Raw genomic sequence first — 115,343 nt, 5'->3', positions numbered from 1 at the left:
GCTGGCGGAGGAGACGGTGCGCGTGGCGGCCACGGGCTGCCCCGCGGCGTACGCCGAGTCCGACCGCGCCTTCCACCGGGCGCTGCTCGCCCTGGCGGGCAACGAGCAACTGGTCCGGATCGCCGAGGATCTGCACCGGCGGGCGCAGTGGCCGCCGGTGCGGCGTGGACGGGCCGACCTGGTCGCCGACGCGGCGCAACACGTGGCCCTGCTGGAGGCGTTGGGCCTCGGGGACGTGGAGACGGTGCGGAGGCTGGTGCGCGAGCACTTCGCCGGCGCGGGCTGAGCCCTCGCGGTTCCCCACGCCCCTGGGGTGCCCCCACGCCCCTGGGTGCCTCCACGCCCCTGGGGTGGGACGTCCCCCGGACCCGCGTGAGCAGGTCCCCGGCCCTGCCTCCGGCCACGCACCCGGGCCACCCCGCCCGATGTCCCGTCACCACCCCTACGCCGTCGCCACCCCCGGTGCCGGCGGGGCCAGTTGTCTCGCCAGCCAGGTCGGCACGCCCCCCAGGAGGCGGAACAGGCGCCGGGCCTCCTCGCGCAGGCGGGACGCCTCCGGTTCGTCCTCCGTGTCGGCCAGGGACACCAGCGCCGGCGCCGTGCCGACCAGATAGCCCAGCTCCTCGCGGATCCGCAGGGACTCGGCGAAGCCGTGCCGCGCATCGGCCAACTCCCCGTCCCGCAGGGCGAGTCCGGCCAGGTGCCGCCAGGTGAAGGACAGCAGCAGGGAATCCGCGCGAGCCCCCGCCGCCGCGTGCGCCCGGCGGTACGCGGCACGCGCCGCCTGCGGTGAGCGGGTCAGGTTCTCCGCGACCAGCCCCCGGCGGAAGTCCAGCAGGGCCCGCTCCGGCGACCCCGGAGGGATCAGCGCCGCCGCCCTGCCGAGCGCGGCCCGCGCCTCGTCCGCGCGGTCGCGGACGCCGTGCAGCGTGGCCGTGTAGGCGAGCTGGCCCCGCTCGCACGCGGCGGCCCCCCGTTCCTCGTCGTCGTGCGCCAGCGCCTCCGCCGTGCGCAGCGCGTCCTCCGCCTCCGCCCAGCCCCGCTCGGTGTACAGGCACCGCTCGACCAGCAGCGCGGCCCGCTGCAGCGCCGGGGCGGCCCGGTCGGCCGGCAGCAGGGCCGCCGCGTCGGCCCAGCAGGCCCGGCTGCGCAGCCGCCATACCGCGGTCTGGAGAGGATCGTCAGGGGTCGTTCCGTTACCGGACATGGCGGTATGCGCCACGTTGCCCTCCCCATGCGCGCCATCGAGCTGTTGAGTGGTGGCCGCATTCCAGCACCATTCGCCCGGCCCGGCCAAGAGGACGGGTGAAAAATTTCACAAAGTAGGGGGACGCGGACGTGGCCGACTCCGGCCGCCGCGCGCCCCCGCCGGGCTCAGCTCATGCGCAGGGCGAGGAAGAAGTCCAGCTTGTCCTCCAGCCGGGACAGGTCCCGCGCCGTCAACTGCTCGATCCGTCCGACCCGGTAGCGCAGCGTGTTGACGTGCAGGTGGAGCCGGGTGGCGCAGCGGGTCCAGGAGCCGTCGCAGTCCAGGAACGCCTCCAGGGTCGGGATCAGCTCGGCCCGGTGCCGGCGGTCGTACTCCTTCAGCGGGTCCAGCAGCCGCGCGGTGAAGGCGCGGCGGACGTCGTCCGGAACGAAGGGGAGCAGCAGCACGTGACTGGCCAGCTCCTGGTGGCCGGCCGCGCACACCCGGCCGGTGCGGGCGGCGGCGACCCGGCGGGCGTGCCGGGCCTCCTCCAGGGCGCCGCGCAGACCCTCCGCCGAGTGCACGGCGGCGCTGACGCCGAGGGTGAGCCGGCCGTCGTCGTCCAGGCCCGCCGACAGCGGTTCGCGCACGGCCTGGAGCAGGGCGTCGGCGAGCAGGCCGGTCTCCGAGCCGTCGTGCTCGGAGGCGACCGCGGGCAGCGGCACCAGGGCGATGGCCTCGCCGCCGGAGTGCGCGACGGCGATCCGGTCGGAGGGCTCCGGGCCGGTCGCCAGCGGGTCGACGAGCACCTCCTCCAGCAGCGACTGGGCGACCGGGCCGCCGTCGATCTCCCCGCCCTCCCACTCCACGCGGGCCACCACGACCTGCCAGTGCGGGGCCGCGCCGAGCCCGGGCAGCAGCACCGGCGCCGCCACCCGCAGGCGCGCGGCTATCTCCGCGGGCGGGGCGCCGGTCTGCACCAGCTCCAGCACCTCCTGGGCGAGCCGGCGCCGGACCGTGCGGGCCGCGTCCCGGCGGTCGCGTTCGACGGCGATCAGCTGGGTGACGCCCTGGAGCAGGTCCAGCCGCTCCCCGGGCCAGTCGCCCGCGTCCGCCTCCACCGCCAGCACCCAGTCCGACAGCACGGTTTCGCGCACGTCGCGGGCGGCCTGCGGGGAGCGGCCCAAGGAGCGGACCGGGAAGAGGGAGTAGGTGGTGCCGTGCAGCTGGACGCGGTGCGGACCGCGGCGGCCGGTGCGGGTGGCCGCCAGATGCTCGGCGGCGAGCCGGGCGCAGGCGCCGGCGGGCAGCGCCGGGCCCCCCACCTTGGAGCCGGCGATCAGCCGGCCGGTGGGGGAGAGCACCCAGGCGCGCAGGTCCAGGTCGGAGCCGAGCAGGTCCAGGACGACGTCCGGGCCGCCGCCCGCCGGGCCCGAGGTCATCATCCGGCGGTGCCGGTCCACCACCGCGGCCAGGTCCCCGGCCCGCTCGCCGGAGACCTGCCGGACGACGTGCTCGGTGATCGTGGCGAACGCCACCGACTCGTGCACCGCGAACAGCGGCAGCCGGTGCCGGGCGCAGGCCAGCACCAGGTCCTCCGGCACATCGCCCAGCTCCGCCTCGCCGGCCGCCAGGGCCGCCACCCCGGACTGCGCCAGGATGCGCACGAAGGGCTCGGAGTCGGCGGCGTCCCGGCGCCAGGCCAGGCCCGTCAGCACCAGCTCACCGCCGGAGAGGTAGCGGCTCGGGTCGCGCAGATCGGTGGTCATGACCCCGCGTACCGCGCGGTCCAGCTCGTCCTCGCCGCCGAGCAGCCGCAGGCCCAGCGCATCGGTGTCCAGCAGTGCGCGCAGCCGCATCTCGTCGCCGCCGTTCTTTGTCTCGAAACCTACGATGGATCTTTGGGGGGTGGGCCGGGGCCCTCCCGGGGCACCCGGAACCGGACGCCCGGGGAGGCGCCGTGCGGTTCTCCGCGCTGTTTCCCGCGTTTCCCCAGGAAATCGGAGAGGTTACCGAAGGCCTCCGTTCATACGAATCTACAAGATGCCCGCCCTGGCCAGCCAACTCCTTCATGGTTTCGGTGACTGACCCCGCCGGAGCACAGAGCGGTGTACTGAGTCCACTCCGCGTGAACAGCACATGAACGAGCCGCGCCCGCCGCACACGGATTGGCTCGATCCGAACGACCCACGAGACGAAGAAGAGAGCCGGTCATGGACTTCCTTCGCCCCGCCAGCTGGGAGGAGGCGCTCGCCGCGAAGGCCGAGCACCCCACCGCTGTGCCGATTGCGGGTGGCACCGACGTGATGGTCGAGATCAATTTCGACCACCGCCGGCCCGAGTACCTGCTCGACCTGAACCGCGTCGGCGATCTCTACGAGTGGGAGGTCGGCGAGGAGAGCGTACGGCTGGGCGCCTCCGTCCCGTACACCATGATCATGGAACAGCTCCGTGCCGAGCTGCCGGGCCTCGCGCTCGCCTCGCACACGGTCGCCTCCCCGCAGATCCGCAACCGCGGCGGCGTCGGCGGCAACCTCGGCACGGCCTCGCCGGCCGGCGACGCCCACCCCGCCCTCCTCGCCGCCGGCGCGGAGGTCGAGGTGGCGTCGGCGGCCCGGGGCACCCGGCTGATCCCGATCGACGCCTTCTACACGGGCGTCAAGCGCAACGCGCTGCGGCCCGACGAGCTGATCCGCGCCGTGCACGTGAGGAAGGCCGACGGCCCGCAGCAGTACTCGAAGGTCGGCACCCGCAACGCCATGGTCATCGCCGTGTGCGCCTTCGGGCTCGCCCTGCACCCCGGGACCCGGACCGTGCGCACCGGCATCGGCTCCGCCGCCCCCACCCCGGTGCGCGCCAAGGCCGCCGAGGAGTTCCTGAACGCGGCTCTGGAGGAGGGCGGCTTCTGGGACAACGGAAAGATCATCACCCCGTCGGTCGCCAAGCGGTTCGCCGACCTGTGCTCGGCCGCCTGCAACCCGATCGACGACGTCCGGGGCACCGCGAGCTACCGCCGGCACGCGGTCGGCGTGATGGCCCGCCGGACGCTGACCTGGACCTGGGAGTCGTACCGCGGCACCCGCCGCGCCACCGAGGGAGCTGCGTAATGCGCGTCAACTTCACCGTCAACGGGCGTCCGCAGGAGGCCGACGACGTCTGGGAGGGCGAGTCGCTCCTGTACGTCCTGCGGGAACGGCTCGGCCTGCCGGGCTCCAAGAACGCCTGTGAGCAGGGCGAGTGCGGTTCCTGCACGGTCCGCCTGGACGGCGTGCCGGTGTGTTCCTGCCTGGTCGCGGCCGGTCAGGCCGAGGGCCGGGACGTGGTGACCGTCGAGGGCCTCGCGGACTTCGCCAAGCAGCGCGCCGAGAGCGGCCGCGCGAGCGGCGCCCGCGGCGGCACCAGCCTGGACGAGGCCCGGCACTGGCAGGCCGGGGGCACCGACTCCCAGACCGGCGAGGGCACGGAACTCGCCCCCGTCCAGCAGGCGTTCATCGACGCCGGCGCCGTCCAGTGCGGCTTCTGCACCCCGGGCCTGCTCGTCGCCTCCGACGAACTGCTGGAGCGCAACCCGAACCCGACCGACGCCGACATCCGCGAGGCGCTGTCGGGCAACCTGTGCCGCTGCACGGGCTACGAGAAGATCATGGACGCGGTCCGCCTGGCGGCCGCCCGCCAGTCCGAGGGGGTCTGAGCATGCCTGCCAACGGCGCACCCACCAAGATCACCCAGGGATCGCGGACCAAGGGCGGCATCGGCGAGTCCACCCTCCGCCCGGACGGCACCCTGAAGGTCACCGGCGAGTTCGCCTACTCGTCCGACATGTGGCACGAGGACATGCTGTGGGGCCAGATCCTGCGCTCCACCGTCGCGCACGCCGAGATCGTGTCGATCGACACCTCCGAGGCGCTGGCCCTGCCGGGCGTGTACGCCGTCATGACGTACGACGACCTGCCCACCGACGTGCGCAACTACGGCCTGGAGATCCAGGACACCCCGGTCCTCGCCCACGGCAAGGTACGCCACCACGGCGAGCCGGTCGCGATCGTCGCCGCCGACCATCCCGAGACGGCCCGCCGCGCCGCCGCCAAGATCAAGGTCGAGTACCGCGAACTGCCGGTGATCACCGACGAGAAGTCGGCCCTCGCGCCGGACGCGATCCTCGTCCACGACCACCGCGACGACCACCACAGCGGGCACGTCCCGCACCCCAACATCGTGCACCGCCAGCCGATCGTCCGCGGCGACGCCGCCGCGGCCGCCGGGCGCGCCGATGTCGTCGTCCGGGGCGAGTACACCTTCGGCATGCAGGACCAGGCCTTCCTCGGTCCCGAGTCCGGACTCGCCGTGCCCGAGGAGGACGGCGGCGTCCACCTCTACATCGCCACCCAGTGGCTGCACTCCGACCTGCGCCAGATGGCGCCCGTCCTCGGCCTGCCCGAGGAGAAGGTGCGCATGACGCTGGCCGGCGTCGGCGGCGCGTTCGGCGGCCGCGAGGACCTGTCGATGCAGATCCACGCCTGCCTGCTGGCGCTGCGCACCGGCAAGCCCGTGAAGATCGTCTACAACCGGTTCGAGTCCTTCTTCGGGCACGTCCACCGCCACCCGGCCAAGCTGTACTACGAGCACGGCGCCACCAGGGACGGCAGGCTCACCCACGTCAAGTGCCGGATCGTGCTGGACGGCGGCGCCTACGCCTCCGCCTCCCCGGCGGTCGTCGGCAACGCCGCCTCGCTGTCGGTCGGCCCGTACGTGGTGGACGATGTCGACATCGAGGCCGTCGCCCTCTACACCAACAACCCGCCCTGCGGCGCCATGCGCGGCTTCGGCGCGGTCCAGGCGTGCTTCGCCTACGAGGCGCAGATGGACAAGCTGGCCGCGCGGCTCGGCATGGACCCGGTGGAGCTGCGGCAGCTGAACGCGATGGAGCAGGGCACCGTCATGCCGACGGGCCAGCCCGTCGACTCGCCCGCTCCCGTCGCCGAACTCCTGCGCCGCGTCAAGGCGATGCCGCTGCCCCCGGAGCGCCAGTGGGAGTCCAGCGAGGGCGCGGACGTCCGCCAGCTGCCCGGCGGCCTGTCCAACACCACGCACGGCGAGGGCGTCGTACGGGGTGTCGGTTACGCGGTCGGAATCAAGAACGTCGGCTTCTCCGAGGGCTTCGACGACTATTCCACCGCCAAGGTGCGCATAGAGGTCGTGGGCGGCGAGCCCGTCGCCACCGTGCACACCGCGATGGCGGAGGTCGGCCAGGGCGGTGTCACCGTCCACGCGCAGATCGCCCGCACCGAGCTGGGCGTCGGCCAGGTGACCATCCACCCGGCCGACACCCAGGTGGGCAGCGCCGGTTCGACCTCGGCCTCCCGGCAGACGTACGTCACCGGCGGCGCCGTGAAGAACGCCTGCGAGCTGGTCCGCGAGAAGGTCCTGGAGATCGGCCGGCGCAAGTTCGGCTCCTACCACCCGGCCTGGGCCACGGCCGAACTCCTGCTGGAGGGCGGCAAGGTCGTCACCGACGGCGGCGAGGTCCTCGGCGACCTGGCCGACGTCCTCGAGGGCGAGGCCGTGGAGGTCGAGGAGGAGTGGCGGCACCGGCCGACCGAGCCCTTCGACCTGCGCACCGGCCAGGGCAACGGACACGTGCAGTACTCCTTCGCCGCGCACCGCGCCGTGGTCGAGGTCGACACCGAGCTGGGCCTGGTGAAGGTGGTCGAGCTGGCCTGCGCCCAGGACGTCGGCAAGGCGCTCAACCCGCTCTCCGTCGTCGGCCAGATCCAGGGCGGCACGACCCAGGGCCTGGGCGTGGCGGTGATGGAGGAGATCATCGTCGACCCCAAGACGGCGAAGGTCAGGAACCCCTCCTTCACGGACTACCTGATCCCCACCATCCTCGACACGCCGACCATCCCGGTCGACGTGCTCGAACTCGCCGACGAGCACGCCCCGTACGGGCTGCGCGGCATCGGCGAGGCCCCGACCCTGTCGTCCACCCCGGCCGTCCTCGCGGCGATCCGGGACGCGACGGGCCTGGAACTCAACCGTACGCCGGTACGGCCCGAGCACCTCACGGGCACCGCGTGACCCCCTTCGGGGACTGAAACCGGTGCCCTTCCGGGGGGACGTCGTCCCCCCGGACCCCACTGTTCGTCTCGGGCCGTCCCCCGGGCCGTCCCATCCCAAATCCCGCGCTCCCCAGACGCTGTGCGGGTGCCCCTTTGAACCTTGGGAGTTGGCCCATGACCCATCAGTCAGTGGAGCCCAGGACCGCGGCCGAGGACGCGGGCGAAGGCAGCCGCGTCCCCGCCGGGCGGTCCTGGCTCGACCGGTATTTCCACATATCCAGAAGAGGATCCACGGTCGCACGGGAAGTGCGCGGCGGCATCACCACCTTCATGGCGATGGCGTACATCCTCCTGCTCAACCCCCTCATCCTGTCCGGCAAGGACGCGGCGGGGGACACGCTCGGCCAGAAGGCGCTGATCACCGCGACCGCGTTCGCGGCGGCCCTCACCACGCTGCTGATGGGTTTCGTCGGCAAGGTGCCGCTCGCCCTCGCCGCCGGCCTCTCCGTCTCCGGTGTCCTGTCCACCCAGGTCGCGCCCGAGATGACCTGGCCGCAGGCCATGGGCATGTGCGTGATGTACGGCGTGGTCATCATGCTGCTCGTCGTCACCGGCCTGCGTGAAATGATCATGAACGCGATCCCGCTCGCGCTCAAGCACGGCATCACGATGGGCATCGGCCTGTTCATCGCGTTCATCGGTTTCTACAAGGCCGGCTTCGTCCACCAGGGCAAGGGCGGCCCGGTCACCCTCGGTCCCGCCGGCGAGCTGACCGGCTGGCCGGTCCTGCTCTTCGCCGGCACCCTGCTGCTGATCTTCATGCTCCAGGCCCGGAACGTCCCCGGGGCCATCCTCATCGGCATCGTCGGCGGCACCGTCGTCGCCCTGGTCCTGAACGCCACCGGTGTCATCGGCGCCGGGCAGTGGGCCAACGGCACCCCCGAGCTGCACGGCAGCGCGGTCTCCATGCCCGACTTCTCGCTCTTCGGCGACGTCGAGTTCGGCGGCTGGGGCGAGGTCGGCGCGATGACCGTCGGCCTGATCGTGTTCACGCTGGTGCTGGCCGGGTTCTTCGACGCGATGGCCACCATCATCGGCGTCGGCACCGAGGCGAACCTCGCCGACGACAAGGGCCGGATGCCGGGCCTGTCCAAGGCGCTGTTCATCGACGGCGCCGGCGGGGCGATCGGCGGCGTGGCGGGCGGCTCCGGCCAGACCGTGTTCGTCGAGTCGGCCACCGGCGTCGGCGAGGGCGCCCGCACCGGGCTCGCCTCGGTCGTCACCGGCCTGTTCTTCGCGGCCTGTCTGTTCTTCACGCCGGTCACCGCGATCGTGCCGCAGGAGGTCGCCTCGGCCGCCCTGGTCGTCATCGGCGCGATGATGATGATGAACGCCCGGCACGTGGACTGGGCCGACCGCGCCACCGCCGTCCCGGTCTTCCTGACCGTCGTGCTGATGCCGTTCACGTACACCATCACCACCGGTGTCGCCGCGGGCGTCGTCTCCTACGTCGCCATCAAGACCGCCCAGGGCAAGGCCCGCGAGATCGGCGCCTTCATGTGGGGTTTGACGGTGGTGTTCCTCGTCTACTTCGCCCTTCATCCCATCGAGGGCTGGCTGGGCGTCCACTAGCCCGCCCGGCCGACACCCGCCCTCCCTGCCCGTGAGGAGACCGACAGATGCTGGACATCGCCGAAGAACTGCACCGGTGGGTCGAGCAGGGCCGCGGCTTCGCCGTCGCCACCGTGGTGGCCGTCGGCGGCAGCGCCCCGCGCCAGCCCGGCGCCGCGCTCGCGGTGGACGCCGACGGCACGGCCGTCGGCTCGGTCTCCGGCGGGTGCGTCGAGGGCGCCGTGTACGAGCTGTGCCGGCAGGCACTCGAGGACGGCGAGACCGTTCTCGAGCGCTTCGGGTACAGCGACGAGGACGCCTTCGCCGTCGGCCTGACCTGCGGCGGCGTGATCGACATCCTCGTCACGCCGGTCCGGGCGGACGGTCCCGCCCGGCCGGTGTTCGCCGCCGCGCTGGCCGCCGCCGCCCGAGGAGAGGCGGCGGCGGTCGCGCGGATCGCCGAGGGACCGGCCGGGCTGCGGGGCCGGGCCCTGATGGTCCGCCCCGACGGCTCCTTCGACGGCGGCTTCGGCGGCCACCCCGAACTGGACCGCACGGTCGCCGCCGAGGCCGGGGCCTTCCTGGACGCGGGCCGCACGGGCACCGTGGAGATCGGCGAACAGGGCTCGCGCTGCGGTGCCGCTCTCACCGTCCTGGTCGAGTCCTCGGTGCCGCCGCCCCGGATGATCGTCTTCGGCGCGATCGACTTCGCGTCCGCGCTGGTCCGCGTCGGCAAGTTCCTCGGCTACCACGTCACCGTGTGCGACGCCCGCCCGGTGTTCGCGACCAGGGCCCGCTTCCCCGAGGCCGACGAGATCGTCGTCGAGTGGCCGCACAGGTACCTGGAGCGCACCGAGGTCGACGCCCGCACCGTCCTGTGCGTCCTCACCCACGACGCCAAGTTCGACGTACCGCTGCTGCGGCTGGCGCTCGGGCTGCCGGTCGCCTATGTCGGCGCCATGGGTTCGCGCCGCACCCACCTGGACCGCAACGAGCGGCTGCGCGCCGTCGGCGTCACCGAGCTGGAACTGGCCCGGCTGCGCTCCCCGATCGGCCTCGACCTCGGCGCCCGGACGCCCGAGGAGACGGCGCTGTCCATCGGGGCGGAGATCGTCGCCGCCCGCCGCGGCGGCAGCGGCGTGGCCCTGACCGGCGCGCACACCCCGATCCACCACGACTCCGGCACCCGCCCGACGGGCCGGATCGGGTCGGTTGCCTGAAGGGGCTCAGGCCCGTCCGAGCAGCCGGTCGGCGGCGCGTCCGAACATCCGGCGGGACGCCCGTTCCAGTACGCCGTCGAAGGCGCGCGGCAGGAAGCGGACCCGCAGCTCCTCCCGCCACACGACCCGGCTGCCGCCCCCGGGAGCGGGACGGACCTCGATCTCCGCCCAGCCGAGGATCGTCCGGCCCCGCTTCTCCAGCCGGCACCTCCCGCCCTCGCCGCCGGCCGGCGGGTGCCAGACCGTCACCTCCATGACATCGTCCAGCGCGAGCGGGCCGATCCCGGAACGGGCCAGGAAGCGCGTGCCCTCGCGGTCCGGCGGGGGCGTGAGCACCCTGATCCGGGTCAGCGGGACCGCGTCGGCGTGCCGCGGCCACCGGGTGAGCCGGCGCCACGCCTCCTGCGGCGGGAGGGGCACCGTGCGCGTGAGCGAGAAGAGGGGCACGGCACGATCGTAGGCGCGCTCCTCGCGTCGTGCCCCGGCACGGGAGCGCGGGCGGCTACGGGCGGTACACCTTGCCGGGCTCCGCCTTGCCGGGTGCCAGCAGCTGGGGGACCGTCACGAAGACGTAGCCGCGCTTCTTCAGCGCGTCGATGATGCCGGGCACGGCCGGCACGGTCCCGTCGTAGATGTCGTGCAGCAGGATGATCCCGTCCCGGGAGGACTGGTCGAGGACGCGCCGGGTGATGAGCGCGGAGTCGGTGGTGGTGTAGTCCTTGGCGGTCACGCTCCACAGCACCTCCGCCAGGCCCAGCTCCTTGCTGATCTCGTGCACGTTCGCGTCGGTGCGGCCCTGAGGCGGGCGCATCAGGGTCGGCTTGCGCCCGGTGAGCCGCTCGATCGCCTCGTTGGGCCGGTTCAGCTCTTCCCGTATCTCCTTGTCCGATATCTTGGTGAGGATCTTGTGGTCCCAGGTGTGGCTGGCGACCTCGTGGCCCTCCGCCGCCATCCGCTTGACCAGCTCGGGGTACTTCTCGATGTGCCGCTTGCCGAGCAGGAAGAAGGTGGCCGGGACCTTCTTCTCCTTCAGGATGTCGAGCAGCCGCGCGGAGTTCTCGCTGGGCCCGGCGTCGAAGGTGAGCGCGATGCACTTGGCCTTGCGGCAGTCGACGGTCCCGAACCCGGCCGGCGCGCCGGGTGCCGCCTCGTCGCGGACGGTGCTCGGGGCGGTCGTGTCGACCTGGGCGCAGCCGGCCAGCGTCAGCGACAGGCCGGCCGCGGCGGCGAACGCCCACCGGCGCAACCTCCGGCCCGTTCCGTGCATCTTCCCGGGCGCGTGCTGCGGCATGGCGTTCGTGTCGGTCAAGAGAGGCATGCCGGGACTATACACTGCGTGTATAGTGCACCCGTTCGAGCCCCCGGGTCACGGCGGGCAACGACCCCGTGCACACCAGTAGTACCGACCGGGTACTCCGAGTAACCTCGGGACCATGACGCGCACGGGGGAGCGAGTCGGCACGGCACGGTTACGGACACCCGCCTGGATCGCGCGCATCGAGACGCCGGACGGGCGGGTCCTCGGCGCGGGCGTGCTGCTCGCCCCGGAGCTGGTCCTCACCGCCGGACACGTCGTCCGCCCCGGCCGCCCCTACACCGTCCGCCTGATCGGCGTACCCGGCCTCGCCGCCGTGACCGCCACCGTCCACCCCGACGAGCACGTGCCCCAGCGCGAGGACACCTTCGGCGACCGCAGCGGCGACCTCGCCCTGCTGCGCCTGGCCCCGCCGCTGCCCGCCGAGCACACCACCCGCCTCTACCGGCTCGCCGCCCCGCACGGACCCGTCAGCATGTACGGCTTCCCCGACGGCGACGACGGCGGGCGCTGGCACGGCGCCACCCTGGTCGCCGCCCGCGGCCGGGACAGCCAGGTGCAACTGCGCCCGCTCACCCCCGGGGAACTGGCCGCCCCCGGCTTCAGCGGCGGCGGAGTCGTCGACCACGCCACCGACCAGGTCATCGGCATCGTCCTCAGCGTCGACGAGGGACCGGGCTCCGCCTTCAGCTACATGAGCCCCACCGAGACCATCCTCAGCCATCTGCCCCAGGTCGCCGCCTGGACCGACGGGGCCGAGGCCGTCGACCCCCGGCTGCGCACCGGCACCGGCCCCGCCGCCGGCCGGCTCGACGTGCCCTTCGCCACCCGCCTCGCCTCCTGGTTCCGCGGCGAGGGCTGGCCGGTGCTCGTCACCGTCGTCCCCGACCGCGGCGACCGCGCCTTCACCCTCCAGCGGGCCGTCACCCTCGCCGACCGCGAGCTGCGCACCCACCGCAACACCAGCGCCGTCAGCCACGACCCGCCCGAGACCGTGCCGCCCGCCGGCGCCCACGACCTCGCCCTGGACGTCGCGGAGCTGACGGCCGCCCAGGTCATGGACCGGATCGCCGAACGCCTCGGCATCCGCGACGACCCCCGCCCCGAACGGCTCGGCACCCTGCGCCTGCCGCTCGCCGCCGTGCTGGCCGGCGTCGACGAGGCGGCCGAACCCGACGCCCTGCTCGCCCTGCTGGACCGGCTCGCCCGGCAGGGCGCCCGGCTGCTGCTGGCCTTCCGCGCCCCGGGCGAACACGCCGCCCGCGCCGCCGAACTGCTCGTCCACCGCCCGCTGCGCGACCGCTGGGCCCGGCTGCGCACCGAACTCGACCGCATCACCGACGAACTGGGCCCGGCGCTCGACACCCGCCGCGACCGCGTCCTGCCCGGCCCCGGCACCCCCGCGCTGATCGACCGCGCCGACGCCGGCGTACGGCGCACCCGGATGCTGCGCGCCTGGGTCGCCCACACCCCCGACCCGGAGCGCGACCCCACCGCCGCCACCCTGCTGTTCACCTTCGAGGACGCCGTCGCCCGCCGCCGTCGGCGCCTGGAGAACGCCATCGGCCTGCTGGACGCCCGGCTGCGCCGCCGCGCCGAACTCCTCGGCCGGATCGGCGCCGAATGGCCGCTGTGCCGGCAGCGGGCCGCCGCGCACGGCGAGAGGGTCATGGCGGCGTACCGGCTCTACGAAGAGGCGCTGTCGCTGCTGCGGCAGACCCCCTGCGACATCGAGCGGGCCGAGGCCGCCGTCGAGCGGTTCGTCGGCTTCTGCTCGGCCACCGCACCCAAGGAGGAGGGCGCGTCGTGACCTCGTGCGTCCGGCCCGGCTGCGCGGGCCGCATCATGGCCACCGGCTACTGCGACACCTGCGGCCACCGGCACGCCGAACCCAGAACCGAACCGCACCCCGGTCCGGACACCGGACCGCCCGGACCGCCCGGACCGGCCCCGGCCGCGACCGCCGCCGGCGAACCGCCCGTGCCGGCGGCCGTGCACGCCGTCGCCGGACTCGGCGAACTCGACCAGCACGGACTGGTCGTCCTGCCCGACGTCCCCGCCCCCGGCGACGTCCTCGTCACGGACCCCCGCCCGCCCTCCGGGGGCCGCCGCTGCGGCGCCGGCGGCTGCACCATGACCATCGGCGTCGGCTACGGCGACCAGCCCGCCCGCCCCACCGGCCACTGCCCCCGCTGCGGCACGGCCTACTCGCTGCTGCCGCAGCTCCACCCGGGCGACATCGTCGACGACCACTACAAGGTGCTCGGCTGCCTCGCCCACGGCGGTCTCGGCTGGATCTACCTCGCCGAGGACACGCGCGCCGACGGCTACCGGGTCGTCCTCAAGGGCCAGATCAACGTCCACGACGTCCACGCCCGGCACACCGCCGTCGAGGAGCGCCGCTCCCTCACCGCCCTGCACCACCCCGACATCGTCCGCTTCGTCAACTACTTCGAGCACGAGAGCGCCGGCCACCCGTCCACCGGCTACCTCGTCATGGACTACATCGCCGGACGCTCCCTGCAACAGCTCATGGACGCCGACGACATCGAACGGATCTTCCACGGCCGCCCCCGCCTCGACCACGTCCTCACCTACGGCTGCAAGATCCTCGGCGCCCTCCAGTACATGCACGAACGCGGCCTGCTCTACTGCGACATGAAGCCCGCCAACGTCGTCCACTTCGGCCGGGCCGTCAAGGTCGTCGACCTCGGCGCCGTCCGCGCCATCGGCGACCGCGCCTCCGCCTACGTCTACACGCCCGGCTTCGCCCCGCCCAAGGAGGAGATCGACCGCCGCGGCTGGCACGTCGACAGCGACCTCTACACCGTCGGCATGACCCTCCAGGCCCTGGCCCGCGGCACCGAACCCGCCCGCGGCCTCAGCCCCGACTCCTTCCGCCGCCTCGTCGCCCGCGCCACCCACGACGAACCCCGCGCCCGGTTCCGCTCCGCCGCCGAGATGTCCCGCCAGCTCTGGGAGGTGCTGCGCGAGTTCCGCGCGCTGCGCTTCGGCGAGCAGCTCCCGGAGAGCTCCACCCGGTTCCGCCCGTCCGGCGCCGGCCTCGACGCCGGGCTCGGCGCGATCCCCGCCCTCGGCCACTTCACCCGCCGCACCGGCGACCTGCCCGCCCCCCTGGACGTCTCCCCGCCCGACCCCGCCGAGGTGGCCGGCGCCCTGCCCGAACCGGTCCCCGACCCCGACGACGGCGCCGCCCTGCTGCTCGACTCCTTCCCGCCCGACGCCCCCGACCGGGTCGCCCGGCAATGGCCCCGCGAATCCCGCCTCGGCACCCCCGAGACCGCCCTGTGGCTCTGCCGCGCCTATCTGCGAAAGGGCGAGCAGCGGGCGGCGGAGAGCTGGCTCGCCGAGGCCGAGACCCAGCTCGGCGAGCGCGCCGCCGCCCACGACTGGCGCATCGCCTGGCACCACGGCGTACTGCACCTCAGCAAGGGCGAGGTGGAGCCGGCCGGCGCCCGCTTCGACGCCGTCTACCAGGCACTGCCCGGCGAATACGTGCCCAAGCTCGCCCTCGGCCACTGCGCCGAACACACCGCCGGCGCCCGCCGGGCCCGCGCCATGCGGTACTACGAGGCCGTCTGGAAGCGGGACTTCGCGCACACCGCCGCCGCGTTCGGCCTGGCCCGCGGCCACCTCGCGGCCGGCGACCGGGACGCCGCCGTGCACGTCCTCGACGAGGTCCCCGCCACCTCCCGGCACCACGACGCCGCCCGCATCGCCGCCGTCCGTGTGCGCGCCGGCATCCTGCACGGCACCCCGCCCACCCCGGCCGGCCTGCGGGACGCGGCCCGCAGGCTGCCCGAACTGCGCCTGGACGGCGGCGCCGCCGACGGCGAGTCCCGGGCCCGGCTGGTCGCCGAGGTCCGCGAGAACGCCCTGCACAGCCGTCCCGCCCAGGGCTGGGGACCGGACTTCCCCACCGGGGACCTCTTCGGCGCCGGGGACGAGGACGGGCTGCGCACCCGGCTGGAACAGTCCTTCCGGCAGCTCGCCGCGCAGGCCCGCACCGCCGGGGAACACGGCCGACTGCTCGACCTCGCGCACGCCGTCCGGCCCCTGACCACCTTCTGACCCGCCCACCAGCTCCGGGAGAAACAGCGATGACCGTGGCCGAGGAGACCGAGGTGACGCTGGAGGTCGGCCAGCGGACGGAACTGCCCGCCGTGCCCGACCCGGCCGGGCACCACCCCGAACGCGAGATGCACGCCATCCTGGAGATCGGGGTCCGCGGCCCGGCCGGCGCGCCGCGCGCCACGCCCGCGCCCGGCACCGGCCCCGCCCTCGCCGAGGTGCTGATCGTCGACACCTCCCGCTCGATGCTCCACCCGCCGGCCAAGCTCCACGCGGCCAAGGACGCCACCGTAGCCGCCGTCCGGATGCTGCCCTTCGGCACCGCCTTCGCCGTCCTCGCCGGCCGGTTCGACGCCACCGTCGTGCACCCCGGCCCCGGCCGCCACGTGCTCGCCGTCGCCCGGCCCGGCGAACGCGAGGCCGCCGAACGCGCGGTGCGCATCCTGGACGCGGACGGCGGCACCGCCATCGGCGCCTGGCTCGACCTCGCCCGGCGGCTGCTCAAGGACCAGCCCGCGCCCGTCAAACACGTCCTGCTGCTCACCGACGGCCGCAACGAGCACGACCACCGCTCCCGCCGCCCGCTGGAGACCGTGCTCGACGCCTGCGCGGGCCAGTTCGTCTGCGATGCCTGGGGCATCGGTGACGACTGGGACGCCGAACTGCTGCTGAACATCACCCGGCGGCTGCACGGCCGCGCCCGGGCCGTCCGCCGGGAGGCGGAACTCACCGCCGCGTACGAGGAACTCGTCGCCGGACTGCTCGGCACGGCGGTGCCCGAACTGCGCATCCGGCTCACCCCCACCACCCCCGGCACGGTGATCCGGCAGGTCAAGCAGGTGGTGCCGAACGAACAGGAGCTGCGGCCCGTCCCGGCCGGCCCCGGCGGGCGCGCCGCGGAGTACGTCACCCGGGCCTGGGGCGACGAGGTACGGCACTTCCAGGTCGTCCTCACCGCCGACCCCGCCGGCCGGGAGAGCGGCGAGGAACTCCAGCTCGCCGCGGTGGAGATCGTCGTACCCGGCGTCCGGCGCCCGCTGCGGCTGCCGCCGCCCCGGCCCATCCTGGTGCGCTGGACCGACGACCCGCTCGACGCCTCCCGGCAGCATCCCGGGGTCCGCCGGCACGAGCTGTACCAGCGGGCGAGCGCCGCCGTCGCCCAGGCGTACCGGGCCTGGCTGCGCGGCGCGGAGGGCCGGGACACGGGGGACCGCGAACTCGCCCGCGCCCTCGCGCTGGCCGCGGAACTGGGCGACGCCCAGCTGCTCGGCGCGCTCCGCCTGATCGAGTCCCCACCGGGCACCGGCCGCATCCGCCCCGGCCTCAAGGACGTCGACTGGCAACACCTCATCCTCTCCAGCGCCCTGACGACCCCACCGGAACAGCCGACGCCCTCGCCCATGGGGGCGGGGCGTGAGGGTGCCGGAGGGGGCGGGAGTGCGGCGGGAGAGAGGGGGCCGACGCGAACCGGTGGTGCCGGGGGCCGTGACGAGGGCGGCGCGGCCGTGGCCGACGGAGAGGCGGGCGGGGCGGGCTGGGACGGGGCGGGTGCGGGTGGTGTGGGCGGGGTGGGAGTGGATCGGGTCGGTCCGGGTCCGGCCGGTGCGCATCCGGGGGGCCCGGGCCCGGGCCACGCGCCTCCGGGGGGCGCGAACATGGGCGGCGTGGGGCCGGCCGGTGCGCCTCCGGGTGGCCCGGGGGGCGATCACGGGCCTCGGGACCACGCGACTTCGGGCGGCGCGCGTGGGGCCGGGACCGGAACGGCCGGTGCACCGGGGCCGGGAGCCGGCGGGGCCGATGTCGCGCATCCGCCGGGTGCCGCCGGCCCCGCCCTCCCCGTCCGGCCCGACGGGCTGGTCGAGTGCCCGAGGTGCCGCTGGCTCGGTCCGGCCGACTCCGTCTACTGCGGGGGCGACTGCGGACGGCTGCTGAGAGGGGTGACGGCATGAACCCGGGAAACGCCGGGACACCCGGCGCGGGCGGCGGCCGGGGCATACCGCCGGCCCCCGGCGCGGGCCGGGGCACGCCTGCCGGTTCCGGCGCCGGTGAGGGCGCGTCACCCGGTGCCGGTCGAGGCGCGCCCGGCGCCGGCAGGGGCACGGCTCCGGGCGCGGGCGCCGGTGCGCCCGTGCTCCCGCCCTCGCGGCCGTCCCCGTCCGCACCGCAGTCCCCGTACCGCCCGTACCCCGAGCGGACCCCGCCCTCCCCGGAACCCGGGCGTACCCCGGCGGCCCCTTCGGCGCGCCCCGCCGACCGCCCCGCGTCCGGTCGTCCGCACCGTGTGCTCGCGCGGCTGGCCTCGTGGGCCGCCGGGACCGGTTCGCCTCCCCCCGGCGGCAGCACCACCGCGCGGGACCTCGCCGTGCGCCACCGCCTCCTGCTCGCCCTGTCGGCATTGCTCACCCTGTCGCTGTTCGTGTCGTACCAGGGCGTGCACGGCGACGCGGACCCGCTGCGCACCTCCAGCGCCCCGACGGTGCTGGCCCTCGACACGGCGCTGTACGCGCTCGACCAGGCGCAGCGGGACGCCGTCCGGTCGGCACCCATCAGCGACTTCCAGAACCAGATCTCGGTCGCCGTGCGGAGCCTCGCCGCCGCGGCGGCCGACGACGACCTCGGCAGGCCGGCGGGCCGGCAGGCCCTGCAGACGCTGGCGGGCCTGATCACCGTCTACGCCGTCAAGGTTCAGCAGTCCCAGGTCCAGCCCGAAAACGACGTACTGCGCGAGGCGTACCTCAGCTACGCCACCAGCGTCCTGACGGAGCGGTACTCCGGCGTACGGGACCGGCTCGAGATCCTGCAACGGCAGCAGCGCGCCACGGTGCACCGCCAGACCTCCTTCGGCCCGTTGCTGTGGCTCGCCTGGACCGTGACCGTGCTGCTCGCCCTCGCCCTCACCGCGGCACTGCTGGAGACGCAGCGCTTCCTGCGGCACCGCTTCCGGCGCCGTTACAACCGCCGGCTCATCGCCGCCGGACTGCTGGCGCTCGCCGGCGTCGCCGTCACCGTGCTGTTCACCGTGTGGACCCAGGCGGGGATGAGCGACACCCGGGCACTGCTCGACAGCGCGCTGACCGGGCCGCGCATTCCCGAAGCGGGGCGGGACACCGCCTCGTACCTGGCAGGCACCGGCTTCCGCGCGGCGGCGTCGGTGTGGATCCCGATAGGAGGCGTCCTGCTGATGGCACTGGCCGAGACCGGCCTGCGACGGCACATCAACGACTACCGGTTCAGGCCCCGGTGAGCGCGCCCCCCGGCGGCCCGGCGACGGCCGCCCCCGGCACCCGGACCCGCCCGCCCCGCCGCACGGCCCGCACCGTCACCGTGGTGGCGAGCGCCCTGGTCCTCCTCGCGGCGGCCGTGGTGGTGGGCGTACGCGCCGCCGGGCAGGTCCCGACCGTCACCCTGCTGGCCAACTGGACCAGCGGCGACGAACGCCACTTCCGGGAGGCGGTCATCGAGCCGTTCGAACGGAAGCACCGGGTCCACGTCGACTACCAGGGCAGCAACGCCGAGAGCCAGGTGCTCGGCGCCGACGTGGAGGCCGGCACCCCGCCCGACGTGGTGGTGCTCACCGGGCCCGGCGAACTCGCCGAGTACGCCCGGCAGAAGCACCTCGTGGCCCTCGAAAGCCTGGTGCCCCGCGAGGACTTCGGCCCGCCCTGGTCCACCCCGCTGGCGGACGGGCACGTGTACTGGTTCCCGCTGAAGGCCGACGTGAAGAGCATCGTCTGGTATCCGGGCGACCTCGGCGAGCGGGAACGCCGCAAGGCCGTGCACCGGCCGGCCGAGTGGTGCGTCGGCATGGGCTCCGGGGCCACCAGCGGCTGGCCCGGCACCGACTGGATCGAGGACCTCCTGCTCCAGCGCCACGGCCCCGACGTCTACCAGCGGTGGGCGCGCGGCGCACTGAGCTGGCGGTCCTCGCAGGTGAGGGAGGCCTGGGTGACCTGGGGCGAGCTGGCCGGCGCCGGCCGCGACCCGGAACTGGTCCGGCGGGCCCTGAAGACCCCGTACCAGTCGGCGTCGCAGCCGCTCACCCGGACGCCACGGGGCTGCACGCTGGAGCACCAGGGGGCGTTCGTCCGCAACTACCCCGCCTGGCAGCACGCCGACGGCCGGTACGCCCCCTCCGCCGAGCTGCTCCTCGACGCACCCGCTCCGCGCGCCTGGGAGGTCTCCGGAGACCTCGTCGCCCTGCTGCACGACACCCCGCAGACCCGGGAGCTGATCCGTTATCTGGCCTCGGACGAGGCCCAACGCGCCTGGAGCGCCAACGAGTCCGGTTTCTCCGTGCACGCCGGGACGCGGTCCTCCTCCGACGAGGGCTCGGCCTGGCACCGCTCCCTCGCGGCGGCCCTGCGCGACGAGCGGACGGCGCACTGCTTCGACGCCTCCGACGCCATGCCGCCCGCGGTGCGGGACGCGTTCGCCGAGGCGGCCATCGAGTTCCTCGCCCACCCGGACCGCCTGGACCGCCTGCTGCGCTCCCTGGACACGCTCGGCGGCACCCGGGGCCTGACCTGGCTGCCGTCGGTGTGCGACCGCCCGTCGTGACACCCCATGTCCGGCCGTGTCCGGTGGAAAGGGGGCGTTGCGGGCCGCTCGTGGTGGCCCGCAACGCCCCCCGGCACATACCCGAGGGGTACTCGGGAAGCCTTCCGGGTTACGAGCCGACCTGCGCGGTCACCAGGTCCGAGAAGGTGGTCAGCCGGGTGTAGACACCCGGGTAACCGGCCTCCGCGCACCCCTCGCCCCAGGAAGTGATCCCTGCCAGGACGCCCCCGATGAGCAGGGGACCGCCGCTGTCGCCCTGGCAGGTGTCCACGCCGCCGGACGTGTATCCGGCGCATACCATGTCGGACTGGACGAAGTCCGCACCGTAGGAGGAACGGCAGCTGGAGTCGGACACGACCGGCACGGTCGCGGTCCGCAGCTGGTTGGAGGAGCTGCCGTTCTCCGAGGTGGTCCCCCAGCCGAGGATCCGGGCCGTGGTCCCGGCCGCGTAGACGCTCGTCTGGGCGGAGGTGACGTACTTGGCCGTGGTGTACGGCATCGACGTCGACAAGGTCAGCACGGCCACGTCGTCGCCGTTGGTGGCGTCCGTGTAGCCGGGGTTGATCCAGATCCTGCTGACCCGGCTCACCGTGCCGTTGGTGCCGTTGAGGTAGGTCCGGCCCCCGACCACGCGGACGCTGCCCGTGGTCTCGCCGACCATGCAGTGCGCGGCCGTCACGACCTTCGTGGGAGCCACCAGGGTGCCGCCGCAGAACTGGTTCTGGGACGCGTCCGTGATCTGCATCATGAACGGGTACGCGCTCGTCGTGGTGGTCGTACCGCCGACGACGGGCTGGGGCGCGGCGCTCGCCGTGGGGGAGGCGAGCAGCGCGGTCGCCGCGGCGGCGGCGGTGGCCACCAGGGTCGCGGCGGTCTTTCTCACACGTCTGGGCCCGAACATGAGTCTCCTCAGTGGGGGTTGCACCGGTGGGGGATCGCGCGGGTGTCGGTGGGCGGTGTGCACGGGGAGGTCGCAGGACCGACCCCGTGTGCCCGGGCGAGCGGCACGCCCATTACGCTAGGACCCGGAACCCACGGCCCCCAATGAGGGAACCCCCTAAGGGGCTGGGTGAGGGAAAACCCTCGGTCCGGTTCAGTTAACTAGGGCCCCGCTCAGCGCGCCCGTCGAGCCGCCGCCAATCGGACGATGTCGACCCGCGACCGGATCCCCAGTTTGCGGTAGACCCGGGTCAGGGTCGCCTCCACCGTCTTCACGCTGATGAACAGCCGGGCCGCGATCTCCCGGTTGGTGGCCCCCTCCATGACCAGCGCGGCGACCTGACGCTCCATCGCGGCCAGCACCTCCAGCGCGGCCGGTGCCTCCGGCCGGTCCGGCACCGGGTCCGGCTCGGGAGCGGCGAGCGTGTCCTCCACCTGGCGCAGCCAGGGCAGCGCCCGGCAGCGCCGGAACATCCGGCCGGCCTCGTCGAAGGCCGCCGCCCCGGGCCCCCGGCCGCGCAGCCGGGCCAGCGCGAACGCGGCCCGCGCCTCCTCCAGGCCGTAGCCGAGCTTGCCCAGCCGGTCCTGAGCGGACGTCAGCTGGGCGACGGCGGCCTCCCGGTCGCCCCGGGCGGCGCGCACCAGCGCCTCGGACCGGTCCAGCACGGCGAGCACGCTCTCCCGGCCGAGCCGGAGCGCGTGCTCCCGGCTCGCGTCGATGACGTCCTGCGCCTCGGCCACCTCGCCGGCGCGGACCAGCGCCTCGGCCAGGTCCCCCTGCCAGCGGCCCCGGGCCGGGTCGGTGATGCCGAGGCCCAGCTCCAGGCTGCGCACCCGGCGCAGCGCACGCACGGTGCCCGCCGGGTCCCCGGCCACCAGCTGCGCGTACCCGAGGGCGCCCAGCGCCCGGGAGAGGTACATCTGGTCGCCGTCCTCCTCGGCGTGCTGCACCGCCTCCCGGGCGAGCGCCAGCGCGCGGTCCACATCGCCGCCGGAGGCCTCCGCGAGGGAGGTGAGCATCGCCGAGGCGGTCTCGCCGATGCCCGAGTCCCGGGCCAGCCGCAGGCTGTCGCGGGCCAGGTCCAGGGCGCGCCCGCAGTGTCCGGCGCGCAGCTCGGTCTCGGCGAGGCCGCGCAGGAAGTGCACCTCGCTCTCCACCGAGCCGCGCCGGCGCACCTCGCGCAGCAGGGCGGTCACGGTGGCCCGGGCCTCGGCGAGCTGGTCGCCCATCACCAGCCAGCGGAACCGGGCGCTGCCCGCCCCGTTGTGATGCCACGCCACCCGGGGGTCCTGGGGCTCGCGCAGGGCCCGTTTGATGGTGCGGGGTGCCTCCGGATGACCCATCAGGGTCTCGGTCTGCGCCTGGAAGGCGAGGGCGAGCAGCTCGGTGCGCCGGTCCTGGCCGCGCGCGGCCAGCTCGGCGGCGTGCGCGGCGGCCTGCCGTGCCTCGGTGAAGTCGCCCTCCACGATCAGCGCCCGCCAGGCCAGCTGGTAGTGGACCAGGGCCAGCAGCCGGGGGTCGTCGCCGGCGTCGGCGAGGGCCTGCGGGAAGACGGCGTCGACCTCGGTCATGGTGTGGCCGGCGGTGTCGATGACGATGATCCAGGCCCGTACCCGGTCGGCGGGCACACTCGCCCGGGTGAGCACCTCCCGGGCGATGTCCCGGGCCAGGTCGACCTCGCCGGCGGTGATCGCGTCCTCGGCGGCGGCGAGCCGGCGCTCCTCCGGGCCGGGGCTGCCGCCGGCGGGGGTGTGCCGGGCGGCGAGCAGCCCGAGCTGGGCGGCGACCGAGGGCGCCCCCCGGTCCCGGGCGAGGGCCGCGGCCCCGGCGAGCCGGGCGGCCACCCCCGGGTCGGTGCCGGTGGTGGCCAGGGCCAGGTGCCGGGCCCGCTCTATCGGGTCGGAGGCGGCGGTGGACAGCGCCGCGTGCGCCGCCCGCCGCTCGTGCGCGGGTGCCTCCGCGTACAGCGCGGCGGAGATCAGCGGGTGCGCGAACCGTACGGCGGGTGCGTCGGGCCCGGTGGCCAGCAGCCCGAGTTCGGCGGCCTGGGCGCACTCGGCCTCGGCGTTCTCCCGGCCGGCCGCGCGCAGCAGCGCCGGGGTGGGGCGGGCGCCGGCGCTGGCCACCAGCAGGGTGCGGCGGGCCTCGACCGAGAGCAGGTCCAGGCGGCTGAGGACCAGGGCGCGCAGCGAGGTCGGCACCGGCAGCGGCTCGCCGGGCCGGGGCGGGGTGGGGCTGTCGGCGAGGGCGCGGCCCAGTTCCAGCGCGAACAGCGGGTTGCCGCCGCTGGTGCGGTGGATCTCGCGGACCGTGGAGCGGGGCAGTCCGCCGTGGCCGCGGTGGTCGAGCAGCTGGGCGACCTGGGCGCGGGTGAGCGGGCCGAGCCGGACGGCCAGGGTGCCCGGCGGACAGGCGCGCAGCTGACGGTCGTACTCCTGGCTCTCCTGGCCCTCCGTGCGCACCGCGCACAGCAGTTGCACCGGCGTGCCCTCCAGGCGCCGGGCGGCGAAGCCGAGGAGTTCGGCGCTGGCCGGGTCCAGCCACTGCAGGTCGTCGGCGACGACCAGGACCGGGCCGTCGGCGGCGAGCGCACGCAGCGCGGAGAGCACCGCCAGGCGCAGCGCGAGACCGTCGCGCTGGAGGCTGGACTCGCCGCGGCCGGTGAGCGCCGACTCCAGGGCGATGCGCTGGGCGGCGGGCAGCCGGGGGGAGACCTCGTCGAGGACCAGACCGAGCAGATCGGCGAGGGCGAGGAACGGAAGATGGGATTCGGACTCCGTCGCCGAGCACCGCAACACCGTGCGCGCGGTGGCGCCGTATTCCTCGGCCAATGCCCGCAGCGCGGTGGATTTCCCTATTCCGGCGGGGCCGTGGAGCAGCACACTGCCCCCCGAGGCGAGTTGCCCGCGGGCGCCGGCGAACAGCTCTTCGCGGCCGATGACCAGGTCGGGGCGGCACCTGGCAGACTCCTGGAAGTCCCGTCGCACGGTCACCGCTCCCCTCCTGTGTCGTGTCCGGGCCAAATTCTAGGCAACGATCCCTGAAATTCGGACGGAAGCCGTGGTGAGGGAAATAACAAACGGTCAAGCAGAGGGAAATGCAAAGCGGCGCCGGAGGAATGGGCGGGTTTCCCCGCCGTCTTCGGGCTAGGGCAGCAGTCCCGCCCCGCGGGCCGCGCTCACCGCCTCTCCTCGTGTGTGGGCGCCCAGCTTCCGCATCGCCGAACGCAGATGGCTCTTGACGGTTTCCGGGCCGATGCCCAGCCGCTCGGCCACCGTCGCGTTGGTGGCTCCCGCCGCCACCCAGGACAGCACGTCCAGCTCGCGTGGCGCCAGGGTCACGCCCCCGGCTCGCGGCGGCGTGGTGAGCAGCCCGCAGGCGGCGAGCAGTTCGGCCCGCAGCGCCGGGTCGGGGATCCGGGGCGCCAGCGCCCGCAGCGCCGCGTGCGCCTCGCGCACCTGTTCCCGGGCGGCGCCCGGGCCGGCCGGGGCGGGCCCGGTCCGGGCCGCGGCCAGCAGGCCGCGCGCCTCGTCCCGTACCACCAGCGCCTGCTCCACGTCCCGCGCCGCCGACACCGCGGCGTCCAGCGTCCGGTCGCCCAGCGGCCGGGGCGAACGCAGCGCGCCGTAGAGCACCCCGCGCACCCGGCGCCGCACCACCACCGGCACCGCGAGCACCGCGCGGATGCCCTCGGCGGCCACCGGGGCGTCGTACTCGTGGCTGATCCGCCGGGAACGCGAGTAGTCCGGCACCGCGCACGGCCGGGCCAGCGCCACCGCCCTGCCGCCCAGCCCGGTGCCGGAGGTCACCGCGAGCGAGCGCAGCGCCGGCGTGGCCGTGCCGCTCAGCTCGCTGATGCGGATGTGCGGCCGGCCGGGCTCGACCAGGCCGCCGAAGGCGACGGGCAGCCCCGTGGCGCGCCGCAGCCGGGCCAGCGCGCCGTGTATCTCCGCCGCCGCCACGGCCTCTGCTGCCACCTCGTCGCTCCTTCGGTGCGGTCCACCCCGTTCGGGGGTAGTGAGACCCGCATCACGGATTAGACGATGCCGGGGAGCCGCCCGGCAATGGTCCGGTACCGAGGAGGACGTGGATGACGGAGACCGAGACGTTCCGCAGGGCCCGGGACTTCCTGCTGGAACACCGCGAGGACTACGCCACCGCCTACGAGGGCTTCCGCTGGCCCCGGCCCGGACACTTCAACTGGGCGCTGGACTGGTTCGACGTCATCGCCGAGGGCAACGACCGCACGGCGCTGCACATCGTCGAGGAGGACGGCACCGAGACCCGGCTCTCCTTCGCCGAGCTGTCCGAGCGCTCGGGCCGGGTGGCCCGGTGGCTGCGCGAACGCGGGGTCGCCGCGGAGGACCGGATCCTCGTCATGCTCGGCAACCAGGCGGAGCTGTGGGAGACCGCGCTGGCCGCGATGAAGCTGCGCGCGGTCGTCATCCCGGCCACCCCGCTGCTCGGCCCGGCCGATCTGCGCGACCGGGTGGAGCGGGGCCGGGTGCGGCACGTGATCGCCCGGGCGGAGGACACCGCCAAGTTCGACGGCGTGCCCGGCGCCTACACCCGGATCAGCGTCGGCGGCCTGCCGGAGGAGGGCTGGGAGCCGTACGAGGACGCCCGCGCGGCCCCCGCCGACTTCGTCCCGGACGGCCCGACCCTGGCCGACGACCCGCTGATGCTGTACTTCACCTCGGGCACGACCGCCCGCCCCAAGCTGGTCGAGCACACCCACACCTCGTACCCGATCGGCCACCTGGCCACCATGTACTGGATCGGGCTCCGGCCCGGCGACGTGCACCTGAACATCTCCTCGCCCGGCTGGGCCAAGCACGCCTGGTCCAACCTGTTCGCTCCGTGGAACGCCGAGGCGACCGTCTTCGTCGTCAACTACACCCGCTTCGACGCCACCCGGCTGATGGCCGAGATGGACCGCGCCGGCGTCACCACCTTCTGCGCCCCGCCGACCGTGTGGCGGATGCTCATCCAGGCCGACCTGACCCGGCTGGAGAACCCGCCCCGCGAGGCCGTGGCCGCCGGTGAACCGCTCAACCCCGAGGTCATCGAACGGGTCCGGCGGGCCTGGGGGGTGACCATCCGGGACGGCTTCGGCCAGACCGAGACCGCCGTGCAGGTCGCCAACACCCCCGGCCAGCCGTTGAAGACCGGTTCCATGGGCCGCCCCAGCCCCGGCTTCCGGGTGGAACTCCTCGACCCGGTCTCCGGCGCGCCCGGGGCCGCCGAGGGCGAGATCGCCCTGGACCTGGCCGAGCGCCCGGCCGGCCTGATGACCGGCTACCACGGCGACCCGGACCGCACGGCCGAGGCCATGGCGGGCGGCTACTACCGCACGGGGGACATCGCGACCCGGGACGAGGAGGGGTACCTCACCTACATCGGGCGCAGCGACGACGTGTTCAAGTCCTCCGACTACAAGGTGAGTCCGTTCGAGCTGGAGAGCGCGCTGCTGGAGCACGAGGCGGTGGCCGAGGCGGCCGTGGTGCCCGCCCCCGACGAGCTGCGGCTCGCCGTGCCCAAGGCGTACGTCGTGCTCGCCGAGGGCTGGGAGCCCGGACCCGGCACCGCGAAGGCCCTCTTCGAGCACTCCCGCGAGGTGCTCGCCCCCTACAAGCGCATCCGCAGGCTGGAGTTCGGCGCCCTGCCCAAGACCGTCTCCGGCAAGATCCGCCGGATCGAGCTGCGCGAGGCCACGGCCGCGGGCTCGTCCGCCGAGTACCGCGAGGAGGACTTCCGGTGACCACGCCCGCCCCGGCCTCCGGGACCGGGTCCCCCTACGTCCCCGGGACCGGGTCCCCGCACACCCGGGGGCCCCGGCTCGCGTACGCCCACGGGACGGGGACCACCCCGCTGCTCGGCGACACCATCGGCGCCGACCTGGACCGGGCCGTCGCCGCCTGGCCGGACCGCGAGGCGCTCGTGGACGTGCCGTCGGGCCGGCGCTGGACCTACGCCGAGTTCGGCGCCGACGTAGACCGGCTGGCGTACGCGCTGCGCGCGAGCGGCGTCGCCAAGGGGGACCGGGTGGGCATCTGGGCGGTCAACCGCCCGGAGTGGGTGCTGGTCCAGTACGCCACCGCGCGACTCGGCGCGATCATGGTGAACATCAATCCCGCGTACCGCACCCACGAGGTCGCCTACGTCCTCGAACAGGCCGGTGTTTCCTTCCTGTTCGCCTCCCTCGAACACAAGACGAGCGACTACCGCGCGATGGTCGAGGAGGTGCGGCCCGGGCTGCCCGGGCTGCGGGAGACGGTCTACTTCGGCGACCCGGGCTGGGACGCGCTGCTCGCGCGCGCCACCCCCGGGGCCGCGGCGGAGCCGTTCGCGGAGCTGTCCTGCGACGACCCCGTCAACATCCAGTACACCTCGGGCACCACGGGCTTCCCCAAGGGGGCCACCCTCTCCCACCACAACATCCTCAACAACGGCTACTTCGTGGGGGAGATGATCGCGTACACCGAGCGGGACAGGATCTGCGTCCCGGTTCCCTTCTACCACTGTTTCGGCATGGTCATGGCCAATCTGGCCGCCACCTCCCACGGCGCCTGCCTGGTCATCCCGGCCCCCTCCTTCGACGCGAAGGCCACGCTGGAGGCGGTCGAGCGGGAGCGGTGCACGTCCCTGTACGGCGTCCCGACCATGTTCATCGCCGAGCTGAACCTGCCGGGCTTCGCGGACCACGACCTGTCCTCCCTGCGCACCGGCATCATGGCGGGCTCGCCCTGCCCGGTGGAGGTGATGAAACGGGTGGTCGCCGAGATGCACATGGAGCAGGTCTCCATCTGCTACGGCATGACGGAGACGTCACCGGTGTCGCTGCAGACGCGGATCGAGGACGACCTGGAGCACCGCACCGCCACCGTCGGCCGGGTGCTGCCCCACCTGGAGGTCAAGATCGTCGACCCCGCCACCGGGGTGACCCTGCCCCGGGGAGCGACGGGGGAGTTGTGCACCCGCGGGTACAGCGTGATGCTCGGCTACTGGAACGCGCCGGAGAAGACGGCCGAGGCGGTCGACGCCGGCCGCTGGATGCACACGGGGGACCTCGCGGTGATGCGCGAGGACGGGTACGTGGAGATCGTCGGCCGGATCAAGGACCTGATCATCCGGGGCGGCGAGAACGTCTACCCGCGCGAGATCGAGGAGTTCCTCCACGCCCACCCCGGGATCCGGGACGTCCAGGTGGTCGGGGTGCCGCACGAGCGGTACGGCGAGGAGGTCCTCGCCTGTGTCGTCCCGAGCGACCCCGCGCGGCCGCTCACCCTCGCCCAGCTGCGGGACTTCTGTGCGGGCCGTCTCGCGCACTACAAGATCCCCAGCCGGCTCGAACTGCTCGACTCCTTCCCGGTGACGGTGTCCGGGAAGGTGCGCAAGGTCGAGCTGCGGGAGACCTACGGAACCTGAGACGCCCCGCACCCCCCGGAGGGCCGCCCGTGCCGCACGGGCGGCCCTCTCGCGTTTTCCGGTGGCCGGACCGCTCTTGACGGCCTTCCTCCACCCCCTTACATTGCTTCCAGATAGTAGAAGTTATATTCCGCAATACGGAAAAGATTGCGGAGATCGACATTCGGGAGACCGTGCTCACCGCGGGGCGCGACGGGAGTACGCATCCGAGAGGCCGAAGCAGGAGTACTCGATGGCTCGTATGACCGCTGCCCGTGCGGCAGTTGAGATCCTCAAGCGCGAGGGCGTCACCGACGCCTTCGGTGTGCCGGGCGCGGCGATCAACCCGTTCTACAAGGCCCTCCAGCAGGGCGGCGGCATCCACCACACCCTCGCCCGCCACGTCGAGGGCGCCTCGCACATGGCCGAGGGCTACACCCGTACCAAGCCGGGCAACATCGGCGTGTGCATCGGCACCTCCGGTCCGGCCGGCACCGACATGATCACCGGCCTGTACTCGGCCATCGGCGACTCCATCCCGATCCTGTGCATCACGGGCCAGGCGCCGACCAGCGTGATCCACAAAGAGGACTTCCAGGCCGTCGACATCGCCTCGATCGCCAAGCCGGTCACGAAGATGGCGGTGACCGTCCTGGAGGCCGCCCAGGTCCCCGGCGTCTTCCAGCAGGCCTTCCACCTGATGCGCTCCGGCCGTCCCGGCCCGGTCCTGATCGACCTGCCGATCGACGTGCAGCTCACCGAGATCGAGTTCGACCCGGAGACCTACGAGCCGCTGCCGGTCTACAAGCCCACCGCGACCCGCGCCCAGATCGAGAAGGCCCTCACCTTTCTTCTGGAGTCGCAGCGCCCGGTCATCGTGGCCGGCGGCGGCATCATCGGCGCCGACGCCTGCGACCTCCTGGTCGAGTTCGCCGAGCTGACCCAGACCCCGGTCGTCCCGACCCTGATGGGCTGGGGCACGCTGCCCGACGACCACGAGCTGAACGCCGGCATGGTCGGCGTGCAGACCTCGCACCGGTACGGCAACGCCAACTTCCTGGCGTCCGACTTCGTCCTCGGCATCGGCAACCGCTGGGCCAACCGCCACACCGGCTACAAGCTCGACGTCTACCGCGAGGGCCGCAAGTTCGTCCACGTCGACATCGAGCCCACCCAGATCGGCAAGATCTTCCCGCCGGACTACGGCGTCGTCTCCGACGCGAAGGCCGCCCTGGAGCTGTTCGTCGAGGTGGCCAAGGAGCTGAAAGCGGCCGGCAAACTGCCCGACCGCGGCGACTGGGTGGCCTCCACCCAGGAGCGCAAGGCCACCCTGCTGCGCCGTACGCACTTCGACAACGTGCCGATGAAGCCGCAGCGCGTGTACGAGGAGATGAACAAGGCCTTCGGCCCCGAGACGCGCTACGTCACCACCATCGGCCTGTCCCAGATCGCCGGCGCGCAGATGCTGCACGTGTACAAGCCGCGCCACTGGATCAACTGCGGCCAGGCCGGCCCGCTCGGCTGGACCATCCCGGCCGCGATCGGCGTCGCCAAGGCCGACCCGGACTCCCCGGTCGTCGCGCTCTCCGGCGACTACGACTTCCAGTTCCTGATCGAGGAGCTGGCGGTCGCCGCGCAGCACAGGATCCCCTACGTCCACGTCCTGGTGAACAACGCCTATCTGGGCCTGATCCGCCAGGCGCAGATCGGCCTGGACATCAACTTCCAGGTCAACCTGGAGTTCGAGAACATCAACACGCCCGAGATCGGCGTCTACGGCGTGGACCACGTCAAGGTCGCCGAGGGACTCGGCTGCAAGGCGATCCGGGTCACCGAGCCGGACCAGCTGGGCGCCGCCTTCGAGCAGGCCAAGAAGCTGGCCGCCGAGTACCGGGTGCCGGTCGTCGTCGAGGCGATCCTGGAGCGGATCACCAACATCTCGATGAGCCGCACCATGGACATCAGCGACATCAGCGAGTTCGAGGACCTGGCCACCGAGCCGGGCCACGCGCCGACCTCGATCAAGACGCTGAAGGTCTGACGCACAGAGCCAGGGGCGGCCCGCCCGGGGGGACGGGCCGCCCCTTCGTCATGCCCTCAGTCGAATCCGCCGCCCCCGGACCCCCCGCCGTAGTCGTGGCCGCCGCCGTGTTCGTACCCGGTGTCCGAACCGCCGCCCTGGTCCCGGTCGTCGCCGTCCCAGCCGGCCGGGGCCTCGCCGTACACGCCGTACTCGTCATCGAAGTACCGGCGGTGGCCGGGGCCCCGGCCGAACGGGAAGCGGCCTTCGTCGGCGAGCGCGCCGCGGCCGGTGAGCCCGCCCCGGCGGGCGAAGTCCGGTACGAGAACGGTCAGGGCCCGTTCGCCGTACAGCGCGACGGCGAGCAGCAGTTCCTCCTCGGACAGGCCCCCCGGGTCCCGCGGCAGCGGCCGGCGCTCGCGCAAGGCCGTCAGCGCCCGGCGGGCGGCGCGGGTGCGGCGGGGCGGCAGCGGGCGCAGCAGCCCCTCGGCCGTCAGCCCGGCCCGCAGCCGGGCGAGGGCCCGGCGCACCACGGCCCGGCCGGGCAGCTCCGCCGGTCCGGCGGGGCGGTACAGGCCGGTGCGGACCGCCTTCTCCAGCGGATGCCGGTACGGCGCCGCACCGCCCGCCGCGGTCTTGCGCAGCGTGCCGGGCCGGCCCGCCTCGACGGCGCCGCGCAGGTGCAGGGCGAACACGGCGACGGTCACGGCGGCGCGGTCGCCCCCGCGCAGCAGCGCGACCGCGTACGGATCCGACGGAACGGCGACCGGCGTCGTGCGGCCCATGAGACACCCCCGAACGGGGCCCGCCGCCCCCGTGCAGGCGGGCCCCGTGTGCCGATACTGTGCCCGCCGCGGGCGGCCGTCGCAGCCTCGTCGGCGCTGTTCAGAGCTTCATTTGAGGGTTGCGTAGCCCGTCTACGACCCCTGTCGTAGACGGCGTGGCTAGAAGTCGTGCCCACTCATCCCGGGCCAGTCGTCCGGGCCGCCGCCCTGCCATTCGACCAGGTCGCTCACCTCCACCTCGATCCGGTCCAGGTCGGCCAGCCGGAGGATCTCCACGACGTCGTCCAGGTGCGAGGCGATCCCCAGGGTCACGTCCCCCTCGGTGACCCGCCGGGAGCCGTCCAGGGCGGGGGAGTGGACCACGATGTGCGGGTGCTGTGTCGGGTTGCCCATGCCTTCAGCGTGCTGCGGACACCGGGGAGGCGCACGCCGGGGAGCGGCCCCGGACAGCGCGAAGCGCCCCCTCCGGACCGGAGGGGGCGCTTCGTTCTGCCAAGTGGTAGCCGTCCGACGGCGCGAGGCTGGGCGCGACAGGTCGATCGCGCCGCCGGACGGGGCCTGGGTACCTCCGGCGGCGGGGCCGGAGGATGGGGCTGGGACCGCGGTGACGGCGACGGAGGCGGACTGTCCCCTCCCTCTGGTCGAGAGGGGAGCCCGGGTCTCCTTCACCACCGCACTGGCTCGCACGCCACCGCGGTCCTCGCCCTGCCCGCCGTACCCGGGTGATCACCCCTCATCCGGATCACCCGGGGCGGCGGGGTCTTCGCGTCCGGGGCACGACCTCCCCGTCACGTCCCGGACGCAGCCTTGGGACTCAGTCCTCGCGCAGGGCGCGGACCGCCTCCTCCACGCGCTTGCCGTACTCGGGGTCGGCGGCGTGGAAGTGGGCCAGGTTCTTCTCGATCACGTCGTCGCGGGAGACCTGCGAGAGGCCGCCGGCGATGTTCGCGACCAGACGGGACTTCTCGTCGTCCGACATCAGCCGGTACAGCTCGCCGGCCTGGAAGAAGTCGTCGTCCTTGGTGTGCAGCGGAGCCACGTGGCTGCCCGTGTGACCGGCCACCGCGAGCGGGGCGGACAGCGGGCGGCCGGTCTCCACCGGGCCGTCGTAGGAGTTCGGCTCGTAGTTCTTGGCGTGCCGGCCCTGGCCGTTGACCGCCATGAAGCCGTCGCGGCCGTAGTTCTGGGCACCGCCCGGGACCGCCTTCGGGGCGTTCACGGCGAGCAGGGTGTGGTTGACGCCGAGGCGGTAGCGGTGGGCGTCCGCGTAGGCGAACAGCCGGCCCTGGAGCATCTTGTCCGGGGACGGGCCGATGCCGGGCACGAAGTTGTTCGGGGAGAACGCGGCCTGCTCGACCTCGGCGAACACGTTGTCCGGGTTGCGGTCGAGGACCAGGCGGCCCACGCGCTGGAGCGGGTAGTCCTTGTGCGGCCAGACCTTGGTCAGGTCGAACGGGTTGAAGCGGTAGTCCGCCGCCTCGGCCGCCGGCATGATCTGCACGTGCAGCGTCCAGGACGGGTGCACACCCCGCTCGATCGCCTGGAGCAGGTCGGTCTGGTGCGAGTTGGGGTCCTTGCCCGCCAGCTCCTGCGCCTGCTCGGCGGACAGGCAGCGGATGCCCTGGTTCGTCTTGAAGTGGTACTTGACGAAGAAGGCCTCGCCCTTGGCGTTCGTCCACTGGTAGGTGTGCGAGCCGAAGCCGTCCATGTGGCGGTACGACGCCGGGATGCCGCGGTCGCCCATCAGCCAGGTCACCTGGTGCGTGGCCTCGGGGGCGTGCGCCCAGAAGTCCCAGACGTTGTCCGGCTCCTGCTTGCCGGTGAACGGGTCGCGCTTCTGCGAGTGGATGAAGTCGGGGAACTTCAGCGGGTCCTTGATGAAGAACACCGGGGTGTTGTTGCCGACGAGGTCGTAGTTGCCCTCCTCGGTGTAGAACTTCACCGCGAAGCCGCGCGGGTCGCGGACCGCGTCGGCACCACCGAGGGAGTCGGCGACCGTGGAGAAGCGCACGAACACCTCGGTGCGCTTGCCGATCTCGGCGAGGAAGTCGGCGTGGGTGAAGCCGGTGACGTCGTCGGTCACCTCGAAGTGGCCGTAGGCGCCGGAACCGCGGGCGTGCACGACACGCTCCGGGATCCGCTCGCGGTTGAAGCGCGCGAGCTTCTCCAGGAGGTGCTGGTCCTGGATCAGGAGCGGGCCGCCGACGCCGGCGGAGGCGGAATTCTGGTTGTCGGCGACCGGTGCGCCGGACTCTGTCGTGAGCACGCGCTTCGACATCGTGGACCTTCCGTGCGGGTGTCAGCGGAAAACTGTTTCCGCTTTGTGGAGCCTAGAAGTGGGGTGAACTGAGCGTCAACACTTTGTTGAATTCGATTCCGGGCCGCGGCGCCGCCTGGGCGCGACAGGACAGGTGTCAGCGGCGCCGCGGCCCGGAAGTGCGAGGGGCCGTCAGACCTGGGCGCCGGACAGGCGCTCGACGGCCCGCAGCAGGGCCGAGTGGTCCAGGCCGCCGTCGCCCTGGGCGCGCAGGCTGGCGACCAGCTGGGCGACCACGGCGCCGACCGGCAGGGCCGCGCCGACGTTGCGGGCGGCGTCGGTGACGATGCCCATGTCCTTGTGGTGCAGGTCGATGCGGAACCCGGGCTTGAAGTCGCGGTTGAGGAAGTTGTCCTTCTTGCGCGTCAGCACGGTGGAGCCGGCCAGACCGCCGTTGAGGACGTCCAAGGCCGCCTGGAGGTCCACGCCGGACTTCTCCAGGAAGACCACGGCCTCGGCGCACGCCTGGATGTTCACGGCGACGATCAGCTGGTTGGCGGCCTTCACGGTCTGGCCCGAGCCGTGCGGACCGCACAGCACGATGGTCTTGCCGAGGGCCTCGAAGACCGGCTTGGCCTCGTCGAAGTCGGCCCGCTCGCCGCCGACCATGATGGACAGCACCGCTTCGACGGCGCCGGCCTCGCCGCCGGACACCGGGGCGTCCAGCACCCGGATGCCCTTGTCCTTGGCGGCCTTGGCGAGGTCCACCGAGGTCTGCGGGGTGATCGAGGACATGTCGATCAGCAGGGTGCCGGGCCGGGCGTTCTCCAGGATGCCGTCCGGGCCGTAGGCGATGGCCTCGACCTGCGGGGAGGCGGGCACCATCGTGACGACCACGTCGGCGTCGCGCACGGCCTCGGCGATCGAGCCGGCCGCGGTGCCGCCGGCGGCGGCCAGGCGGTCCAGCTTCTCCTTCTCCAGGGTGTAGCCGGTGACCTGATAACCCGCCTTGATCAGGTTCTCGGACATGGGGGAGCCCATGATGCCGAGGCCGATCCACGCGATCGCGGGGCGGGTCGGGCGGGAAGAAGCTGCGAGGTTGCTCATGTTCAGGGTGCCTCTCTTACTGCGGCTGTACGTCTGTGAAGGGCGGCCGGTGTGCGGGGGCCGGCGGCTCAGCGGGCCGCGCGGGCCTCGCGCGGGAGCCAGTCGAACGCCTCGGCGCTCGGGCGGTCGCCCGGCTTGTACTCCAGGCCGACCCAGCCGTCGTAACCGGCCTTCCGCAGCCGGCCGAGCAGCTCCTCGAGGGGGAGCGAGCCGGTGCCGGGGGCACCGCGGCTGGGGTTGTCGGCGATCTGCACGTGCCCGGTCTTCGCCGTGTGGGCGTCGATGACCGCGGGCAGGTCCTCGCCGTTCATGGACAGGTGGTACAGGTCCATCAGGAACTTGGCGTTCCCGAGGCCCGTCGCCGCGTTCACCTTGTCGACGACCTCGATCGCGGCCGGCGCCGACACCAGCGGGTACAGCGGCGACTCGGGCTTGTTCAGCGCCTCGATCAGCAGGATGGCGCCGATCCGGTGGGCCGCCCGGGCCGCGAGGACCAGGTTCTCCAGGGCGAGCGCGTCCTGTTCGGCCGGGTCCACGCCCTCGACCCGGTTGCCGTACAGCGCGTTGAGCGCCGTGCAGCCGAGGGAGGCCGCGAAGTCGGCGGCCACGTCGATGTTGGCGCGGAACCTCTCCGACTCCTCGCCCGGCAGCGACAGGGCGCCGCGGTCGGGGCCCGGCAGCCGTCCGGCGTAGAAGTTCAGGCCCGTGAGCCTGACCCCCGCGTCCTCGATCGCCTTCTTCAGGGCGTCCAGTTCGGACCGGGGCGGGGTGGGGGAGTCGATCCAGGGCCACCACAGCTCGACCGCGGTGAAGCCCGCCGCGGCGGCGGCCGCGGGGCGCTCCAGGAGCGGGAGTTCCGTGAAGAGGATCGACAGGTTGACGTTGAAGCGCTGGTCTGCGGCGGTGCTCCACTCGAAACCCGGCATTCGGGCCGCGCTCCCTTCCGTGGGTCGAGATTCCGTATTACGGAAGTTCGTTTCTGCGTAATGGAAGATTGCCGTCGTGTGTCGCCGCTTGTCAAGGGGGGTCCGCGAGAGCCGTCCCCCGCGGCCGTCCCGCGCGTTAGGTTGAGCGCGTGCGATTGAGAGTGGAGTTCACGACCGAGCCCTTCGACCTGGAGGAGGCGCCCGCGCACGCCCTGGTGGCGCGCGAGGTCATAGAGACGGCCGAGCTGGACGCCGTGGACGTCGGGCCCTTCGGCAACACCGCCGAGGGTGGCGCCGACCGCGTGCTCGGCGCGGTGGAGGCGTTGCTGCGCAAGGCCCTCCAGGCCGGTGCCACCCGGGTCTCGCTCCAGGTCAACGTGATCGGTGACGGAACCGGGGAGGGTGATAGGTGACCGGGGACGAGCCCTTCATCGCGGCGGTGAAGCCGCTGGTCGACGCCATGGGCGGGACGATGCTCCCGCCCGACGAGGCGGGCCCCGAGGACGTCGTTCTCGCCTGGGAGGGTGCCGACGTCGTCGCCGTGCGCCTGCCCCAGCTCGCCGACTCCCTCGACCACATCCTGGCCGCCATGGAGCGCCGGGAGGGCCGGCCGCTGGCCGACCTGGACCGCAGGGCCAAGCAGGAGGTCGTCCGGATCCTGGAGGCGCGCGGCGCGTTCTCCGTGCGGCACGGCGTGGAAACCGTGGCGAGCGCGCTCGGCGTCAGCCGCTTCACGGTCTACAACTACCTCAACCGCGAGAAGGGCGTCTGACCGGGCCGAATCGGGGGCGCAAGGGCCGTTCGGCCCCCAACCCGGCTTGTTACGCGGAATTTTCAACAAAGTGTTGACGTGGTGTTTCCGAGGGCGTTAGCTATCCGCAGCCCGTTCAGCACAACGGCCCGAAGCGGCCACGGAGGCTCCCGTGACGACGACTTCCACGCCCCCGGGTCTGGCCCGGTTCAACGATCTGGGGGAGCGCGAGGCCCTCGCCGCCCTCCACGAGGCGTGCGCCTCCACGGAGTGGGCCCGGCGACTGCTCGCCACCCGCCCCTACTCCACCCCGGAGGACCTCTACACCGCCAGCGACGCCGCCATGGCCGAGCTGACCGCCGCCGATCTGGCGGAGGCGATGGCCGGGCACCCGCCGATCGGGCGGCCCAAGCCCGGCGACCCGACCTCCGCCCGCGAGCAGCGCGGCATGGCCGGTGCCTCCGAGGAGCTCAAGGCGGAGATGCTCGAACTCAACCTGGCCTACCAGGAGAAGTTCGGGCATGTCTTCCTCATCTGCGCCACCGGCCGGACCGGCGAGCAGATGCGCGACGCGGTCAAGGAGCGGATCGGCAACTCGCCCGAGCAGGAGCGGGAGATCGTCCGCACCGAGCTGGGCAAGATCAACCGCATCCGACTGGCCCGACTCGTCGAAGAGGACGCCTGACACCATGAGCACCAGCACCACCGCCTCCGTGTCCACGCACATCCTGGACACCTCGATCGGCCGCCCCGCCGAGGGCGTCGCCGTCCACCTCTTCGCCCGCCCGGGGCGCGAGGCGGACTGGCAGGCGCTCGGCGGCTCGGCGACCGACGCCGACGGCCGGTGCAAGGACCTGCCGGCCCTGCCGGAAGGGACCACCCACGTGCGGCTGGACTTCGCGGTCGAGCCGTACTTCGAAATTTCTGCGAAGAAGCAAGCCGATGCGCAGCAGGACGCCCCCGCGAATCGGGACAGCGGTGCCGTGTTCTTCCCCGAGGTGGCGATCACCTTCGCCGTGGTGCCCGGGGAGCACTACCACGTACCGCTGCTGCTCAACCCGTTCGGCTACTCCGTTTACCGAGGGAGCTAGCTACATGCCGACCATCCTGGGACAGAACCAGTACGGCAAGGCCGAGAACCGAGTCGTCAAGATCACGCGGGACGGCGCCACCCATCACATCAAGGACCTCAACGTCTCCATCGCGCTGAGCGGCGACATGGAGGAGGTCCACTACTCGGGCTCCAACGCCAACGTCCTGCCGACCGACACCACCAAGAACACGGTGTTCGCGTTCGCCAAGGAGTACGGCATCGAGTCCGCCGAGCAGTTCGGCATCCACCTCGCCCGGCACTTCGTCACCAGCCAGGAGCCGATCCACCGGGCGCGCATCCGCATCGAGGAATACACCTGGGAGCGGATCGAGACCTCCGACGCCAACAGCAAGTTCATCGGCGCCGACGACGTCAAGCACTCCTTCGTCCGCAAGGGCCAGGAGGTCCGCCTCACCCAGATCACCTTCGACGGTGAGAAGTGGGAGGTCATCTCCGGCCTGAAGGACCTGGTCGTGATGAACTCGACCAACTCCGAGTTCTGGGGCTACGTCAAGGACAAGTACACCACCCTCCAGGAGGCGTACGACCGTATCCTCGCCACCCAGGTCGCCGGCCGCTGGCGGTTCAACTGGACCGACGACGCCCAGAAGATGCCCAACTGGGAGAAGTCCTACGAGCAGGTGAAGAAGCACATGCTGCACGCCTTCGCCGAGACGTACTCCCTCTCGCTCCAGCAGACGATGTACCAGATGGGCTCGCGCATCATCAACAACCGCAGCGAGATCGACGAGGTCCGCTTCTCGCTGCCCAACAAGCACCACTTCCTCGTGGACCTGGAGCCGTTCGGTCTCAAGAACGACAACGAGGTCTACTTCGCCGCCGACCGTCCCTACGGCCTCATCGAGGCCACCATCCTGCGGGACGGCTGTGAGGCACGTATCCCGGTCGACATGACCAACCTCTGACGCGGGACGCCCGCCCCCGGCCCGGCCTGACGGGCCGGGGGCGCGCTACACCGGAGGGAACAAAATGGCACAGCCTGCAAAGGGGCCGGCGAAAGCCCCGTGTTCCACCCCGCCGGTGCACATCGAGGACGCCGTCACGTCCGTGCACCCGGTGGACGAGAAGCTCCACCCCTCGCGGCTCGTCCCCGCCGCGCTCCAGCACATCGCCGCGATGTACGCAGGCGTTGTCACTCCTCCGCTCATCATCGGCCAGGCCTGCGGGCTCGACATCGCGGCCCGCACCCGGCTCATCGCCGCGAGCCTGCTGATCGCGGGCATCGCGACCATCCTGCAGACCATCGGCGTCAAGGGCTTCGTCGGCAACCGGCTGCCCTTCGTCAACGCCGCCTCCTCCGCCGGCATCGCCCCCATCCTCGCGATCGCCGAGACCAACGGCCAAGGGCACCAACTCCCCGCGATCTACGGCGCGGTGATGGTGGCCGGCGCCTTCTGCCTGGTCCTCGGCCCGTTCTTCGGCAGGCTGCTCCGCTTCTTCCCGCCCCTGGTCACCGGCGTGGTCATCACCCTGATCGGCGTCACGCTGATGCCCGTCCCGGTCGGCTGGGCCCAAGGCGGCGACAAGACCGCCGCCGACTTCGGCGACATGCGCTATCTGGCGCTCGCCGGGTTCACCCTCGCCGTCATCCTGCTGATCCAGCGCTTCGGCAGGGGCTTCGTCAAACAGGTCGCCCTGCTCTTCGGGCTGCTCATCGGCACCCTGGCCGCGATCCCCTTCGGCATGGCCGACTTCAGCGGCATCAAGTCCGCGCCCGTCGCCGCGCTGCCCGCCCCGTTCGCCTTCGGCGCCCCGGAGTTCCAGCCCGCCGCCATCCTCTCGCTGTGCATCGTGATGCTGGTGCTGATGACCGAGTCCAGCGCCGGCATGCTCGCCCTCGGCGAGATCTGCGACCGCCGCGCCGACGCCCGGACCATCACCCGGGGCCTGCGCACCGACGGCCTCGCCACCCTGCTCGGCCCGGTCTTCGGCGGCTTCCCCACCTCCGCCTTCGCCCAGAACGTCGGCGTCGTCTCGCTCACCCGGGTACGCAGCCGGTACGTCGTCGCCGTCGCCGGCGGCAGCCTGATCATCCTCGGCGCCTTCCCGGTCCTCGGCGCGGTCGTCTCCCTGGTCCCCATGCCGGTCCTCGGCGGCGCCGGCATCGTGCTCTTCGGCTCCATCGCCGTCAGCGGCATCCGGACGCTCTCCGAGGCGGGCCTGGACGACAGCTCCAACATCATCCTGGTGGCCGTGGCACTCGGCGCCGGCATCATCCCGCTGGCCGCACCGACCTTCTACGCCGACTTCCCGGCCTGGGCGCAGACCGTCCTCGGCTCCGGCATCAGCGCGGGCGCGCTCGTCGCCGTCCTGCTGAACCTGTTCTTCCACCATCTCGGCACCCGGGGCCGGCAGCCGGCCCCGGCACTCAAATCCTCCTAGGGTCCTGCCGTGCCCTCCCCGTGGTAACCCCCTGGGCCACGGGCCGCCACTGAAAGACAAGGAAGCACGATGGCACCATCGGCAGCCCAGCGCGTCGTCATCGAGAACTGCGCGATCGCCACCGTGGACGCGGGCGACACGGAGTACGCCTCCGGACACCTCGTCCTCGCCGGCAACCGGATCGAGGCGGTCGGTGCGGGCAAGGCACCCGAGGGACTGGAGAACGTGGTGCGCCGGATCGACGGGCGCGGCCATCTGGCCACGCCCGGCCTGGTCAACACCCACCACCACTTCTACCAGTGGATCACCCGGGGCCTGGCCACCGACCACAACCTGTTCGACTGGCTGGTCGCGCTCTACCCGACCTGGGCGCGGATCGACGAGCGGATGACGTACGCGGCGGCGCGGGGATCGCTCGCCATGATGGCCCGCGGCGGAGTCACCACCGCCATGGACCACCACTACGTCTACCCGCACGGCTCCGGCGACCTGTCCGGGTCGATCATCCGGGCCGCCGCCGAGACCGGCGTGCGCTTCACGCTGGCCCGCGGCTCGATGGACCGCAGCGAGAAGGACGGCGGGCTGCCGCCGGACTTCGCCGTCGAGACCCTGGAGGGCGCGCTCGCCGCGACCGAGGAGACCGTCAAGAAGCACCACGACGCCTCCTTCGACGCGATGACCCAGGTGGCGGTCGCCCCCTGCTCCCCGTTCTCGGTGTCCACCGAACTCCTGCGCGAGGGCGCCGCACTGGCGCGCCGGCTGGGCGTACGGCTGCACACCCACGGCTCGGAGACGGTGGAGGAGGAGAAGTTCTGCCACGAGCTGTTCGGCATGGGCCCCACCGACTACTTCGAGTCCACCGGCTGGCTCGGTGAGGACGTGTGGATGGCGCACTGCGTCCACATGAACGACTCCGACATCGAGGCGTTCGCCCGCACCCGGACCGGTGTCGCCCACTGCCCGTCGTCCAACGCACGCCTCGCCGCCGGCATCGCCCGCGTCCCCGACATGCTGAAGGCGGGCGTCCCCGTCGGCCTCGGCGTCGACGGCACCGCCTCCAACGAGTCCGGCGAGCTCCACACCGAGCTGCGCAACGCCCTGCTGATCAACCGGCTCGGCGCGCACCGCGAGGCCGCGCTGAACGCCCGTCAGGCGCTGCGGCTCGGCACCCACGGCGGCGCCCAGGTCCTCGGCCGGGCCGACCAGATCGGCTCGCTGGAGCCCGGCAAGCTGGCCGACGTGGTGCTGTGGAGGATGGACACCCTCGCCCACGCCTCCATCACCGACCCGGTGACCGCGCTGGTCTTCGGCGCGGCGGCCCCGGTCACCGCGTCCTTCGTCAACGGCCGGCAGATCGTCGAGGACGGCCGCCTGCTGACCGTCGACGAGGACGCCGTCGCCGTCAGCACCCGCGAAGAGGCCCAGCGCCTCGCCCGGATCGCCGCGCAGGGCTGACCGGCGGTTTCACCCAGGACTCCGGCCGGGAGGGACGGCTCCCGGCCGGGACCGTGGATCCGAGCGGGATCCACGGGACGCCGTCCCCGGGGCGCGTGCGCACGCACGCCTCCCGGGGCCGGCCACCCCCACGCACCCCCGCACCCCTCCACGCGCACCCCCACACGCGCACACCCCCACGTCGCCCCACACCCCCACCCACTCGTCACCGCTCATCGAGCCACCCCCCGCGAGGTCCCGCACGACCGCCCGCACCACCTCCATGAAACCCACGTCGACGACGACGTGTCACCCGCCCGGAGGAGCCGCCGTGGCCGCCCATCCCGTAGACGAGAAACTCCCCGCCCTGAAAATGGCGACCAGCGGCCTGCAGCACGTGGCCGCCATGTACGCCGGTGTCGTCGCACCCCCGCTCATCGTCGGCACGGCCATCGGCCTCAGCGCGACCGAGCTGACCTTCCTCACCGGTGCCTGCCTGTTCACCGCCGGCCTCGCCACCTTCCTCCAGACGCTCGGCATCTGGAAGATCGGCGCCCGGCTGCCCTTCGTCAACGGCGTCACCTTCGCCGGTGTCGCCCCCATGACCGCGATCGTGGCCTCCACGGAGGACAAGTCCGACGCCCTGCCGGTCATCTTCGGCGCGGTCATCGTCGCCGGACTCCTCGGCTTCGTCGCGGCACCCTTCTTCAGCAAGGCGATCCGCTTCTTCCCGCCGGTCGTCACCGGCTCCGTCATCACCCTGATCGGCGTCTCCCTGCTCCCCGTCGCCTTCGGCTGGGCACAGGGTCCCGACACCCGGGCCCACGACTACGGGTCGACCACCTACCTCACCCTGGCCGGCCTCACCCTGCTGATCGTGCTGCTGCTGCGCCGCTTCACCCGGGGCTTCGTCAAGCAGATCGCCGTGCTGATCGGCCTGGTCGCCGGCACGCTCCTCGCGATCCCGTTCGGCGTCACCGACTTCGGCCCGGTGGCCGAAGCCGACGTGGTCGGCTTCCCCACCCCGTTCCACTTCGGCGCCCCGCAGTTCCAGCTCGCCGCGATCCTCTCGCTGTGCGTGGTCATGGTGGTCTCGATGACCGAGTCGACCGCCGACATGCTGGCCCTCGGCGAGATCGTCGAACGTCCCGCCGACGAGAAGACGATCGCGGCCGGCCTGCGCGCCGACACCCTCGGATCCGCGCTCAGCCCGCTGTTCAACGGCTTCATGTGCAGCGCCTTCGCCCAGAACATCGGCCTGGTCGCGATGACCCGGATCCGCAGCCGGTACGTCGTCGCGACCGGCGGCGGCTTCCTGGTCCTGATGGGCCTGTGTCCGATGGCCGCCTCGCTCATCGCGGTCGTGCCCCGGCCGGTCCTCGGCGGCGCCGGCATCGTCCTGTTCGGCTCGGTCGCCGCGAGCGGCATCCAGACCCTGGTCCGGGCCGGCCTGGACAAGGACAACAACGTACTGATCGTGGCCGTGTCCCTCGCGGTCGGCATCATCCCGATCACCGCGCCGGAGTTCTACCACTCCTTCCCGGAGACCGCGAAGATCGTCCTGGACTCCGGCATCTCCACCGGCTGTGTCACGGCCGTGGTGCTCAACCTCCTCTTCAACCACCTCGGCAAGGGCCGCGAGGCCCAGGACGTCACCCACCCCATGGAGGCGGGGGAGGAGATCGCCGCCGTCCGCTGACACCGGGCACGGGGACCCGGCCGGCCGGGGGAGACGGGACCGCCGTCACCCCCGGCCCGGTCGTGTGCGCGGATGGTCTACAGGCCGAACAGGGCGGGGTCCGCGGCCAGTTCCTTGAACACCGCGCGCGGGTCGGCGACCAGCTTGCGTTCCGTGAGGTTCATCATGCCGCCCACCGCGGTGACCTCGGCGGCGAGCGTGCCGTCGGTCTTGCGTATCTCCTGCCGGATCCGGAACGTCTTGCCCTCGCCCCACTCGAAGGCGCACGTCACGTCGACCTCGTCACCGGCGAGCAGCTCCCGCCGGAAGCCGATGGTGGTCTCCAGCGCCACCGGGCCCACGCCCTGGCCCACGAGCCGGGCCTGGCTGATCCCGGCGGCCTGGAGCAGCGACCAGCGGGCGTGTTCGGCGTAGTTGAGGTATACCGCCTGGTTGAGATGCCCCTGGGTGTCGGTCTCGTAGCCGCGGACGGTCACCCGGACGGAAAACGGTTCGGCCACTGCGCGCCCTTCTCGTGTGCGGTTCTGTGGACCACCGATCTTGACACGCCGGTCACACCCGGCGCGGCGAGGCCAGCAGATAGCGGGCCCGCGTCCTGGGCTCGGTGTAGTCGCCCGTCTGCCAGCCGGCCCCCTCCAGCGTCACCGCGCAGGCCGCCAGCAGCGGGGCGTCCGGCGCGTACACCGCGACCGCCTCCGGCTGCGGGGTGGCCCGGACCCGGTACCCGTCCGCGTCCGCGCCCGCCGGAGGGTGTCCGGCCGCCTCCAGCGCGAGCGCGGCGGCCCGTACGAGATGCGTCCGCTCCCAGGCGCAGGGCCGGTCCACGGCGCCGTCCGGATGCGTCATCCGGCGCAGCTCCAGCAGCCCTTGCCACGCGCTGTGCACCTCGCGCCGCCGGGCCGGGCCGGACACCGGCGGTTCCTCCTCGCCGCCGGCCCGGGCCGTGAACACCCCGGTGTCCGGGGCGGCCTCCGCGGGCGGCCCGGGCTCCGCCTCCCGGACGCGATGCCCGGCCGGGGTGAGGAAGTGGTCGTGCGGCGGCCGGGGGTGCCGGACGGCCAGGCCCCGCTTCACCAGCGCCGCGAGCTGGGCCGGCGTGCCGCGCAGCCGCCCGGTCACCGGATCGGCCTCCTCGATCACCCGCCGCTGCGCGGCGGTCGGCGGTCGCGTCACGGCTGCTCCTTCCGGCACCGCTCACTCGGGGCCCCGCCCGCACGGACGGCCGCCCGGGCCCGGCACAGGCCCTGGCCGTAGCGTACGACCGGGGACCGACAACGACCCGGGCGCGGCGGAACGTCACCCCCGCCCGCACGGCGGGGCGGCGGCCCCCGCTACTGCGGTGGCCGGATGTTCCAGCCCGCCACCACCGGGCGGCCGTGTTCCGTGCCGAGGCGGCACAGCGCGCCCGTGGCCAGCTGGAAGAGGGCGCCGTGCCGGGGTGACAGGCCCAGGCGGCGGGCGGTGAGGACGCGGAGGAAGTGGCCGTGGGCGATCAGTACGACGACCCCCTCCGTGTTGCCGAGGGCGGCGTCGGCCTTGGCCAGCATCCGGTCGGCGCGCTCCCCGACCTGCTCCGGACTCTCGCCGGGACGGTCCGGGGGGCCCGGTGCCACACCGTCGGTGAAGAGGAACCAGCCGGGCCGGCTCCGCTGGATCTCCGGCGTGGTCACGCCCTCGTACCCGCCGTAGTCCCACTCGCACAGGTCGGCGTCGACGCGCGCGTCCGGGATGCCGATCAGCTCGGCGGTCTCCCGCGCCCGCTGGAGGGGACTGACGAAGGCGGCCCCGATCCGGTGCGAGCGGATCAGCGGGACCAGCCGGCGCGCCTCGTCCCGCCCGTGCTCGGTCAGCGGCACGTCGGTCCGGCCGGTGTGCCGCCCGGACCTCGACCACTCGGTCTCCCCGTGCCGGACGATGAAGAGGTCACCCATGACGGCACGGTGTCACAGGGCCCCCGCCGCCCGCAGGACGGACTGCGCCAGACGGCGTTCCGCCGCGTCCGCCACCGTCAGCTCCCGGCCCCCGTGCGGTGCGGGGCGGCCATGGCGATGGTCTCCCCGCACGCGTCGAGCACGGCCGCCTTCCCGTGCGCGTCCGTGACCGGGACGCCCGTGCCGTGGGTGTCGCGCGGCGCCCTGACGGCGGCCTCGTGCTGCCGTACGCACCAGGAGCCGTCCGCGCCCGGTGTGCCGCGGCGGGTGTAGCGGAGGTCCACGGCCACGGCGACGGCCGCGTCGCCGGGCAGCGCGACGGCCGCCGGGCGGCCGGTGCCGGCGCCCTCGATGCCGTCCGCCTTGCCGTGGTGGATCTCCAGGCTCGGGTACCCCGAGAACACGCACGAGCCGGGGCCCTTGTTGACGGCGACGAGACGGGCCCCGGAGCGGTCGCCGTCCCGCCCCGCGCCGCCGTCGTCGCCGTCGAGCAGCGACAGGGTCCAGGTCAGCGAGGCGGTGCGGCAGGGCGGTGCGGTGGCGTCCGGGCCGGCGGTCGTGGTGGTGCCGCAGGCCGTCAGCGCCAGGCCGGCCGCGAGCGGGAGGGCGAGGCCGGCCGTGCGTGCGGTGAGGCCGCCGGCCGGCCGGGTGGTGGCGGGCATCGTTCCCCCTGGAAGTGCGGTGGTGCGGTCAGGTGCCGGGCTGGACCAGCGTGTACTCGGTGCCGAGGGCCTTGGCGCGGGTGTCGGCGTACAGCGTGGTCTCCCCGTCGGACCAGCGCACGACGAGGTCGTCGGCCGGGCCGTCGTGGCGGAAGGCGCCGGCCGTCAGCACCCGGGCCTGCCGCCACAGGCCGTTCGGGCCGCGCATCCGCGACCTGGCGCCGGGCCCCGCCGCCGACGTACCGGTGTACGTGTCGAGCGCGCCGTCGGACCAGCGCACCAGCAGGTCCCCGGCGGCCGTGCCGCCGAAGTCGCCGCCGGTCAGCAGCGCGGCCCTGCTCCACGTGCCGCCCGCCGGAGACAGCCGGACGGAGGTGCCGAGTCCGCCGGTGCCGGCCCCGGGATACAGGGTGAGCCCGCCGTCGGCCCAGCGGACCAGCAGGGCGGTGCCGCCGTCGGCGCGGAACGCCCCGGCGGTGAGCTGGACGGCGTTCTTCCAGGCGGAGCCCGGCGCCGCCATCCGGATCTCCCGGCCCAGCCCGGCGGGGCCGGGCTGCGGGTAGAGGGTGACCTCGCCGTCGGACCAGCGCACCAGCAGCCCGGCCCGGCCGCCGCCGGCGAAGGTGCCACCGGTCAGCGTCCGGGCGTGCGTCCAGGTGGAGTTGGCCTGCCGCAGCCGCTTCTCGGCGCCGAAGCCGCCCCTGCCGTCGCCCGGGTGCACGGTGACCGCGCCGTCGGACCAGACCACCAGCAGATCGCCGTGCCGGTCGCCGGTGTACTCGCCCGACGCCATGAGCGCGGCCTTGCGCCAGCGTCCGGCACCGCCCGGCAGGGAGCCCTTCAGTCCCCGGTACGGGGGCAGGTCGGCGGGCGGTGCCTGGTCGGCGACGGCGTACCCGAGCAGGCGCGCGGCGTCGGCGCCGAACGCGGTGGCGTAGCTGATGTAGTCCGCGTTGGCGTCGTTGCCGCCGCCGTTGTAGCCGCCGAGGTTGCCGATGACGTGCCCGGTGCGGGCGTCGTCCTTGTAATCGGTGATCCACGGGCTGCCGGACACCCCGCCGTAGTAGCCGCCGCAGGTCATCGACAACTGCCGGTAGCCGCGCAACTGCCGGGTCGGCACCGTGCACTTGACCGCGCGTCCGGCGCTGTTGTGCCGGTGGGAGGGGTAGCCGACGACGGTGACGCCCCGGTGGGTGTAGCCGGCGGGCCGGGTGAAGGTCAGCCCGCCGCCCACCGCGTCCTCAAGGGACCTGCCCCACTGGTTGGCCGAGACCCGGGCGAACGCGGTGTCCAGGTCGGACGCGGCCTTCTTGGTGGTGGTCGAGCCCCGGTCGGGTACGTACCGCGGGTCGGTGAAGATCCGCTCGACGGGGAAGATGCCGTACGGCTGCCGGTCGGGGGCCGCGCCCTTCACGAACTTCGGGACGAACAGGTAGGCGCCCTTCATGCTCCGCGCGCAGTGGGCCGCGGTGAGCACGATGTTCCGGGCCTTGGTGTCGATGACGCTGCCGGTGCAGTGCCAGGTGGTGCCGCGCGGTCCGTCGGAGCCGAAGAACGTCCCGACCAGCCGGGTGCCCTTGAACAGGGTGCCCTTGGGCCGGGCCGCCGCGGCGGCCGACGCCGAGGGTGCCGTCGGCGCCGGTGGCGTGTGCCGCGGCGCGTCGAGCGGCCGGGCCCCGGCCATGCGCTCGGCGGTCCAGAACCGCGCGGCCCGCCGCGCCTCCTGCCCCGCGGCCGGCGCGGGCGCGTCGGCCCGCGCGGCCGGTACCGCGACCGCGGTCAGCACCGCGCAGAACAGGGCGAGCACCGCCCCGCGCCCGCCGCGTGCCGCCGGCCGTCCGTGCGCGGCCGGTCTTCCGTACGAGAACACCGCTGTTTCCCCCTGGTCGATGGAGCGGACCGGGGGCGCGGCGGTGCGGCGCGGCGCTGGTCGGGCGCGCACCGGGGGCTCGTCGCGGAAGTCCCCGATCATGCGCGGCGATCTTCGCACAAGCGAGCGAAACGGGCCAACTCGGCTGCCGTCACCGGTTCTCGTACCGCCGTGACCGGCCGCCGTACCGCCGTGACCGGTCTTGCCCGCGGCTCTGCCGCCGTGTCCGGTCCGGCCTACTGCCGGTATCCGGCGAGGAACCTGCCGATCCGGCCGATCGCCGCCTCCAGGTCCTCCGCGTGCGGCAGGGTCAGGATGCGGAAGTGGTCCGGGGCGGGCCAGTTGAAGCCGGTGCCCTGGACCACCTGGATCTTCTCGCGCAGCAGCAGGTCCAGGACGAACTTCTCGTCGTCGTGGATCGGGTGCACCTTGGGGTCGATGCGCGGGAAGGCGTACAGCGCCCCCTTGGGCTTGACGCAGGACACCCCGGGGATCTCGTTCAGTTTCTCCCAGGCCACGGTCCGCTGCTCGTGCAACCGTCCGCCGGGGCGGGTCAGTTCCCTGATGGACTGGCGTCCGCCGAGCGCGGCCTGGATGGCGTACTGCGCGGGCGCGTTGGCGCACAGCCGCATGGAGGCCAGCATGGTCAGGCCCTCCAGGTAGTCCCTGGCGTGCTGCCTCGGCCCGGTGACCACCAGCCAGCCGGAGCGGAAGCCCGCCACCCGGTAGGTCTTGGACAGTCCGCAGAAGGTGAGGACGACCAGGTCGGGGGCGAGCGCGGCGGCCGAGTGGTGGACGGCGTCGTCGTACAGGATCTGGTCGTAGATCTCGTCCGCGAACACCATCAGGCCGTGCCGGCGGGCGAGATCGAGGATGCCCTCGACGACCTCCTTCGGATACACCGCGCCCGTGGGGTTGTTGGGGTTGATGATGACCACGGCCTTGGTGCGGTCGGTGATCTTCGACGCGATGTCGGCCAGGTCGGGGTTCCAGTCGGCCTGTTCGTCACACAGGTAGTGCACGGCCTTGCCGCCGGCCAGCGTGGTGACGGCCGTCCACAGCGGGAAGTCCGGTGCCGGGATGAGGATCTCGTCGCCGTCCTCGACCAGCGCCTGGACGGCCATGGAGACCAGCTCCGAGACCCCGTTGCCGAGGAAGACGTCGTCCACGTCGACGTCCAGGCCCAGGGTCTGGTAGCGCTGGGCGACCGCGCGGCGGGCGGAGAGCACGCCTCGGGAGTCCGTGTAGCCGTGCGCCTGCGGCAGCATCCGGATCATGTCCTGGAGGATCTCCTCCGGTGCCTCGAAGCCGAAGGCCGCGGGATTGCCGGTGTTCAGGCGCAGCACGCTGTGCCCCGCCTCCTCCAGCGCGTTGGCGTGCTCGATCACCGGGCCGCGGATCTCGTAGCACACCTCGCTGAGCTTGTTGGACTGCCGGAACTCCATGGGCCCCTCCGGGAACTCGTGTTGCTTGGTTTTACCAAGTGAGGGCTTGGAAAGTCCAACACCGCGTCTACACTGCGTCGCATGTCACCTCGCCGAAGCTACGACCAGTACTGTTCCGCGGCCCGCGCCCTCGACCTCGTCGGCGACCGCTGGACCCTGCTGATCGTCCGGGAGCTGCTCGCCGGTCCCCGCCGCTACACGGATCTGCACGCGGACCTGCCCGGCGTGAGCACGGACGTACTCGCCTCCCGGCTGAAGGAGATGGAACGCGACGGCCTCGCCACCCGTCGCCGGCTGCCCCCGCCGGGCGCCGCGTACGTGTACGAACTCACCGCACGCGGGCGTCGGTTGCTGCCGGTCCTCCAGGCGCTGGGCAGCTGGGGCGAGGGAGAGCTGGGCGAGCGCAGGCCCACCGACGCGGTGCGCGCGCACTGGTTCGCGTTGCCGCTGCTGCGGGCTCTGGAGGGGGAGGGACTCGTCGAAGTCTGCCTGGAGGAGGGGGAGTTCCACCTCCATGCCGGTGCCGAGGAGGGGCCGGTCTACGGTGACGGACCCGCGCCCGGTACGGCCGACGCGCGCCTGGTGATGGACGCGGCGACCTGCGAGGCCGTCGCCCGCGGCGAACTGTCCCTGCCGGACGCCGTACGGGACGGACGGGTGACGGTGACCGGGGAGAGCGCGCTCGCCAAGGCGCTGCGCGAGGCGTGACGGCGGTGTCGGGGCGGGCGCGGTGCACGCCGCCGCGGCCGGCGTGACGGACGCTGCCGTGGCCGGTGTGGTGAGCCGGTCCGTGGCCGGTGAGGTGGGCCGTGTCGTGGCCGGTGTGCTGGGCCGTCCGGTGGGCCGTGTCGTGGCCGGCGCGGCAAGGGCGAAGGCCCGCCGGGGCGGCAGAGGCGAAGGCCCGCCGGAGTGCTCGGCGGGCCTTCGCCGGATCTCGCGAGGTGTACGGCTCAGGCGCCCGGCGGCACCCGGGACGGCCGGCCCGACCCGCGTGTCAGCGCGTAGCCGCCGATGCCGGCGAGCGCGGCCAGCACACCGCCGATCCCGGTCCACACCCAGCGGTCCGACCACCAGCCGGACGACCAGCCGTCGTCCCGGCCGAAGCTGGACAGCACGGCCTCCTCGGAACCGTCCCCGTCCCGCTCGGACTTGACGGCGATGCCCGGGACGAGCGGCTTGCCCAGCGAGCCGTCGACCGCCGCCGCGCCGCCGATGTCCTTGGAGTCGACGCGCACTTCGGCGCCGACCGGCTGCCCGAGGCCGGCGGCGGCCAGGTTCACCACCGTCAGCCGGACGTAGTACGTCCCCGGCAGCGGGTCGTTGGCCCACGCCTCCGACCAGCCGCGCACCGTACGCAGCACACAGGCCAGTTCGACGGTGCCGGCGTCCGGCGCGGCGGTGCGCGACTGCGCGCCGTACTGGCAGGCCTGGCGGCGCCGCAGCCCGTCGTACACGTCGAGCTGCCAGGTCTGCGAGCCGTGCGTGGCGGGGAGCTTCACCGTCGCCTTGACGGTGGGCCGCTGTCCGGTGTCCGCCGGGAAGGACCAGTACAGGTAGTCGCCGGTGGAGCCGGAGGCGGTGGCCCGTTCGCCCTGCTCGATCTCCGTCGCCGTACGGAACGAGGTGCCCGCCCGCGTGGGCGCGTCACCGTCGGCCGAGGCGCTGGGCGAGGGGGAGGAGTCGGCGGCGGCCGGTCCGGCGGCCAGTCCCAGCGTCAGCAGCGCGGCGCCCAGTACTCGTGTGATCCGCATCAGTTCGTCCTCCATACCGCGAACCGCCAGCGTGACAGCCAGCCCCACAGCAGGCCCGCGAGGAAGCCGGCCAGCACCAGCGCGCCGAGCAGCCACCAGCCGCGGCCGAGGCCGAAGGAGGCCACGTCGTGGTGGCCCGAGGGGCCGTCCACCACGTCCACGGTCAGCTCCAGCGACAGACCCGGGGTGGTCTTCACGCCCGAGGCCGCCGAGAAGGACTGGGTGACCTGGAGGCACACCGTCTCCGCGGGCGCCGAGTCGTCGTCGCTGTCCTGCTTCGGATAGCGCAGACCGGTGGAGATGACGTCCGTACGGCCGGTGCCCGCGGCCTCGCCGCGCACGATCTCCCGTCCGTGCGTGGTCACCGCCCGCAGCAGCACCCCGTAGTGGGGGTTGACGGCCCGGTCGTCCGCCACGCTCACCGAGGCGCGCAGCTCCTGGCCGGGCTCGACGGCCACCTTGTACCAGCGCTGCTGACCGAACTCCTCGCGGTCGGTGTAGAGACCGGAGGTGAGGACCGGGGCCTTCGCGCACCGGTCGGCGCCCTCGGTGGCCACCGGGGTCACCACCGGATCCGCCGCCCGGTCGACCAACTCGCCGACACGGTCGCTCAGTTCCTCCTTGTGCCGGACGTCGGTGTAGGTACCGCCGGTGGCGTCCGCGATGCAGCTGAGCTGGGCGCGGGTCTTGGCGTCCGGCACCAGGCCGAGGGTGTCGATGGTCAGGCCGATGCCCTTGGCCGCTATCTCCCGGGCCACCTCGCACGGGTCGAGCGGCCGGCAGGTGTCCTCGCCGTCGCTGATCAGCACGATACGGCGGGTGCCGTTCCCGCCGTTCAGGTCGTCCGCCGCCTTCAGCAGCGCGGGCCCGATCGGGGTCCAGCCGGTGGGCGCCAGCGTGGCCACGGCCGTCTTCGCGTCGGTCCGGTCCAGCGGGCCGACCGGGTACAGCTGCGCGGTGTCCTTGCAGCCTTCCTTGCGGTCGTCGCCGTGGTAGTTGGCGCCGAGCGTACGGATACCGAGCCGGACCTCCTCGGGCGTCGCGTCCAGCACCTCGTTGAACGCCTGCTTCGCCGCGGCCATCCGGGTGCCGCCGTCGATGTCCCGGGTCCGCATGGAACCGCTGACGTCCAGTACGAGTTCGACCTTCGGAGCGTCCTGCTCCGTCTCGTCGGCGACCGCGCCGGAGGGGAACGCGATCCCGGCGCTCAGGGCGGCGAGCAGCGCACAGACCCCCACCGCCAGCCGTTGTCTTCTGATCATCGCCGGATCCTATTGATCAGACGGGCCGGACTCCAAAACGCCGGGTGGGCCCGGGCGGTGTGCGGCGGAGGCGACGAGAGCGGGCAGGGCCCGGGCCAGAGCCGGCTGCCAGGGGCCGAGCGGGCGCAGCCCCGCCGCCGCCCACCGGGTGTGTCCCAGGGCGCTGTGGGCGGGGCGCGGCGCGGGACGGCCCAGCGCCGCGGTGGTCGTGCGCCGGATCCGCTCCGGCTCCTTGCCCAGCAGCCGGAACACCTCGCGCGCCAGCCGGTACCAGGTCGTCGTGCCCGACGCCGTCGCGTGATAGACGCCCGGCGGCGCGGCACCCCGGACGGCCGTCTCCCCCAGCCGTACGAGAAGTCCGGCCAGCTCCACCGTCCAGGTCGGCTGGCCGTACTGGTCGTCGACGACGTCCAGGGTGGCGCACCGCGCCTCCCGCTCGATCACCGTGCGCACGAAGTTGGGACCGTGGGCGCCGTACAGCCATGCCGTGCGGACGACGTACCCGCGCTCGGGCAGCACCTCGAACACCGCCTTCTCGCCGTCGAGCTTGGTGCGCCCGTAGACGGTGCGCGGTGCGGCCGGGGCCGCCTCCGGGCAGGGAGCGGCGGTGGTGCCCGCGAAGACGTAGTCCGTGGACATGTGCAGCAGTACGGCCCCGGCCGCGGCGCACGCCTCGGCGACATGGCGGGCTCCGTCCGTGTTGACCGCCCGGGTCCGGCCGGTCTGCCGCTCGGCGGCGTCGACGTCGGTCCACGCCGCGCAGTTGACCACGAACGCGGGGCGGGCGGCGCGCACCGCGGCGTACACGGCCCGCCGGTCGGTGACGTCCAGGTCCCGGCGGCCGAGGGCGACGGTGTCCGCCCTTCGGGCGGTCAGCACCCGGACCAGGTCCCGCCCCAGCAGACCTCCGGCACCGGTCACCAGCCACCTGGTCATCGGGACGGGTACCGGGGCAGCAGTCCGCGTGCCCGGGCCTCGGCCAGCGACAGCGCACGCCGGTCCCGGTCGGACAGCACCGCCCCCGCCCCGGCGGGCCAGCGGATGCCGAGGTCGCCGTCGAACGGATCGATGCCGTGCTCGCGCTCCGGGGCGTAGGGGGTGGAGCACAGATAGACCACGGTCGCGTCGTCGGTGAGCGCGGCGAAGCCGTGGCCCAGTCCTTCGGCGAGGAACACCGCCCGGTGCGTACGGTCGTCGAGGGCGACGCCCTCCCACCGCGCGAAGGTGGGCGATCCCGTACGCAGGTCGACCACCACGTCGAGGACCGCGCCCCGCACACAGGTGACGTACTTGGCCTGGCCGGGCGGCACGGCGCTGTAGTGGACACCCCGTACGACGCCTCGGCGGGACACCGAGCGATTGGCCTGGGCCACGGTCATGGTCCGCCCGGTGGCGGCGCGCAGCACGTCGGCACGGAACCACTCGTGGAAGGTCCCCCGGGCGTCGTCGTGGATCCGCGGCTCATGGACCCAGGCACCCTCGATGCTCAGCGCTCGCACGGGACGGGCCTCTCCTCTCACTCGCTGAGCGGTACCCCATCGGACGAGAAGGGAGAGGTCAACGCCGTTTCCGGCCAGTGGAACCGGCATCGGCTCATTGCCGAGAGGGAACCGGCACCGATTCGGGACGCGGCAGCTCCGTCCACAGGTCCCCCCCGCCGTCCGGTGTGAGGCGCATCAGGGTCAGGGCCTTGGCCGGGAGGAGGGAATCGCGCAGGGCGGGGAGGTCCGGGGTGGGGGGGAGGACCGGGAGGGCGGATTCCAGGGCCGCGGCCAGGGCGCGGGCGGAGCCCGCCGTCGCGGCCAGGGCGCCGGCCAGCAGGGAGCCGAAGAGCTTGCGGCGCAGGGCCGTGGCGTCGTCGGTGATCAGGCGGCCCGTGAGGGCGGGCGGGGCGATGCCGTGCCCGGACAGCCGGGCGGGGCTGATCCGGACGTCGGCCAGATCGCGGTAGACCAGCCTCAGCGGAGTGCCGTCCGCCGCCAGCACGACCAGGAGGTTCTGGCCGTGCGCCTCCAGGGCCACCCCGAGGTCCAGCAGGCGCAGGCCCACCGTGAGCGCCAGCCGGGTGAACGCCGCCAGCCAGCCGGGACGGCCGGGCAGCGAGGTGGTGGGGAGCGCGGCCACCGGCACCACCCGCTCGCCCGGTCCCGCGTACACCTGCGGCGACTCCCGCAGCAGCGCGGCCAGATCGGGGGAGTGCGCGGTCGCCGCCGCCAGCGTGCGGGTGAAGTGCAGCAGCCCGTCGGTACGCGCCGTCAACTCCTCGGCGAAGGCCGTCAAAGGCACCGCCGCCCGCACCGAGTACGCGGAGATGTCCCGCACCGACGACGTCAGCCGGGCGCTCAGCGCGGTCTTCACGTGCGGGCCGCCGGGCAGCGCCAGCGTGCGCAGCGACATCAGCGGCCGGGCCGGGCGCCACACGTCGTACGGCCGCTTCAGCACATGCGTGGCCTGCCAGGGGTGCACCGGCAGCAACACCCGTCCGCCATCGTGGAGTTCGGCCGGCCACTGCCCGGCCACCAGGCACTCGGCCGCCGGCACCGACACCGTGCCCAGCTCCACCACCGGCCCGTGCTCCGGGCCGTACGCCAGCTGGTCCGCCGCCGAGAAACCGGGCCGGGACCGGCAGCCCGGGTGGTACGGGTGCCCGTCGGTCACCCGCCGCTCCCACTCCCAGTCCCGCCCCGAGCCTTCGGCGCTCCTCACCGGCCACTCATTCGGGTGATCGGCGCCGGTCCGGGACAGCGCCAGCGACGCCACGCTGTGCGCCAGCTCCGCCGCGAACCCGGCCGCGTGCGGCACCCCGAGGGCGCACATCAGCCGCGCCGGATCGGCGTACCGCTCCCGGTCCAGGTGCACGGCGGTGACGTACGCGGCGGTGGCGTACGGGTCCGCGTGCGGCCCGCGCAGCCGCCGGCCGTCGGCCAGGCGCAGCGTGAGACCGTGCGCGCCGGACTCCCGGCCGGTGACGAACGGCAGCGGCTCGTGGACCAGCGCCCGCCACAGCCGGGTCAGCACGGCGGCCCGGGCGCCGGGCAGCTCCGCCGTGTACCGGGGCAGCAGGCCGGGCCGGACGGCGGCCAGCTCCTCGGCGGTCACGGACTCGGCGGCGATGGCGGCGGCGGTGGCGGGGGCTGGGCGCACGGTCGGCTCCTGGGGTAGGCGGGGCACGGCACGATTGTCGGGGACCGCGCGCGTACGACGGTCGCGGGGATGGCCGGGCACGGCGGTGTCGGGGACGGCCGGGTACGGCAGGGTGGGGAACGGCCGGGCACGGCGGTGTCGGAGACGGTCGGCAGGGCACTCTCGGGACACGGTCGGGTACGGCCGGCGGGGACCGGTCGGGTACGGCTGGGGCATGGGTCGATCGGATACGGCTGCGGCATGGGCCGATCGGATACGGCTGTGGCATGGCCGGTCGGTTCCGGAAGCGTCCCGGGGCCGGTCGGGTGTAGCCGTGTCCCGGGGCGCTCGTGTACGGCCCTCGCGGAACGCGGGCGCGTCCGGTCGGACACGGCGTGTGCGGGAATCGGCCGGATCCGGCTGTGACGGGTGCCCTCGCGTACGGCTGTGGCGGGGGTCGCCCGGACGGCAGCCATACTGATCGTCTCCGGCTCCCCGCCGGCGCACCCGCGTGCGCCGGGACGACTGCGGACCCCTGGACGACGGAACGAATGGAACGCGTGGACCTCACACCCCCCACCGGCGAGGCGGCCCGCCTGGCCGACGCGTACGCGGCGGCCCCCCTGCTCAACTGCCTGCTGCGGGAGGTGGCCGAGCCGCTCCCGGGCGCCGGGGACCGCCGAGTGCACCGGCTGCCGGACGGCCGGCTGCTGCGGGTGCGCGCCGGCCGGCGGCCCGCCGACCCCGAGGTGTACACGGCGGGCACCTGGCACCGCGTCGGCCACCCGGAACTGGTGAAACTGGTCGCGGAGGTGCTGCGCCGGCACACCGGGCTGCCCGGCGGCGACCTGCCCGCCGAGATGATCGACAGCCGGGACGCGGTCGCCGCCCTGCTCACCGCCCGCGCCCGGGCCACGCCGCCGCGGGACCCGTATCTGCGCTCGGAGCAGTCCCTGCTCACCGGCCACCCGTACCACCCGGCCCCCAAGGCGCGCGGCGGCGGCCCGGTCGCGTCCTGGCTGCCGTACGCGCCCGAGGCGCACGCCCGTTTCCCGCTGGCGCTGCTCGGCGTGCGCGAGGACCAGGTGGCCGAGGAGGGCGACACCGGCGCCCTGGACGCCCTCGGCACCGCCCCGCCCGGCTACCGGCTGCTGCCCGCCCATCCCTGGCAGCTCGACCTGGCCGGCCGCGACCTCGCCCCCGCGTTCGCCGACGGCCGGCTGCTGCGGCTCGGCACCACCGCGTTCCCCGTCTGGCCGACGGCCGCCGTCCGCACGGTGTACGAGCCCCGCCGCGACCTGTTCCTCAAATTCAGCCTGGACGTCCGGATCACCAACGACATCCGCCGGCTGTGGCGCCACGACCTCGCCCGGCTGCGCCGTACCGACACGGCCGCCGGGCGTGCCTTCGCGGCGCTGGGCCCGGACGCGGCCTGGCTGAGCGACCGCGGCTACCGCACCGCCGCCTTCGCGTTCGAGGAACTGGCCGTGCTGGTCCGCGACGGGCTGCGCGGCCATCTGCCGCCCGGCGCCACCCCGCTGCTCGCGGCGGGTCTCGCCGAGGGGTTCGAGGGCAGCCCGCTGGCCGCCGCGCAGGACCCGGCCGGCTGGTGGGAGGCGTACCTGCGGCAGGTCGTCCCGCCCGCCCTGACCGCGTTCGACGCCCACGGGGTCGTCCTGGAGGCGCATCTGCAGAACACCCTGGTCGCCGTGGACGCGTCCGGCACGCCCGTGCAGGCGCTGTTCCGCGACGCCGAGGGCGCCAAGCTGCTGCCGGACGTGAGCCGGGCGGCGGGCTGGGAACGGCTGGTGTACTGCCTGGTCGTCAACCACCTCACCGAGATCGCCGGCGCCCTCGCCGACCACCATCCCGGCCTCGACCCGTGGCCGGCCGTCCGCCGCGAACTCGCCCGGCACGACCTGCCCGAGATCCCCGCGCTGCTCACCGCGCCCACCCTGCCCGGCAAGACCAACCTGCTGCTGCGCTGGACGGCCGCGGACGGCGCGGCCGCCCGCTACCTGCCGCTGCCGAACCCCTTGTCGGGCCGCTGACCGTCCACTGACCGGCCACGACGGGACCGCGGCCGGCCGCCGTGCCGTCGTGGCCGATGTTCTCGGCACGTGCGTGGTGAACAGGACGCACTGAGTGACCGGTGCGGGTCGACCGTTTCGGGGCAGCCGTGCGACCCCGTGTCGTGCCCACGCCATCGTCCTCCCGCGCCCCGTTCGGGCCCCGCATCGACGGGGAGGACACCTGCGCACGTGCCTGGGTGGATAGGCGGCGTACGTGGTGCAGGGCGGCGGTCACCCGTCAGGTGCCGGTTGTCTCGTTCAGGTCGACGCGCATCATGTCGTCGGCGAGGCGAGCCGGTGGTGTCGGGCCGTCGGCGAAGGCCGCGATGATCTCGACCGGGGTGCGGGCGCCGAAACGCGCCCACCCACCGTGGCCACCACGCCGACCAGATCCAGGCACTGACCTTGCGCGACGCCGAGCTGGAAACACGCAGTGCCCGTTTCCTCGCCCGAGAAGGGCGCAGCGATCGGCGGCGAAACGGAAAACATGGCTGCCGTGACTTACGGAGGAGGGCACGGCTCATTACCCATGAGACTGATCACCACAAGGGACTGATGCGTCAGCAAGTTGCCGTTGTGATGGCAGGAAGAGGAGCAGCCGACCCGCAGGAACTCCGACTTAGTCATGAAAAATTATAGCTGGGTCGGGTTCGCAAGGCCGGGTGCTCGATCTCAGGGAGACGGAAGAGGCAGACCAATGAGGTTCGTGACCAGTAGGGAAGCAACCCTGGGTACCGACGATGCCTGGGTGATGGAGACGCTCCGGCGCCACGAACCGACTGCCATGGACACACGGCACGCTGTGGTGCTGCATCGAGCCAGCGGCGGCCGCGTCTTCAGCCGGGACGGCCGCTCCTGGCTGGACTGGGGGAGTGGGATCAGCGCGGACACCGGGCAAGCCCATCCCGAAGTGATTGATGCCATCAGCGCGCAGGCCCAGGAAGGTCTGCTGGACGCACACATGTTCCCGACCCGCGTACGCGCCCGCACCGTTCGGGCTCTCACCGAGCTGACCGGTTTTCCGCAGTGCGTCTTGTGCACGACGGGGATCGAGGCGGTCAAAGGCGCGTTGAAGATTTCCCGACGGCATGCAGGTGATCGAACTCGGCGGCCTGTCGTCGTCGTCCTCGATGACGTGTTCCGCGGCTACGCGGCGCAACCGGACGGAGGGACGCCGGACCGCGAGGACGTCTTCCTCCGAGTTCCCTATCCGCGAAGCGGCCTCTCATGGACCGCTCAAGTCATCGAGAAGGCGCTACACAGGATTGGCGCAGGCCCGGGAGACGTGGCGTGCGTTGTCGCTGAGGCGTACCACGGCTCCACGCTGAGCCCGATGGACCCGAAGGCGGGCAATGCCCTGCGCGAATGGTGTACGCGGCATGGAGCCTTGTTGGTCTTCGACGAGAGGCAATCCGGGTTCGGTCGCACCGGTGCGCTCTTCGCCTACGAGCACATCGGAGTCCGTCCCGATCTGCTGCTGTGCGCCAACGGGATGTCCAGTTCACTGCCTGTTTTCGCCGTGCTTGTCGGCGATCCTCGATTCACCGTGAGACTACGTCCCGGGGAACTCACTAGCACCTCCAGTGGAAATCCTGTGGCGCTCGCCGTGGCGGAGGCGAACATCTCGCTCTTCACCGGCGGGAGACTGGTCGTCGAAGCCGCAAAGCGTGGCAGGCAACTAGCCCGGGGGCTCAAGGTGTGGGCTGCCCGGTTGCCTCTCGCTCGCCAGGTTGTCGGAACGATGGGCATGGTCGCCGGCGTCGGGTTCGGAGCCGATGGGTCTCTTGACCGTGAAAGGGCGCAGCGGGTGGTCGACAGGTGTGTGGAGAGCGGTCTGCTGCTTCACGTGCCCCCCGCGAACGGAGGGGCCGTGATCAAAATATTGCCTCCCATCACCACATCCGAGGCAGAGCTCGCGGAAGGGCTGGATCGGTTCATTGCTGCCTCTGATTCGGTTCAACTCGGCCGATGACGACAGTCCACGTCGAAGGCAGCGGCTCCGGAGTCGTCTCAAGTCCACCAGTCACTGACGGCGGCGCCGATACGTGGTCTTCACGAGGCCGTGAGCCGTCTCCGATGCATCGTGGTGACAGAACCAGATTCACATAGCACCATCAGGCGTACGCTCCGCAGTCATGGGGCGCACTTCCCGTTCCCGGCGGGGACGTTGTGCCCAACGGACGGCGAAGGGCGCGGCTATACCCGTAAGGGCGAACAACGCTCCGATGATGTACCAGCCAGGGCGTCCCCAGGCGATGCAGAACGAGATGAGCAGGGTGGGCCCGACGGCTTCCGCCAGGCCCGCGCCCAGGCCGAATACGCCAAGGTACTGTCCGGTGGCATGCTCTGGCGCCAGAGCGAAGGACACCTCGAAACCCGCTGCAGAGTGCCACAGCTCGCCGACCGTATGGACTACCACCCCGCACATGAGCAGAGTCACGGCGGCCCAGACCGGCACCCCGGCGGAGAGCGAGATCAGCGAGCAGGAGACGAGAAATGCCACGCCGGCCCGGCGGTAGGCGTGAGCACCCGCCATGGCGGAAACGATGTTTCGGCTGGCTCTCACCTGAAGGGCGATGACAAGAAGGGTGTTGGCGAGCATGGTGCCGGAAATGAGCCATGGCGGGGCGGTGGTGGCCTCGACCAGCCAGAGCGGGATGGCCACGGTGAGAACCTTGAACTGGATGGCCATGATGCCGTCAAGGGCTGTGACCAGGAGGTAGGGACGGTCCCGCAGGGCGATCCAGCGTGGGCCGTTGGTTGTGGGAACGGGTTTGACCGGTGGCAGGTAGATCAGGACAGCTGCGGCGGCCACGAAGGAGGCCGCATTTCCGATCACCAGAAGCTGGTAGGCGGACTGGGTACCGACCTGCACGACCCAGCCCGCCAGCAAGGCCCCCAGGGAGATGCCGATGTTGGAGACGGCACGAAGATAGCCACGGAACTCCTGCGGCCGCTCGCCCCCGTAACGTCTGATGAGCGGAGAGCGTGCGGCCAGTCCAGCCGCCTTGGCCCCGGTGGCTATGGACACCGTGAGGACGAACGGCCAGAAACTGTCGGCCAGTACGAAGCCGGCGGTCGCCAGCGCTTGGACGACCAAGGTGGTTACGTACACGCCGCGGGCCCCGCGCTTGTCCGCCAGGTGGCCGACGGCGATACCCACGGCCAGCGAGAGGAACCCGGCGATGGCGAGTCCGAGCCCTACCTGCCCCGCCGGGATGTGGGCTGCCTGGGTGAAATACAGGACGCCGGCGGTGAGGTAGAGGCCGCTGCCGACGGTGTAGACGAAGTTGGACGCGGCGATGACGCGTTGCGTTCCGGTGGCCGGTATTAACTGGGACATGGGGTCGCTCCGCGTCCTGAACAGGCATGGTAAGGGGCAATCGATGATAGTGCAGATTACACTTGACGCTGACAGTGCTGCTTCAGCCAAAGAGGGTCTGGCTGATCAGATAGACATTCAGGCCGATCACGAGCGCAGTGATGACGCATGCCACGGCCGTGGTGAGAGGCCGGTTGGCGAGAGGCCCCATCACCTCCCGGCTGCGGGTGAGCAGGACCAGCGGGACCAGGGCGAGGGGAATGCCGAAGGACAGCACGACCTGTGACCAGAGCAGGGCCCGGGTGGGGTCCGCGCCCGCGATCAGGACGGCCATGGCCGGCAGCAGCGTGACGCCCCGGCGCAGGAGGAGCGGCAGCGATCTGTTGAGGAAACCCGACATGATCACTTGCCCCGCGTAAGTGCCGACGGACGAGGACGCGAAGCCGGAAGTCAGCAAAGCGAGGGCAAAGGCAAGAGCTGCTCCCTGACCGAGCACCGTGCCCAGCCCGCTCTGCACCTCGCTGATGGTGTCCCGGCTCTCCCCCGTAAACTGGAAGAGCCGGGCGGCGATGACGAGCATGGCGGCGTTCGCGAGTCCCGCCATCCCCAAGCCGAGCATGACGTCCCGGCGCAGGGACCGGATGACGTGGACCCGCCGGAAATCCGGATCGGCTTGGTCGAGGTCCCGCGTGTGCGCGCTCGTGAGGCTGGAATGCAGGTAAACCACGTGAGGCATGACAGTCGCGCCGAGGATGCCGGTGGCCAGGAGGACGCTGTCGGAGCCCGCGAAACCAGGAACGGTGCCGCCAGCTATGCCGGACAGGTCGAGGCCCGCCAGCAGGGCGTCGAACACGAGCCCCAGGATGATCACCAGAAGCAGCCCCGCCACCGCGATCTCGAACCGGCGATAACCTCTCGACTCAAGCCCGAGCAACGCGAAAGCCGCGGCACCGGTGATGAGCCCTCCGATGGGCAGGGCCAGCCCGAACAGCAGGTCGAGTGCGATCGCGCCACCCACCACCTCGGCCAGGTCAGTGGCGATGGCGACCAGTTCTGCCTGCGCCCACAGCCCCAGCACAACCGGGCGGGGGAAACGGCGGCGGCAATTCTGGGCAAGGTCGTAGCCGGTGGCAAGACCGAGTTTGGCGGACAGCATCTGTACGAGCAGGGCCATGAGATTGCCTGCGAGGACGACCCAGAGGAGGAGATAGCCGAACTGGGAGCCGGCGGCCACGTTGGTGGCGAAGTTGCCTGGATCCACGTAGGCGATTGAGGCGACGAACGCGGGTCCGTACATCATGGCCCGACGCCGAATCGGCTTTGCCGGGGACTCGATGGCCGCCGTCACAGTGGATTCACCTCCATCAGGGTCGGGGGACAGACGGAACAGGTCCGTGCCGCCGCGGGGCCGGGTTCGCGCGTTCAGTCCTGGAGCGCCTGGTCCGCGATGTGTCGAGCGATCTCGAGTGCAGCAGTGGCCGCAGGGGAGGGGGCGTTGAGCACGTGCACCTGGCGGTGGGCCCTGACCTGGAGGAAGTCGTCGACGAGGGTGCCATCGGGGCGCAGGGCCTGCGCTCGTACCCCGGCACCCGCGCGCGTGATGTCCGCGGCCCTGATCTCGGGTACCAGGGCTGTGAGGCTCGAGGCGAACCGGCGCCGGGACAACGACCGCGCGATCTCGGCCGCGGCCGTGCGCCGATATCGCATCGCAAGCCGCCAAAGTCCTGGGTAGCGGGCGGTCGCCGCCATGTCGCGAAGGGAGACGTCCCCCCAGCGGTAGCCCTCGCGGTGAAGCGCGAGGACGGCGTTGGGGCCGGCGTGGACCGTACCGTCCAACATGCGCGTCAGGTGTACACCGAGAAACGGCAGTGTCGGATCCGGTACGGGGTAGACCAGACCGCGGACAAGGTGTCGGGCGCCGGGCCGTAGTTGGTGATACTCACCACGGAACGGGACAATCTGCACCGGCGGCCGGAGCCCTGCCAGACGGGCGATCCGGTCGGCGTGTAGACCGGCACAGTTCACCAGCCGATCGGCGCGCAGGACGCCGTCGGATGTGGCGACCTCGATGCCCAGACCGCGGTTGCGGATGTCCAACACCCGTGTTCCCAGCCGGAGGTCCACTCCAGCTGCGGCGAGTTCCTCGACCAGCCGTGTGCACACACCGGTGAAGTCGACCACTGCTGTGGACTCGATGCGCAGCGCCTTCAGACACGCGACATGCGGTTCCATCTCGGCTGCCTCACGCGGGTCCACCAGCCTCGCAGGCACACCGTTGGCGGCAGCACGCGATGCCAGTTCCTCAAGCGCGGGCAGCTCGGAAGGAGTGGTGGCCACGATGAGTTTGCCACACACGTCCACCGGCACACCGCGGTCCCGGGCGTAGGCCACAATGGAGCGATTGCCTTTCACCGCCAAACGCGCCTTTGCCGAGCCGGGGGCGTAGTAGACGCCGGCATGCGCGACTTGAGAATTGTGGCCGGTTTGGTGCACGCCCCACCGGTCCTCCTTCTCGCACAGCGTCACGCGCGATCCCCTGGAGGCCAGCTCACGGGCGACAGCGAGCCCGATAATGCCACCCCCCACGATCACCACGTGCGGCCGTGACGTACGCGAGCCGCCCGGTGCCCGTCTGTCTTCTGCGGAGTGCACCGCAGATGAGCGTGATGCGGCGAATGTGTCCATAGTCAGCTTCCGGATCAGTTCTGCGCGGGGAGAAATCGGTTCGTGCGGGAGCAGGGAGACGCCGAGCGTGCCGCCCCGTCAGATGTGCCTCGGTGCGGTCACAACCACATGTCGTACGCGTATCTGGCGAGGGCGGCCCCCAGGGCGAGGGCAAAGGTGATCTGGATGCATCGCAACGTGAGAACGCGCGCGGCCGATGACCGCGAGCTTGGGGCAGGTGGCTCGGCGCCTGCTGGTTGTCCGGACGGTCGGTGGTGGGTGCCGCCTGACCGGCCGAGGACGGGGCTCACTTCTCGACGTCCGCGAGTAGCTGCTGGATGCGGCAGACGCCTTCTACCAAGTCGTCATCCTTGAGCGCGTAGGACAGGCGGAGATAACCCGGGGTTCCGAATGCCTCACCGGGGACGACGGCTACCTCGGCTTCGTCCAGCAGCAGCGCGGCCAGATCGACGCTCGTGTCGACACGCCGTCCGCGGATACGCCGGCCCAGCAGGTCCCTCACCGAGGCGAAGACGTAGAACGCACCATCGGGTTCGGGGCAGTGGACGCCCACGACCTCGTTGAGCATGCGCACGATCGTCTGCCGCCGCCGGTCGAAGGCCGTTCGCATCACGGAAACGGTATCAAGGCTTCCGGAGACGGCTGCCAAAGTGGCGGCCTGGGCGATGTTGCAGACGTTGGACGTGGCGTGAGACTGCAGCCTCGTCATTGCGCCGACGACGTGAGGAGGACCGACCGCCCAGCCGACCCGCCAGCCGGGCATGGCATACGACTTCGCCACGCCGTTGACCACGACACACCGGTCCCGTACGGCGGGCGTGACGACAGGAAGACTGTGAAATTGCGCATCCCCGTAGACCATGTGCTCGTAGATCTCGTCGGAGATCACCCACAGATCCTTCTCGGCTGCCCAATCGCCGACGGCCCGAATCTGCGTCTGGTCATAGACCGCGCCCGTCGGGTTGGCGGGGGACGAGAAGACGAGCATGGTGGTGTTCTTCGTCCAAGCACGCTGGAGCTGCTCCACTGTGACGCGGTACCCCGTGGACTCGTCGGCGAACACCGGTACGGGTATCGCGCCGGCCAGCCTGATGGCCTCCGGATACGTCGGCCAGTACGGCGCGGGCACGATTACTTCGTCCCCGGGATTGAGCAACACGGAGAAGGCCTGGTAGATGGCTTGCTTGCCGCCGTTGGTCACGATTACCTGCGATGCGTCCACGCGGTAACCGGAATCGCGAAGGGTCTTCGCCGCGAGAGCTTCCCTCAGTTCGGGAAGGCCGTTGGAGGCTGAGTACCGGTGATACCCCGGATCGCCGCAGGCTGCCGCCGCTGCTTCGACGACGTGGCCCGGGGTGGGGAAATCCGGTTCACCGGAAGCGAAAGTGATGACCGGATGTCCGGCGCGCCTGAGCGCTTTGGCCTTGGCATCTATGGCGAGCGTGGCCGACTCGGCGATCGCGGCGACCCGGTCCGAGATACGGCGCCGACCGCCTGGGAGCTCAGCCTGGGCGCTGCTCACCGCGGTTTCCCGTGGCCCCGGCGGTACGTTGGCAGTCGTTATGGCCTTTGGCCGCACTTGTCCTTTCACCTCGCCCTGGCCACGACGACGGGCTGGTAGTAGCCGGTCTGGTCTTCCGGGGTGACGCCCTCAGGGTCCTTGTGACCGGGGAGGAACCATCGGACGTCGGTAAAACCGCAAGTCGTCAGGGCGTCGTCGAATTCGGCTCGGCGTAGGGCGCGGTAGTCGGTGGTACGCACCGTGGTGTCCCAGCCGTCCTGATTCCGCTTCTTGAGCAGCAGAACGTGGGTCGTGGTGAGCGTCCGCCGGTCCTTCGCCCAGTCCCACGCCTGGACGACGATACTGCGCTCGTCGCCCCCGCCGAAATGCTCCGGAGCCAGCCCCTGTGAGCCGTCGAGTGCGAGCTTGTCGTAGTCCCGAATGGTCGCCAGGAACACACCCCCCGGCCGCAGGCAGGAACGTATCTGGGCCAGGGCCAGCATCAGGTCGTCATCGGTCAGTAGATGCGTCAGTGAATTGGCACCCGAGACGACGGCGTCGAAGGTGCCCACCAACCGCTCGGAGACCTGACGCACATCGCTCCTGATGAAATGGACGTCCAGGCCACGAGAAGCCGCTTCGCGCCGGGCACGTCCCACGGCCCGCTCGCTGAGGTCCGATGCGGTCACCCGGTACCCCTTGGTGGCCAGCGGGAGTGCTTGTGTGCCGATTCCGCAGGTGACGTCCAGGACACGCGCTGGCGGTGCGATTCCTTCAGCGGCGAGGTATGCGGCGATCGCCTCGCCGTAGTGGACGGCGAAACCCCACCAGTCCTCGTACATGCGGTGATAGTTGTCAGCGAGGTCGTCGTAGAACTCCCTGTTCGGATCACGTACAGGCATACTGGTCCTTTGCGTAATTGACGTGAGGAATCCGCGAGGAGGGGCCGGCGGGGCGATGCCGAACGCGCACCGCAGACCGCCAGCTCGCCTGACCGTCAGCGCTCGATGTGGTTGCTGAGTTCGAGCAGATTGCCGTCCGGGTCACGCAGGTAGACGCTGTTGATCGGACCGAGCACGCCGACCCGCTCCACGGGCCCGGATTCGAGCACCGCGCCCTGCGCCTCGAGGTGCGCGATGACCTCCTCGATGGGATCCGACACGATGAAGCAGAGGTGCTCGGTTCCGGGCCCGGGGTTCTGGGCGTGCGGCGCGATCTCCTTGCCGACCTCATGCAGATTGATCTTGGTGTCGCCGAAGCGCAGGGCCTTGCGGTCGTTGACGAGCATGCTGAACGTGACGACCTCCATGCCGAGCACGCGGCTGTAGAAGTCGACGGTGGCGTGGATGTCGTTGACGGTGAGAACGGTGTGGTCGAGCCGCTCGTACTTCATGGGGATTACCTCTCCGGTAGTGATCGATACCGATGGCTGCGTCACGCGTCGTAGGTCAAGGAAGAGACGGGTTCGACGCCCACGAACTCGGCGATGTCGTCGAGGTCGGCCACCACGGACTCCAGAACTGGCACTCCGTGGGTGCGCCGCATCTCGGTGACCCGGCGCCGCCGGTCACCGGGGATGCGTACCGGGGTCAAGGGCTCGACCGGCACACCGCCCCTGACTTCCCGGGCCAGCTGCTCGACTCCTGCGCGGATGACAGCCTGGTCGCCGAGCGCGTCCAGGTTCAGACAGAACACGAAGTGGCCGAGACCGGCTTCGCCGCCCTGATAGGTATGGCGGCTCCACCGGGCGCCGGCGAGCGGGCCGCAGAGCAGCTCCGCGAAGAGGCCCAGCGCTGAGCCCTTGTGCCCGCCGTGGTCCTGATCACCGCCGCCCAGCGGCAGCAGTGCGTAGCCTTTGCGGTTGATCAGACCCGTAACCGTTTCGGCGGCCCCCAGGCTGACCCGGCCGTCCGGCCCCAGCGCCCAACCGGGTCGCATCGGCTTGTCGAGCCGGTCCAGTTGCTCGAGTTTGCCGCGGGAGACGGTACTGCTCGCACCGTCGAAACACAGGGTTCCCCCACTGGTGGGCACGGCGTAGCAGAACGGGTTGGTGCCGAACATCGGCTCGTTGGTTCCCATAGGGGCCACCTGCGGCACCGCGTTGGTGGAGACCATGGTGAACATCCCAGCCCGGGCACCGCGTTCAGCGAACCAGCCGGCGATGCCCATGTGATTGGAACGGCGGACCGTCACCACGGACGAACCGAATTTTCGTGCCCGGTCGGTGGCCAGGTCGACGGCCATGCACAGGGCCGGCTGCCCCAGAGCATTGTGCGCGTCGATGACGCACACACTGCCTTTGTCGCTGACGGTTTCCGGCACCCCGAACCGGTTGATGTCTCCGTTGCACAGCCCTTCCACATAGCGGCGCAGGCGGGCGACTCCGTGGCTTTCGACACCGCCCAGGTCCGCTGCGACGAGGACGTCGGCGGTCACCGCGGCATCGGCGGGACGCGCACCCGCAGCTGTCAGTGCCTCGGTGGTGAATCTCGTCAGTTCGGTGGCATCGATCAGCCGCCGCCATTCCTGGATCTTCTCGGAATCTGTCATGGTGACTTTCCTGTCTGCCCGAGGGGGCGCCCGCTCCGCGCAGAGACCGAGCGCCCTGCCTGTGACCCGGTGGGGTCCGGCCGACGGCGGCGCTTTCCGCTACCGGCGGCTGGGTCTGCCGCTTCCGTCAAGACTGGGGCGGCTCGGTGACGACCGTGACGGCCCGGCGGATCCGCGCCTCTTCGGCGTCGGCGTCGGCGTCGAGCGGTAGGTCGAAGATGACAGTGACAGCCCGGTTCGACGACTCGGTGATGGATTCCAGCTCGAAGCCGCGGGGCTTGATCACGAAAAGCTCATGCACGGTGGCGGGAGCCTCCTTGTCGACCGCGGCGAGCTCGGGCCAGATGGCGGTCGTGTCGGCCAGCCAGCGTGGCGTGATGCCGTCGAGGCCGTTGACCCGGACGTCCCGAAGGATGCCTGGGGTGTGCTCGAAGTAGACCTGCCGGCCCCGACGCTTGAACACGGCCGGGTACGCGGTAGGTCGGCCCATGGCGATGTCGATGAGGACCGGCTCGATCGGCTTGCCCGTGGCCAGGTGGTACAGGTGCAGACAGCCGTCGCCCGGGGCGCGCGCCGCGATTTCCATCAACACGACTCGGCCGTCGTCGGTGAGTCGGTACTCCGCGTGCGCGTATCCGTTCTCGAAACCCAGCCGACCGACCACGCCCAGCTGTGCCTCGACGATCTGTTCCGTCTCGTGCCCATTGAGATTGTTGGGCGGCGTGGTGTGGACCAGCTCGACGAAGAACTCGGTCGAGTCCTCGTTGGTGCCCTTCTGCGTGAGCAGCGTGACGATCGGCTTGCCGTTGCTGACGAGGGTGTCCACGTTGTACTCGCGTCCCTGCACCCGCTCCTCGACGAGCAGCCGAGCACCGGGTTCGAGTTCGGTGACGATGTCGAGGAGCGCATGCACGTCCTCGACCACGCGGACACCGATGCTGGACTCACGGTCGAGCGGCTTGACCGCGGCCGGAAAGACGCCGTCGTACTGCTTGGCCAGCTCGGTTGCCTGCTCGCCGTCGGCAATGCCGCTGGTGGGAGCGGTGATGAGCACCGAAGTGGGGCTCCACTCACGCAGATAGCGGCGCTGGAGCAGCTTGTTGCGGCAGACTCGCGAGGCACGCCACCCCGGTGCAGGAAGGCCGAGCATGTCGGAGACGACCTGGCCGGCGTCCACATACACCTCAGCGTTGACGAGCACGCCGCGGATGTCGTACTCCGCGGCCCAGCGGGCCGCCTGGTCGGCCATACCGCTGATGTCGGCGGCGTCGCGCAGGCTGACATCGGTGATGTCGGCGAAGGGGTGACCCGGGGTACCGAGAAGCTCGATGCCCTTTTGCACCATGGCGGAGCCCTGCTTCTGAGAGATGGCCAGAACCGCCAAGCCGCGCTTGCGCAGCTCGATCAGGGACGGGCCGATCTTGGACAGGTCACTGAAAATGATGAAAGCGGGCTGCTTGTCTGCGGGCACAGGAATGCACGTCTCTTTCGTTCGGGAATCAATGGGGTCTGTCGAGGCGGACGTCAGCCGAGTTCGACGGCATCGGCGGCCGCGTCGAGGATGGCCAGTGCCTCGGCGAGTTCGGACTCGGACATCGTGACCGGCGGCATGATCTTGAGCATGGCGCCACCGAGCGTCGACGGCACACACACCAGGAGACCGCGCTCGACACACTCGGCGGCCATGCGCTGCGACGAACCAGGGTCGAACGAGCCGTTCTCGTCGGTGCACGCGACGCCAGCGATCATGCCCATCGTCCCGATGATCTTGCGGCGTCGAGGTTTCCTGCCGACCCAGTCGGCCAGCCCGTCAGCGAGTTGCCGACCCCTGGCTGAGGCCTCGGACACGATCCGTCCGTCGGCGAACAGCGCAAGGTTGGCCTCTGCGGCGGCCAGGGAGATCGGGTTGCCACTGTGCGTACTGGTGAGCTCGCCCGGACGCACGTGCTCGGTGAAGCTCGGATCACCGATGAGCACCGCCGAAACGGGCAGCGAGCCCGATAGGCCCTTGGCCACCAGCAAGAGGTCTGGCCGGATACCAGTGTGTTCGTAGGCAAAGAGCCGGCCGGTGCGGCCGAAACCGGACTGGATCTCGTCGAAGATGAGCAGGGCCCCGTGCCGTGTGCACCATTCCCGCAAGGCGCGGGCTGCCGACGGGTCGATCTGGCGCAGGGTGGACCCCTGGTAGATCTCCCCCATCACGCAGGTCACATCCTCGGGGCCCGCCCCGATCCCACGCAGGCCTGCTTCGATGACCTCCGGGCTCCAGGCCTGACCGCGGGCCGGGAAGGGCACCCTGAGGAAGGCTTCGTCGAGCGCCGGAGCCCAGTCACGCTGCGCCGGCAGCCCGCCGGCAAGCTGCGCGCCCAAGGTACGGCCGTGGAAGGCGCCCTCGAAGGTGACGACGATCCGCCGGCTACCGTGCGGCTGCGCACCCCGGCGAGCGATCGCGTGGCGGCTGGAGATCTTCAGTGCGCCCTCGACCGCCTCCGCTCCCGTGGTGTACAGGACCGACTGCGGGAAACCGGAGAGTTCAGACAGGGCGCGCACCACGCGGGCCCGCACTCGCGTCGGGAACATGTAGGCGTGCAGCAGTCCCTGCCGAGCCTGCTCGGTGATCGCATCGACCACCTCGGGGCGCGCATGGCCGGCGTTCGCGGTCAGGATTCCACTCGTCCAGTCGAGCCAGGAGCGGCCGTTGCGGTCGAAGACGCGGCTACCGCTGGCCCGGTCCCACACCACCGGATGCTGTGTGTGCATGGTGGCCGGCTCGTAGCGCCTCAGCGTCTGGAGTACCCAGGCATCGGATTCGGTGCCGGCCGACGCGGCAGCGGTGTCCTCCGGGCTCATGGTGCCGATGTTGTCCAGTGCTGTCATGTCAGCCCCGCACCGTCCAGGCCGTGCCACTGGTGTCGGAGGCTGTGACTGCGACGGCGACCAGCTGCTCGTCGCCAGTGTTGACCAGGCCGTAGTACAGGCCGGCAGGCGCCAAGCTGACGGTGCCTGGCCCGACGGAGGAGCGGCTGGGCTCGGGAAGCGATCGCTTGGGCGGGGCGTCCAGCGGGTAGTGGGCGGACGGTACGTAGCTACCGGCTGCCTCGGGTTCTTCCTTGTCGAAGGCGTGGAACTCGCCGTGGCCTTCGAGGACCACGATCATGCCGTCGGCCTGCGGGTGCATGCGGGCCGAGATGTCCTGTCCCGGGTTGAGCCGCCACGCGGCGACCTGCATGTGCCCGCTTGTCCACAGGCCCAGCTTGCGAGCCACCGGGTCGTTGCATGGAGCCGTCGGCACGGAAATGGTTCGAATGCGCATCAAGATCACCGATCTCTTGAGGGGAGGAGATTACTGAGGTGCGCCCGGTAGCGTCAGCCCTCGAGGAACTGCATCTGCATGATCTGGGTGAAGAACTTGCCACTGGGGCGGATCTCGACCCCCCCGGTCTCCACGCGGATACGCCTGGTCTCCACCGGTTCGAGATCACCCTCGAACCATCCGCCGGCTTCCACGGTGATACCCTCCGCGGCCAACAGCGTCTTCTCTCCGCCCTGCTCCGGGTAGGCGATGACACGCAGCGTGCCGGGGAAGCCGGTGCGGATCACGGGGACAGCGCGGCGCTGGAGACGGATCCTCACCGGGACGCGGACACCACCGAGGTCGATGTCCAGGTACTCGGCCTGGGGTTCATTGCGGCTCAACGAGCCCCAGCCGGTGTGAGGGTTGCCGTCGAACAGTGCCTGCTCGTTCCAGAAGTCGTACCGGTGGCATCCGGACGAGTCGGTGACGTAGCAGTCTTCGATGACCTTCAGCTGGTTGAGAGACATGCCTGCTGTTCCTTTCCGCTATTGCTTTCTATGGGTGAGCAGTGAGCCGTGGACGCCGCTGAACGCTCAGTTCCTCGAGAGCATCCGGAACGCCCACGAGGTCGTCCAGGACGATGTCCGCCTCAGTTCGTGCCGAGTCGGAGTGGGCTAGACGGCGGTCGATGAGAATGGTGGCCATTCCGACACCCCGCGCGCCCGCCAGTTCGTGGTGCTGGCCGTCACCGACGAAGGCACAGGACGAGCCGGACACGCCGAGCTGATCCGTTGCGTTCAAATAGATGTCCGGGTGCGGCTTGAGCCGTTTCACCCGATGTGAGAAGACGGTCACGTCGAAGTACTCACGGAGGCCGAGCCGCTCAAAGATCCATTCGGCGTGGTCGGAGGCATTCGATACCAGCGCGAGAGAGAGCCCTTGCTCGCGGAGCTGCTTCAGCAGAGGCACGCTTTGCGGGTCGACCTCAAAGCTCGCCACCATACTGGGGAAGTGGCGTTCGACGGCTGTGTAAACGTCGTCCGGGACACATTGAACACCAGTCGCCTGGGCGGACAACAGAATGCGCTCGACTATCCCCGGAACAGTGCCCGCCATCGTTTCGTCGTGAAGATCGTCGTAGGCCGGCTTCCAGGATTCAAGGTCAAGTCCGAGCTCCGTCGCCACGTCACGAAAGAATGGATTGCCCGGCGTCCTGTGCACCAGCGTCGAGAACAGGTCAAAGCAGACCCCTCGGTAGATACTGATTTTGACTCCTCCTGTCACGAACGGCCTGTCTGGGGTATGGGTGAAAGTCACACCGACTGCAACGCACGACGGGGGGACAACTCCCTGGGCTTGCCGAGCGGTAGTTGACGCTGCTCGAAGAAGAGGTTCTGCTTGACCCAGTTCGAGCCCATGCGCTCGAAGATCACATCATGATCGGTTTGGACCCCCGCGTCGTTCGCAGCCAATTCATTGATCACCAGCTCGGCAAGATCGCAGTTGTCGGCGAGGCGGAGGCCACCGTGTTCGTCGACCGTGTACGGCGTGTCTTCCATGCCGAACCGCACGACGTCGACACCGCTGTCCGGCTGCGCCGCGTACGTCACCAGCCTGCGCAAGGCGCAGGCCACCTGCCCGCGACGGGTGCCGACGTCCAGCGGCACGAGATGCTCGGCGGCCTGGCCCGGCAGCACCGCGGCACCGACGGTGATGGTGACATGACGCTTTTTCACACCTGGGTCGGCAAGGTCGTACTCCAATCGCCTCGCGGAATCCACCACGCGCTTGAACTCGGTGTAACTTTTGGGGAAGGGGAGGCGCGGAGAGAAGCCGAAAAGCAGCGTGATGTTCAGCTGCCCGCTGCCGCCGAGTCTCATCTCGGGGTGCTCGACCGCGTACCGGGTCAGCGCATAACTCCGAGGAAACTGAACCCATTCCACCTCATGGAATAGACCCATCCTTTGCCGGGCCTGTATCGCGTTCCGGTACACCTCGAATTGAATGAGCGGGGAGGTCCGACCATAGTTCGCCCCGTTGCTCGTGGAGTAGGTTTCGAGATCCGTAGTGGCGAGCCGCTCTGACGGTACATAGTCGGCGACTACCTTGCTGAATCCCTCGCTGTCGATGAAGTCGAGAGTCAGATCGCCGTACTGTCGTTCCACCTCGCATATCAGCTGGAGCTCAACAGCGGCCTGGAGGGTGACGAAGTGTGCACCGCCGAGATGCAGTGGCATGCTGCTCTGGCTGATACGCTCCCACTCACCGAATCGCTGGATGCTTTCCCTTACCTCCGGGCCGTTCCGGCTCGCCCCGAAACTGATTAGCATGTCCTTGCATCTACGCTGCAGTGGCCGACTTATCTCCTGATATATTTCGTTGCTGGTGGACTGCTCGCGCGTTCTGGGATTTCGCGCATGGTAGTGATAGTAACGGCATCCCATTCCGTAGAGAGCTTCGGCTTCCGCAATCAGTGCCAGTGGTGAACTCTTGATGGTTTCACCGGTGCTGATCTGGTCGAGAAGAACGTCACCGGTCTTGCGGTGATTGCCTGGGGTGAACTTGGCGCCAGTCGATGCGCAGCCAAGGATTAGGGTTTTTTCGCCTTTCACCTTCTACTTCTCCCCAAATTATTCTGAGGCCGATTGCGCCACTGGTTCTTCTCGAGACCAGCCATGCAAGGCAGTGGAAGTCAGTGCATCGTCCACAATTCTCGCCATCTCGCAAACCGTGACGCTGTCTGGACATGCGATCTCGAGCGCCGCAACGGCATCCGTACAGCGGAGCAAAGTGAAGGACCATTGCGTGGGCAAGCTGGCTATAAGGCGCACTGCAGCCGTCTCGGGCGCCATCCCGGCACGCCCTCGGATCTGAACTCGGTGCGTGATGGCCATGGACTGTCCCCCCATTGATCAATATTGGGGCACCATCGCACCTGGCGTAACGACTGGAGTCGATCAGTAAAACGTCAGGTAGCCCGGTGTGATACTTGCATCATCCCCAATCATTGACATCGGAATGCTCGACGGGAGCGGCCTGTATGGAGGAAGGGGCTGTGGAAGCATCCGCTCGCGCCGAACTTGTGCTGTTCAGCGTGAGAACTGCAACGCCGAGCATTGAGCCGACGACTAAGCGAACCACATTGTTCGTGAGTGCGGCCTTTGCGTCACCGAAAACAGCGTTTCGCATGATGGTCCCCCGTTCGATCCGATGCTGACTGCCACTACCTGGTGGCGAGATAACTCTGCCGCCAATCAGGCTGGCGATCGATGGGGTCCCGACTCATCATCCTGCATTCCCTGACAGCCACTTGCTGCATGCACGGATGAGAAGCCGGTCGCGCGGTGAGGGCGGCTGGCATTCCTGGCCGACGTTAGTTATGTTCAAATATTGGACTAAAAGGTCGGTCCGATGGTGGCTTGAAAACGGCCAGCCCAGGCTGAAAGAGGCGTCAGATGATGTCACGCAGCTGCTGGTTCAGACCGAGATGATCTTTCCTTGACGGGCGTGATCAGGCGCCGGAGCTCTCGTGGACGGGGCCGTTCACCGGGCTGAGCCCACGGCTGTCCGGACAACCGATCACCGCGCTGTGCCGCGCGGGGGCCGACCAGGTCGGCAAGGGCCGGCCGTGGTCCCTCCCGCTGGAGGGCTCGCCCCGCTGTTCGGCATCTCGAAGTCCACGGCTGGCCGGATCGTCGACCACCTGGACCGCCTCTCACACTCAAAGTGCCCGAGAAGGCGAGCGGCTCGGCCGGAACGTCGTAGATCATTCATGGGTCAACATCTACGCTGGGAAAAAAGATCAGTGGCCGGCGGGCTGTGGAGGTAAGTTGATCTTTTGAGCCTCGTCCCAGACCTTTACCTGGCTCGCGAGGGCCCTCGCGCGACGTAAGGAGGAACGATGTCACAAGCCAGTCTGCGGTTCCTGGACGTCGATCCGGATGACGAGGAGGCCTACCGGCTCCTCCTCCGCCGTGGAGGCTTCAAGGGAACGGAGCTGGTTCGACAGTTGACGGGCGCCACACGCCCCGAAGAGGCCACGCTGGACCCTGGAGTCATCCGCCACCGGCTGACCGACCTGGGGCTGGCCACCGAAACGCCGGGCGGGTTACTGGCGCCCGTGTCACCGGCCAAGGCGATCGAAGGGCTGGTGGAACGCAAAGTGGGCCGACTCCGGGACCAGTTAGAGGAGGAGGTCATCCGTAGCAGGATCGTCGATTCGCTGCTGGCCGAGCACGAGAAGTCCATAGCCGGTGACGCTGACCCGGCGAATCCCACCTCCAACGGTCAGACCCAGCACATCGAGGGCATGGCTGCGGTACGGGCAGTCATCGATGAACTCACCTTCTTCACCCGAACCGAGAATCTGACGACCACTCCGACGGGGATACTCAGCCAGGAGAACATCGCTAACGCACGTCTGATGGATGCGCGGATCCTCCGCCGCGGAGTGCACATGCGAACCATTCTGGCGTCGCCCGCGCTCGACGATCCCGCCACGATGGCCTACCTGCGGGAACTGACCTCTAAAGGTGCGCATGTGCGAATATCGTATGCGCCCATTGAGCGCCTGATCATCTGTGATCGTGTCGCCGCACTCACCCCCATCGACCCCAGCCAGACATCCAAGGGCGCGATTCTCACCCGAGATCTGGGATTGGTGGCTGCCCTCGTCTCGCTCTTCGAGCGCATGTGGCAGACAGCGCACGACCTGCCGACGTCGGACGATGGCGAGGTCGAAGCAGATGATTTCGCCAGCGACTACGAGCGGCAAGTCCTACGGTCGCTCCGCACGGCTGAGAAAGACGAGATCGGCGCACGTGAGCTGGGCATCGCAGTCCGCACGTACCGCAAGCATGTGGCCTCGATCATGCAGCGCCTCGGCGCGACCAATCGCTTCCAGGCAGCCCTGCTGGCTCGTGAACGCGGATGGATCTGACACGGCAGCTGTAGATCCGGTGCCGTCGTCGGCAAACGACACTGATGCGTACACTTCCGAGCTTGGTCGGGCGGATGAGGGCCGTCTGGACGACGAAGTCCTCGTCGTCGGAACCGAGCAGGCGGGGGCGGCCTCGCGCGCACGGTGTCCCAGGCTCACCTCGCCGGGTTGATCCGCGCCCTGTCGATGCTCGCCTTGGTGCGCCGCACACCTTGACGCTGCCCGGCCGCGGCGAGCCGCCCCGGCCCCTACTGGAACATGCCGAGGTGTCTCCGCCGGTCGAGGTGGAACGTCCGTGAGGACAGCCGAAGGCGGACGGGCAGCGGAGAGAGCCCTCCCTCCTCCTCACCACGCGGTTCGGCGACGCCGCGGTCAACAGGTGGAACACCTGCACGTGGATACCGGCGCCGGCCAGGGCCGGCGCCGTTCCGGCGCGCCCTCAGGAGGCGAAGCGGTGGCAGTGGGCGGCGCCGAAGGACGGCTTCCACGTGCTGCGGCACACCTCCGCCTTGATCATGCTGGAGGCGGGGGAGCCCGTGGTCACGCCGGTGCGGCGGCTCGGGCTCTCCTCCTCGGCCGTAACGCTCGGTTACTATGCTCACTTCATGCCGGAGGCCGGAAACAGGGGGCGTACCGCCATCGACGGACTGCTGGGGAGACGATGCTGAGAGAAGTCGCCGCGACTCGCTACATCGAGCCCCTGCGCTCCGGCGGCTCCGTCCCCGGAGTCGTCGAGGCGGATGATCTCGGTACGTATGTCGTGAAGTTCACCGGTTCCGCGCAGGGGCACAAGGCGCTGGTGGCCGAGGTCGTCGTCGGGGAGCTGGCCCGCGCGCTCGGCCTGCGCTTTCCCGAGCTGGTGCTGGTCCACTTCGACCCCGCCGTCGCCGCCGCCGAGCCGCACCAGGAGGTGCGCGAGCTGCACGGCGCGAGCGCGGGCGTGAACCTCGGGATGGACTATCTGCCGGGTGCCCGGGACCTCACCCCGGAGATCGCCCGGACCTTCCCGGTGGACCCGCTGGAGGCGGGCCGGATCGTCTGGCTGGACGCGCTGACCGTCAACGTCGACCGTACGGTCCACAGCTCCAACCTGATGGTGTGGCCCACCCTCGGCACCGCGCCGGCCCGGCTGTGGCTCATCGACCACGGCGCCGCCCTCGTCTTCCACCACCGCTGGGACACCACGGCCCCGGGCAGGCGCTACGACTTCCGGCACCACGCCCTCGGCCACTACGGCCCCGATGTGCGCGCCGCCGACGCCGAGCTGGCACCCCGGGTGACCGAGGAGCTGCTGCGCTCGATCGTCGCCGAGGTGCCGGACGCCTGGCTCGCCGAGGACGCCGGGTTCGCCACGCCCGACGACGTCCGGGACGCCTACGTCGGCTATCTGCTGGAGAGGGTCCGGCTCTCGGCCGAGTGGCTGCCCACCGACTTCCCGAGCCGCGAGGAGCTGGCGGCCGAGGAGGCCGTCCGCGCGGCCCGGACCCGGGCGGGCCGCCCGGACTGGCTGAAGCGGGTCCCCGACCTGCACGGCAAGCCGGCGGCGGAGCAGGACTGGTCGGCGCACCTGGGCTGAGCCGGGAGACGGCCGAGGGGCCCGGGGAATCCCCCGGGCCCCTCGGAGCGGGCGGCGGTCAGCCGCGCAGCCGCTCGTACGCCGGCAGGGTGAGGAAGTCGGCGTAGTCCTCGTCCAGGGACACCTGGAGCAGCAGGTCGTGCGCCTCCTGCCAGTGGCCGGCCGCGAAGGCCTCCTCGCCGATCTCCTCGCGGATGGCGTCGAGTTCCTCGGCGGCGACCTTGCGGGCCAGCTCCGGGGTGGCCTTCTCGCCGTTGCCGAACTCGACCCCGGCGTTGATCCACTGCCAGATCTGCGAGCGGGAGATCTCGGCGGTGGCCGCGTCCTCCATCAGGTTGAAGATGGCGACCGCGCCCAGCCCGCGCAGCCAGGCCTCGATGTAACGGATGCCGACCTGGACGGCGTTGACCAGACCCTCGTACGTCGGCTCGGCGTCGAGCGAGTCGACGGCGATGAGGTCGGCCGCCTCGACGTGGACGTCCTCGCGCAGCCGGTCCTTCTGGTTCGGCCGGTCGCCGAGGACCTTGTCGAAGGACTCCATCGCGATGGGCACCAGGTCGGGGTGGGCGACCCAGGAGCCGTCGAAACCGTCGTTCGCCTCGCGGTCCTTGTCGGCGCGGACCTTCTCGAAGGCGACCTTGTTGACCTCCGCGTCCTTGCGGGACGGGATGAAGGCCGCCATGCCGCCGATGGCGTGCGCGCCGCGCTTGTGGCAGGTGTGGACCAGCAGTTCGGTGTAGGCCCGCATGAACGGGGCGGTCATCGTCACCGCGTTGCGGTCCGGCAGGACGAACTTGGCGCCGCCGTCACGGAAGTTCTTCACGATGGAGAACAGGTAGTCCCAGCGGCCGGCGTTCAGCCCGGAGGCGTGGTCGCGGAGTTCGTAGAGGATCTCCTCCATCTCGTACGCCGCCGTGATGGTCTCGATCAGGACGGTGGCGCGGATGGTGCCCTGCGGGATGCCGACGTGGTCCTGGGCGAAGACGAACACCTCGTTCCACAGCCGGGCTTCGAGGTGCGACTCGGTCTTGGGCAGGTAGAAGTACGGGCCCTTGCCGAGGTCGAGCAGCCGCTGGGCGTTGTGGAAGAAGTACAGGCCGAAGTCGACGAGGGCACCGGGGACCGGCGTGCCGTCGGCGTCGACGAGGTGCCGTTCGTTCAGGTGCCAGCCGCGCGGGCGCATGACGACGGTCGCCAGTTCCTCGTTCGGCCGCAGGGCGTACGACTTGCCGGTGCGCTCGTCGGTGAAGTCGATGCTGCGGGTGTAGGCGTCGATCAGGTTGAGCTGGCCGAGGACGACGTTCTCCCAGGTGGGCGCGGAGGCGTCCTCGAAGTCGGCGAGCCAGACCCGCGCGCCCGAGTTGAGCGCGTTGATGGTCATCTTCCGGTCGGTGGGCCCGGTGATCTCGACACGCCGGTCGTTCAGCGCGGCCGGGGCCGGGGCGACCCGCCAGGAGTCGTCCGCGCGGACGGCGGCCGTCTCCGGCAGGAAGTCGAGCGTGGAGGTGCGGGCGATCTCGGCGCGGCGCTCGGCCCGGCGGGCGAGGAGTTCGTCACGGCGCGGGGTGAACCGCCGGTGCAGCTCCGCCACGAAGGCGAGCGCCGCGTCGGTGAGGACCTCCTCCTGCCGGGGCAGGGGCTCGGCGTCGACGATGGCCAGCGGGGACGGCGCTGGTGCGGACATGAGCTGTCACTTCCTTCAGCGGTGGCACCGGGTGCCAAGTGGCACGAATAGGGCAGACAGCGCCCACTGTGCGGTCGGACGCTTCTGAACAGTGGATAATAGTTTCCTCATCGTGGAACTTCAATGGTGTGTTGACGTCGAGATTCTCTGAGTCGAGGCAAGGTGGCGCTCGGTGCCACCCCGTTCACTCAAGGTGGCCCAGGTCCGCCTCCGTGTCGATGTCGTACGGCTCGGCCACGTCCGCGCACTCCACCAGCCGGATCTCCGCCCGGTGCGCCCGGAGATACGCCCGCGCCCCCCGGTCGCCGGTGGCCGTCTCGGCGATGCCCGCCCAGTGCGCCGCGCCGAACAGCACCGGGTGCCCGCGTACCCCGTCGTAGGCGGCCGAGACCAGCGACCGCTCGTCCCGGTACGCGCCCAGCACCCGGGCCACCGCGTCCGGCCCGATGCCGGGCTGGTCGACCAGGCAGGCCAGGGCCGCCCGCGTCCCCGTGCCGGCGAGCGACGCCAGCCCCGCGCGCAGCGAGGAGCCCATGCCCTCGGCCCAGTCCGGGTTGTCCACCAGCACGCAGCCGCCCAGCGCGGCGCGGGCCCGCACCTCGTCGGCCGCCGCGCCCAGCACCACGTGGATCCGCTCGCACCCGGCCGCGCGCAGCACCCCCACCGCGTGCTCGACCAGGGGGCGCCCCCGGTGTGTCAGCAGTGCCTTGGGGCGTCCGCCGAGCCGTCTGCCGCCGCCGGCGGCGAGCAGCAGGCCCGCGATCTCCCCGTGGGATTCCCGGTTTTCCGTCATGGGTCCTGCATACCCGACGGCGGCGGGATCCGGCCGTGTGCGCGGCGACGGCGCCGTTGGGCTGAATTTCGGTCCGCGCTGTGGCGCGCGGGATCACAGGTGGCGTTTACTGGCCCGCGCACAAGGGCGTGCCGACGGGGAGGGCTGCGTTGCGGAGCTTGGGGCAGAGGCCGGTGACCGGCATCGACGAGGATCCGAGAGTGGCGGAACTGCGTACCGCCGTGTCCCGGCTGCGCCGCCAACTCGCGGTGTTACGGGTGGACTTCCCCGACCGGCCGATAGCCGAGGAGGAACTGGCCGCCCTGGCCACGATGGCCGCCGGGGGCGTCCCGGAGATCCCGCGGCTGCGCGCCTCGCTGCTGCTCGTCGCCGGCGCGATCGGCTCGATGAGCGCGCTGACCAGGGGTCTGGCCCAGGTACGCGCCGCCGTCGACCTGTTCGGCGAGCCACCGCGGGCCTAGCCGCCCGTCGACAGGAGCGTTCCGGGGCGCGCGGTCGGCCGCTGGCTGGTTGTGGTCGGCACCGGCCGGGGCGTGGCCGGCCTGACGCGGACAGTCACCCCAGGGCGAAAACCGCTGCCGGGGTGGCCGGTTCCACGAACACCGGTCCGCGTCCGGCACCGATGCCGGCGCCCCGGCCGGCGCGACGGCGCGGTCCGGGGCCGTCGGTGGCGTCGTGGGCGGGCGGGCGACGGGCGGATCCCCGCCCGGCACCCTGTCCGCGCGCTCCCGGCGAGCGGAGGGGTACGGCTGCTCGGCCGGAACAAGGAGGACGGCCCGGAAGCCGGGCCCCTCAGCCCTGGTTCTGGCTGGCCAGGGCGGCGGAGAGTTCGGTGGCGATCTGCTGGAGCACCGGCACGATCTTCTCCGTGGCCGTCTCCGTGACCCGGCCGGCCGGCCCGGAGATGGAGATGGCCGCCGCTGTGGGGGAGTCGGGCACGGACACCGCGAGGCAGCGCACCCCGATCTCCTGCTCGTTGTCGTCCACGGCGTACCCCAGCTGCCGTACCTCCTCCAGCGCCGCGAGGAACCCGTCCGGCGTGGTGATGGTCTTCTCGGTGGCCGCGGGCATGCCGGTGCGGGCCAGCAGCGCCCGCACCTCGTCGTCCGGGACCCCGGCGAGCAGCGCCTTGCCGACGCCGGTGGAGTGCGGCAGGACCCGCCGGCCCACCTCGGTGAACATCCGCATCGAGTGCTTCGACGGCACCTGGGCGACGTACACGATCTCGTCGCCGTCGAGCAGCGCCATGTTGGCCGTCTCGCCGGTCTCCTCCACCAGCCGGGCCAGATACGGCCGCGCCCAGGTGCCGAGCAGCCGGGACGCGGACTCGCCGAGGCGGATCAGGCGGGGGCCGAGCGCGTACCGCCGGTTGGCCTGCTGGCGCACGTAGCCGCAGGCGACCAGCGTGCGCATCAGCCGGTGGATGGTCGGCAGCGGCAGGCCGCTGGCCGCGGACAGCTCGCTCAGGCCCACCTCGCCGCCCGCGTCCGCCATCCGCTCGAGCAGGTCGAAGGCGCGCTCCAGGGACTGCACCCCGCCTGCGGCGGAGGGCTTGGCGGAGTCGGTGGTGCTGGCGCTGGACGTCGGCACGGCGCGTTCCTTTCGGGACTGGCGGGAGAGCAGAAGCCTACCCGGCAGTCGGTTGACTCCCCGCTTGTACATAGCTACGTTCTGCTTGCTGGAATTCTAATTCCGCTTTGTGGAAACGTCTAGAGCGGGTGTCGCCCTCGTGCTGCCCCGAAGTGTGCCTCTTGACGACGGAGTAGCGGGAGTGAAGACTCCTTCAACAGAACGTTGAAATCCGTTACGTGGGTGTAAATCCCGTTTCCTGGACGTAAAGACGGCGGTATAGAGAGGGGTTCGGGTGTCCGACGCTGAACTGGTGCTGCGCTCGACGCGTGTGATCACTCCGGACGGGACGCGGGCCGCCACGGTCACCGTCTCCGGCGGGAAGATCACGGCCGTCCTGCCGTACGACGCCGAGGTTCCGGCCGCGGCCCGGCTGGAGGACGTCGGCGACCACGTGCTGCTGCCCGGCCTGGTCGACACCCACGTACACGTCAACGACCCGGGCCGCACCGAGTGGGAGGGCTTCTGGACCGCCACCCGCGCAGCGGCGGCCGGCGGCATCACCACCCTGATCGACATGCCGCTCAACTCCCTGCCGCCCACGACCACGGTCGAGCACCTGCGGATCAAGCAGGACGTGGCCCGGGACAAGGCCCACATCGACGTCGGCTTCTGGGGCGGCGCCCTGCCCGACAACGTCAAGGACCTGCGCCCGCTGCACGACGCCGGCGTCTTCGGCTTCAAGGCCTTCCTCTCCCCGTCCGGCGTGGACGAGTTCCCGCACCTCGACCAGGACCAGCTCACCCGGTCGATGGCCGAGATCGCCGGGTTCGACGGGCTGCTCATCGTGCACGCCGAGGACCCGCACCACCTGGCCGGCGCCCCCCAGCACGGCGGCCCGAAGTACGCCGACTTCCTCGCCTCCCGCCCGCGCGACGCCGAGGACACCGCCATCGCGAATCTCATCGCGCAGGCCCGGCGCCTGAACGCCCGCGTGCACGTGCTGCACCTGTCCTCCGCCGACGCCCTGCCGCTGATCCGCGCCGCCCGCGCCGAGGGCGTGCGCGTCACGGTGGAGACCTGCCCGCACTACCTCACCCTGACCGCCGAGGAAGTCCCCGACGGCGCCAGCGAGTTCAAGTGCTGCCCGCCCATCCGCGAGTCCGCCAACCAGGACCTGCTGTGGCAGGCCCTCGCCGACGGCACCATCGACTGCGTCGTCACCGACCACTCGCCCTCCACCGCCGACCTGAAGACCGACGACTTCGCCACCGCCTGGGGCGGCATCGCCGGCCTCCAGGTGAGCCTGCCGGCGGTGTGGACCGAGGCCCGCAAGCGCGGGTACACCCTGGAGGACGTCGTCCGCTGGATGTCCGCCCGGACCGCGGACCTGGCCGGCCTGACGCAGAAGGGGGCCATCGAGGCCGGCCGCGACGCCGACTTCGCCGTCCTCGCCCCCGACGAGACCTTCACCGTCGACCCGGCCGGCCTCCAGCACCGCAACCGGGTCACCGCCTACGCCGGCAAGACCCTGTCCGGCGTCGTCAAGTCCACCTGGCTGCGCGGCGAACGCATCGTCGCCGACGGCGAGTTCACCGAGCCGAAGGGCACGCTGCTGAGCCGCACCCGCTGAAACCCACCCACCTTGCCCCGAAAGGAAGAACTGATCACCGTGACGGCGACACCCAGCTTCACCGGCGACGCGAACCCCTACGGAGGCGGCGACCCGTACGCGGACTACCGCACCGCCGACTTCCCCTTCACCCAGTACGCCAACCTCGCCGACCGGCAGCTCGGTGCCGGTGTCATCGCCGCCAACGACGAGTTCTTCGCCCAGCGGGAGAACCTGCTGGTGCCCGAGCGGGCCGAGTTCGACCCCGAGCACTTCGGCCACAAGGGCAAGGTCATGGACGGCTGGGAGACCCGCCGCCGGCGCGGTGTCTCCGCCGAGCACCCCTGGCCCACCGCCGAGGACCACGACTGGGCGCTGGTCCGGCTCGGCGCGCCCGGGGTGATCCGCGGCATCGTCGTCGACACCGCCCACTTCCGCGGCAACTACCCGCAGGCCGTCTCCGTCGAGGGCGCCTGCGTACCCGGCTCGCCCTCGCCCGGGGAACTGCTCGGCGCCGACGTGAAGTGGACCACCCTCGTCCCGCGCACCCCGGTCGGCGGCCACGCGGCCAACGGCTTCGAGGTCACCGCCGAGCAGCGCTTCACCCACCTGCGGGTCAACCAGCACCCCGACGGCGGCATCGCCCGGCTGCGGGTGTACGGCGAGGTCGTCCCGGACCCCGAGTGGCTGGCGGCCCTCGGCACCTTCGACGTGGTCGCGCTGGAGAACGGCGGCCGCGTCGAGGACGCCTCCAACCTCTTCTACTCCCCGGCCACCAACACCATCCAGCCGGGCCGCTCCCGCAAGATGGACGACGGCTGGGAGACCCGCCGCCGCCGCGACCAGGGCAACGACTGGATCAGCTACCGGCTCGTCGCCCAGTCCGCCGTCCGCGCCGTGGAGATCGACACCGCCTACCTGAAGGGCAACAGCGCCGGCTGGGCGTCGGTGTCCGTCCGGGACGGCGAGGACGGCGAGTGGACCGAGGTCCTGCCGCGCACCCGGCTCCAGCCCGACACCAACCACCGCTTCGTCCTGCCCGAGGCGGCCGTCGGCACGCACGCGCGGATCGACATCTTCCCCGACGGCGGCATCTCCCGGCTGCGCCTGTTCGGCTCCCTGACCGAGCGGGGCGCGAGCGCGCTCGCCGCCCGCCACCAGGAACTGGGCGGCTGATCCCCCGCCCGCACGCTCGCGCGGGGTGCCCCGGCCGGACAGCACCGGGGCACCCCGCGCGTCACCCGCACGGCCCCTCCTGCCGCCGGTGCGGAACTCTTCCGTCCGTCTGACGCGTTGTCCCTCACGTGACACTTCAGCAAGAGATCGTCGGCAACGCCATGCAGATGGCGGTCGTCAGCCTGCGCCCCGGCCAGACCGTGTACTGCGAGGCCGGGAAGTTCCTGTTCAAGACGGCGAACGTGACCATGGAGACCCGGTTGTCCGGCCCTTCCGGCGGCGGCGGACAGCAGCAGGGCGGCTCCGGCGGCATGGGCGGACTGCTGCGCCAGGCCATGGGCACCGCCATGCAGGTCGGGCAGCGCATGCTCGCCGGCGAGTCGCTGGCCTTCCAGTACTTCACCGCCCAGGGCGGCGAGGGCACGGTCGGTTTCGCGGGCGTGCTGCCCGGGGAGATGCGGGCCCTGGAACTGGACGGCACGCGCGCGTGGTTCGCCGAGAAGGACGCCTTCGTGGCCGCCGAGTCCAGCGTCGAGTTCGGCATCGCCTTCGCCGGCGGGCGCACCGGCACGAGCGGCGGCGAGGGCTTCGTCCTGGAGAGGTTCACCGGGCGGGGCACGGTGATCATCGCCGGCGCCGGCAACTTCATCGACCTGAACCCGGCCGACTTCGGCGGCCGCATCGAGGTCGACACCGGCTGTGTGGTCGCCTTCGAGGAGGGCATCCAGTACGGCGTCCAGCGCGTCGGCGGCCTCAACCGCCAGGGGATCATGAACGCCGTCTTCGGCGGCGAGGGCCTGTCCCTGGCCACCCTGGAGGGCAACGGCCGGGTGATCCTCCAGTCCCTCACCATCGAGGGCCTGGCCAACGCGCTGAAGAAGGCCCAGGGCGGGGACAAGCAGGGCCCGACCGGCGGGCTGTTCTCCACCCACGCCGGCTGACCGGGATCCGCCGCGAAGACCGAGGCCCGGCCGGAGCGGGCCGGGCCTCGGGGGTGCTGCGCCGTTCCTCGGGCCGGGCCCCCGGGGGAGGGGCTCAGCAGCCGTAGTCGATCAGGTCGAACGAGGCGTAGTGGTCCGCCGTGTAGTAGTCCTCCCGGTACTTCTCACCGGTGACGATGCGCCGCGCACCGCGGGTGGAGGAGCCGGGAGTGATCACGGTGTACTCGTGGTAGTAGCCGGCCGTGTGGCCGGGCAGGACGCCTTCCCGGTTCTGGAAGACGCTCCCGTCCTGGGAGTACGGATACGGACCGCCCTGTTCGATCAGCTCCAGGGTGTCGTACGCCTGGGCGGGAAGATCTCCGTAACAGACGCTGCCGACCGACTGTGCCGCGGCGTCCGCCGTGGTGGCCGTGACGGTGCCGCCCACCAGGAGGGCGGACAGGAGGGCGGCTGCCGTGCCGATGCGCGTGGCGCGTGGGGGGAATCTCATGCCCTCATGATGACGCGCGTAGATCATGGCATGTCAATGTCAAGCACGGAGAGTTTCCCGGTACGTCCGGGGATTTTTCCGGGGGTTGACCTACGGCCGTTTCCGGCTGTCCGCCGCGGCCCACAGCGCGAGCGCGAGCACCACGAGCGCGACGCTCGCGTAGACCTCGTGACCGTCGAGGAAGCCGAGGCGCTGCACCAGGCCCACCCGCCAGCCGGTGAACTCGTGCACCAGGCCCATGACGCCCTGCACCAGCGCGATGAATCCGAGAAGTTCCAGTAGCTGTTTCACCCGGCGACTCTCGCCCGGCGGCCTCCCCCCGCGCATCGGCCGCGCGGCGAGCGTCCGCCGCCGAAGGACCGCCTCCCGCCCCGGCGGGCCGCGCCGGAAGTCTCCCGGCGGTGCGACTTTGGTCGACCGGCGCCGGTCGCGAGGTCGCCGATCCCCGGCACGGGGCGGCGGCGGGACCCCGACCGTGCGTAGATTTGCCGACCGTGAGCGACGACGAGCGGGCGCGGGCGCCGAGAGACTTCACGGGGCGCCGGTGGCTGTTCCCGTCCGCGCTGGTCCACGAACTGGATCCGGACGCCGGGTCCCCGGGCCGACGGCCACGGCGCACCGCGCGCGACTGGGTCGTCGACTTCTCCTGCTTCCTCCTGGCCGTCCTCACCGGCCTGGCGGCGGCCCGGTCGGTGGCCGAGGAGACCGGCCTGCCGCACTCCCTCGCCGTCCTCGACCAGGTGCTGGGCGCCCTGTCCTGCGGCGCGCTCTGGCTGCGCCGCCGGTGGCCGGTCGGGCTCGCCGTCGCGATGGTCTCGGTCGGACTGCTGTCCAACACCTCGGGCGGCGCGGGGATGGTCGCCCTGTTCACGCTCGCCGTGCACCGGCCCTTCCGGTACGTCGCCTGGATCGGCGGCGCCGGCCTCGCCCTGGCCCCGCTCCTGTACTGGATACGGCCCGACCCCGATCTGTCCTACGCCGGCGTCGTCGCCTTCGCCACGCTGCTCACCGTGTCGATCACCGGCTGGGGCATGTTCGTCCGCTCCAAGCGGATGCTGATGCTCAGCCTGCGGGACCGGGCGCACCGGGCGGAGACCGAGGCCCGGCTGCGCGCCGAGCAGGCCCAGCGGCTGGCCCGGGAGGCCATCGCCCGCGAGATGCACGACGTGCTCGCCCACCGGCTCACCCTGCTCAGCGTGCACGCGGGCGCGCTGGAGTTCCGGCCGGACGCGCCCCGCGAGGAGATCGCGCGGGCCGCCGGGGTGATCCGGGAAAGCGCCCACGAGGCCCTGCAGGACCTGCGCGAGATCATCGGCGTGCTGCGGGCCGGCGACTCCGAGGAGCCTTCCGGCGGGCGACCCCAGCCGACGCTGGCCGCGCTGGACGCCCTGGTCGCCGAGTGCCGCGAGGCCGGGATGAAGGTGACCCTCGACCACCGCGTCGCCGATCCCGCCGCCGTCCCCGCCTCCGTCGGCCGCACCGCCTACCGCATCGCCCAGGAGGCCCTGACCAACGCCCGCAAGCACGCCCCCGGCACGGAGGTCACGGTCCATCTGACCGGCACCCCCGGCGAGGGCCTGACGGTGACCGTCACCCACCCGGCACCGCCCGCCGAGGTCCCGCCCGTCCCCGGCTCCGGGCAGGGCCTGATCGGCCTCACGGAACGGGCCACCCTGGCGGGCGGCCACCTGCGGCACGGCGCCCGGCCCGACGGCGGCTTCGAGGTACGGGGGTGGCTGCCGTGGCCGCGGGCGTGAGGGGCGCCGTAGGCGGCTCCGGCGTCGTCCGTGCGCGAGCCGGGCGGAGGCGCGTGCCGCGTCCCGGTACGGACACCGGCCGGGGCCCTGTCGGCGCCCGGCGTCGGCGGGACGACGGGCACGGCACCCGACCCCGCACGGTTGCGTTCCACCGCCTGACGCCTGACGCCTGACGCCTGACGCCTGACGCCTGACGCCTGGTCCGCCTGATCGGCCGGCGCGCCTCGCCCGCTCGGCCGCCCCGCCCCGTAGCGCCCCCTCGCCACCCCTCAGCCCGCCCCCACCACCGACCGTTCCGCCGCCCCCGGTCCGCCGGGCGTGATTTCGTAACCCCATGACTGCGACGCCGATCAGACTTCTCCTTGTCGACGACGACCCCCTCGTCCGTGCCGGGCTGGCGCTGATGATCGGTGGGGCCGGGGACATCGAGGTCGTCGGGGAGGCCGCCGACGGCGGGGAGGCCGAGGAACTGGTGCGGCGGACCCGGCCGGACGTCGTCCTCATGGACATCCGGATGCCGGCGGTGGACGGGATCACCGCGACCCGACGGCTGCGCGCGCGGCCGGACGCGCCGCAGGTCGTGGTGCTCACCACCTTCCACGCCGACGAACAGGTCCTGCACGCGATGCGCGCCGGCGCCGCCGGCTTCGTGCTGAAGGACACCCCGCCCGCCGAGATCGTCGACGCCGTGCGCCGGGTCGCCGCCGGCGACCCGGTCCTGTCGCCCGCGGTCACCCGGCAGCTGATGCGGCACGCGGCCGGCTCCGCCGCCGACGCCCGGCGGACCCGGGCGCGCGAACGGCTCGCCGTCCTCAACGACCGCGAACGCGAGGTCGCCGTCGCCGTCGGACGCGGGCTCGCCAACGCGCGGATCGCCGCCGGACTCTTCCTCAGCGTGGCCACCGTCAAGGCGCACGTCTCCCGTGTGCTCGCCAAGCTCGGTCTCGACAATCGGGTGCAGATCGCGCTGCTGGTCTACGACGCGGGGCTGCTGGACGGCGACGGCGGCGAGGGACTCCAGGACGGCGACGGGACCCAGAGCCGGAGCCGGACCGCACGGCCCCGGCGGTCGCGGTGAGGGGACCCCCGGGGGAGCGCCCCGTGAAGGCCTCGGGAGCCGCCGAAACCGACCGGCCCCGAATATGTCCGGACAACCTGACGACACGACTTCCCGTCCATCAGGTGCGGGACTACGCTCGGCCCCGTGCCGAAACCAGATGTGGACCCCTCCGTGGCGCTCGACCTCCGCGTGGACCGTAGCTCCCCGGTGCCGTTGTACTTCCAGCTCTCCCAGCAGCTGGAGTCCGCCATCGAACACGGCAGCCTCACCCCGGGCAGCCTGCTGGGCAACGAGATCGAGCTGGCCGCGCGGCTCGGGCTGTCCCGGCCGACCGTCCGCCAGGCCATCCAGTCCCTCGTCGACAAGGGGCTCCTCGTCCGGCGCCGGGGCGTGGGCACCCAGGTCGTGCACAGCCAGGTCAAGCGCCCGCTGGAACTGAGCAGCCTCTACGACGACCTGGAGGCGGCCGGCCAGCGCCCCGCCACCAGGGTGCTGGTGAACACGGTCGTACCGGCCCCCGCCGAGGTCGCCGCCGCGCTCGGCGTTCCCGAGGGCGGCGAGGTGCACCGCGTCGAGCGGCTCCGCCTCGCCCACGGCGAACCCATCGCCTATCTGGTCAACCACCTCCCGCCCGGCCTGCTCGACCTGGACACCGTCCGGCTGGAGGCCACCGGCCTGTACCGGATGATGCGCTCCGCCGGGATCACCCTGCACAGCGCCCGCCAGTCCATCGGCGCCCGGGGTGCCACCGCCGCCGAGGCCGAGCGGCTGACCGAGGCCGAGGGCGCCCCGCTGCTGACGATGCGGCGCACCACGTACGACGACACCGGCCGCGCGGTGGAACTCGGCGACCACACCTACCGCCCGAGCCGCTACTCCTTCGAGTTCCAGCTCCTGGTGCGACCGTGAACACAGCCCGGCATTCTCTGCGATATACGGACAAAGAGGACGTTCCCCGGTCCCCGGTCGTGCCGGCCGCGTGCGGCATGTCCGATACTGAAGTGTTTGGGGCAGGTGAGTCACCGCCGGGACGCGCCCACGGTGAGGTCGCCCGCCCCTTATGTACGTCGGAGCAGAGCAAGAGCGGCAAGAAGGGCACGGCCTCGTGGCACGGTTTCGGACCTGGGTAGGCATAGCGCTGGCGGGGGCACTCTCCGTGTCCCTCGCGGCATGCAGCAGCACCGGAGGAAAGCGGGCGGAGGACGCCCGCAAGGCCGCCGCGGCCCAGGGCAGGGCGGCGGTGAACACCCCCCGCTGGACCTTCGCGATGATCACCCACTCGGGGGACGGCGACACCTTCTGGGACATCGTCCAGAGCGGCGCCAAGCAGGCCGCCGTCAAGGACAACATCAACTTCCTGTACTCCCACGACGACGAGGCCCAGCAGCAGGCCCAGCTGGTGGACGCGGCCGTGGACAAGAAGGTCGACGGCATCATCGTCACCCTCGCCAAGCCGGACGCCATGAAGGCCGCCGTGGCCCGCGCCGAGAAGGCCGGCATCCCGGTGATCACGGTGAACTCCGGCTCCGAGCAGTCCAAGGCCTTCGGCGCCCTCACCCACATCGGCCAGGACGAGACCGTCGCCGGCGAGGCCGTCGGCGACGAGCTGAACAAGCGCGGCAAGAAGAAGGCCCTGTGCGTGCTGCACGAGCAGGGCAACGTCGGCCACGAGCAGCGCTGCGACGGCGTCGCCAAGACCTTCCGCGGCACCCTGCGCAAGCTCTACGTCAACGGCACCAACATGCCCGACGTGCAGTCCGCCATCGGGGCCAAGCTCCAGGCCGACAAGTCCATCGACTCCGTCGTCACCCTCGGCGCGCCCTTCGCCGACACCGCCGTGAAGGCCCGGACGGACGCGGGCAGCAAGGCCGAGATCGACACCTTCGACCTCAACCCCAAGGTCGCGGCGGAGCTCGAGGACGGCACCCTCGGCTTCGCCGTGGACCAGCAGCCGTACCTCCAGGGCTACCAGGCCGTCGACCTGCTGTGGCTGTACAAGTACAACGCCGACGTCCTCGGCGGCGGCAAGCCGGTGCTGACCGGCCCGCAGATCGTCACCAAGGACCAGGCCGCCGAGCTGGCGGAGTACACCGAGCGGGGCACCCGATGAGCGCGGTCCTCGACGAGAAGCCGGCCGACGAGCGGCTGCTGCCCGGCTCCCCGCTGCGCAAGCTGCTCGCCCGCCCGGAGCTGGGCTCGGTCGTCGGCGCCCTCGCCGTCTTCGTCTTCTTCGCCTTCGTCGCCGACGGCTTCCTGCGCACCTCCAGCCTCAGCACGGTGCTGTACGCCTCGTCGACCATCGGCATCATGGCCGTACCCGTCGCCCTGCTGATGATCGGCGGCGAGTTCGATCTCTCGGCGGGCGTCATGGTGACGTCGTCCGCGCTGGTCTCCTCGATGTTCAGCTACCAGATGACGGCGAACACCTGGGTCGGCGTGGGCGTGTCCCTGCTGGTCACGCTGGCCATCGGCGCCTTCAACGGCTTCATGCTCACCCGCACCAAGCTGCCCAGCTTCATCATCACCCTCGGCACCTTCCTGATGCTGACCGGCATGAACCTCGGCTTCACCAAGCTGATCGACGACACGGTCTCCACCAAGACCATCGGCGACATGGAGGGCTTCGACAGCGCCCGCGCCGTCTTCGCCTCCACCCTCACCGTCGGCGGCGTCGACGTGAAGGTCACCATCCTGTGGTGGCTGGGCCTGGTCGTCCTCGCCTCCTGGATCCTGCTGCGCACCCGCCCCGGCAACTGGATCTTCGCCGTCGGCGGCAACGAGGAGGCGGCCCGCGCGGTCGGCGTCCCGGTCACCCGCACCAAGATCGGCCTCTACATGGGCGTCGCCTTCGGCGCCTGGATCTCCGGCCAGCACCTGCTCTTCTCCTTCGACGCCGTCCAGTCCGGCGAGGGCGTCGGCAACGAACTGATCTACATCATCGCGGCCGTCATCGGCGGCTGCCTGATCACCGGCGGCTACGGCAGCGCGATCGGCTCGGCCGTGGGCGCGCTGCTGTTCGGCATGACCAGCAAGGGCATCGTCTTCGCCGAGTGGAACCCCGACTGGTTCAAGTTCTTCCTCGGAGCGATGCTGCTCCTCGCGACCCTGCTCAACGCCTGGGTCCGCAAGCGCGCGGAGGCGACCGCATGACCCTTGTCGAACTGACCGACGTCAGCAAGCACTACGGCACCGTCCGCGCCCTGGAGGGCGTCTCCCTGGAGGTCCACGCGGGCCAGATCACCTGCGTCCTCGGCGACAACGGCGCGGGCAAGTCGACGCTGATCAAGATGATCGCGGGCCTGCACCGCCACGACGGCGGCACGCTGCGCATCGAGGGCGAGGAGACCACCCTCTCCTCCCCGCGCGAGGCCCTGGACCGGGGCATCGCCACGGTCTACCAGGACCTGGCCGTCGTCCCGCTCATGCCGGTCTGGCGCAACTTCTTCCTCGGTTCCGAGCCCCGCAAGGGCGCCGGACCCTTCAAGCGCATGGACATCGACCTGATGCGCCGCACCACCCGCGAGGCACTGCTGCGCATGGGCATCGACCTCAGGGACGTCGACCAGCCCATCGGGACCCTCTCCGGCGGCGAACGCCAGTGCGTCGCGATCGCCCGCGCGGTGCACTTCGGCGCGAAGGTCCTCGTCCTGGACGAGCCGACGGCCGCCCTGGGCGTCAAGCAGTCCGGTGTGGTCCTGAAATATGTGGCCGCGGCACGCGACGAGGGCCTGGGCGTCGTCCTGATCACCCACAACCCGCATCACGCGTACCTCGTGGGCGACCGGTTCGTGCTCCTGAGGAGGGGCACGATGGTGGGCAATTACACACGCGACGAGATCACCCTGGACGAGCTGACCAAGCAGATGGCGGGCGGAGCCGACCTGGACGCCCTGGTACACGAACTGCAGCGAGGCTGAGGACGCGGGGCCGCGCCGGCGTGCGGCCGCGCCGCGCGGGTGCGGGAAACCACCACGGACCCGCCGCCGGCACCGGACGCGCACCCCCCGCCTCCCCGCCCCGTACGGCACTCAGCGTGAGCGTGCGGCAGAATCGTCCAACGATGAGCACCTACCGCGACCTCACCGCCCCCATCGGTTCCCGCCGCGCCCCGGTCCTGCGCACCGTCGGCACACGAGAGCGCCGGTCCCACCTGACCGCCCCCCGCGTGCCCACGGTCGGCATCGACATCGGCGGCACCAAGGTCATGGCGGGCGTCGTGGACGCCGACGGCAACATCCTGGAGAAGCTCCGCACGGAGACCCCGGACAAGTCCAAGAGCCCGAAGGTCGTCGAGGACACCATCGTCGAGCTGGTCCTGGACCTGTCCGACCGGCACGACGTGCACGCGGTGGGCATCGGCGCCGCCGGCTGGGTGGACGCCGACCGCAACCGCGTCCTGTTCGCCCCCCACCTGTCCTGGCGCAACGAACCGCTGCGCGACCGCCTCGCCAGCCGGCTCTCCGTGCCGGTCCTGGTGGACAACGACGCCAACACCGCCGCCTGGGCGGAGTGGCGCTTCGGCGCCGGCCACGGCGAGGACCACCTCGTGATGATCACCCTCGGCACCGGCATCGGCGGCGCCATCCTCGAGGACGGCCAGGTCAAGCGCGGCAAGTTCGGCGTCGCCGGCGAGTTCGGCCACATGCAGGTCGTGCCCGGCGGCCACCGCTGCCCGTGCGGCAACCGCGGCTGCTGGGAGCAGTACAGCTCCGGCAACGCGCTCGTCCGCGAGGCCAAGGAGCTGGCCGCCGCCGACTCCCCGGTGGCCTACGGCATCATCGAGCACGTCAAGGGCAACATCGACGACATCACCGGCCCGATGATCACCGAGCTGGCCCGCGAGGGCGACGCGATGTGCGTGGAGCTGCTCCAGGACATCGGCCAGTGGCTCGGCGTCGGCATCGCCAACCTCGCCGCCGCCCTGGACCCCTCCTGCTTCGTCATCGGCGGCGGCGTCTCGGCCGCCGACGACCTGCTCATCGGCCCGGCCCGGGAGGCGTTCAAGCGGCACCTCACCGGCCGCGGCTACCGCCCCGAGGCCCGCATCACCCGCGCCCAGCTCGGCCCCGAGGCCGGCATGGTGGGTGCCGCCGACCTCGCCCGGCTGGTCGCCCGCCGGTTCCGCCGGGCCAAGCGGCGCCGGGTGGAGCGGTACGAGCGCTACGAGCGGTACGCCGAGGCGCGCCGCGCCCAGGACACCGCATGACGCCCTCGCTGCCCCACCAGGGCGGTCCGCCACCGGAGCCGGACCGGCCCGCCGAGCACCCCCGGCGCCGGGCCCGGCGCCGGGCACTCACCCTGCTGATCATCGTCCTGCTCATCGGCGTCCCGGCCGGCTATCTGGTGATCTCCGCCAACCAGAGCCGCGACAGCGGCAAGGACAAGGAAGCCAAGTACTCCGCGACCGGCCTCACCGCCGGCTGGCCGTCCAAGGTGCAGCGCCGCCTCTACCAGGTGTCCGTCCCGCACCCCGCCGAAGACATCGCCTACTACGAGACGAACAACTGGAAGACCAGCCGCCTCTACGTCCAGTTCCGCACCAACCCCGCCGGCCTCGACAGCTTCCTCGGCGCCATGGGCGCGCGTCCGGAACAACTGCGCGAGGACGAGATCACGATCGGCGACCGCGACCGCGAGGTCAGCGGCTGGACCTTCACCGGCCCCGGCCCCTGGCGGGGACTGACCCACGAGCAGAGGAACCCCGCCCCCACCCAGGACGTCGTCGTCAACCTGTCCGACCCCCGGCACCCGATGGTGTACGTGGTCTCCCGCACGGTCCCGTGACCCGGGGCCCCGCCCGGGCCCCGGAGCCGATTGTCAGACCCCGCCCGTAGAGTCGAAGACGACTGGTCCGACGCGAGGGCGGGAGGTGGCAGGACGTATGACGAGCGGCACGGCCGTGGTGACCGGGCACACGGAGGGCTCCCCGGAGACCGGGACCGGGCACCCGGCGTGGGCCCGCCTCGCGGGTGTCTACCTGCCCGCGCCCCTGCCCCGCGACGGCCGCCTCGCCTTCTGGGACCCCGCGGGCGAGGCGCTGCCCACGGCACCCGATGACACGGCCGTCGAACTGACGGTCGTACGCCGCCACGGCAGCGGAGTGCGCCGCCGCCGGGTGCCCGCGCTGACCCTGCCGCTCGCCCGGGCCCTGCCGCTGCTGGTGCGCGCCCGCCGCGACCCGGCCGCCCACCCGGCCACCGCCTGCTGGGGCGCCGCCGCCCTGCACGCGCTGCGGCTCGTCGCCTCGGGCCGGCTGCTGCCCGGCCTGACCCCGGCCGGCCACGACGCCTGGCGGGCCGGCCCGCTGGACCCCGACGACCTCGCCCACCTGCGCGCGATCGCCGCCGCCCTGCCCCCCGAGGGCCACGCCGTGCCCCTCCCCGGCCCCGGCGCGCTGACGCTGCCCGAGCCCGAGGCCCTCGTCCGCTCCTTCCTCGACGCGGTCGCCGACACCCTCCCGCGCACCCCCGCCGCCCCCCACACCTCCGGCCGGCCCTTCGCCGCCCAGGCACCCCAGAGCCTGCCCGCCGCCCACGAGTGGGCGGCCGAGGTCGCCGCCGGCATGGACGCGGGCGTCCGCGTCTCGCTGCGCCTGGACCTGTCGGCGTACGACGTCTTCGACACCGGCGCGAGCGACGGCGCCCGCGCCGCCGGAGCCGCCGTCGTCCAGGTCCACAGCCTCGCCGACCCCACCCTGGTGGCCGACGCGGCGGCCCTGTGGGCGGGGGAGGCCGACCCGGCGTTCGGACCCCGCGCACGCGTGGACGCCGCCCTCGCGATCCGGCGCGCCGCCCGGGTGTGGCCGCCGCTGGACCGCCTCGCCGAGCAGGACGTGCCCGACGTCCTCGCCCTGTCCGAGGAGGAGCTGAGCGACCTGCTCGGCATCGCGGCGGGCCGGCTGGCCGCCGCCGGGGTCGCCGTCCACTGGCCCCGGGACCTCGCCCGCGACCTGACCGCCACCGCCGTGATCCGCCCGGCCCCCGGCTCCGCCACCGACGGCACCGGCTTCTTCGACAGCGCCGACCTGCTGGCCTTCCGCTGGCAGCTCGCGCTCGGCGGCGAACCGCTCGACGAGGCCGAGATGGACGCCCTCGCCGAGGCCCACCGCCCCGTCGTACGGCTGCGGGACCGCTGGGTGCTGGTCGACCCCGCGCTGGTCCGCAAGGCCCGCAAGCGCGAACTGGGCCTGCTCGACCCGGTCGACGCGCTGTCCGTCGCCCTCACCGGCACCGCCGAGGTGGACGGCGAGACCGTCGAGGCCGTCCCCGTCGGCGCGCTGGCCGCCCTCCGCGACCGGCTCACCGCCGGCTTGCGCCCCGCCACCGCGCCCCCCGGCCTCCACGCCACCCTGCGCGACTACCAACTGCGCGGGCTGGCCTGGCTCGATCTGATGACCTCCCTCGGCCTCGGCGGCTGCCTCGCCGACGACATGGGCCTCGGCAAGACCGTCACCCTCATCGCCCTGCACCTGAAGCGGGCCCGCACCGAACCCACCCTCGTCGTCTGCCCGGCCTCCCTCCTCGGCAACTGGCAGCGGGAGATCACCCGCTTCGCGCCCGGTGTTCCGGTCCGCCGCTTCCACGGCCAGGACCGCACCCTGGACGGCGTCGAGGGCGGCTTCGTCCTCACCACGTACGGCACCATGCGGTCGGCGGCCCCGCACCTCGCCGGACGGCCCTGGGGCATGGTCGTCGCCGACGAGGCACAGCACGTGAAGAACCCGTACTCGGCCACCGCCAAGGCACTGCGCACCATCCCGGCGCCCGCGCGCGTGGCGCTCACCGGCACCCCGGTGGAGAACAACCTCTCCGAACTGTGGGCCCTGCTCGACTGGACCACCCCCGGCCTCCTCGGCCCGCTGAAGTCCTTCCGCGCCCGGCACGCCCGCGCGGTGGAGAGCGGCGAGGACACGGAGGCGGCCGAGCGCCTGTCCCGGCTGGTCCGCCCCTTCCTGCTGCGCCGTAAGAAGTCCGACCCGGGCATCGTCCCGGAGCTGCCGCCCAAGACCGAGACGGACCACCCGGTGCCGCTCACCCGGGAACAGGCCGCGCTGTACGAGGCGGTGGTGCGCGAATCGATGCTGGCCATCGAGACGGCCGAGGGCATCGCACGGCGGGGCCTGGTGCTGAAGCTGCTCGGCGCGCTGAAGCAGATCTGCGACCACCCGGCGCTGTATCTGAAGGAACGGCCCGACCCGGAGCGCCTGGCCGCCCGCTCCGGCAAGCTCGCCCTGCTCGACGAACTGCTGGACACCCTGCTCGCCGAGGACGGCTCGGCCCTCGTCTTCACCCAGTACGTCGGCATGGCCCGGCTGCTCACCGCCCATCTGTCCGCCCGCGCGGTCCCGGTCGACCTGCTGCACGGCGGCACGCCGGTACCGGAGCGCGAGCGCATGGTCGACCGCTTCCAGAACGGCGGGACCCCGGTCCTCGTGCTGTCCCTGAAGGCCGCCGGCACCGGCCTGAACCTCACCCGCGCGGGCCATGTCGTCCACTTCGACCGCTGGTGGAACCCGGCGGTCGAGGAGCAGGCCACCGACCGCGCCTACCGCATCGGCCAGACCCAGCCCGTCCAGGTCCACCGCCTGGTCACCGAGGGCACGGTGGAGGACCGCATCGCCGAGATGCTCGCCGCCAAGCGTGCCCTGGCCGACGCCATCCTCGGCTCCGGCGAGGCGGCCCTCACCGAACTGACGGACCGCGAGCTGTCCGACCTCGTCTCCCTCCGGAGGACGCCGTGACGCCCCCCGACCACACCCACCCCGCCGACGAGGCCCGCCGGGCCCTCCGGGAGGCCCGCCGACGGACACCCACGGAACGCGAGCACACGGCGGCGGGTACGGCCGAGGGGGAGCGTGCGGTGCCGGGCACGGTCGACGGAGAGCGTGTGGCAGCGGGCTCCGTCGAGGGGGAGTGCCCGGAGCCGGGTGCGGAAGCGAGGCCCGCCGATGTGGCGAGGGCGGCCCTCAGAGAGGCGGCCGCCCGCCGCACCGACGACGCGCACCCGGAGGTCGTCGAGTGGCACGCCCGGAGCGCGACCGAGGGGGCCGTGGACCCCGTCCACGAGGGGCTGGAGGCCGGCCCGGAGGGCGCGGGTCCCGCGTCGGAAAGCGGCGGTGAGGGCGCCGGCCCCGTGTCCGGAAGCGGTGAGGCGGGTCTCGCGGGGGGAGCCGAGCCCGAGGGCGCCGGTGCCGTGGGGCGGGCCGGGCCGGGCCGGGGCGGTGCTGCGCCGGATGGTGGTCGGGGAGGTGCTGTTTCCCGGTGGGGAGCGGCTGGGCCGGGTCCGGGCGGTGCTGCGGCGGAAGCCCGTTCGGAAGGTGCCGGTTCCGGGCGGGGAGCTGAGGCGGAGGGCACCGGCCCCCTGCCGGAAGCCGTTCTGGGCGGACCCCCTGCCGCGCGGACGGGCGAGCCGGATGGCGCCGGTCCTGCGGGCGGCGCCGGACCGGATGACACCACCCCTGTGCGGGAGAACGAACCGGATGACGCCACCCCTGTGCGGGGGAGCGAGCCGGACGATGGCCCTGTGCGTGGGCGTACCGGTGGTGCCGTCGGCCGGCGTCCCGGTGATGTCGCCCGGGAGGCGCTGCGGGCGGCGCGCGCGGAGGCGGCGCGTGCGGAGGCCGAGGCCGCCGCAGGGGCGGGACGCGGTCGGCGCGGGGCCGAACCGGGCCGCTCCGCCGGGCCTCGCACCTCGCCCTCGCCCGGAGAGGAGACCCCGCCCGCCCGGGCCAGGACCGTGCGGGACATGCGGCACTACCTGGCGACCGCGTTCCGTATGCCCTCGTGGACGGAGACCACCGACGGCGAGCCGGAGGACCCCGCCCACGCCACCACGACCCCGCCCGCCGAACCGGCGGAAGGCGACCCCGGGCCGGGCGCGGCGGCACAGCCGTGCTTCGGGTCCGGGTCCATGGCCACCCCCCACCGCGACGGTGAACTCCGCCGCACGTTCCCGGCGTTCCCCGCCCGGGTGGGCGGCGGCACCGGCGAAGCGTTCGCCGGGACCTGGTGGGGCAACGCCTGGGTCGGTGCGCTGGAGCGGGGCGCGCTGGACCCCAAGCGGCTGGCGCGCGGCCGGGGTTACGCCGACCAGGGACAGGTGGACGCCATCACCGTCACACCGGGACTGGTGCTGGCGTACGTCCGGGGAAGCCGGCCCCGGCCCTACCGGGTGCAGATGCGGGTACGCACCCTGGACGACGCGGACTGGGAACGGTTCCTGGACGCCGCGGCCGACCGGCCGGGCCATATCGCGGCGCTGCTCGACAAGGAGCTGCCGCAGTCGCTCGCCGACTGCGGTGTCGCCCTGCTGCCCGGGCCCGGCGACCTCTCCCCGCGGTGCAGCTGCCCCGACTCCGGTCACCCCTGCAAGCACGCCGCCGCCCTGTGCTACCAGACGGCCCGGCTGCTCGACGCCGACCCCTTCGTCCTCCTCCTGCTCCGCGGCCGGGGCGAGAGGGAACTGCTGGACGCGCTGTCCCGGCGCAGTGCCGCCCGGGCGGCCCGCGCCGCGCGCGAACGGGAACCGCGGACCCTGCCCGGCGTCCGCGCCACCGACGCCCTGGCGGACCGTCGCCTTCCGCCGCCGCCCCCGCCGTTGCCGGTGCCCCCGCATGCCGGACAGCCTCCCGTCTACCCCTCGGCGCCCGGCGGCCCGGACCCCTTCGCGCTGGACCAGCTCGCGACGGACGCCGCCGCCCGCGCCCACGCGCTGCTCACCACCGGACGCGATCCGGTCGGCGGCCTCACCCTGTGGCAGGACGCGGTGCGCCTGGCCGCGGCCCGCCCGGGTTCCGGACTGACCGCGGCCACGCGCACGCTGTACGCCGGGCTCGCCGACGCGACCGGCCGCAGCCCGGCCGATCTCGCGCGCGCCGTGGCGGCCTGGCGGCAGGGCGGGGAGGCGGGGCTGGCCGTCCTGGAGGAGCCGTGGGATCCGCCGGCCGGCCGCTTCGACCGGGCCCGCCCGCTGCTGCTCGCCGCAGACCTGCCGGCGTTCCGCCCCTGGCGCAACCGCCTCACCCACCCGCGCGGCCACGTCCAGCTCCGGCTGGGCCGCGACGGGCTGTGGTACGCCTACGAGTCGGAGCCCGGCCAGGACGACTGGTGGCCCCGCGGCACCCCGGACGCCGACCCGGTAGGCGCCCTGACTGGCCTCGGCATATCCGATCCCCTCTGACCCCGGCCGCCCACCGGCCGCCCGCCCGGAGCACCCCATGGCCCCGGCCCACCGGGGCCGCCTCGGGCCCCGGCCGCGGCTCCTCGCCGATGGACGCCGTAGCCGGGGCGCCGCCGCGACGGAGTGCCGCCGGAGGCCGGCGGTGTCAGACCGTGGCCGTCGGGTGTGTGGTCACCGCGCAGGCGAAGACGGGCGCGTCCCGCTGCTCGACGGTCACGCGGACGCGGCCGTCGGCGAGGGACTCGGCCGCGACCCAGGCCGGGGCGTCCAGCTCCGCGTACCGGTGGAACGCCGCGTCCAGCCCCGTGACGAGGACCGGCGCCGGGCCCAGATGGTGCTGGGCCGCCTGGCGGGCCGCCTCCAGGAGCAGCATGCCGGGAACGTGGTCGTTCGGGTGGTCGAAGATGATCGGGTGCAAGGTGTGCACCCGCAGCTGCCAGCGGCCGTCGCCCGCGCGGGGCGAGAGCACCACGTCGTGCGGGCGGTCCCGCCCCACGAGTTCGGGCTGGAGCGGCAGCGGCATTTCGACGGCCGCGGCCATCGCCCGCCCGGCGTCGGCGTAGACCCCGCGCAGCCGTGGGTACAGCGTCCTGCTGTGCGAACTGAACGAGGTCGACGCCGTCCCCAGGTACTGCCCGTCGCGGGTGGCGGTCACCTCCATCCGCATGCCGCGCAGCACGCCGGCCCGCCGTTCGACGTCCGAGCAGTGGACGCGCAGCTCCACGTCCGCCGGGGCGAGCCCGGCGCGCAGCGCCGCCGGGTCCAGGGCGACGCGGAGGTCGCGCCATATCTGCTTGTGGTCCATGGGCGCGCCGTAGACCGCGTGGGACAGCAGCGGCACCGCCTGCCGCAGTGTCTCGCTGAACAGCAGCGGGTCGTGGAAGCCGTTCGAGGGCCCGTAGAAGGTGTGGGCGCGCGGCCACTGTGCCGTGACCGTGCAGGTGTCCACGTCCGTCTGCCGCCAGCCGGTGAGGAACACCTCGGTGACCGCCGCGCGGTGGACGTACTCCTTGGGAACGGTCGTCGTGAAGGTGCGCGGTCCGGCGGGTGCGGTGGTGGGCAGAGCCGCCCGGAACTCCGTGATCATGCTGTCGATGGACGCAAACGTGGTCATGTGCCTCTCCCCCAGGGCAGTCGTGAACGAAGTGCTGCCATAACACAGGCCAAGCCGAGAACGGGCTTGGGTGGAGCGCGGATGAAGCTGAGCGGTGTGCGACGGGCGTCACTGTACGGACTGACCGGTTTTTTTTCCAGCGTCCCCGTCCCTCCCGGTCAAGGACCGCCGGGCGCGACCGGGCGGGCGCGGCGGCGGCCGGGCAGGGCGGAGCCGTGGCCCGCGAACGGGGACGAGCGCCCTCCGCGCATCTGCCGCCCTGGCGCCAACATCGCAGGTCTCCTCGGGGAGTTGAGCCTGACACCGGACGTCCGCGCACGGTCGCCCGGCCCGCTCCGCGCGTCCGCGCCGACGCGTGGAGGCAGGTCCCGCCAGCCTACTCGGGGGCCGGTCACGGCTGACCGTCCGGTGTGACGCGCGGGACACCGTCCGTGGACATCGTGTTCCGAAAAACGAGACGCCCGAACATGATCCATGGACTATCGGCCACGCCCGTGTGAGGATCTGAACCGGTCGTCAGGTTTAGCCGGTCCGCTGTCTGCTCGAAGCGCCGGCGGGTCACGGGGGAGGGGAGACGGATCCATGACCGAGCAACTCGGCAGGCTCCGCATGGCCGCGCTCAACATCGACGGAGTGCTGCTGAACGACACGTTCAGCCCCGTGATCCACCACTTCGTCACCAGCCGGGGCGGCACCTACTCCGCCGACCTGGAGCGCCGGATCTTCTCCCAGCCGCGGGAGGTCGCGGGCAGGATCCTCGCGGACGCGTGCGCCATGCCGACCTCCCCAAAGGAGACGATCGCCGTCTACTTCGAGGAGCGGGAGCGCTACCTCGCGGACCACCCGGTCCGCGTCCTCGACGGAGCGGTGGACCTGCTGCGCAGGCTCCGCGCCCTGGGCCTCGGGACCGTCTGCTACGGCGGGCTCGACGCCGCCCACTTCGCGCGCCACCTGGGGCACCTGGCCGACCTGTTCGACGCACCCCGGTACGTGTGCACCGACGGCATCCGCCCCGGCCTGTACGAGATCGCCGTCGACATCGCCGGCCTCGCCTGCGACGAGGTGGTGTTCATCGACGACGTGGCCCGGGTCGCCGAGGCGGCCCGCGAGCTGGGCGCCCCGTTCATCGGGCACCCCAGCGACTTCGCGCACGGCTACCAGCGGCAGCTGATGACGGAGGCCGGGGCGCGTCACGTCGTCGGCTCCCTGGCCGAGATCGACGACCGGCTGCTGCGTACGGTCGATGCCGAGGCGCGCGCCGGCACGCTCTGGGACGGCGTGCCCGGAAAGGCGGTCGCGTGATCCAGGAAGGCGAACTGCTGGCGGGCAAGGTCCTGCTGGTCACGGGGGCGAGCAGCGGCATCGGCGCGGCGGCGGCCCGGGTGGGCGCCCGCAACGGCGCCAGGCTGGTGCTGATGGCCCGCCGGCTGCCCCGGCTGGAGGAACTGGCGGCCGAGTTGCGGGACAAGGGCGCCGAAGTCGCCTGCGCCGGCGGCGACGTCACCAGCGCGCAGGACGTGGAGGTGGCGGTGCGGCTCGCCGTCGACCGGTACGGCGGGCTCGACGCCGCGTTCAACAACGCCGGTACGACGACCGAGCCGGCCCCGCTGCACGAGACCGACGACGCCGACTACGACACGGTGCTCGACGTGAACCTCCGGGGCGTCTGGCTCTGCATGAAGCATCAGATCAAGGCCATGCTCGCCGGCGGAGCGGGCGGCGCGATCGTCAACAACAGCAGCATCGCGGGGGTCCGCGCCACCTCGCAGGGCGCGCCCTATGTGGCCGCCAAACACGCCGTGCTCGGTCTGACCAAGTCGGCCGCGGCACAGTACGCGGGGCACGGCATCCGGGTGAACGCGCTCGCCACCGGTCTGACCAGGACGGAGATGTCCGAGGGCGTCTTCGCCCGGGACCCGGCGGCCGAGGAGCGCATGCGCCGCCGCAATCCGCAGGGCAGGGTGGCCGATCCGGAGGAGGTGGCCCGGGTCGCGGTGTGGCTCTGCAGCGACCAGGCCGGTTTCGTCACCGGTGCCACCATGGCGGTGGACGGCGGTGCCGGGGCCTGGTGAGTCGCGGCGTTCCCGCCGCCTACGGCCTCCAAGGGCACATTGATAAAGTACCAGTCATCTGGTTTCTTTTGTCACCCGGTCCGCGGTCCGCGGCCCGGGATCAGGCATACGCGTCAGCTCGGAGGGGTGGCGGGGCGCGGACGAGAGGACGAACACATGGCACAGCAGTTGCGCGCGATCCGAACCCGTTGCGCGATCCTCAACGCGGCGGCGGAGGTCTTCGCGCAGCACGGTTACCACGGTGCCAGCATCGCGCAGATTCTCGAGAAGGCCCAGGTCACGCGAGGGGCCCTGTACTTCCACTTCGCTTCCAAGGAGCAGTTGGTCCAAGGCATCTTCGCCGAGCAGGTGACGGAACACGGGTATCCGCCGCCGCGCACCTACAAGCTCCAGGAACTGGTCGACGAGGCCATGACGCTGGCGTGCCGGCTGCCGCAGGAGATCATGCTCCAGGCCGGCGCCAAGCTGGCCATGGAGCGGCACCTCCAGGAGCTGGCGGACGGCGGCCCCTGGGAGGCGTGGGCGATGCGGTTCGCCTCCGTGGTGGCCGTCGCCAAGGAGCGCGGCGAGATCTACCCGCACGTGGTGCCCGAGGAACTCGGCCGCTTCCTGGTCAGCTCCTGGATCGGCGCCCAGGTCGTCTCGGAGGTGAGGTCCCAGTGGGCGGACCTGGAGCAGCGGATCTCGTCCATCTTCGCCTACATGCTGCCCAGCGTCACGATGCCCGCCGTCTTCCCGCAGCTGGACTTCGCACCGGACCGCGGGACCCGGGTGCTGGCCGAGATGCGGGCGGAGAGCCGGGCGGCCCTGGTGGCGGAGCCGGCGGGCTGACCCGGTGACCGCACCGCCGCGACCGCACGGCCGCGCGGGCCGGACCGCGACCGCGCGGCCGCCCGCCCAGGGCCGACGCCGGCGACGCCGGTTACGGGTTCCCGCGGGCCGGAGCGGGCCGGGCGGGCGGCGGCGCGCGTACGCCGCGGCGGACGCGCCGGGCACGGGCGGCTCGCACGTCCGAGGCGGGTCGGCGCCCGGGCCGGCTCCGGGCCGGCCGCCGTCGGCGCGGGTGTCCGCCCGATGACGACCGGCCGTCCTTTCACTCTCCGGGGCGAGGGGAGCGTGGCCCCCGGTTCAGGGACACGCGGGCGTGAGCGTGCCCGAGAAGGCGGGCGAGACGAGCGCGGGGAGCAGCAGTTCCCAGGCGTCGGTCAGCCATTTACCCTGGCCACGGTCCGCGGGCACCGCCTCCTGGTGGAGCGCGAGGGCCAGCGCGAGGTCCACGACGGACTCCGCCCCGGCGTCGGACCGCAGGCTCTGCTCCTCCTGCGCGCGCAGCACCGCCCGCCGGAACACCGCGCGCCAGACGAGCCGGCAGTCCAGGCCCGGCCCCCGGGAGGGACCGCGTTCCCGGGCCAGCCGGAGACCGGCCCGGGTCGGCGGGTCGCTCGCCAGCCGGTCCGCCAGCCCGCGCACCATGTCGCCGAGCGCCCGCAGGGCCGGCACCCCGGGATCGTCCAGGGCCGTCAGTTCGGTGCGGGAACGCTCGCAGGACAGGTACTGCACGGCGTCCGCGAGCGCCGACTTACTGCTGAAGTGGAACGAGAGCGCCCCCTTGCTCACCGCGGCGCGGTCACTGATCATCGCCAGCGTGGTGCCCTCGTAGCCGTCGCGGTCGAAAATCTGGGCGGCGGCCAGAAGGAGGGCGTTCCGGGTCTCTTCGGCCCTCACTTGCCTCATGCGGCGGACTCTTTTCGCAGCATATCCACCATGACTCCGTTCGGTGATCTCCTAGTGACGGTCAGTTGTAAGAGGATGTCTATCCTGTTTGGCAACCATCCTGGCATGCCCATGTTGTTGAGCGGCAGCGTACCGACCGTGGCCTGACCTGTCCTTTCCCGAGAAAAGGCCAGGTCAAGTAGGTGGGCGTGATGCGCGCGGCGCCCTGGAGTCTTGATTGTCCAACGATGCCTCCCGGGTTGTAAACCGAACCCCCGGTTTGTATTGTGGCCAAGGTTTGCGCCTTCTGGCGCGCTCATTTGGCTGAGTCCATCTGATGCGGGGGGTTGTCATGCGGTTCCGGATGCTGGGTCCCTTGGAGGTCGTCTCGGACGGCCGGGTCGTCGACCTGGGGGGCAGCAAACAGCGCGCGACCCTCGGGTTCCTGCTGTTGCAACCGGGCCGGGTCGTCCCGATCAGCAGGCTGTTGACGGCGCTGTGGAGCGTGGGGGAGACCCCGGTCACGGCCCGCAAGATCCTGCAGAACGCCGTCTGGGGGCTGCGCCGCAGGCTGTCGCAGGACGGTGCCGGTGTCGTCCTGCGCACCCAGTCCCCCGGCTACACGCTGGAGGTCGACCCCGAACACGTCGACCTGCACCGGTTCCGCCGGATGGTGGAGGAGGGACGGGCCCTGCACACGGCGGGCCGGCGCGACGAGGCGGCCCGCCGGCTGCGCGAGGCACTGCGCCTGTGGCGCGGCACCGTTCTGTCCGACCTGGTTGAACTCGGCATCAGCTGGCCGGAGTTGACCGCGCTCCAGAACGTGCGGCTGGACGTGCTGGAGGACTACTTCGAGGCCGAACTCGAGTGCGGCCGGCACTACGCGGTGCTCTCCGAAATCGAGACGGTCGTCGAGAGCGAGCCGCTGCGCGAGCGCTCCTGCGCCCAGCTGATGCGCGCGATGTACCGCTGCGGCCGGCAGGCCGACGCGCTCGGCGTCTACAGTCGGCTGCGCGTGGCCCTCGTGGAGGAACTGGGCCTGGAGCCCGGCCGCGAGCTGCAATTGCTCCAGCAGGCCATCCTCACGCACGACCCGGCGCTCGAATTCGTCCCGCCCGCCCCGGCAGACGTCCTGCTCGCGCCGGGCGCCGGCACCGGTCGGACCGGCCCGGCCGCCGGTGCCGGCCGGGTGCCCCCGGAGACCGTGCCCGGACAGGAGCCGGAGACCAGACCGCCGACGCGGGCGACGACGGCCCCGCCGCACGCCTTCGCGGCCACCGGCGACCATCGTGACGGGTCCCCCGCCGAAGACGGCACTGACCCCTGGCCCGTCCCGTTCCCCGGCACCGCCCCCGCCTCCCCTCCCGCCCCGGCCCCCGGCCGGCAGGAGGTCAGCGCCCTGCTGCTGCGGGTCGGCGTCGGCCTCCGGGCGGGCCGGCCGGACGACACGGACACCGTGTTCGACCGGGTGTACGGCGGCATCCGGGAGGAGATCGAGAGCCGGGGCGGAACCGTCGTCGCCACACTGGGCACCGACACCCTCGGCGTGTTCCCCGCGCGGCCGGACGCCGACGACCACGCGCGGCGCGCGGTGTGCGCGGCCACCGCCGTACGGTCCGCCTGGGCCCGGGCGGACGGCCGGGCGGATGTGGTGATCAAGGCCGCCGTGGTGACCGGCGAGGCCCTGATGCGGGAGCACCCCCAGGACGGCGCCGCCCTGTCGGCCGGCTGCGCGCTGCTCCAGGCGGGCCAGGCGATGCTGCCGCTCGTACCGGACGGCGAGATCCACGTCTGCCCGGTGACCCGGCGGGCCACGGAACCCGCCTGCTCCTACGCACCGGCCTCCGGCGAACCGGCCCGCTGGCGGCTGCGGCACACCGCCCCGGGCACCGACCCGGCCGGCCGCGCCCGCCCCGGCGCGGACGCCGAGTACGAGGGCGAACTGGCGCTGCTGCGCAGCCTGCTGGAACACACCATCCGCTGGCAGCGCCGGCACCAGGTGTTCTTGCTGGGCCGGTCGGACACGACCCGGACACGCCTGCTCGCGGAGTTCGGCCGGATCGCCGGACGGGAGCCGTTCGACGCCCTGGTGGTGTCCTGGCCCGGGCCGTCCGCCGGGGACGACGGCCGGTTCGCCCTGCACCGGGCGATCCTCTCCGCGTACTGCGGGATACCGGCGCACGACACACCCGCCGCCGCGTGCGGCCGGCTGCGCACGACCCTGCGCCGGCTGACCGCGGACCAGGGTCGCGTCGACCGGCTCGCCGCCCGGCTCGGCCCCTTCCTCGACCCGGCCGCCCGGCCGGTGAGCGGATTCGGCGCCGAGGAATGGCTGGCCGGCTGGCGCGAGTTCGTCGGGATGGCGAGCGGGCGGCGACCGCTCGTGCTGCTCACCGACGGGCCCCGGCAGGCCGACGACGCGACCTGCGACCTCCTGGAGTCGCCGGCCGGCCAGGCGCTCCGGCTGCCCGTCCTGGTCGTCACCGGTGCCGAGTCGGTTTCGCTGAGCCGGCGTGCGCGGCCGGCCACCGACCGGCACTGCACCACCGTGATCCGCATGGACGTCCGCTCGGGGCCGGCCGTCGACCGGCTCCTCGACGGCAGCGGCCTGCTGCGCCTGCCGCTCCTGCCCGGCCCCGCCGCCCCCGCCGAGCAGTTCTACGCCGCCGCGACGGGCGCGACGGCGGCGGCCACCGGCCCGCGGACGCCCTTGGTACGCGGCCTCAACGTCGCCTGATCCGGCCCGGCGCCCCCACCGCCGTAACGGCCGCATCGCCCGGGCATCCGCGCCCCACCGGCCCGCCGCGCACGGTGCCGCCCCACCGGCCCGCCGCGCCGCCCGTACCGCACCAGCCCCACCGCCGTACCGCACGGCCTCCGGCCCGCCCCCGAGCAAAGGACTGTGAAGCCCCATGGACACCGCCCCGCCGCACACCGGACGGCAGCAGCCGCCGATCACCGGTGCCACCCGGCTCTACGCCGTGCTCGGCGACCCCGTCGCCCAGGTCCAGGCGCCCGCGATGGTCAATCCGCTCCTCGCCGCGCTGGGACGGGACGCGGTGGTGGTGCCCGTGCACGCGCCGGCCGACCGGTTCGACACCGTGGTACGCGGCCTGCAGGCCGTCGGCAATCTGGACGGGCTGCTGGTCACCGTGCCGCACAAGGCCGCCGTCCGCCGGTTCGCCGACCGGGTCAGCGCCGCCGTCGAACTGTCCGGCAGCGCCAACGCGTTGCGCCGGGAGGCGGACGGCGGCTGGCACGCGGACAACTTCGACGGCGCCGGGTTCACCGCCGGACTCCGGGCGGCGGGGCACTCGGCCGCCGGTGCGCGGATCACCCTGGTGGGCACCGGCGGCGCGGGCTGTGCCATCGCACCGGCGCTGCTGACGGCGGGCGCCGCACACGTGGTGCTGTGCGATCTGGACCCGCACCGCACGGCCGCCCTCGCCGCGCGGCTGGAGGCCCGCTGGCCGGGGCGGACCACCCGGGCCACCCGTCCGGTCACCGACGGCGCGGACATCGTCGTGAACGCCACACCGCTCGGGCTGCGCGCGGACGACCCCCTGCCGTTCGACCCCGCCGCGCTCGCCCCGGCCACCCTCGTCGCCGACATCGTCATGAAGCCCCGCGAGACCCCGCTGCTGCGGGCCGCCGCCGCCCTCGGGCTGCCCGTGCACTACGGCGCACCCATGCTGGAGAGCCAGCTCGACCTGTACCGCTCGTACTTCGGGTTCGACGGCTGACGCGGGCGGCGGGGGAGGGGACCGGCGGCGCCGGGTGCCGCGGGGGCCGCGGCGATGACCGGCGATGGGCGGCAGATGGCCCGCCAGTGGACGGGCCGTCCCTAGCGTGACGGCATGCAACCGATCATCACCCCCCGGACATCCGTCCCTTCCCCTTCCACCGGGCGGTCACCGGCCGGTGCCGGTCCGGCCGAGGCCCGCGTGGCCGAGGCGCTGGCCCGGCCCGCCGCCCAGCAGCCGCGGTGGCCCGACCCGGTCGCCGCCCTCGGCGCCGTAAGCACCCTGGAGACCCTGCCGCCCCTCGTCGTACCGCAGGAGGTGGACCTGCTCCACGAGCGCCTCGCCGAAGTGGCCCAGGGACGTGCCTTCCTGTTGCAGGGAGGCGACTGCGCCGAGACGTTCGCGGGCAACACCGAGTCCCATGTACGCGCCAACCTGCGCACGCTCGTCCAGATGGCCGTCGTCCTCACGTACGCCGCGAGCATGCCCGTCGTCAAGGTCGGCCGGATCGCCGGGCAGTACGCCAAGCCGCGTTCCCACTCCACCGACTCCCTGGGGCTTCCGGTCTACCGGGGCGACATCGTCAACGGCTTCGACCCGGTGCCCGAGGCCCGCGTCCCCGACCCCGCCCGTCTGCTCCAGGCCTACGCCCACTCCAGCGCCGCCCTCAACCTCACCCGCGCCTACGCCGGTTCGGGCTTCACCGACCTCAGGCGGGCGCACGAATGGAACCGTGACTTCCTGCGCACCTCGCCGGTCGGGGAGCGCTACGAGGCGCTGGCCACCGAGATCGACCGCGGGCTCGACTTCATGACCGCCTGCCGGGTCGACCACGGGGCCCTGCACGCCACCGAGTTGTGGGCCAGCCACGAGGCGCTGCTCCTCGAATACGAACGCGGCCTGCTGCGGCATGTACCGACAGAGAACGGCGACACCGCGCTGTACGGGCTGTCCGGCCACTTCCTGTGGATCGGCGAGCGCACCCGGCAGCCGGACGGCGCGCACATCGCCCTCGCCGCGCTTCTCGCCAACCCCATCGGCCTCAAGATCGGCCCCTCCACCACCCCCGCGCAGGCCGCGGAGTACGTCGAGCGGCTCGACCCGCACGGCAGGCCCGGCCGGCTCACCCTCATCAGCCGGATGGGCAGCGAGCGGATCCGCGAGGTGCTGCCCGCGATCGTGGAGCGGGTCGAGGCGGGCGGCCACCGGGTGATCTGGCAGTGTGACCCGATGCACGGCAACACCCACGAGGCCCCGAACGGCTACAAGACCCGCCACTTCGACCGGATCATCGACGAGGTGCGCGGCTTCTTCGAGGTCCACCGTGCGCTCGGCACCCACCCGGGCGGTCTGCACATCGAGCTGACCGGGGACGACGTCACCGAGTGCCTGGGCGGCGCCGAGGACATCACCGACTCCCGGCTCGCCGAGCGGTACGAGACGTACTGCGACCCGCGCCTGAACCCGCGGCAGTCCATGGAACTGGCGTTCCTGGTCGCCGAGATGCTGCGTGCCTGACATCCGACGGAGGTAGTCCGCCATGGGCGCAACCACGCCCCGTACATCCCGACTGCTGCCGCTCGTGGTGCTCTGCGCCGGGCAGCTGATGATCATCCTCGACCAGAACATCGTGAACGTGGCGCTCCCCGCCATCCAGCGCGACCTCGGCTTCTCCGCGGCCGACCTGGTGTGGACCGTCAACGCCTACGTCGTGCCGTTCGGCGGCCTGCTGCTCCTGGCGGGCCGCCTCGGCGATCTGCTGGGCCGGGGGCGCATGTTCGTCGCCGGGCTGACCCTGTTCACCCTCGCCTCGCTGCTGTGCGGACTGGCCCCGGACCAGGGCACGCTGATCGCCGCCCGGTTCGTCCAGGGCATCGGCGGCGCGGTCGCCTCGGCCGGGATCCTCGGCATGATCGTCACGATGTTTCCCCAGCCGCGCGAACAGGCCCGCGCCATCGGGGCGTTCAGCTGTGCCTCGGCCGGCGGCGGCGCCATCGGCCCGCTGGTCGGCGGGGTGCTCACCGACGCGGTCAGCTGGAGCTGGATCTTCTTCATCAACCTTCCGCTCGGCGCGGCCGTCGTCGCGCTCGCGCTGCGTGCCCTGCCCCGGGAGTCCGGCACGGGCCTGCGCGGCAACGCCGACATCGGCGGCGCGGTGCTGGTCACCGCCGGTCTGATGCTCGCCGTACGGACCATCGTCGGCGCCGAGACCGCCGGCTGGGGCTCCGCGCGCACCCTGGGCGGCGCCGCCGTGGCACTCGCCCTGCTCGTCGCCTTCCTGGTCCGCCAGGCCCGGGCCAAGGCGCCGCTGCTGCCGCCGCGCGTGCTGACGGTACGTTCCGTCGCGATCTCCAACGTCGTCCAACTGCTGCTCATCGCGGCCATGTTCGGGTTCCTCTACTTCGGCACCCTCTATCTCCAGAAGGTTCTCGGCTACGACGCGCTCCGGACGGGTCTGGCGTTCCTGCCGGCCGCGCTGTCCATCGCCGGGGTCTCCCTCGGCCTGTCCGCGCGGCTGATCACCCGGCTCGGGGCCCGGCCGGTGCTGCTCGGCGGACTGGCCATGGCCGCGGCAGGGTTCCTCCTGTTCGCGCGGCTCCCGCTGGACGGCTCCTACGCGTCCGCGTTCCTGCCGTCCGCGCTGCTGCTCGGTCTCGGTTTCGGCGCCGCGATGCCCGCGCTGATGACGCTCGGCGTCGCCGACGCCGGCCCGGAGGACTCCGGTGTGGCCTCCGGCCTGTTCAACACCAGCCAGCAGATCGGCGGCGCGGTCGGCCTCGCCGTTCTCAACACGCTGGCCACCTCCCGGACGGGCACGGCGACCGCGCCGGCCGCGCTGCTCGACGGCTACCGGCTGGCCTTCGCGACCGCGGCCGGCCTGGTGCTCGCCGCCGTACCGGTCGCCTGGGCGCTGCGTCCGGGCGGCGCCCGCGCCGGCGCCGGGGACAGCGGGGCGCCGGTCGCGCACGCCGGTCTGTGAGGCGGGCGGACAGCCCGAGGGGGCGGTGCCGTGACGGCACCGCCCCCTCGCTCGCTCCGTCTCCCGGAGGGTCAGTCGACCTCGATGCTGCGGCCGTGGCGGAAGAAGTCGGTCGGGTCGTACGCCTTCTTCACCGTCACCAGGCGGGTGTAGTTGTCGCCGTAGTACTTGGACTGCCAGTCGGCCAGCTTGGAGCTGGAGAAGTTGACGTACGCGCCGCTGCACAGCGGGTCCATCACCGCCGCCGCGTTGTCCGTCCAGCCCTCCGCGACCGCCTGGTCCTCGGCCGGCGGCGCGGCGGTGGGCAGCTGGTCGACGAAGCCGGCCACGAACCGCGCGTCCCGGTGCCAGTAGGCGGTGGCGGTGCGGCTGATCCGGTTCGCGGCGCCGCCGAGCGCCATGCAGTGCAGATAGCGGGTGTGGCCCGCGGCACGCCGCGAGTCCCACGCGCCCAGCACCTTCGCGATCTGCGTGGCGGTCAGCCGGGTGTTGAACAGCCGGTAGCTCTCGCGCTGCCAGCCGACCCGCGGCAGGGCGGCGTCCGGGTTGGTGCCGACGCGCTGGCACTGCTGCACGGTGAAGGTGTCGCAGTGGTAGACGTGCTTCATCGCGTCCGCGTAGGAGCCCTCGATCACCCGCGAGTCCTGCGGCTGCGTCTTCGCCAGGGCGGCGAACTGGGCCAGCGCCGTGTCCAGTTCGGACTTCGGGCCGAGGTAGCCGCCCGTGACGAGCACCAGCGGCTTCTGGCCGGCGGCGGCGTCCGGCAGCATCAGGATGAACTGCGAGCCCAGGTTGTCCGACCCCGAGCCGATCCAGTCCTGCCAGGCACCGAACACGGCGGCCGCCGAGTCGTAGTCCCACCAGGTCTCGTAGTACACCATCGTCGGGGCGCTGATCGGCCGGACCTCGAAGTCCACCACGATGCCGAAGTTGCCGCCACCGCCGCCGCGCAGGGCCCAGAACAGGTCGGCGTTCTGCGTGGCCGAGGCTCGCACCAGCGAACCGTCGGCGAGGACCACCGAGGCCGCCGCCATCCGGTCGCTGCCCAGACCGAACTTGCGGGTCGCGTAGCCGTATCCGCCGCCGGAGAAGAACCCGCCGGGGCACACCGTCGGGCAGGTGCCGGTGGCGATCTGCATGCCCAGCGGCGCCAGGGCGGTGATCCCGTTGACGGACTGGGTGCCCGGCCCCATGCGCACGTTGGAGCCGCTGACGGTGGCGTGGTCGATCCGGGACACGTCGATGACCAGGCCCGGACCGGTGGACCAGCCCGAGTAGCTGTGCCCGCCCGACCGCATCCGCACGGGGATGCCCCGGTCGCGGGCGAAGAGCACCGACTTCTGGACGTCCGCCGCGGTCTCGCAGTACGCCACCGCCTGCGGGCCGGCCGCGTCCCACTGCATCATCTGGAGCTGCCGGGCCAGGTCGTAGCCGCTGTCGCCGGGCTGCACCACATCGCCCTGGAGCTGGGCGGCCAGGGTCGCGAAACCGCTGTCCGCCCCATAGGTCAGGGTCGGAACCGCACCGGCCGCGGCGCCCGCGAGCACCGCACCCCCGCCGACACGAATGAAATTCCTCCTGCTGAGCATTCTTCCCTCCCCGGCCCCGGAATTCCGAGACCTCTGTCGTGACTCGCAGCGAACTTATGCGGGAAGATCGGAAGGAAAAACCCCTAATGCTCCGGCCGGGCCCGAACCCCTAACCCGCCCCGCACCGGGCGGGGGAATGCGAACGGCGCCCGGGACGGGGAATTCCGGGCGCCGTTCGGTCCTCGGGCGGCTCAGCCGAAGCTGGCGCGCTCCAGCCACCGGTCGAGCAGTTCGGCGTCGCCCAGCACCTCGGTGCGGCCGCTGTCGGCGGGCTGCCGGCGGTAGAACACCTGGAGCACGTCCACGAGCGGCCCGCGCAGCGTGGTGGTGGCCGACGCGTCGACCCCGCGTCGCCAGGAGAACCCGTCGGGGCCCAGCTCGATCAGCCAGTCGGCGCCGATCTCCGGCGCGGTGTCGGTGCCGCGCAGGGCGATCACGCCCGGCTCGCGCAGCTCCGCCAGGCGCGGGGCCGCGTTCGCACCCCAGGGGCTGGCCAGCACGTACAGCCACTCGTCGATGGCGTCGGCCGCCACCTCGGGCGCCACCGCGTAGTCGACGCCCAGCGCGATGGCCGCGTCGGCGTGGTGCACCACGGCCTCGTGCGCGATCCGGCGGGCCCAGAAGGAGGCCGTCTCGACCGGCATCCCGGTCCACACCCGCACATCGGGGCCGGCCGCTTCCAGGTCCTCGGTGATCCGGGCGGCGCTGTCGCGCAGCCACGCCGCGACCGTCCCGGCGTCGCGGGCGGCCGGGGTCATGTCCGGGACGGTGTCGTGCGGCACGAAGGAGGTGGCCTGGGTACGGACCGTGGCGGCGGCCCAGCGGTGGGTCTGCCCGACGTGCACGGCCAGGCCCGCGAGGTCCCAGGCGGGGCAGGTCGGCACCCGCACCGAGAGGTCCGCCTTCTCGACCAGGTCCGCGATCCGGTCCGTCTCCGCGGTGATTTCCGCGCAGTAACGGGAGTAATCCAATGGGTAATTGACCATGCCGGAATGCTAGCCCCCGCATGCGTGGCACACGCCCCGCCGCGGGTGTTCCGCTCGGGAAACAGGGGGGTTTTAGGGGGGTGGGAAGGAGCTGGGGCGGCCGGATTCCGTCGATAAAGTCCAGCCGCACACACGCAGTCTTGCCGTCCAGGAAGGTCGTCATGTCTCAGACCGAGATCGGCACCGCGGAACCCCTCTCCCCGGCGAAGGCGGCTTCACGCCTGCCGTCGCTGACGGGGATGCGGTGGATCGCGGTGTCGATGGTGTTCGTCTACCACGCCACATGGGGCGTCTATCCGCCCACGGCGTTTCCCGAACCCCTCACCTTCGTCACCGCCAACGGGGGCTGGGTCGGGGTGTCGTTCTTCTTCGTCCTCAGCGGATTCGTCCTCGCCTGGTCGGCCCGCGCCACCGACACGGCACCGAGGTTCTGGCGCCGCCGGTTCTTCAAGGTCTACCCGAACCACCTCGTCACGGCCGTCCTCGCCCTGCTGCTCATGGCCTGGGCGGGCACGGAGGTCAAGCACGTCCTGCCCAACCTGCTGCTCGTGCAGTCCTGGTCCTGGGACACCGACGTCTCCCTCAGTGTCAACGGGCCCAGCTGGTCGCTGTCGTGCGAGGCGTTCTTCTACGCGATGTTCCCGCTGTGGCACCGGCTGATCCGCCGGATCCGCCCCGAGCGCCTGTGGTACTGGGCCGGCGCGGTCGTCGCCGCCGTCCTCCTCGCCCCGTTCGTGACCCTGCTGCTGCCCGACCACCCGCAGCTGGGCTGGGAGCCCACCCCGGTCTACGACTTCTGGTTCGTCTACGTCTTCCCGGTCACCCGCACGCTGGAGTTCCTGCTCGGCATCCTGCTCGCCCGGATCGTGCTCACCGGCAAGTGGATCGGCGTCCGCCCGGCCGTCGCCGTCGCCGCCTTCGCGGCCGGCTACGCCCTCTCGCTGTACGTCCCCGACCTGTGGGGGTACAGCGCCGCCACCATCATCCCGCTCGCCCTGCTCATCCCCGCGTTCGCCCTGCGGGACGTGCGCGGGAAGCCGTCCCTCGTCGCCGGCCGCACGATGGTCTGGCTCGGCGACATCTCCTTCGCGTTCTACCTGCTGCACCGGATGCTCCACGCCCACCTGGTGTACCTGGTGGGTCCCGGCCACGTGTGGCACTTCTGGGACGCCACCGGCCTCGCCGTCGCCGCGTTCGCCCTGTCCACGCTGCTCGCGTGGGCCCTGTACCGGCTGGTGGAGTCGCCGGTGCAGCGCCGTTTCGGAAAGTCCCGCAAGCCCGGCCGCGCGCCGGTGGAGGTGGCCGCCTGATGTCCGTCGTACTCGTCACCGGTTGCAGCAGCGGCTTCGGCCTGGAGATCGCGCTCGCCTTCGCCCGCGAGGGCGACACCGTCTACGCGACGATGCGCGACCCCGGCAAGGCGGGCCGGCTGCGCGAACGGGCCGCCGCCGAGGGCCTGTCCGTCGAGGTCGTCGCCCTCGACGTCACCGACGAGACCTCGGTGCGCGAGGCCGTCGCCCACGTCGAGCGGCGGCACGGCGCCCTCGACGTGCTCGTCAACAACGCCGGCATCACCTACGCCGGCGCGGTCGAACTCACCCCCGAGGACCACGCCCGCCGGGTGTTCGACACCAACTTCTGGGGCGCCCTGCGCACCGTCCGCGCCGCACTGCCCGCGATGCGGGCGGCCGGCCGCGGCACCATCGTCAACATCAGCTCGCTGGCGGGCCGCATGTGGTCCGTGCCCTACGGCGGGTTCTACGCGGCCAGCAAGTTCGCGCTCGGTTCCGTCAGCGAGGCGCTCGCCGCCGAGGTCGCCCCGTTCGGCATCCGCGTGGTCTGCCTGGAACCGGGCAACTTCGCCACCGACGTCCGGGCCAACGCCTACGTCCGCGAGACCGGCCCCGACGACCCCTACGCCGCCGACGAGGCCTGGATGCAGGAGTTCCTGGCCCGGGGGGGGGGGGGGGGGGGGGGGGGGGCGGCCGGCCCCCCCCCCCCCCCGGTTGTTCCACCCCCCCCCCGCGACCACACCGC

At 72.3% G+C, this 115,343-nt stretch carries 96 protein-coding genes and 1 pseudogene (1 of these 97 running past the window's edge); 51 read left to right on the top strand and 46 right to left on the bottom strand.

Annotated elements, in window-relative coordinates; genetic code table 11:
• Nucleotides 1-286 carry the 3' end of a GntR family transcriptional regulator gene (locus ACZ4W9_RS26105; protein ID WP_467939855.1) on the top strand. The gene continues 419 nt to the left of window position 1, outside the view, so only the last 286 of its 705 coding nucleotides appear in the window; the start codon falls outside the window, past its left edge; it ends in the stop codon at nucleotides 284-286.
• A 156-nt stretch (nucleotides 287-442) separates the two neighbouring features.
• On the opposite strand, the gene ACZ4W9_RS26100 is transcribed toward ACZ4W9_RS26105, so the two are convergent.
• A complete protein-coding gene (locus tag ACZ4W9_RS26100) occupies nucleotides 443-1,207 on the bottom strand; it encodes a hypothetical protein (RefSeq protein WP_467939853.1) in 765 nt (254 codons plus the stop codon).
• Nucleotides 1,208-1,374: 167 nt separating this feature from the next.
• Nucleotides 1,375-3,048 carry a PucR family transcriptional regulator gene (locus tag ACZ4W9_RS26095; RefSeq protein WP_467939851.1) on the bottom strand — a complete coding sequence of 558 codons (1,674 nt, stop codon included), beginning with the start codon at nucleotides 3,046-3,048 and terminating at the stop codon, nucleotides 1,375-1,377.
• A 354-nt stretch (nucleotides 3,049-3,402) separates the two neighbouring features.
• Between ACZ4W9_RS26095 and ACZ4W9_RS26090 the strand changes: the two genes are divergently transcribed.
• The 5 genes from ACZ4W9_RS26090 (at nucleotide 3,403) to ACZ4W9_RS26070 (ending at nucleotide 10,079) form a co-directional block, all read left to right on the top strand.
• Complete coding sequence (locus tag ACZ4W9_RS26090; protein WP_467939849.1) at nucleotides 3,403-4,296, top strand: FAD binding domain-containing protein; 894 nt, start codon at nucleotides 3,403-3,405, stop codon at nucleotides 4,294-4,296.
• Entirely contained in the window at nucleotides 4,296-4,880 is a 585-nt protein-coding gene (locus ACZ4W9_RS26085; RefSeq protein WP_467939847.1) for a (2Fe-2S)-binding protein, read from the top strand. Before ACZ4W9_RS26090 ends, ACZ4W9_RS26085 begins: the two co-directional genes overlap by 1 nt.
• 2 nt (nucleotides 4,881-4,882) lie before the next feature.
• Complete coding sequence (locus ACZ4W9_RS26080) at nucleotides 4,883-7,267, top strand: xanthine dehydrogenase family protein molybdopterin-binding subunit (protein WP_467939845.1); 2,385 nt, start codon at nucleotides 4,883-4,885, stop codon at nucleotides 7,265-7,267.
• 155 nt (nucleotides 7,268-7,422) lie between these two features.
• Nucleotides 7,423-8,880: an NCS2 family permease gene (locus ACZ4W9_RS26075; protein WP_467939843.1), complete on the top strand. Its 1,458-nt coding sequence runs from the start codon at nucleotides 7,423-7,425 to the stop codon at nucleotides 8,878-8,880.
• A gap of 47 nt (nucleotides 8,881-8,927) precedes the next feature.
• Entirely contained in the window at nucleotides 8,928-10,079 is a 1,152-nt protein-coding gene (locus ACZ4W9_RS26070; protein ID WP_467939841.1) for an XdhC family protein, read from the top strand.
• A gap of 6 nt (nucleotides 10,080-10,085) precedes the next feature.
• On the opposite strand, the gene ACZ4W9_RS26065 is transcribed toward ACZ4W9_RS26070, so the two are convergent.
• Together ACZ4W9_RS26065 and ACZ4W9_RS26060 are read right to left on the bottom strand one after the other, a co-directional pair.
• Nucleotides 10,086-10,526, bottom strand: a complete 441-nt coding sequence (locus tag ACZ4W9_RS26065; protein WP_467939839.1) for an SRPBCC family protein — start codon at nucleotides 10,524-10,526, stop codon at nucleotides 10,086-10,088.
• 55 nt (nucleotides 10,527-10,581) lie between these two features.
• On the bottom strand, nucleotides 10,582-11,346 hold the full coding sequence (locus tag ACZ4W9_RS26060) for a polysaccharide deacetylase family protein (RefSeq protein ID WP_467939879.1): 765 nt from the start codon (nucleotides 11,344-11,346) through the stop codon (nucleotides 10,582-10,584).
• A 166-nt stretch (nucleotides 11,347-11,512) separates the two neighbouring features.
• On the opposite strand from ACZ4W9_RS26060, the gene ACZ4W9_RS26055 reads away from it, so the two are divergent.
• The 5 genes from ACZ4W9_RS26055 to ACZ4W9_RS26035 all read left to right on the top strand — a co-directional run bounded on the left by ACZ4W9_RS26055 (nucleotide 11,513) and on the right by ACZ4W9_RS26035 (nucleotide 20,043).
• Nucleotides 11,513-13,204, top strand: a complete 1,692-nt coding sequence (locus ACZ4W9_RS26055) for a trypsin-like peptidase domain-containing protein (protein WP_467939837.1) — start codon at nucleotides 11,513-11,515, stop codon at nucleotides 13,202-13,204.
• Complete coding sequence (locus ACZ4W9_RS26050) at nucleotides 13,201-15,486, top strand: serine/threonine-protein kinase (protein ID WP_467939835.1); 2,286 nt, start codon at nucleotides 13,201-13,203, stop codon at nucleotides 15,484-15,486. Before ACZ4W9_RS26055 ends, ACZ4W9_RS26050 begins: the two co-directional genes overlap by 4 nt.
• 29 nt (nucleotides 15,487-15,515) lie before the next feature.
• A complete protein-coding gene (locus ACZ4W9_RS26045; RefSeq protein WP_467939833.1) occupies nucleotides 15,516-17,435 on the top strand; it encodes a vWA domain-containing protein in 1,920 nt (639 codons plus the stop codon).
• A gap of 413 nt (nucleotides 17,436-17,848) precedes the next feature.
• Nucleotides 17,849-18,730, top strand: a complete 882-nt coding sequence (locus tag ACZ4W9_RS26040; RefSeq protein ID WP_467939831.1) for a hypothetical protein — start codon at nucleotides 17,849-17,851, stop codon at nucleotides 18,728-18,730.
• A complete protein-coding gene (locus ACZ4W9_RS26035; RefSeq protein WP_467939829.1) occupies nucleotides 18,727-20,043 on the top strand; it encodes an extracellular solute-binding protein in 1,317 nt (438 codons plus the stop codon). Before ACZ4W9_RS26040 ends, ACZ4W9_RS26035 begins: the two co-directional genes overlap by 4 nt.
• 109 nt (nucleotides 20,044-20,152) lie before the next feature.
• On the opposite strand, the gene ACZ4W9_RS26030 is transcribed toward ACZ4W9_RS26035, so the two are convergent.
• The 3 genes from ACZ4W9_RS26030 to ACZ4W9_RS26020 form a co-directional block, all read right to left on the bottom strand.
• Nucleotides 20,153-20,944 carry a S1 family peptidase gene (locus tag ACZ4W9_RS26030; RefSeq protein ID WP_467939827.1) on the bottom strand — a complete coding sequence of 264 codons (792 nt, stop codon included), beginning with the start codon at nucleotides 20,942-20,944 and terminating at the stop codon, nucleotides 20,153-20,155.
• Between the two features lie 212 nt (nucleotides 20,945-21,156).
• Complete coding sequence (locus ACZ4W9_RS26025; RefSeq protein WP_467939825.1) at nucleotides 21,157-23,976, bottom strand: ATP-binding protein; 2,820 nt, start codon at nucleotides 23,974-23,976, stop codon at nucleotides 21,157-21,159.
• Nucleotides 23,977-24,129: 153 nt separating this feature from the next.
• Nucleotides 24,130-24,960 (bottom strand): helix-turn-helix transcriptional regulator, encoded by an 831-nt coding sequence (locus ACZ4W9_RS26020; protein WP_467939823.1) that lies wholly within the window; start codon nucleotides 24,958-24,960, stop codon nucleotides 24,130-24,132.
• 113 nt (nucleotides 24,961-25,073) lie between these two features.
• Here ACZ4W9_RS26020 and ACZ4W9_RS26015 point away from each other — a divergent pair, with 113 nt between their 5' ends.
• From ACZ4W9_RS26015 to gcl, 3 genes are all read left to right on the top strand, one after another.
• Nucleotides 25,074-26,744, top strand: a complete 1,671-nt coding sequence (locus ACZ4W9_RS26015) for an AMP-binding protein (protein ID WP_467939821.1) — start codon at nucleotides 25,074-25,076, stop codon at nucleotides 26,742-26,744.
• Between the two features lie 110 nt (nucleotides 26,745-26,854).
• Nucleotides 26,855-28,411, top strand: coding sequence for an AMP-binding protein (locus ACZ4W9_RS26010; RefSeq protein WP_467939877.1), 1,557 nt, complete (start codon nucleotides 26,855-26,857; stop codon nucleotides 28,409-28,411).
• 232 nt (nucleotides 28,412-28,643) lie between these two features.
• Nucleotides 28,644-30,431 carry a glyoxylate carboligase gene (gene gcl / locus ACZ4W9_RS26005; RefSeq protein ID WP_467939819.1) on the top strand — a complete coding sequence of 596 codons (1,788 nt, stop codon included), beginning with the start codon at nucleotides 28,644-28,646 and terminating at the stop codon, nucleotides 30,429-30,431.
• 56 nt (nucleotides 30,432-30,487) lie between these two features.
• Here gcl and ACZ4W9_RS26000 read toward each other — a convergent pair whose 3' ends face one another.
• The 5 genes from ACZ4W9_RS26000 to ACZ4W9_RS25980 all read right to left on the bottom strand — a co-directional run bounded on the left by ACZ4W9_RS26000 (nucleotide 30,488) and on the right by ACZ4W9_RS25980 (nucleotide 35,485).
• On the bottom strand, nucleotides 30,488-31,195 hold the full coding sequence (locus ACZ4W9_RS26000; protein WP_467939817.1) for a TIGR04222 domain-containing membrane protein: 708 nt from the start codon (nucleotides 31,193-31,195) through the stop codon (nucleotides 30,488-30,490).
• Nucleotides 31,196-31,354: 159 nt separating this feature from the next.
• Complete coding sequence (locus tag ACZ4W9_RS25995; RefSeq protein WP_467939815.1) at nucleotides 31,355-31,588, bottom strand: hypothetical protein; 234 nt, start codon at nucleotides 31,586-31,588, stop codon at nucleotides 31,355-31,357.
• 421 nt (nucleotides 31,589-32,009) lie between these two features.
• Entirely contained in the window at nucleotides 32,010-33,473 is a 1,464-nt protein-coding gene (locus tag ACZ4W9_RS25990; RefSeq protein ID WP_467939813.1) for a catalase, read from the bottom strand.
• Nucleotides 33,474-33,644: 171 nt separating this feature from the next.
• Entirely contained in the window at nucleotides 33,645-34,559 is a 915-nt protein-coding gene (locus ACZ4W9_RS25985; protein ID WP_467939811.1) for a 2-hydroxy-3-oxopropionate reductase, read from the bottom strand.
• A gap of 68 nt (nucleotides 34,560-34,627) precedes the next feature.
• Nucleotides 34,628-35,485: a TIM barrel protein gene (locus tag ACZ4W9_RS25980; protein WP_467939809.1), complete on the bottom strand. Its 858-nt coding sequence runs from the start codon at nucleotides 35,483-35,485 to the stop codon at nucleotides 34,628-34,630.
• Between the two features lie 149 nt (nucleotides 35,486-35,634).
• Here ACZ4W9_RS25980 and ACZ4W9_RS25975 point away from each other — a divergent pair, with 149 nt between their 5' ends.
• The 8 genes from ACZ4W9_RS25975 to ACZ4W9_RS25940 all read left to right on the top strand — a co-directional run bounded on the left by ACZ4W9_RS25975 (nucleotide 35,635) and on the right by ACZ4W9_RS25940 (nucleotide 42,865).
• Nucleotides 35,635-35,898, top strand: coding sequence for a YkoF family thiamine-binding protein (locus ACZ4W9_RS25975; RefSeq protein WP_467939807.1), 264 nt, complete (start codon nucleotides 35,635-35,637; stop codon nucleotides 35,896-35,898).
• A 47-nt stretch (nucleotides 35,899-35,945) separates the two neighbouring features.
• Nucleotides 35,946-36,257: a helix-turn-helix domain-containing protein gene (locus ACZ4W9_RS25970; RefSeq protein ID WP_467939875.1), complete on the top strand. Its 312-nt coding sequence runs from the start codon at nucleotides 35,946-35,948 to the stop codon at nucleotides 36,255-36,257.
• Nucleotides 36,258-36,408: 151 nt separating this feature from the next.
• A complete protein-coding gene (uraD, locus tag ACZ4W9_RS25965) occupies nucleotides 36,409-36,921 on the top strand; it encodes a 2-oxo-4-hydroxy-4-carboxy-5-ureidoimidazoline decarboxylase (protein WP_467939805.1) in 513 nt (170 codons plus the stop codon).
• Between the two features lie 4 nt (nucleotides 36,922-36,925).
• Complete coding sequence (uraH, locus tag ACZ4W9_RS25960; protein WP_467939803.1) at nucleotides 36,926-37,327, top strand: hydroxyisourate hydrolase; 402 nt, start codon at nucleotides 36,926-36,928, stop codon at nucleotides 37,325-37,327.
• A 4-nt stretch (nucleotides 37,328-37,331) separates the two neighbouring features.
• Nucleotides 37,332-38,255, top strand: coding sequence for a factor-independent urate hydroxylase (gene pucL, locus ACZ4W9_RS25955; protein WP_467939801.1), 924 nt, complete (start codon nucleotides 37,332-37,334; stop codon nucleotides 38,253-38,255).
• A 64-nt stretch (nucleotides 38,256-38,319) separates the two neighbouring features.
• Nucleotides 38,320-39,732: a nucleobase:cation symporter-2 family protein gene (locus ACZ4W9_RS25950; protein ID WP_467939799.1), complete on the top strand. Its 1,413-nt coding sequence runs from the start codon at nucleotides 38,320-38,322 to the stop codon at nucleotides 39,730-39,732.
• 69 nt (nucleotides 39,733-39,801) lie between these two features.
• Complete coding sequence (locus tag ACZ4W9_RS25945) at nucleotides 39,802-41,187, top strand: 8-oxoguanine deaminase (RefSeq protein WP_467939797.1); 1,386 nt, start codon at nucleotides 39,802-39,804, stop codon at nucleotides 41,185-41,187.
• Between the two features lie 310 nt (nucleotides 41,188-41,497).
• A complete protein-coding gene (locus tag ACZ4W9_RS25940; protein ID WP_467939795.1) occupies nucleotides 41,498-42,865 on the top strand; it encodes a nucleobase:cation symporter-2 family protein in 1,368 nt (455 codons plus the stop codon).
• 77 nt (nucleotides 42,866-42,942) lie between these two features.
• Here ACZ4W9_RS25940 and ACZ4W9_RS25935 read toward each other — a convergent pair whose 3' ends face one another.
• From ACZ4W9_RS25935 to ACZ4W9_RS25910, 6 genes are all read right to left on the bottom strand, one after another.
• Nucleotides 42,943-43,365: an acyl-CoA thioesterase gene (locus tag ACZ4W9_RS25935; RefSeq protein ID WP_467939793.1), complete on the bottom strand. Its 423-nt coding sequence runs from the start codon at nucleotides 43,363-43,365 to the stop codon at nucleotides 42,943-42,945.
• Between the two features lie 52 nt (nucleotides 43,366-43,417).
• A complete protein-coding gene (locus ACZ4W9_RS25930) occupies nucleotides 43,418-44,038 on the bottom strand; it encodes a hypothetical protein (protein ID WP_467939791.1) in 621 nt (206 codons plus the stop codon).
• A 158-nt stretch (nucleotides 44,039-44,196) separates the two neighbouring features.
• Nucleotides 44,197-44,796 carry a histidine phosphatase family protein gene (locus ACZ4W9_RS25925; RefSeq protein WP_467939789.1) on the bottom strand — a complete coding sequence of 200 codons (600 nt, stop codon included), beginning with the start codon at nucleotides 44,794-44,796 and terminating at the stop codon, nucleotides 44,197-44,199.
• 77 nt (nucleotides 44,797-44,873) lie between these two features.
• On the bottom strand, nucleotides 44,874-45,458 hold the full coding sequence (locus ACZ4W9_RS25920; RefSeq protein WP_467939787.1) for a DUF4232 domain-containing protein: 585 nt from the start codon (nucleotides 45,456-45,458) through the stop codon (nucleotides 44,874-44,876).
• Nucleotides 45,459-45,486: 28 nt separating this feature from the next.
• Nucleotides 45,487-47,430 carry a trypsin-like serine peptidase gene (locus ACZ4W9_RS25915; RefSeq protein WP_467939785.1) on the bottom strand — a complete coding sequence of 648 codons (1,944 nt, stop codon included), beginning with the start codon at nucleotides 47,428-47,430 and terminating at the stop codon, nucleotides 45,487-45,489.
• Between the two features lie 134 nt (nucleotides 47,431-47,564).
• Nucleotides 47,565-48,773, bottom strand: a complete 1,209-nt coding sequence (locus tag ACZ4W9_RS25910; protein WP_467939783.1) for a pyridoxal phosphate-dependent aminotransferase — start codon at nucleotides 48,771-48,773, stop codon at nucleotides 47,565-47,567.
• An 81-nt stretch (nucleotides 48,774-48,854) separates the two neighbouring features.
• Between ACZ4W9_RS25910 and ACZ4W9_RS25905 the strand changes: the two genes are divergently transcribed.
• The gene (locus ACZ4W9_RS25905) at nucleotides 48,855-49,481 is read left to right on the top strand and encodes a winged helix-turn-helix transcriptional regulator (protein ID WP_467939781.1); all 627 of its coding nucleotides are present in this window, start codon (nucleotides 48,855-48,857) and stop codon (nucleotides 49,479-49,481) included.
• A gap of 242 nt (nucleotides 49,482-49,723) precedes the next feature.
• Here ACZ4W9_RS25905 and ACZ4W9_RS25900 read toward each other — a convergent pair whose 3' ends face one another.
• The 5 genes from ACZ4W9_RS25900 to ACZ4W9_RS25880 all read right to left on the bottom strand — a co-directional run bounded on the left by ACZ4W9_RS25900 (nucleotide 49,724) and on the right by ACZ4W9_RS25880 (nucleotide 54,930).
• Complete coding sequence (locus tag ACZ4W9_RS25900) at nucleotides 49,724-50,524, bottom strand: hypothetical protein (RefSeq protein WP_467939779.1); 801 nt, start codon at nucleotides 50,522-50,524, stop codon at nucleotides 49,724-49,726.
• Entirely contained in the window at nucleotides 50,524-51,786 is a 1,263-nt protein-coding gene (locus tag ACZ4W9_RS25895; protein ID WP_467939777.1) for a VWA domain-containing protein, read from the bottom strand. The genes ACZ4W9_RS25900 and ACZ4W9_RS25895 overlap by 1 nt, the downstream gene beginning before the upstream one ends.
• Before the next feature lie 9 nt (nucleotides 51,787-51,795).
• Nucleotides 51,796-52,722, bottom strand: a complete 927-nt coding sequence (rfbD, locus tag ACZ4W9_RS25890; protein ID WP_467939775.1) for a dTDP-4-dehydrorhamnose reductase — start codon at nucleotides 52,720-52,722, stop codon at nucleotides 51,796-51,798.
• The gene (gene rfbC / locus ACZ4W9_RS25885) at nucleotides 52,719-53,285 is read right to left on the bottom strand and encodes a dTDP-4-dehydrorhamnose 3,5-epimerase (RefSeq protein WP_467939773.1); all 567 of its coding nucleotides are present in this window, start codon (nucleotides 53,283-53,285) and stop codon (nucleotides 52,719-52,721) included. The genes rfbD and rfbC overlap by 4 nt, the downstream gene beginning before the upstream one ends.
• A gap of 94 nt (nucleotides 53,286-53,379) precedes the next feature.
• Nucleotides 53,380-54,930 (bottom strand): IucA/IucC family protein, encoded by a 1,551-nt coding sequence (locus tag ACZ4W9_RS25880; RefSeq protein ID WP_467939771.1) that lies wholly within the window; start codon nucleotides 54,928-54,930, stop codon nucleotides 53,380-53,382.
• Between the two features lie 530 nt (nucleotides 54,931-55,460).
• On the opposite strand from ACZ4W9_RS25880, the gene ACZ4W9_RS25875 reads away from it, so the two are divergent.
• Entirely contained in the window at nucleotides 55,461-56,960 is a 1,500-nt protein-coding gene (locus ACZ4W9_RS25875; protein ID WP_467939769.1) for an IucA/IucC family protein, read from the top strand.
• A gap of 259 nt (nucleotides 56,961-57,219) precedes the next feature.
• Here ACZ4W9_RS25875 and ACZ4W9_RS25870 read toward each other — a convergent pair whose 3' ends face one another.
• A complete protein-coding gene (locus ACZ4W9_RS25870; RefSeq protein WP_467939767.1) occupies nucleotides 57,220-57,381 on the bottom strand; it encodes a hypothetical protein in 162 nt (53 codons plus the stop codon).
• Nucleotides 57,382-57,678: 297 nt separating this feature from the next.
• Between ACZ4W9_RS25870 and ACZ4W9_RS25865 the strand changes: the two genes are divergently transcribed.
• Nucleotides 57,679-58,953: an aminotransferase class III-fold pyridoxal phosphate-dependent enzyme gene (locus ACZ4W9_RS25865; RefSeq protein WP_467939765.1), complete on the top strand. Its 1,275-nt coding sequence runs from the start codon at nucleotides 57,679-57,681 to the stop codon at nucleotides 58,951-58,953.
• A 129-nt stretch (nucleotides 58,954-59,082) separates the two neighbouring features.
• Here ACZ4W9_RS25865 and ACZ4W9_RS25860 read toward each other — a convergent pair whose 3' ends face one another.
• From ACZ4W9_RS25860 to ACZ4W9_RS25800, 13 genes are all read right to left on the bottom strand, one after another.
• Nucleotides 59,083-60,324, bottom strand: a complete 1,242-nt coding sequence (locus tag ACZ4W9_RS25860; protein ID WP_467939763.1) for an MFS transporter — start codon at nucleotides 60,322-60,324, stop codon at nucleotides 59,083-59,085.
• Nucleotides 60,325-60,406: 82 nt separating this feature from the next.
• Nucleotides 60,407-61,651, bottom strand: coding sequence for an Nramp family divalent metal transporter (locus ACZ4W9_RS25855; protein WP_467939761.1), 1,245 nt, complete (start codon nucleotides 61,649-61,651; stop codon nucleotides 60,407-60,409).
• A 74-nt stretch (nucleotides 61,652-61,725) separates the two neighbouring features.
• On the bottom strand, nucleotides 61,726-62,895 hold the full coding sequence (lhgO, locus tag ACZ4W9_RS25850) for an L-2-hydroxyglutarate oxidase (RefSeq protein ID WP_467939873.1): 1,170 nt from the start codon (nucleotides 62,893-62,895) through the stop codon (nucleotides 61,726-61,728).
• A gap of 379 nt (nucleotides 62,896-63,274) precedes the next feature.
• Nucleotides 63,275-64,510 carry a pyridoxal phosphate-dependent aminotransferase gene (locus ACZ4W9_RS25845; protein ID WP_467939759.1) on the bottom strand — a complete coding sequence of 412 codons (1,236 nt, stop codon included), beginning with the start codon at nucleotides 64,508-64,510 and terminating at the stop codon, nucleotides 63,275-63,277.
• A 65-nt stretch (nucleotides 64,511-64,575) separates the two neighbouring features.
• A complete protein-coding gene (locus ACZ4W9_RS25840; RefSeq protein ID WP_467939757.1) occupies nucleotides 64,576-65,391 on the bottom strand; it encodes a class I SAM-dependent DNA methyltransferase in 816 nt (271 codons plus the stop codon).
• 95 nt (nucleotides 65,392-65,486) lie between these two features.
• Complete coding sequence (locus ACZ4W9_RS25835; RefSeq protein ID WP_467939755.1) at nucleotides 65,487-65,882, bottom strand: VOC family protein; 396 nt, start codon at nucleotides 65,880-65,882, stop codon at nucleotides 65,487-65,489.
• Between the two features lie 41 nt (nucleotides 65,883-65,923).
• Nucleotides 65,924-67,039, bottom strand: a complete 1,116-nt coding sequence (locus tag ACZ4W9_RS25830) for an Ldh family oxidoreductase (RefSeq protein ID WP_467939753.1) — start codon at nucleotides 67,037-67,039, stop codon at nucleotides 65,924-65,926.
• Nucleotides 67,040-67,166: 127 nt separating this feature from the next.
• Nucleotides 67,167-68,510 carry an ATP-grasp domain-containing protein gene (locus ACZ4W9_RS25825; RefSeq protein WP_467939751.1) on the bottom strand — a complete coding sequence of 448 codons (1,344 nt, stop codon included), beginning with the start codon at nucleotides 68,508-68,510 and terminating at the stop codon, nucleotides 67,167-67,169.
• A gap of 53 nt (nucleotides 68,511-68,563) precedes the next feature.
• A complete protein-coding gene (locus ACZ4W9_RS25820; RefSeq protein ID WP_467939749.1) occupies nucleotides 68,564-69,916 on the bottom strand; it encodes an aminotransferase class III-fold pyridoxal phosphate-dependent enzyme in 1,353 nt (450 codons plus the stop codon).
• 1 nt (nucleotide 69,917) lies between these two features.
• On the bottom strand, nucleotides 69,918-70,304 hold the full coding sequence (locus ACZ4W9_RS25815) for a cupin domain-containing protein (RefSeq protein ID WP_467939747.1): 387 nt from the start codon (nucleotides 70,302-70,304) through the stop codon (nucleotides 69,918-69,920).
• Nucleotides 70,305-70,405: 101 nt separating this feature from the next.
• On the bottom strand, nucleotides 70,406-70,861 hold the full coding sequence (locus ACZ4W9_RS25810) for a discoidin domain-containing protein (protein WP_467939745.1): 456 nt from the start codon (nucleotides 70,859-70,861) through the stop codon (nucleotides 70,406-70,408).
• Between the two features lie 28 nt (nucleotides 70,862-70,889).
• The gene (locus ACZ4W9_RS25805; RefSeq protein WP_467939743.1) at nucleotides 70,890-71,618 is read right to left on the bottom strand and encodes an HAD family hydrolase; all 729 of its coding nucleotides are present in this window, start codon (nucleotides 71,616-71,618) and stop codon (nucleotides 70,890-70,892) included.
• 29 nt (nucleotides 71,619-71,647) lie between these two features.
• The gene (locus ACZ4W9_RS25800) at nucleotides 71,648-72,946 is read right to left on the bottom strand and encodes a hypothetical protein (protein WP_467939741.1); all 1,299 of its coding nucleotides are present in this window, start codon (nucleotides 72,944-72,946) and stop codon (nucleotides 71,648-71,650) included.
• 939 nt (nucleotides 72,947-73,885) lie between these two features.
• On the opposite strand from ACZ4W9_RS25800, the pseudogene ACZ4W9_RS25795 reads away from it, so the two are divergent.
• The 3 genes and pseudogenes from ACZ4W9_RS25795 to ACZ4W9_RS25785 form a co-directional block, all read left to right on the top strand.
• Nucleotides 73,886-74,085, top strand: a pseudogene (locus ACZ4W9_RS25795) (helix-turn-helix domain-containing protein); the annotation flags it as partial.
• Nucleotides 74,086-74,235: 150 nt separating this feature from the next.
• A complete protein-coding gene (locus ACZ4W9_RS25790; protein ID WP_467939739.1) occupies nucleotides 74,236-75,273 on the top strand; it encodes a helix-turn-helix transcriptional regulator in 1,038 nt (345 codons plus the stop codon).
• Nucleotides 75,274-75,934: 661 nt separating this feature from the next.
• Nucleotides 75,935-76,849: a HipA family kinase gene (locus ACZ4W9_RS25785; RefSeq protein ID WP_467939737.1), complete on the top strand. Its 915-nt coding sequence runs from the start codon at nucleotides 75,935-75,937 to the stop codon at nucleotides 76,847-76,849.
• A 58-nt stretch (nucleotides 76,850-76,907) separates the two neighbouring features.
• Here the strand turns inward: ACZ4W9_RS25785 and aceB are convergent, their stop codons facing one another.
• Together aceB and ACZ4W9_RS25775 are read right to left on the bottom strand one after the other, a co-directional pair.
• A complete protein-coding gene (gene aceB, locus ACZ4W9_RS25780) occupies nucleotides 76,908-78,533 on the bottom strand; it encodes a malate synthase A (protein ID WP_467939735.1) in 1,626 nt (541 codons plus the stop codon).
• Between the two features lie 184 nt (nucleotides 78,534-78,717).
• Nucleotides 78,718-79,326, bottom strand: a complete 609-nt coding sequence (locus ACZ4W9_RS25775) for a nucleotidyltransferase family protein (RefSeq protein ID WP_467939733.1) — start codon at nucleotides 79,324-79,326, stop codon at nucleotides 78,718-78,720.
• A 158-nt stretch (nucleotides 79,327-79,484) separates the two neighbouring features.
• Here ACZ4W9_RS25775 and ACZ4W9_RS25770 point away from each other — a divergent pair, with 158 nt between their 5' ends.
• The gene (locus ACZ4W9_RS25770; RefSeq protein ID WP_467939731.1) at nucleotides 79,485-79,787 is read left to right on the top strand and encodes a DUF5955 family protein; all 303 of its coding nucleotides are present in this window, start codon (nucleotides 79,485-79,487) and stop codon (nucleotides 79,785-79,787) included.
• A gap of 331 nt (nucleotides 79,788-80,118) precedes the next feature.
• Here the strand turns inward: ACZ4W9_RS25770 and ACZ4W9_RS25765 are convergent, their stop codons facing one another.
• Nucleotides 80,119-80,916 (bottom strand): IclR family transcriptional regulator, encoded by a 798-nt coding sequence (locus ACZ4W9_RS25765; RefSeq protein WP_358690581.1) that lies wholly within the window; start codon nucleotides 80,914-80,916, stop codon nucleotides 80,119-80,121.
• Between the two features lie 274 nt (nucleotides 80,917-81,190).
• On the opposite strand from ACZ4W9_RS25765, the gene allB reads away from it, so the two are divergent.
• The 3 genes from allB (at nucleotide 81,191) to ACZ4W9_RS25750 (ending at nucleotide 84,624) form a co-directional block, all read left to right on the top strand.
• The gene (gene allB / locus ACZ4W9_RS25760) at nucleotides 81,191-82,528 is read left to right on the top strand and encodes an allantoinase AllB (protein WP_467939728.1); all 1,338 of its coding nucleotides are present in this window, start codon (nucleotides 81,191-81,193) and stop codon (nucleotides 82,526-82,528) included.
• Between the two features lie 39 nt (nucleotides 82,529-82,567).
• Nucleotides 82,568-83,683: an allantoicase gene (alc, locus tag ACZ4W9_RS25755; protein WP_467939726.1), complete on the top strand. Its 1,116-nt coding sequence runs from the start codon at nucleotides 82,568-82,570 to the stop codon at nucleotides 83,681-83,683.
• Nucleotides 83,684-83,811: 128 nt separating this feature from the next.
• On the top strand, nucleotides 83,812-84,624 hold the full coding sequence (locus ACZ4W9_RS25750; RefSeq protein WP_467939724.1) for an AIM24 family protein: 813 nt from the start codon (nucleotides 83,812-83,814) through the stop codon (nucleotides 84,622-84,624).
• 94 nt (nucleotides 84,625-84,718) lie between these two features.
• Here ACZ4W9_RS25750 and ACZ4W9_RS25745 read toward each other — a convergent pair whose 3' ends face one another.
• Both ACZ4W9_RS25745 and ACZ4W9_RS25740 read right to left on the bottom strand, forming a co-directional pair.
• Nucleotides 84,719-85,114: a guanyl-specific ribonuclease gene (locus ACZ4W9_RS25745; protein ID WP_467939722.1), complete on the bottom strand. Its 396-nt coding sequence runs from the start codon at nucleotides 85,112-85,114 to the stop codon at nucleotides 84,719-84,721.
• Nucleotides 85,115-85,204: 90 nt separating this feature from the next.
• Nucleotides 85,205-85,405 (bottom strand): hypothetical protein, encoded by a 201-nt coding sequence (locus ACZ4W9_RS25740; protein ID WP_467939720.1) that lies wholly within the window; start codon nucleotides 85,403-85,405, stop codon nucleotides 85,205-85,207.
• A 203-nt stretch (nucleotides 85,406-85,608) separates the two neighbouring features.
• Here ACZ4W9_RS25740 and ACZ4W9_RS25735 point away from each other — a divergent pair, with 203 nt between their 5' ends.
• The 10 genes from ACZ4W9_RS25735 to ACZ4W9_RS25690 all read left to right on the top strand — a co-directional run bounded on the left by ACZ4W9_RS25735 (nucleotide 85,609) and on the right by ACZ4W9_RS25690 (nucleotide 99,109).
• Nucleotides 85,609-86,871, top strand: a complete 1,263-nt coding sequence (locus tag ACZ4W9_RS25735) for a sensor histidine kinase (protein ID WP_467939718.1) — start codon at nucleotides 85,609-85,611, stop codon at nucleotides 86,869-86,871.
• A 334-nt stretch (nucleotides 86,872-87,205) separates the two neighbouring features.
• The gene (locus ACZ4W9_RS25730) at nucleotides 87,206-87,949 is read left to right on the top strand and encodes a response regulator transcription factor (RefSeq protein WP_467939716.1); all 744 of its coding nucleotides are present in this window, start codon (nucleotides 87,206-87,208) and stop codon (nucleotides 87,947-87,949) included.
• Nucleotides 87,950-88,102: 153 nt separating this feature from the next.
• On the top strand, nucleotides 88,103-88,840 hold the full coding sequence (locus ACZ4W9_RS25725) for a GntR family transcriptional regulator (protein WP_467939871.1): 738 nt from the start codon (nucleotides 88,103-88,105) through the stop codon (nucleotides 88,838-88,840).
• 196 nt (nucleotides 88,841-89,036) lie between these two features.
• The gene (locus ACZ4W9_RS25720) at nucleotides 89,037-90,041 is read left to right on the top strand and encodes a sugar ABC transporter substrate-binding protein (protein ID WP_467939714.1); all 1,005 of its coding nucleotides are present in this window, start codon (nucleotides 89,037-89,039) and stop codon (nucleotides 90,039-90,041) included.
• Nucleotides 90,038-91,081: an ABC transporter permease gene (locus tag ACZ4W9_RS25715; RefSeq protein WP_467939712.1), complete on the top strand. Its 1,044-nt coding sequence runs from the start codon at nucleotides 90,038-90,040 to the stop codon at nucleotides 91,079-91,081. The genes ACZ4W9_RS25720 and ACZ4W9_RS25715 overlap by 4 nt, the downstream gene beginning before the upstream one ends.
• Nucleotides 91,078-91,848 (top strand): ATP-binding cassette domain-containing protein, encoded by a 771-nt coding sequence (locus ACZ4W9_RS25710; protein WP_467939710.1) that lies wholly within the window; start codon nucleotides 91,078-91,080, stop codon nucleotides 91,846-91,848. Before ACZ4W9_RS25715 ends, ACZ4W9_RS25710 begins: the two co-directional genes overlap by 4 nt.
• Nucleotides 91,849-91,991: 143 nt before the next feature.
• Entirely contained in the window at nucleotides 91,992-93,137 is a 1,146-nt protein-coding gene (locus ACZ4W9_RS25705) for an ROK family glucokinase (protein ID WP_467939708.1), read from the top strand.
• Nucleotides 93,134-93,715 carry a sugar kinase gene (locus tag ACZ4W9_RS25700; RefSeq protein ID WP_467939706.1) on the top strand — a complete coding sequence of 194 codons (582 nt, stop codon included), beginning with the start codon at nucleotides 93,134-93,136 and terminating at the stop codon, nucleotides 93,713-93,715. The genes ACZ4W9_RS25705 and ACZ4W9_RS25700 overlap by 4 nt, the downstream gene beginning before the upstream one ends.
• 97 nt (nucleotides 93,716-93,812) lie before the next feature.
• Entirely contained in the window at nucleotides 93,813-96,671 is a 2,859-nt protein-coding gene (locus ACZ4W9_RS25695) for a DEAD/DEAH box helicase (protein ID WP_467939704.1), read from the top strand.
• Nucleotides 96,672-97,306: 635 nt separating this feature from the next.
• The gene (locus ACZ4W9_RS25690; protein ID WP_467939869.1) at nucleotides 97,307-99,109 is read left to right on the top strand and encodes an SWIM zinc finger family protein; all 1,803 of its coding nucleotides are present in this window, start codon (nucleotides 97,307-97,309) and stop codon (nucleotides 99,107-99,109) included.
• 145 nt (nucleotides 99,110-99,254) lie between these two features.
• Here ACZ4W9_RS25690 and ACZ4W9_RS25685 read toward each other — a convergent pair whose 3' ends face one another.
• Nucleotides 99,255-100,223, bottom strand: a complete 969-nt coding sequence (locus ACZ4W9_RS25685; RefSeq protein ID WP_467939702.1) for a ScbA/BarX family gamma-butyrolactone biosynthesis protein — start codon at nucleotides 100,221-100,223, stop codon at nucleotides 99,255-99,257.
• A 582-nt stretch (nucleotides 100,224-100,805) separates the two neighbouring features.
• On the opposite strand from ACZ4W9_RS25685, the gene ACZ4W9_RS25680 reads away from it, so the two are divergent.
• The 3 genes from ACZ4W9_RS25680 to ACZ4W9_RS25670 all read left to right on the top strand — a co-directional run bounded on the left by ACZ4W9_RS25680 (nucleotide 100,806) and on the right by ACZ4W9_RS25670 (nucleotide 103,126).
• On the top strand, nucleotides 100,806-101,525 hold the full coding sequence (locus tag ACZ4W9_RS25680) for an HAD family hydrolase (protein WP_467939700.1): 720 nt from the start codon (nucleotides 100,806-100,808) through the stop codon (nucleotides 101,523-101,525).
• Nucleotides 101,525-102,295, top strand: coding sequence for an SDR family NAD(P)-dependent oxidoreductase (locus ACZ4W9_RS25675; RefSeq protein ID WP_467939867.1), 771 nt, complete (start codon nucleotides 101,525-101,527; stop codon nucleotides 102,293-102,295). Before ACZ4W9_RS25680 ends, ACZ4W9_RS25675 begins: the two co-directional genes overlap by 1 nt.
• Nucleotides 102,296-102,451: 156 nt before the next feature.
• A complete protein-coding gene (locus ACZ4W9_RS25670; protein ID WP_467939698.1) occupies nucleotides 102,452-103,126 on the top strand; it encodes a ScbR family autoregulator-binding transcription factor in 675 nt (224 codons plus the stop codon).
• Nucleotides 103,127-103,423: 297 nt separating this feature from the next.
• Here ACZ4W9_RS25670 and ACZ4W9_RS25665 read toward each other — a convergent pair whose 3' ends face one another.
• A complete protein-coding gene (locus ACZ4W9_RS25665) occupies nucleotides 103,424-104,029 on the bottom strand; it encodes a TetR family transcriptional regulator (protein ID WP_467939696.1) in 606 nt (201 codons plus the stop codon).
• Between the two features lie 355 nt (nucleotides 104,030-104,384).
• Between ACZ4W9_RS25665 and ACZ4W9_RS25660 the strand changes: the two genes are divergently transcribed.
• The 4 genes from ACZ4W9_RS25660 to ACZ4W9_RS25645 all read left to right on the top strand — a co-directional run bounded on the left by ACZ4W9_RS25660 (nucleotide 104,385) and on the right by ACZ4W9_RS25645 (nucleotide 110,731).
• Nucleotides 104,385-106,745, top strand: coding sequence for a BTAD domain-containing putative transcriptional regulator (locus tag ACZ4W9_RS25660; RefSeq protein WP_467939694.1), 2,361 nt, complete (start codon nucleotides 104,385-104,387; stop codon nucleotides 106,743-106,745).
• Nucleotides 106,746-106,920: 175 nt separating this feature from the next.
• Nucleotides 106,921-107,751, top strand: coding sequence for a shikimate dehydrogenase family protein (locus ACZ4W9_RS25655; protein WP_467939692.1), 831 nt, complete (start codon nucleotides 106,921-106,923; stop codon nucleotides 107,749-107,751).
• Between the two features lie 114 nt (nucleotides 107,752-107,865).
• Nucleotides 107,866-109,269, top strand: a complete 1,404-nt coding sequence (locus ACZ4W9_RS25650) for a class II 3-deoxy-7-phosphoheptulonate synthase (RefSeq protein WP_467939690.1) — start codon at nucleotides 107,866-107,868, stop codon at nucleotides 109,267-109,269.
• A 22-nt stretch (nucleotides 109,270-109,291) separates the two neighbouring features.
• Nucleotides 109,292-110,731, top strand: a complete 1,440-nt coding sequence (locus ACZ4W9_RS25645) for an MFS transporter (protein WP_467939688.1) — start codon at nucleotides 109,292-109,294, stop codon at nucleotides 110,729-110,731.
• Between the two features lie 71 nt (nucleotides 110,732-110,802).
• On the opposite strand, the gene ACZ4W9_RS25640 is transcribed toward ACZ4W9_RS25645, so the two are convergent.
• Both ACZ4W9_RS25640 and ACZ4W9_RS25635 read right to left on the bottom strand, forming a co-directional pair.
• Entirely contained in the window at nucleotides 110,803-112,320 is a 1,518-nt protein-coding gene (locus tag ACZ4W9_RS25640) for an FAD-binding oxidoreductase (RefSeq protein ID WP_467939686.1), read from the bottom strand.
• Between the two features lie 191 nt (nucleotides 112,321-112,511).
• A complete protein-coding gene (locus ACZ4W9_RS25635) occupies nucleotides 112,512-113,306 on the bottom strand; it encodes a maleylpyruvate isomerase family mycothiol-dependent enzyme (protein ID WP_467939684.1) in 795 nt (264 codons plus the stop codon).
• A gap of 161 nt (nucleotides 113,307-113,467) precedes the next feature.
• On the opposite strand from ACZ4W9_RS25635, the gene ACZ4W9_RS25630 reads away from it, so the two are divergent.
• A complete protein-coding gene (locus ACZ4W9_RS25630) occupies nucleotides 113,468-114,616 on the top strand; it encodes an acyltransferase family protein (RefSeq protein ID WP_467939682.1) in 1,149 nt (382 codons plus the stop codon).
• Nucleotides 114,616-115,343 (top strand): SDR family oxidoreductase (locus tag ACZ4W9_RS25625; RefSeq protein WP_467939680.1); only part of this gene is annotated, 728 nt, incomplete at its 3' end. The genes ACZ4W9_RS25630 and ACZ4W9_RS25625, both read left to right, overlap by 1 nt.

The sequence above is a fragment of the Streptomyces sp. NPDC029296 genome (assembly GCF_055569255.1).
This window is presented reverse-complemented; position numbering and strand designations above follow the sequence as displayed.

Coding starts and splice junctions, on each gene's coding strand:
- ACZ4W9_RS25695 (WP_467939704.1), top strand. CDS start 93,813: ATGACGAGCGGCACGGCCGTGGTGACCGGGCACACGGAGGGCTCCCCG.
- ACZ4W9_RS26075 (WP_467939843.1), top strand. CDS start 7,423: ATGACCCATCAGTCAGTGGAGCCCAGGACCGCGGCCGAGGACGCGGGC.
- ACZ4W9_RS25980 (WP_467939809.1), bottom strand. CDS start 35,485: ATGCCGGGTTTCGAGTGGAGCACCGCCGCAGACCAGCGCTTCAACGTC.
- ACZ4W9_RS25945 (WP_467939797.1), top strand. CDS start 39,802: ATGGCACCATCGGCAGCCCAGCGCGTCGTCATCGAGAACTGCGCGATC.
- ACZ4W9_RS25950 (WP_467939799.1), top strand. CDS start 38,320: ATGGCACAGCCTGCAAAGGGGCCGGCGAAAGCCCCGTGTTCCACCCCG.
- ACZ4W9_RS25705 (WP_467939708.1), top strand. CDS start 91,992: ATGAGCACCTACCGCGACCTCACCGCCCCCATCGGTTCCCGCCGCGCC.
- pucL (WP_467939801.1), top strand. CDS start 37,332: ATGCCGACCATCCTGGGACAGAACCAGTACGGCAAGGCCGAGAACCGA.
- ACZ4W9_RS25665 (WP_467939696.1), bottom strand. CDS start 104,029: ATGAGGCAAGTGAGGGCCGAAGAGACCCGGAACGCCCTCCTTCTGGCC.
- ACZ4W9_RS25835 (WP_467939755.1), bottom strand. CDS start 65,882: ATGAAGTACGAGCGGCTCGACCACACCGTTCTCACCGTCAACGACATC.
- ACZ4W9_RS25645 (WP_467939688.1), top strand. CDS start 109,292: ATGGGCGCAACCACGCCCCGTACATCCCGACTGCTGCCGCTCGTGGTG.
- ACZ4W9_RS25710 (WP_467939710.1), top strand. CDS start 91,078: ATGACCCTTGTCGAACTGACCGACGTCAGCAAGCACTACGGCACCGTC.
- ACZ4W9_RS25910 (WP_467939783.1), bottom strand. CDS start 48,773: ATGGAGTTCCGGCAGTCCAACAAGCTCAGCGAGGTGTGCTACGAGATC.
- ACZ4W9_RS26045 (WP_467939833.1), top strand. CDS start 15,516: ATGACCGTGGCCGAGGAGACCGAGGTGACGCTGGAGGTCGGCCAGCGG.
- aceB (WP_467939735.1), bottom strand. CDS start 78,533: ATGTCCGCACCAGCGCCGTCCCCGCTGGCCATCGTCGACGCCGAGCCC.
- ACZ4W9_RS25685 (WP_467939702.1), bottom strand. CDS start 100,223: ATGACCACGTTTGCGTCCATCGACAGCATGATCACGGAGTTCCGGGCG.
- ACZ4W9_RS25680 (WP_467939700.1), top strand. CDS start 100,806: ATGACCGAGCAACTCGGCAGGCTCCGCATGGCCGCGCTCAACATCGAC.
- ACZ4W9_RS26080 (WP_467939845.1), top strand. CDS start 4,883: ATGCCTGCCAACGGCGCACCCACCAAGATCACCCAGGGATCGCGGACC.
- ACZ4W9_RS25990 (WP_467939813.1), bottom strand. CDS start 33,473: ATGTCGAAGCGCGTGCTCACGACAGAGTCCGGCGCACCGGTCGCCGAC.
- ACZ4W9_RS26090 (WP_467939849.1), top strand. CDS start 3,403: ATGGACTTCCTTCGCCCCGCCAGCTGGGAGGAGGCGCTCGCCGCGAAG.
- gcl (WP_467939819.1), top strand. CDS start 28,644: ATGGCTCGTATGACCGCTGCCCGTGCGGCAGTTGAGATCCTCAAGCGC.
- ACZ4W9_RS25865 (WP_467939765.1), top strand. CDS start 57,679: ATGAGGTTCGTGACCAGTAGGGAAGCAACCCTGGGTACCGACGATGCC.
- ACZ4W9_RS25895 (WP_467939777.1), bottom strand. CDS start 51,786: ATGATCAGAAGACAACGGCTGGCGGTGGGGGTCTGTGCGCTGCTCGCC.
- ACZ4W9_RS26060 (WP_467939879.1), bottom strand. CDS start 11,346: ATGCACGGAACGGGCCGGAGGTTGCGCCGGTGGGCGTTCGCCGCCGCG.
- ACZ4W9_RS25715 (WP_467939712.1), top strand. CDS start 90,038: ATGAGCGCGGTCCTCGACGAGAAGCCGGCCGACGAGCGGCTGCTGCCC.
- ACZ4W9_RS25915 (WP_467939785.1), bottom strand. CDS start 47,430: ATGATCGGGGACTTCCGCGACGAGCCCCCGGTGCGCGCCCGACCAGCG.
- ACZ4W9_RS25905 (WP_467939781.1), top strand. CDS start 48,855: ATGTCACCTCGCCGAAGCTACGACCAGTACTGTTCCGCGGCCCGCGCC.
- ACZ4W9_RS25635 (WP_467939684.1), bottom strand. CDS start 113,306: ATGGTCAATTACCCATTGGATTACTCCCGTTACTGCGCGGAAATCACC.
- ACZ4W9_RS26015 (WP_467939821.1), top strand. CDS start 25,074: ATGACGGAGACCGAGACGTTCCGCAGGGCCCGGGACTTCCTGCTGGAA.
- ACZ4W9_RS25810 (WP_467939745.1), bottom strand. CDS start 70,861: ATGTCTCTCAACCAGCTGAAGGTCATCGAAGACTGCTACGTCACCGAC.
- ACZ4W9_RS25860 (WP_467939763.1), bottom strand. CDS start 60,324: ATGTCCCAGTTAATACCGGCCACCGGAACGCAACGCGTCATCGCCGCG.
- ACZ4W9_RS25875 (WP_467939769.1), top strand. CDS start 55,461: ATGGAACGCGTGGACCTCACACCCCCCACCGGCGAGGCGGCCCGCCTG.
- ACZ4W9_RS26085 (WP_467939847.1), top strand. CDS start 4,296: ATGCGCGTCAACTTCACCGTCAACGGGCGTCCGCAGGAGGCCGACGAC.
- ACZ4W9_RS25630 (WP_467939682.1), top strand. CDS start 113,468: ATGTCTCAGACCGAGATCGGCACCGCGGAACCCCTCTCCCCGGCGAAG.
- ACZ4W9_RS25900 (WP_467939779.1), bottom strand. CDS start 50,524: ATGCGGATCACACGAGTACTGGGCGCCGCGCTGCTGACGCTGGGACTG.
- uraH (WP_467939803.1), top strand. CDS start 36,926: ATGAGCACCAGCACCACCGCCTCCGTGTCCACGCACATCCTGGACACC.
- ACZ4W9_RS25775 (WP_467939733.1), bottom strand. CDS start 79,326: ATGACGGAAAACCGGGAATCCCACGGGGAGATCGCGGGCCTGCTGCTC.
- ACZ4W9_RS25995 (WP_467939815.1), bottom strand. CDS start 31,588: ATGGGCAACCCGACACAGCACCCGCACATCGTGGTCCACTCCCCCGCC.
- ACZ4W9_RS25670 (WP_467939698.1), top strand. CDS start 102,452: ATGGCACAGCAGTTGCGCGCGATCCGAACCCGTTGCGCGATCCTCAAC.
- ACZ4W9_RS25655 (WP_467939692.1), top strand. CDS start 106,921: ATGGACACCGCCCCGCCGCACACCGGACGGCAGCAGCCGCCGATCACC.
- ACZ4W9_RS25970 (WP_467939875.1), top strand. CDS start 35,946: ATGGGCGGGACGATGCTCCCGCCCGACGAGGCGGGCCCCGAGGACGTC.
- ACZ4W9_RS26000 (WP_467939817.1), bottom strand. CDS start 31,195: ATGGGCCGCACGACGCCGGTCGCCGTTCCGTCGGATCCGTACGCGGTC.
- ACZ4W9_RS25650 (WP_467939690.1), top strand. CDS start 107,866: ATGCAACCGATCATCACCCCCCGGACATCCGTCCCTTCCCCTTCCACC.
- ACZ4W9_RS25820 (WP_467939749.1), bottom strand. CDS start 69,916: ATGACAGCACTGGACAACATCGGCACCATGAGCCCGGAGGACACCGCT.
- ACZ4W9_RS25745 (WP_467939722.1), bottom strand. CDS start 85,114: ATGAGATTCCCCCCACGCGCCACGCGCATCGGCACGGCAGCCGCCCTC.
- ACZ4W9_RS25640 (WP_467939686.1), bottom strand. CDS start 112,320: ATGCTCAGCAGGAGGAATTTCATTCGTGTCGGCGGGGGTGCGGTGCTC.
- ACZ4W9_RS25730 (WP_467939716.1), top strand. CDS start 87,206: ATGACTGCGACGCCGATCAGACTTCTCCTTGTCGACGACGACCCCCTC.
- ACZ4W9_RS26055 (WP_467939837.1), top strand. CDS start 11,513: ATGACGCGCACGGGGGAGCGAGTCGGCACGGCACGGTTACGGACACCC.
- ACZ4W9_RS25925 (WP_467939789.1), bottom strand. CDS start 44,796: ATGGGTGACCTCTTCATCGTCCGGCACGGGGAGACCGAGTGGTCGAGG.
- ACZ4W9_RS26030 (WP_467939827.1), bottom strand. CDS start 20,944: ATGTTCGGGCCCAGACGTGTGAGAAAGACCGCCGCGACCCTGGTGGCC.
- rfbD (WP_467939775.1), bottom strand. CDS start 52,722: ATGACCAGGTGGCTGGTGACCGGTGCCGGAGGTCTGCTGGGGCGGGAC.
- ACZ4W9_RS25785 (WP_467939737.1), top strand. CDS start 75,935: ATGCTGAGAGAAGTCGCCGCGACTCGCTACATCGAGCCCCTGCGCTCC.
- ACZ4W9_RS25840 (WP_467939757.1), bottom strand. CDS start 65,391: ATGCCTGTACGTGATCCGAACAGGGAGTTCTACGACGACCTCGCTGAC.
- ACZ4W9_RS25985 (WP_467939811.1), bottom strand. CDS start 34,559: ATGAGCAACCTCGCAGCTTCTTCCCGCCCGACCCGCCCCGCGATCGCG.
- ACZ4W9_RS25920 (WP_467939787.1), bottom strand. CDS start 45,458: ATGCCCGCCACCACCCGGCCGGCCGGCGGCCTCACCGCACGCACGGCC.
- ACZ4W9_RS25790 (WP_467939739.1), top strand. CDS start 74,236: ATGTCACAAGCCAGTCTGCGGTTCCTGGACGTCGATCCGGATGACGAG.
- ACZ4W9_RS26070 (WP_467939841.1), top strand. CDS start 8,928: ATGCTGGACATCGCCGAAGAACTGCACCGGTGGGTCGAGCAGGGCCGC.
- ACZ4W9_RS26095 (WP_467939851.1), bottom strand. CDS start 3,048: ATGCGGCTGCGCGCACTGCTGGACACCGATGCGCTGGGCCTGCGGCTG.
- ACZ4W9_RS25700 (WP_467939706.1), top strand. CDS start 93,134: ATGACGCCCTCGCTGCCCCACCAGGGCGGTCCGCCACCGGAGCCGGAC.
- ACZ4W9_RS25830 (WP_467939753.1), bottom strand. CDS start 67,039: ATGACAGATTCCGAGAAGATCCAGGAATGGCGGCGGCTGATCGATGCC.
- ACZ4W9_RS26100 (WP_467939853.1), bottom strand. CDS start 1,207: ATGTCCGGTAACGGAACGACCCCTGACGATCCTCTCCAGACCGCGGTA.